Consider the following 115,343-nt stretch of genomic DNA (forward strand, 5'->3'; position numbering starts at 1 on the left):
TGACCGGCCATGTTGTACAGCTGTCTCTTATACACATCTAGATGTGTATAAGAGACAGGCGTCAGCGGGAGTGGGGGTCGGCGCGCCGATCTCCTCCATCTCCACCATGTACTGGGTCCCGTCGATCGAGATCTTGAATTTGCGAAGCATGGTCCTCCTCCAATTACTTTTTCTTGTAGACACCCTTGACTACGAACTGGCTGTTTTCCAAAGCGCCGGCGGCGATCGACGAAGCGATGCACGATACGAGCCGGTGCTCGGGGTTCACGACGCTGACGCGGCGTACCACCATCTGGCTGTCGGGGCGATCCCCGGCGGCGATGGCCGTGGCGGCAACGACGACCGGACGATGCTCGGATGCGTCGACCGGCAGGAACGCGGGAACGGGTTCCCACTCCTCCTTGGGCGCCGCTGACGCGGCGGGCGCCGGCGCGGGCGCTGATACGGGAGCGGACGACGCCGCGCTGGGTTCGTCGTTTTTGCGCCTCAACCAATCAAAGAAGCCCATATATTCACTTCCCCTCGGTTTTTCCTCGGCAATCAGTGACTGATTACCCATTCAGACGTGCCGTGCCTCATTACAGTACCAACTTTATATGCGCGCTTGTACCGCTGATTGCACTTTCGTTGTTCACAGTGCCCAATACGTGCGCTTTTGTCTCTATCACCCCAAACTACCTCCCGTTTTCAACCACTTCATTCTACGAGCGGGAGCCGGCCTCCCTGCGTTTACCGTGGTTTTTCTCTGCCCTCTCACCGGCGAACGGTAGGGTTGGCGGAGTGAACGGTATCCGCTCTCCAGCTGCGTTTTTGGAGTTTTGCGTCCATGCGCTTTGACCTGCGGAGTTTATATTTATGCAGGTACCGGCTGTTTTTCTGATGTTCCTTCTACCAATCCTCAACAAAGTGCGCACGCAAAAACCGTTAATTTGCTAACGAGCACACGGTACGCGCCGCTGGTTTTTTGCACGTCGCAGCTGCGTACGCCGTACCTGTATCTGTCGGTCTTAATAGGAAAAGGAAAAGGGAAAGGGAAGGGTGAAGTTATGGTTATAACCATCCTCGGCTGGCTCATGATCGCGGTCTTCATGTTCGTGGTCATGACCAAGAAGCTCTCACCGTTGGTCTCGCTGTGCACGATCCCGCTGGTGTTCGCGCTCATCATGCTGATCGCCACCGGCAACATCAGCCAGTGGACGCTGCTCGGCGACTGGGTCATGAACGGCCTGGGCACCACCGCGAACACGGGCATCCTGCTTCTGTTCGCCATTCTGTACTTCTCGATCATGCTCGATGCCGGTCTGTTCGACCCCATCACCAAGAAGATGATCCAGTTCGCCAAGGGCGACCCCATGAAGGTCCTCATCGCGACCGCGGTCGTGGCGGCTGCTATCTCCATGAACGGTGACGGCACCACCACCACGCTCGTGTGCTGCGCTGCCTTCCTGCCGATCTACGAGAAGCTCGGCATGAAGAAGATGAACCTCGCCGTCCTGGTCATCCTCCAGAACACGGTCATGAACCTGCTGCCCTGGGGCGGCCCCACGGCCCGCGCCATGGCGGTCACCAACGTCGGCGGCGACATCCTGTCCTACCTCCTGCCCGGCATGATCATCTCCGTCATCTTCAACATCGTGGTCGTTGCCCGCTACATGGGTAAGAAGGAGCGCGCTCGCCTGGGCGTCAAGGACTTCACGCAGGCTGAGATCGACGAGCTGTGCGCCATCGACGACCCCGAGACCATCGAGCTCCGTCGTCCCCAGAACTGGGCCTTCAACGCCATCATGACCATCGTGCTCATCGCTTGGCTGGTCGCCGGTTCCTTCATCGAGGTCATCTCGCTGCCCAACCAGATGCTGTTCATGCTCGGCACCATCATCGCCCTGCTCGTGAACTACCCCAAGATCAAGGACCAGAACGCTCGTATCGGCGCCAACGGCGGCGACGCGGTGCAGGTCGTCATCCTGATCTTCGGCGCCGGCATCTTCATGGGCCTGTTCCAGGGCGACTCTGAGCTCGGTCTGTCCATGTCCGACGCGGTCGCGCAGTCGCTGATCGCCATCATCCCGCAGCAGCTCGCTGGCTTCTGGGGCCTCATCGTCTGCCTCATCTCCGCGCCCGGCACGTTCTTCATCTCGAACGACGGCTTCTACTTCGGCGTCATGCCCGCCATCGCCGAGGCTGGCTACGCCTACGGCTTCACCGGTCTGCAGATGGCCCTCGCCTCCCTCATGGGCCAGGCCTTCCACCTGCTGTCCCCGCTGACCGCCTTCATCTACCTGCTCCTGCGTCTTACCGGCCAGGATCTGGGCGAGTGGCAGCGCGCCGCGGGCAAGTGGGCCGCGTGCATCTTCGTGATCTTCGTCATCACGATCATGGCCACGGGTGCCATCCCGCTGTACGTCCCGCAGGGCTAATGCCCGCTCGGGTCCACGTGTAAATCGGGTCCCTCTTTCCAAAGCCGCGACCGCCTCGGTGATCGCGGCTTTCTTTATATCGCGCCGCCGGGCAATCCATTCGTCTGTGGAGCCGTTGTCGCCGGCAACCAGTCCTGTCTCGCACGATTTGCCGTGTTAGTGCGTGTATACTTGTTCAGGAACAATTCGATTGATGCGCAGGAGGTTGGCATGGACACCGAACACTTGATGCTCACCCTGTGCGAGTTTCTCGATCTTTCCAAAAACGCGCCGCTCAAAGACGTGTTGTTCGATGCGTGCAAGCAGGCAATCACCTTAGGGCGTATTCCTGCGGGCACCGCCATCAACGAGAAGCAGCTCGCCCAGTCGCTCCACATCAGCCGCACGCCCATCCGCGCCGCACTCGATCAGCTTGCCACCGATCGCCTCGTCGATCGCAAGCCCGGCAGCGGCGTGACGGTACGCGGTATCAGCAAGCACGACGCCGACGAGGTCTACGAGATCCGCGTCGTCCTCGAGATTCTTGCCACCACCAAGGCTGCGCGCAACATGAACGAAGACGACTTCGAAAATCTGCGCCGCCTGCTCGAGGAGGGGCAGCGTCTGAACGCGGCCAACGACGTGGAGGGCGTCGTGCACAACTGGGATGAATTCAACCAGTTCATCTTCAAGAAAGCCGACAGCCCGCGCCTGCAGAGCATCATCGAGCCGCTTCAGGCCTACACCCGCTATTTCCGCAATGTCTCCGCCCGCCCCGAGGTGCGCCGCAACGAGGCCATGCAGGAGCATTGGGGCATCTACCTCGCCATGCGGTTCGGCCCTGAAAAGAAGATCGAGCAGGTCGTTCGCACCCACCTGAAGAACTCCTACGGTGTGGTCAACGAAGAAATGATGGACTGTGGCATCAGATAACAACGTGAACGCGCGGGCCTGCGGGCTCGCGCGCCTTGCCGAGGCCTCCCTTGTCGCCGAGGCCCGACTGACCCCGAAGCCCGGCCTGGTGGACTGTGCGACCACCGGTGCCCATACCGACATGGACCTTTCGACGTTCATGGCGAGCGCCCGTGCCTTGGGGCCGCTCTTTGCCGAATACGTTGCCGCCGGAGCCGAGCTAGGCCCCTCCGACCCCGCCGCGCTCGCCGACGCCGTGCGCCGTATCGGCGTCCGCGCCGAGGCGGCGATGTTTGCCGCGACGGATGGCGTCAACACGCACAAGGGCGCCAACTTCACCTTCGCGCTCGTGCTCGGCGCCGTCGGCGCGCTCGGTGTCGATGTGCCTGCGGACGGCGTATCCTCGCTCGATGAAAACGATGTGCGGAAGGTGCTCGACCTCGTCTCCCGTATGGGGGCGGGGCTGCTCGACCATGACGTGCGCGCGCTTCACGAACGCGTCTCGGCATCCGAGGGGTCCGTCGAGCTCTCCCATGGCGAGGCGCTGCTGCTCGCCCGCGGCATGCAGGGCGTGCGCGGCGAGGCGGCCCAAGGATACCCCCAGCTCGCGCAAACGCTTCTCCCCTACCTTCGCTCGCAACGATCCGACCGGCACGTGCCGGGAGGCGCGCGGATCGTGCTGCTCCGCGCACTCGTGAAGCTCATGGCGGAACTCGAGGACACCAACGTGGTTCATCGCGGCGGCCCCGATGCGCTCGTGTCGCACCGCGCGTTCTGCCGCGCGCTCGACGAACGGGACGTGTCGGATGATGAGCTGATCCGCACGCTTGCCGCCTACGATCGCGAGCTCATTCGCACGAACGTCAGCCCCGGAGGAGCCGCAGACCTGCTGTCGCTCGGCATCTTCTTCTCCCTGCTTGAGGGCCTCTTCACGCTCGACGATATCTCATATTAGACAGGCGGACGGGTTGTTTGGGGACGGGTTCGTTCCAACCCATGGCGGCGCAGCGCGCCTTCATGAGTTGGAACGAACCCGTCCCCAAACAACCCGTCCCCGCTCCAAAAAGAACCGGGCCCCCGGCAGCAGGTGCTGTCGGGGGCCCGGCGCATATGCGCGGAAAAGCTGTCGTTACCAGGAAGCGCTACTCGAAGGTGTAGGGCTTGATCTGGCGAATGACGTCGAGGATGGTGCCGTCGCGCGCCTCGACGATGGCGACGACCTTGTCCTCCCACTGCAGCGGGTCGGGCTCGCCCACGATGGAGTAGGCCTTCTCCTGCAGCTCCTCGATCGAGACGTGCGGGATACCCGCGGCGTCCATGCAATCGATGATGTCCTGGCGCGCCGGGTTGACGGCGGTGCCGTAGTCGGTCACGACGACGTCGACGCACTCGCCGGGGGTCGTCACCGTGGTGACGTCCTTGCAGATGGTCGGCATGCGGCCGCGCACGAGCGGGGTCACGATGATGCAGCACTTGGAGCCAGCGGCGGTGTCGGGATGACCGCCGGGCGCGCCGCGGACCACGCCGTCGGAGCCGGTGATGACGTTGACGTTGAACTTGGTGTCGACCTCGAGGGCCGCGAGGATCATGTAGTCAAGGTAGTTGACGTAGGCGCCCTTGTTCGCGGGGTTCGCATAGTCGCTCACGGTCATCTCGACGTGATCGGGACAATCGTGCAGGTGCGCGATGGCCTTGGTGTCGAAGTCCTGCGTGTCGACGATCTTGCGCACGTAGCCGCGATCCTGCAGGTCGCACATGTTGCCGGTGATGCCGCCGAAGGCGACGCCCATCTTGATCTCCTTGGCGTCCATGCGCTCCTCGAGGAAGCGGGTCACGGCAAGGGACGGGCCGCCGGCGCCGGTCTGATAGGAGAAGCCGTCGACGAACCACGGGGTGGCCGCGATGATGTCGGCAGCGCGCTCGGCCATCATGAGGTCGCGCGGATCCTGGGTGACGCGGGCCTCCTTGGTGCCGATGCGCTTGGGATCGCCGATCTCGTCGACCACGACGACGCAGTCAACGTCCTCGCACTTGATGGACGCGGGCACGTTCGGGAAGGGAGCCAGCGTATCGGTCAGCACGACGACGCGGTCGGCGTACTTGGAATCGGGGATGGCGTAACCCATGGAACCGCAGTTGTTCTTGCCGCCGTTACCGCTGGCGTTACCGACCTTGTCGCACGACGCGGCAGCGAGGAACGCGATGTCGACGTGCAGCTCGCCGGCCATGAGGGCGCGGGGACGACCGCCGTGGGAGCGGATGATCGCCGGCTCCTTCAGCTTGCCAGCGGAGATGACATCACCGATGCGACCGCGGACGCCGGAGGCCTGGACCTGGACGATGATGCCCTGCTCGATGTAGTCGGCGAGCAGGTTGTGGGCGTCACCGAGGGAGGTAGCGGCCACGCGCAGGTCCTTGATGCCCATCTCCTCGACGAGGACCTTGCACACCATGGAGGCGGTGTAGTCGCCGTTGCGGAACGCATGGTGGAACGAAATGGTCATACCGTCGTGGGCGCCGCACTTCTCGCACGCCTCGCGGATGCTCGCGCACAGCTTGTCGGCGACGGGCTTCTCGTTCATGACGGTCGTCGGCGCGTCGCGCTTCAGGATTTGGCCGTCCTTGGCGAAGCGGCCCTGATAGACTTCCTTGCCGTCGACGAGCAGGTAGTCGGGGATATCCCTTCCGACTGCATTAATCATATCTTGGCTCCTCTCTTACAGATCGCCGTGGTAGACGCCGCACTTCTTGGCGAGCTCGATGATGCGCTCCGCCTCCTTGAAGAACGGAGGATCGACCATCTTGCCGTCGACGACGTACACGCCAACACCGGCGTCTGCCTGCTCGCGGCAGCTGCGCACGATCTTCTCGGAATGAGCGATCTGCTTCTGGGTGGGCGCCAGGCGCTCGTGGACATATGCGATCTGCTTGGGGTTGATCAGCGACTTGCCGTCGAAGCCCATACGGACGATGAGATCGACCTCGCGGCGGAAGCCCTCCTCGTCATCCAGGTTGGGATACATGGTGTCGAGGCACTGAACGCCGGCAGCGCGGGCGGCGAGCAGCATCATGGAGCGAGCGGTGTTGATCTCGATGCCGTCGGGCTCGATCTGCACGCGCATCGAGGTGCGGAAGTCGCCGCCGGAGATGGCGCAGCCGAGCATGCGGTCGCTCGCGGTGCAGATCTCGTAGGCGTTCATGATGCCGAGCGGGCTCTCGAGCGCAGCCATGAGCAGCGTGCGGCCGACCTCGACGCCGAACTCCTTCTCGGCGGCCTCGACGGCAGCCTCGACCTCTTTGACCTGCTCAGCGCTCTCGCACTTCGGGATACGGATACCGTCGGCACCGCCGGCGACGCACACGCGCACGTCCTCCTGCCAGTACTCGGTGTCCGTGCCGTTGATGCGGACGATGACCTCGGTGTCGCCGTAGTCGATCGTGGTCAGCGCGTGATACAGCGAGAAGCGGGCGGCGTCCTTCTGGTTGACGGCGACCGCGTCCTCGAGGTCGAGCATGATGGAGTCGCAGCCGTAAATATAAGCATCCTTGATGAGGCCCGGGCGCTGCGCGTTCATGAACATCATGGTGCGGCGCAGACGGTCCTTGTTCGGACGCGGACGGGTGATCTTGCCTGCCATTACTGGATGACACCTCCCCAGGGGATGTTGACCATGGACGCGTCGCAGCTGCGGAACACCGCGCACTCGACGCGGGCCTTGAGCGTGCAGTCCAGCGCGCCCTTGTCCACGACGGAGACCAGACCGGTCTCGACGCCGAGGCGGCCCAGGGTCTCCTCGACCGTGGCCTTGATCTGGCGACCGTACTGGTTGATGACGCTGCTCTCGATGACAACCTCGAGCTTGTCTGCAGGCGACACGGTCACTTGGGCGTCGCTCGACTCGAGCGTGCCGGCCATTGCGGTCTTCTCGATAACCATTCGCACTCCCTTCCGTTGCTCCCGTCATGCGTCGGGGCGAGCAGCTTCGACGCATGACGGATTCATGTGCTTTGCACGTCGCGACCATCATAGAAGAATCAGCCATAACTTTTTGGGTCATGATAGCTTGGAATTGAGTCGCGTGAGGAATAGTTAGGAAAAGCGGTGTTCCTCAGATGTTTTTTGACCGCTCAGCGTATCTCAGCATCCGCTTGCTTGTTTTTCTGATGTCTCTCAGTCAGGCATTCCATTTTGTAATGTTTTTTCATGAGTATTGAGAATGTTTGAGCCAAGCACCTAATGCCCGCAGAAAGGACCGGGCCCCCGGCAGCAGGTGCTGTCGGGGCCCGGTGCGCATGCTCGGAAAACTGTCGCCGTCAGGAAGCGCTACTCGAAGTCGTACGGCTTGATCTGGCGGATGACGTCGAGGATGGTGCCGTCGCGCGCCTCGACGATGGCGACGACCTTGTCCTCCCACTGCAGCGGATCGGGCTCGCCCACGATGGAGTAGGCCTTCTCCTGCAGGCTCTCAATGCTGACATGCGGGATGCCGGCCGCATCCAGGCACTCGATGATATCGGTGCGGGCGGGGTTCACCGCGGTGCCGTAGTCGGTCACGAGCACGTCAACGCACTCGCCCGGCGTGGTGACGGTGGTGACGTCCTTGCACACAACGGGCATGCGGCCGCGCACGAGCGGTGTCACGATGATGCAGCACTTCGAGGTTGCCGCGGTATCGGGGTGACCGCCGGGAGCGCCGCGGACCACGCCATCGGAGCCGGTAACGACATTGACGTTGAACTTGGTGTCGATCTCGAGAGCGGAAAGCACCATGTAGTCCAGATAGTTCACGAACGAGCCCTTGGATCCGGGGTTCGCGTACTCGCTCTGACTCATCTCCACATGGTTCGGGTTGTTCGCAAGGTGATTGATTGCGGTCTGATCGAAATCCTGCACATCGATGATTTTGCCGACAAGTCCCTTGTCCAACAGATTGCAGATAGCACCGGACACGCCACCCAGAGCGAAGCCCATCTTGATGTTCTTCTCGCGCATGTGATCCTCGAGGAATCGATTCACCGCGAGCGACGGGCCGCCGACACCGGTCTGGAACGAAAAGCCGTTCTTGAAGTATGGCAGCGCGGCGATGACGTCGGCAGCATTCTTGGCCATCATGAGCTCACGCGGATCCTGCGTGAAGCGCGCCTCCTTGGAGGCGATGCGCTTGGGGTCGCCGATCTCGTCGACCACGACGACATAATCCACGTCCTCGCACTTGATGGATGCGGGCACGTTCGGGAAATCGACCAGGGTGTCCGTGATGATAACGACCTTGTCGGCATACTGCGAGTCGGGGATGGCGAACCCGAGCGAACCGCAGTTGTTCTTGCCGCCGACGCCGCTGGCATTGCCCGCCTTGTCCGACGTGGATGCGGCGAGGAACGTGACGTCGACGTGCAGCTCGCCGGCCATCATGGCGCGGGGACGACCGCCATGCGAGCGGATGATCGCAGGCTCCTTCAGCTTGCCATGCGAGATGGCCTCGCCGATGCGGCCGCGCACGCCCGAGGACTCGATATGGGTGATGATGCCCTGCTCGATATAGTCGGCGAGCAGATCGTGCGCGTCGCCCAAGGAGGTGGCGGCGACGTGCAGGTCGCGCACGCCGAAATCCTCGACGAGCACCTTGACGACCTGGCTTGCCGTGTAGTCGCCGTTGCGGAACTCGCTGTGGAACGAGATGGTCATGCCGTCGTGCACGTCGCAGTGCTCGCAGGCCTCGCGGATGCTCGCGCACAGCTTGTCGGCCACGGGCTTCTCATGCATCACGCACGTGGGCGAATCGCGTTTAACAAGCTGCCCGTCCTTGGCGAAGCGGCCCTGATAGACCTCCTTGCCGTCTGCGAGCAGGTAGTCGGGGATATCCCTTCCGACTGCGTTGATCATGGGTGATCCACTCCTCTCTTACAGGTCACCGTGGTAGACGCCGCACTTCTTGGCGAGCTCGATGATGCGCTCGGCCTCCTTGTAGAACGGAGGGTCAACCATCTTGCCGTCGACGACGTACACGCCGATGCCCGCCTCGGACTGAGCACGGCAGCTGCGCGCGATGTTCTCCGCATGGGCGATCTGCTTCTGGGTGGGGGCGAACTTCTCGTGGATATAGGCGATCTGCTTGGGATTGATGACGGATTTGCCGTCGAAGCCCATGCGTGCGACCAGATCGACCTCGCGGCGGAAGCCCTCCTCGTCATCCAGATTCGGGAACATGGTGTCGAGGCACTGCACGCCGGCGGCGCGGGCCGCAAGCAGCATCTGGCTGCGGGCCGCCTGCATCTCGATGCCGTCCGGCTCAATCTGGACATGCATGCTCTGACGGAAGTCGCCGCCGGAGATGGCGCAGCCGAGCATACGGTCGCTCGCGGTGCAGATCTCATACGCGTTCATGATGCCGAGCGGGCTCTCGAGCGCAGCCATGAGCAGGGTGCGGCCGACCTCGACGCCGAACTCGCGCTCCGCGGCCTCGACGGCGGCCTCAACCTGGCGGACCATGTCGGCGCTCTCGCACTTGGCGATGCGGATGCCGTCGGCACCGCCGGCGACGCACACGCGCACGTCCTCCTGCCAGTACTCCGTATCGAGACCGTTGATGCGGACGATGACCTCGGTGTCGCCGTAGTCGATCGTGGTCAACGCGTGGTAGAGGCTGAACCGAGCAGCGTCCTTCTGGTTGACGGCGACCGCGTCCTCGAGGTCGAGGATGATCGAGTCGACACCATAGATATAGGCGTCCTTGATGAGGCCCGGGCGCTGCGCGTTCATGAACATCATGGTGCGGCGCAGGCGATCCTTCTTCGGGCGCGGGCGGGTGATCTTGTCTGCCATTATCGAATAGCACCTCCCCAGGGAATATCGGCGAGCGATGCGTCGCAGCTGCGGAACACCGCGCACTCGACGCGGGCCTTGAGCGTGCAGTCCAGCGCGCCCTTGTCCACGACGGAAATCAGGCCCTGCTTGATGTCCAGGCGGTCGAGGACATCCTCGACCGTGGCCTTGATCTGGCGACCGTACTGGTTGATGACGCTGCTCTCGATGACGACTTCCAATGTATCGGCGGGCGACACGGTCACTTGAGCGTCGCTCGACTCGAGCGTGCCGGCCATCGCGGTCTTCTCGATAACCATTTGCACTCCCTTCTTCCAATGCTCGGGACGACCCTTGCGGTCCGATTTGCCCTCCCAAGCGCTTCATCGCAATCATAGGAAGTGGTTATCAGTATTAGAAGTTCTTGATTTACCTTGTATTTCATTCCAAATAGGAATTGTTCAGCACTCGTCGACATTTCTTGCAGCGCGCGACCGTTCAGCTCCAAAACCTATCCGCCTGCCTGTTCTTATGCTGTTCTTGCAGCTAACATTCCAAATATGAAACGCAGCCCAGAACGATATTGCATAGAATGCAATCCATGCGTTGCTACCATTTCCATTACGTTGCGGAATCCTATACGCCGGTTTCCATGAAGCCGGTGTATAGATATGAAAGGAGGGCCGCCGGTGGACGAAAAGGACTTCGCGCTGCTGCATGTGCTCAAGGAGTGCGGCAACATCACCCATGCCGCCGATCGGCTCTATCTCACGCAGTCGGCCCTTTCCAAACGCATCAAGGCGGTTGAGCGCGAGCTGGGGTGCGAGATCGTCCTGCGCACGCGCAAGGGCGTCCGCTTCACGCCCGCCGGCGAACTGGTGCTCGAGCACACCGCGCAGGCGGCCCGCGAACTCGGTCTGCTGCGCCGCGAGCTCGACGCCGCCCAAGACAAGGTCTGCGGCACGCTGAGCGCGGGCTTCTCGGTCAACTACGCCTTCATCCACCTGTCCGAGCTGCTCACCGAGTATCACCGGCGCTACCCCCAGGTGCAGCTCAACATCGTCACCGGACAGAGCCGCGACCTGCACGGACTGCTGCAGCGCGGCGAGCTCGATGTCGCGGTGCTGCGCGGCGAGTTTCCCTGGGACGGTATGCAGTACCTTCTGTCTCAAGAGCGCATCTGCGCCGTCTGCACGCACGAGAACGAGCATACGCCGCTCTCCGAGCTGACCTATATCAACCACACCACCGACGTGGCGCACACCGCGCTCATGACGCGGTGGCTGCACGAGAACAACCTTGCGCAGACCGCGAATCGAATCAACGTCACCGCCCTCATGACCTGTCAGGAGCTCGTCAAGCAGGGCATCGGCTGGGCGCTGCTCCCCGAAATCGTGCTCGGCGGCTTCGACGGCTGCATTCGTCCGTGCATGTTCTCCAACGGCGAGCCGTTCATCCGGCGTATGTACATCGACTGCCAGAAGGAGGCGGAGCAGCTCCCCCAAGTCCAGGCGCTTGTGGACCTCATCAAGGAGCAGTACGCCCGCGGATCGGGCGCAAGTCCGGTCAACACCGCGATATCGCCCCAAAGCGCCCTGTCTGACCTGCCGTAACGCTCTTTTCGACCGCCTCCTCCCCCATCCAGAAAGGACCACCATGGAAGACTACACCGTGTCCAAGGTCTGGCCGTCAGACGCCTACACCCTCTCCAAAGTCGACGCCCTGCTCGAGCGGGAGGGCATCCAGCGCGACGGCAACCTCGACTACACCTGCGCGATCCAAGATAACGACCTGAACGTCATCGCAACGGGCAGCTGCTTTGGCAACACCCTGCGCTGCCTCGCGGTCGACAGCCGCTATCAGGGCGAGGGCCTCATGAACAAGCTCATCACCCATCTGATCGATGTGCAGTATGAGCGCGGGAGCACCCATCTGTTCGTGTATACGAAGGTCTCGTCGGCGAAGTTCTTCTGCGACCTCGGCTTCAAGGAGATCGCCCGCGTCGACGGCATGCTCGTCTTTTTGGAAAACCGCCTCGACGGCTTCGCCTCCTACCTGCGCAACCTCTCCGCGACGCGTCGAGAGGGCACCGCAGGCGCCGTCATCATGAACGCCAACCCCTTTACCCTCGGCCATCAGCATCTGGTCGAAGTCGCCGCCGCGGATGTCGACACGCTCCACCTGTTCGTCGTGAGCGAGGATGCGAGTCTGGTGCCGTTCGCCGTGCGCAAGAAGCTCGTGTGCGACGGCGTCGCCGAAATCGACAACGTCGTGGTGCACGACTCCGGTCCCTACATCATCTCGTCGGCCACCTTCCCGAGCTACTTCCTGAAAGACGACGCCGCCGTCAACGAGGGCCATGCGCGCCTCGACATCGCCATCTTCAGCCGCATCGCGCACGAGCTCGGCATCACGCGCCGCTATGTGGGCGAGGAGCCGACCAGCCAGGTCACCGGCGTCTACAACCGCGTCATGCTCGAGGAGCTACCCCGCGAGGGCATCGAGGTCGTCGTGGTGCCGCGCGTGGGCGTCGACGGCGCTCCCGTCAGCGCCTCGACCGTGCGCCGCGCGCTGCAGACGGGAGACTGGAACCGCGTCCGCGAGCTCGTGCCCGAGACGACCTACAGCTACTTCCGAAACCCGGAGGCCGCCCCGGTGCTCGAGCGCATCCGCGCCGCGGAGAACGTGGTCCACTACTAGGCAAACTTTTGGGCTTTTGGGGACAGTCCCTTTTTGTTAACGGCGGCGCAGCTGCGCCGCCGTTAACAAAAAGGGACTGTCCCCAAAAGTTCGCCCCCAGCTTGCAGAGCCACTCGAGGCATACTAGAATAGTTGACATGTCAAGTATTCTCGAGATTCGCGAGGCCCTGTGGAACTGATTCATATCCTGGCAACCCTGTTCGTCGCCGTTGCGGGCTTTTTGGTCGCCCGCCGCATCGGCATACCCGTCCCCGCCATGATCGGCTCCATGCTTGCCGTGGGCATCGTCAGCGCGTTCACCGGCTTCACCGAGATGCCCGCCCCCATCAAGGCGATTTCCCAGGGCATCTCGGGCGCATTCATCGGCCTTTCCATCTCGCGGCGCGACGTACGCAACGTCCCGCACATGATCAAGCCGCTTATCCTGCTGATCACGCTGCTGACCGTCAACACGATTTCCCTCGGCATCGTGTTCCACGTCTTCTTTGGATGGGACCTCATGACGGGCCTGCTCTCCTGCGTCGCGGGAGGCATCGCCGACGTCTCGCTCATCGCCATGGATCTCGATGCGGATGCGAGCACCGTCGCCATCATGCAGACGCTGCGCCTGGCCACCGTGCTCGCCTTTTTGCCCTCATGGGTGCAGTTCATGACGCGCAACATCGATGAGGAGGAGGATTCCGGCCCCTCGCTCGACATGAGCCATGTTGCCAACCCGACCGTGCTGGACCGATTCATCAACACGCAGGGACGCAAGACCGCCTTCACCCTGATCATCGCTCTGGCCTGCGGCGCTGTGGGCTATGCGAGCGGAATCCCCGCAGGCTCGCTTGTCTGCTCTCTGATCGTGGTCGCTGCGCTCAACATCTTCACCGATGCCTGCGCGATGCCCATGACCATCAAGCGCATCGCCCAGGTGCTCGCCGGCAGCCTCGTGGGCTCATCGGTCACGCCCGAGACCATTTCGCACCTCAACACCATCGTCGGCCCGGTCATCATCATGATGGCCATGTACATGATCGTGAACTTCACGTTTTCGAAGATCGCGACCAAGACCGGCATGCTCGATATGAAAAGCGCCCTGTTCGCCTCTTCGCCGGGCGGCGCGAGCGATATGGCGCTCATCGCCGGAGACCTGGGGGCAGACTTGGCCAAGATCGCCGTGCTGCAGATCTGCCGCGTCATCTACGCGTCGGTGCTCATGCCGCAGGTGGCCATCTTGGTCGTGCGTCTCATGGCTTGATTTTGGGGCGAATTTTTGGGGACAGTCCCTTTTTATTCACGGCGGCGCCGCCGTGAATAAAAAGGGACTGTCCCCAAAAATTCGCCCCTCTAGGACTACATGCGGCCGAGCTCGCGCATCTTGAGCTCGTAGGCCGTAGCGATGATCTCGCAGCAGCCTTCCACGCCGAACAGGGCGCGGTTGATGACGAGGTCCTTGCCCTGGCGCAGCTTGCGCTTGCCCGCGGAGTAGCGCTTGTAAAACAGCTCGCGGTTGCGCTGCATCTTCTTGATGAGCTTGATGGCCTTGGCCTCGGTCAGGCCACGACGGCGCTGCACGATCTCCACGCGCTCGGCGAGCGGCGCGGTGACGTAGACCGTGATGAGGTTCGGGTTGTCGCGCAGGATGTAGTCGGACAGGCGCCCGATGATGATGCACGACTCCGAGGAGCCCACGTCCAGAATGACCTGCTTCAGGCTCTCGAACAGCTTGTCGGCCGTGGTGCGCGCGTCAAAGCGATCGGGCAGAAACGTCATCATCTCCGCCGCGACCATCTCATCGTAGGACGCGACCTTGTCGACCACCGTGTCGGAGCGGCGCGCGGCGCGGATGAGCAGCTCGTTGTCGTACAGGGGAATCCCCAGGCGCTCCTGCAGCGCGATGCCGATCTCATGCGCATCGGTACCGTACTCGCGCGCAATCGTGATCACGACCGGGTACTCGGGATCGACGAGCTCGGTCGGTGCGCCCAGGGCGTCGTTGGCGTACATGTCCTGCGCGTAGAGCTTGGAGACGTCCGCCTTGTTGCCGTTCACAATCGCCATGATGGCCATCCAATCTGCCGGGGCGCCTCGCCCCGGCGGCTCGTCTCGCTACGCTGCGACCGCGCGGCGCTGGTACGCGCGCACGAGCAGGGAGATACCGAAATTCAACACGAAGTATAGCAAGAACACGAAGCCGTACATGAGCAGCTTGGCGTCCAGGCTGGGGATCTGCGCCATGACGACGCGCGCGTTGAACATGAGCTCCATGACGCTGATGCTCGCCAGGTACGAGGAGTCCTTGATGACCGTCGTGCACTGGCTGAACAGCGCGGGGATGATCGTCTTGAACGTCTGGGGCAGGATGATGAGCCGCATCGACTGGAAGAAACCGAAGCCCTGCGACTGCGCCGCCTCGAACTGGCTCTTGGGGATCGAGTTGAAGCCGCCGCGCACGATCTCGGCCATGACGGCGGAGGTGAACACGGTAAAGGCGATAACGGAGACCACGAAGTTGGACGCGCGCACCGTGAAGTAGATGAACAGGATCCACAGGAGGTTCGGCGTGCAGCGGAACAGCTCGATGTAGGCGGTGACGATCCAGCGGAAGATCGACAGCTTGCCATGGCAGTACTGCTTGATCATGGCGAGGATCGTGCCGAAGATCACCGAGAAGATGATCGCGAGCACCGAAATGCGGATCGTGAGCCAAAATCCGCCGAGGATAAACGACAGGTTGGTCGCGTTGAAAGCATCCATGGATTACGCCTCCTCTACGGATTCGATCGTGGACGGCAGGTTGATCACCTTGGCCTTGGGCATGCGCTTGGAGCGCTTCTCGAGGAACTGGACGAGCAGGGACAGCGGGAAGCAGATGATGAAGTACATCACGCACGCCATGATGTAGCCCTGCAGGTATCCGTAGGTGCCCACGAAGCTGTTGGAGCGGTACATCAGGTCGCCGCCCGCAACGAGCGCAAGCACCGAGCTGTTCTTGACGAGGTTCAGGGCCTGGTTGCACAGCGGGGGCAGGATCACCTTGAAGGTCTGCGGGAGGATGATGTAGAGGTAGGCCTGCGCGCGCGTGAAGCCCTGCGACAGCGCCGCCTCCATCTGGCCGCGCGGAACGGCCTCGATGCCCGTGCGGATGACCTCGGACACGTAGGCCGCATGGTACAGGCCGACACCCACGAAGCCGAGCACGACCGACGGAATGGGCACCGGCGTCGGGGAACCAGTCACGATCTGGAGCAGCTGCGGGCCCATGAGGTACATGAAGACCACCTGCACCGGAAGCGGGGTGTTCTGGTAGAACTCAACGTAGACGCGGCTGATGGCGCGCAAGATCCGCGAGTGCGTCGTGGAGAACACACCGAGGATCGTACCCAGCACCAGCGCAAGGATCAATCCGTAGATCGACACTTGGAGCGTGATGAAGAATCCCGACCAAAAGGAATCCATGGCTCCAAAGGTTATCTCCCAACGCATGGGGTCGAGCAGACTCTCGATCATAACCCTTCCTTTCCCTCCATCCTGCAGAAAACCAGGTACCCGGGGCGCGCCGGGCGAATGCCCGGCCTGGCCGCGGAGGCGCGATGCGCACTGTTCGGTGCACACCGCGCCTCCGCACCCGTCATTTTCTGCAACGATGCGGATTCGCGACTGCAAGCGGCGGTCGCGAATCCGCACTCAATCACAAAACGCAGATCTTACGCAGCGTCACCGAGCCACGTGGTGATCTCCTCGTCGATCCAGCCGTTGTCGAGCAGCTCGACGATCGTCTCGTCAACGAGCTCGGACAGGTCGCAACCCTTCTCGGTGGCAACGCCGTACTCCTGCGTACCGAACTCGATCTCGGGCTGCAGCAGCTCGACGGTGTCGTCCATGTAGGTGTTCAGCGTGGAGCGGTCCATGGCGAAGGCCTGCACCATGCCGGCGTCGAGCGCGTCTTTGATCTCGGGGTAGGACTGGTACTCCACGAACTGCGGCGTGCAGGTGAAGCCCTCGTCGGAGATCATCTGCTCGACCAGGCTCTGGGTGGTGGAGCCGGTGGAGACGCCGATGGTGTTGCTGCCGAGGTCGTTCATCGAGGTCCAGCCGTTGGCCTTCTTGACCATAATGCCCACGGAGTCGGTGCGGTAGGCGGTGGAGAAGTCCCAGCTCTCCTTGCGCTCGTCGGTGATGGTGTAGGTGGCCGCGACGATGTCGAGCTGGCCGGAGTCAATCAGGGTGCCGCGGGTGGAGGGCGTCACCGTGGTGAACTCGCATAGGCCCTGAGCCTTGGCCTCGTCATAGGTGACGTCGAAGACCGCCGCGGCGATCTGATAGCAGATGTCGATCTCGAGACCCTCGTACTCGTTGGTCTCGGTGTTCAGATAGCCGTAGCCGAGAACGTCGGCCTTGACGCCGCAGTTGAGCTTGCCGCGATCCTTGATGGTCTGGATCTTGGAGTCGCCGCTGGCAGTGGAGCTGCCGCCGCCCGTGGTGGAGCCGGAGTCCCCACCGCAGCCGGAAAGCGCGCTGGCGCCAGCCGCCGCCACGATGCCGAGACCGCAGACCTGCAGGAAATTGCGACGAGAGATGTTCTTCATGATCGGTACCCCTTCCATCTGGTACGGATATCGCCATCTGCGACGTTTGCCGCCGCAGGGGGCTACAGGTAGGGCGAGCGCCGCCGGCTCGCTAGTGCAGGATCTTGTTGAGGAAGTCCTTGCAACGGGGATTCTGCGGGTTGGTGAAGAAGTGCTCGGGCGTGCCCTCCTCCAGGATCTGGCCATCGTCCATGAAGATCACGCGGTCGGCGACCTGCTTGGCGAAGTTCATCTCGTGCGTGACGCAGATCATGGTGATGTTGTCCTGGGCGAGCTCGATCATGACGTCGAGCACTTCCTGAATCATCTCGGGGTCGAGCGCGGAGGTCGGCTCGTCGAACAGAATGATGGGCTGCTTGGTGCACATGGCGCGCGCGATGGCGACGCGCTGCTGCTGGCCGCCGGAGAGGTTCTGCGGGTACTCGCCGGCCTTTGCGGCCAAACCGACGCGCTCGAGCGCGGCCATGGCGGTGCGCGTCGCCTCTTCCTTGGTCTTCTTCTGCAGCTTGATCGGGGCGAGCGTGAGGTTGCCGAGCACCGTCATGTTCGGATACAGGTTGAACTGCTGGAACACCATGGACGAGTACTTGCGGGCCATCTCGAGGTGGTTCTTCTTGGTGAGCTCGATGCCGTCGATGATGACCTGGCCGCTCGTGGGCTCCTCGAGGTAATCGACGCAACGGATGAGCGTGGACTTACCCGAGCCGGACGGCCCGATGACAACGACCTTCTCGCCCTCCTTGACGGTGAGGTTGATGTCCTTCAGGACATGAAGGTCGCCGAAATACTTGTTCAGCCCACGGATTTCGATCATGTCGGCCATTGGCGCGGTTCCCCTCCTTCAACGAGCCGAAACCGCGTGGAGCATATGCACCACCCGCGCGAGCGGGCGGTCATGGCGGCTCGACTCATGTGCTGTACGTTCCGTGCGGGACGCGTCTTTGGTTGCGCGACGCGTCCGCAACGAGTTGATTTTCAAGTTAGCGCATGCGACGCGAAGCGAAACATGCAGAGGTTTTGAATAAAACCATTGTCCACCGGTATGGTGAACATGGATTTACCCTATTGGAGCTCCATTATACACACCGCTTGAATGCAGTATTTACAGGCAGCTTCCCGAAACAGTTTGGTTACCAAGAATGTATAACGCCGCTGAACCTACGAAAGGCGCGCGCCGACCTCCTTGGCTGCCATCGGCTTGTCGAAGTTGCCCCCGGTCGCCTTGGTGAGCGCGCCCATCACGCGGCCCATGTCCTTCTTGGACACAGCGCCCAGCTCTGCGATCGTCTGCTCGATGAGGGCGATGAGCGCATCGCCCGTCACCTGCTCGGGCAACAGGCTCTCGAGAATCTTGACCTGCTCGGTGAGCGTATCGGTGCGCTCCTGGTTGTTGGCGGCCTTGATCGACATCTCCAGCGTCTCGTTCGTCTGCTTGATGAGGCGCTTGATCATGTTGTCGACGTCCGTCTCGGTCGCATCGCGGCGCTCGTTGACCTCGATGTTCTTCACCTCGCCGATAACCTGGCGGATGATGGACAGCCTTGTCTTGTCCTTGGCCTTCATGGCCGCGATCATCTGCTCGTGCAGCTCTTCGCTCGTCATATGTCCTCCTTATCCTTGCGGCTCGCCGAGACGGCGAGGGCCCCGTTCGGGGGACCCTCGACCGTCTCGGCGAGCCTCTTCGCGATCACATGCGCACGCCCGCGGACGCGGCGGTTGGGCCAAAGGTGCCGCGGCGACGCAGCCGAATCTCCGATGCCCCGTCCTACTGGGCGCTGCCGTTAGAGGGCTCGACGCCGTCCAGGCTCACGTTGTAGGGAACGTTCTCGGGCATGGGGTTGATCTGAATGTCGGCCTGCTCCTTGTAGTTGTCCCACCACTCGGTCCACGCGGAGCTCTCGGCCTGCGTCTTCACGATGTTGGAGATGTAGGTGCGGATCTCCTCGGGCACCTCGTCGATCGAGGTGACCTCGTTGTCGACATGGAAGTAGCCGGTGCACTTGATGATGTGGTAGCCGTAGGTGCTCTCGACGATACCGCTCACCTGGTCGACCGACAGAGCGCTCAGCGCGTCCTGGTACTCCGTCACGAAGCTCGTGAGCTTGTCCCAGCCCACGTCGCCGCCGTCCTCCTTGGAGCCGGAGTCATCGGAGTACTGCTCGACCGCATCCTCGAACGAAAGCTCGCCGGAGTTGATCTTGTCGAGAGCCTCCTGGGCCTTCGCCTGGGCCTCGGCCTTCTCTTCGTCGGTGGCGTCGGACGCCACGCTCACCAGCAGGTTGGAGGAGCGACGCGCGTCGTTGTAGGTGTCGAGGTTCTCGTTCAGGTAGTCGATGATGTCCTGATCGCTCGGGTCGTCGACCGGGCACACCTTCTCCTTCAGCTTGTCGAGGGCAAGGCTGTTCGAGAGGCTCTGCTTGTAGGAATCCTCGGTGTAGCCGTAGCTGGACAGCTGCTCGATGAACGCGTCCTCGCCGCCGTAGGACGCCGCGGCGTTCTGCCACGCCTCCTCGATGTCCTCGTCGGTGACGGTGATGTCGTTCTCGCTGATGGCCTGCTGCTGCAGATACTGCTCGGCGTAGCTGTTGATGGTCTGCTCGCGGTAGCTCTCGGGCGTCTGGCCGGCGTCGACCAGATACTGGGCCCAGCTGCCCTCGCTGCCGTAGCCGTAAGCGTTGCGCACGGCCATGATCTGCTTGGTAATGGTGTCCTCGGTGATGTTGACGCCGCTGACCGTCGCGGCCACGCCGCCGGTGAGCTCGTAGTCCTCGCTGTTGTCCCCCGTGATCTGGCTCAGGACGCCCGAGCACGCCATGGCGGTGACCGACAGCAGCATCGCCGCGCAGCCGATGGCGACGATCAGGATCTTCACGCCCTTGGAAAGCGTCTCCTTCTTGCTCTTCTTGGCCTGGCTCTTGGTGGGCTGGCCCTCAGGTGCGGCATCGCGCTTGACGCGCAGATTCTTGTTGAGCGGCATAGCGTCGTCCCTTTCCGGTCCCGGTAATCCACGGTTCATCTGCCGTGAGACGAAATCGACATAAAGCTTTCCGTATTGTCGCACAGGGGGCCAGAAGACCACCATAAAAGCAAGCGATAACCACAGAGCGCATATGCAAGGGGCCCATCACCCGAGGTCGCCGGATGGGGGGAGGCAATCCGCCCCAATAGGATGGGTTGGAACGAACCCGTCCCCAACCAACCCATCTCCAAACGCGCCGAAAAACGTGTATAGCGAGTTTGGTGCGATTTTTCGATGAGCTTTGCCCACGGGCGGTACACCCCTCAGCATTTGCCCAGTTGGATCCTGCGGAATTACTGATGGGTGCGGCGCGTGTGGGGAAATGAGCCTCAAAAATCGTACCAAACTCAACCTACTGTCTCTATAGGTTTTATTCAGAGCGTATTTTTATGCAACTTTGTGCAGTTTTGCAGTGGAAATATACATTTCGTACCAGTCCCGACAAAGCCACAGCTGCCTAAAACGCATCGCGGGGCGGGAGGATAGCGCACCCTCCCGTCCCGCGGCTTCATCGTTTTAGAAACGGCTGCCTTAGTCCACGGCCTCCGCCAGCTTCTCGGCGCGGTCAGCTGCCGCCAGCGCGTCGATGACGGTGGCGAGCTGGTCGCCCAGCAGCACGCCGTTGTACGTGGAGTTGAAACCGATGCGGTGGTCGGTCACGCGGTCCTGCGGCTGGTTGTACGTGCGGATCTTCTCCGAACGGTTGCCATGGCCGATCTGGCTTTGGCGTTCGGCGCCGAGCTCGGCCTGCTGCTTCTCGAGCTCCATCTCGTACAGGCGGGCGCGAAGCATCTGCATGCAGACCTCGCGGTTCTGGATCTGCGAGCGCTGCTCCTGGGACTGGACCACGGTGTTGGTCGGAAGGTGCGTGATGCGCACCGCAGAGTACGTGGTGTTCACGCACTGGCCGCCGGGGCCGGAAGCGCAGTACGTGTCGACGCGCAGGTCCGACGGATCGATGTGGATGTCGATCTCATCGGCCTCGGGCAGCACGGCGACGGTAGCCGTGGAGGTCTGGATGCGGCCCTGGCTCTCGGTCTTGGGAACGCGCTGCACACGATGCACGCCTGACTCGTACTTCATGACCGAGTAGACCTTGTCGCCAGACACCTTGAACTCGATGGATTTGAAGCCGCCCGCGTCGCTCGGGCTGGAATCGAGCACCTCGAGCTTCCACTTCTGGCTCTCGCAGAAGCGCTGGTACATCTTGAACAGATCGCCCGCGAAGATGGCGGCCTCGTCGCCGCCGGCGGCCGACCGGATCTCGACGATGGTGTTCTTCTCGTCGTTGGGGTCGCCCGGGATCAGCATGAACTTGATATCTTCCTCGAGCTGGGGAAGCTTGGCCTCGTTGCCGCTGATGTCCTCCTGGAGCATGGCCTTCTCGTCCGGATCGGACGTGTCGTGCAGCATCTCCTTGGCGATCTCGATGTCATCGAGCGCCGCCAGGTACTCGCGCGCCGCCGTCACCAACGGGGTCTGGTGCGCATACTCCTTGTTGAGGCGGGTGTACTCCTTGATGTTGGCAGCGACCGAGGGGTCGGCGAGCTTCTTCTCGAGCTCCTCGTAGGCAGCGATGAGTTTTTCCAGCTTGTCGCGCATGGATTCTCCTTTTCTTGAGGGCGATTTCGCCCTGCATGGTTCGACGTGAAACGATGCCCCGCACGGGATGGCAGCGGCCAGATGCCGCAAGACTGCAAGCGCAGCTAGAACTTGTCGAACTTGATAAACACGCGCGAACCTCTTTCTCTCGGCCTTCTATCATACCCAGCGTTCCCGCGCAGGCAAGCACGCGCGCCCCAAACGAGCCCACAGCACGCCCCACCTGCGCAAAACGTCCACAGCAAACACGCGATGCGACTGCCGCGCACTCGACGCCCTTTCATGGAAATGCTCGACTATCTCACAACTAACTCAGAAAAACTCAGAATTCTGAGTTGTATGTCAGAATTCTGAGTTTTTCTGAGTTTAAAAAGGGCCGAGGGGAACATCCTCTCGGCCCGCAGATGACGGCTATAGTCGCGCTCCTACTCGTCTGACTTGTCGTCCAGGTAGCGTGCAAGGAACTCGCGGGTGCGCGGATGCTTGGGCGAACCGAAGATCTCGGCAGGTGAGCCCTCCTCCGCGATGATGCCCTTGTCCATGAACACGACGCGGTCGGACACGGTCTTGGCGAACTGCATCTCGTGCGTCACCACGACCATGGTCATGCCGTCGCGCGCCAGGCCGCGCATGACCTCGAGCACCTCGCCCACGATCTCGGGATCAAGTGCGGACGTGGGCTCGTCGAAGAGCATCAGGTCGGGCTGCATGCACAGCGCGCGGGCGATCGCCACGCGCTGTTTCTGACCGCCGGAAAGGTTGTTGACATCGGCTTTGGCGAAGTTCGCCAACCCCACGGCCTCCAGATGCCTCATGGCGACCTGCTCGGCCTCGGGCTTCTTCATCTTCTTGAGCGTGACGGGGGCAAGCGTGCAGTTGTCCAGCACGTTCATGTTGTTGAACAGGTTGAAGCCCTGGAACACCATGCCGATCTTCTCGCGCAGACGGTTGACGTCCACGTGCTCGGCGGCGAGGTCGGCCCCGTGGAACCACACGTGACCCGCGTCGGGCGTCTCGAGCAGGTTGATGCAGCGCAACAGCGTCGACTTGCCGGAACCGGATGCGCCGATGATCGTCACGACCTCGCCGGGCATGACAGCGAGGTTGATGTCGCGCAGAACCTCGAGGTTGCCGAAGGACTTGCGCAGGCCCTCGATGCGGACCATGGGCTCGGCAGAGGTTGCGGTATTCATAGCCATGATTTACTCCTCCACCTTGACCGGCTGATCGGACGTGCTGCCCATCGTCTCGACCTTGACGTCGAAGCGGCGGGCGAACTTGCCCAGAAGCCACGTCGCGATCATTGTCAGGATCAGGTAGATGACCGCAGCGATGAGGAAAGCCGGGAAGTACTGATAGTAGTTGCCGCCGACGGTCCTCGCGCCAAACGTCAGATCGAACACGCTGATGATCGACAGGACCGACGAGTCCTTGATATTGATGACGAGCTCGTTCGACAGACCGGGAATGGCATACTTGATGCCCTGGGGGAATACGACTTTGACCATCGTCTGCAGCTGCGAAAGGCCGAGCGAGCGAGCGGCCTCGGCCTGTCCCTTGTCAACCGATGCGATGCCGCCGCGCAGGACCTCCATCATGTAGGCGGTGGAGTTGAGCGACACCGTCACCAAGCCAGCCACGAACGGGGACCATACGGCGTTCATCTCGGTAGCCGTGAGCCCCGTGCCGCTCAGCACGCCCACGACTCCGTAGTAGATGATCATGGCCTGGACCATCATCGGGGTACCGCGCACGACCGTTGAATAGACCTTGGCGAAGCCCGAGCCCACGACCTTCCAGAACCGGATGAAATCATTATCGGGCTTATCGATGGTCTGGATACGGCAGAACACGAGCACAAGTGCAAGGAAAAACGCCACGACGGTGCCGATGACGGCAAGCTCGATGGTCGTAGTGACGCCGACGAGATACGTATCGCGGCTCACCCAGAACATCCACAGGATGTTCTGGAGGAAATCGTCGCCGGGGCGCTCGGTCGCGGTCACGGCCACGCTCCACGCCGAGGCGACGCCCATGACCACGCGGTCGACGATCAGCACGAGCGTGATCGCCCATACGACGTAGGCGATATAGCGCAGCACGCGGCGAACAGCGGGCTTGGTGAACGGCGCAGTCTCGGCGTAATTGCTCCAGTGTGTGAGCTTGAAGACGAGCGCGACGGCGCTCAGCACGAGCCAGGCCGCAAGCAGATAGTACATGACCAGCTCGACAGTGAACGCCTTCGCCAGAAAGCTCATCTCCGGGCGAGGCTGACTCGAAAGCAGCATGCCGACCAGGGCCACGACGCTTGTTCCCAACAGCACGTAACGATGGTCATCGAGGAAAAACGAGGCGATCTTGCCGCGTCTCCTCGGTTCGGTCTGCTCGCCTGATAGGGCAGAGCTCATGGTTTTCTCCTTTATCTATGAGATGGGTAAGGCGCGCACCGGCCCTGCGGCCTCGGTGCGCGCCCTGACGGACACGGATGAACCCTCTGTTCGCGCAGCGCTACGCGGGCTGACGGTCCATGCACTCGTTCCACATCTGCTGGCGATCGTCCTCGGAAATGCCGGCGATGATCTCGTTGATCTTCTCGAGCACGGCGTCTTGGCCCTTGGCGATTCCCGCGTTGTCGGGCATGACGGAATCCTCGAACTTGTCGGTCATCTCGAGCTCGACGAAGTCGGGGTAGGTCTCGATCAGCTTCGGAACGGAAAGCATAGAGTAGGTGATGATATCGCAGGTACCGGTATTGAGGTTCTCCACGACGAGCGGCTGCGTCTCGGCGGGCGTCATGTGGTTGACGTCCGGGATCTGGTCGATAACGGTGTCGTACATAGTGGCCGCCTGGCCCAAGATGGACGCGCCCGCGAGGTCGGCAAACGTGGTGGCGCTTGCGTAGGCGGAATCCTTCTTGGTGATCATGACGATGTCGTCATCGATGTAGGAATCGGAGAAGTCTGCAGAGTCGGCACGCTCGGGCGTGACGGACATGCCGGCGCACACGATGTCGATCTGACCGCTGTTCAGCGCATCGATCAGGCCGTCGAACGAGAGCTTCACGGCAACGCAGTCCATGCCGAGACCCTCGGCGATGATCTTCGCGGCCTGGACGTCGTAGCCGTCAGCGAAAGCACCGTCGACGTTATCGATGGGGATGGTGTAATCGGATTCCTCGTTGACCTGCCAGTTGTACGGAGGGTATGCAGCCTCCATGCCGACGCGCAGGGTCTGGCCGTCGCCGAGCGTAGCCTCGCCGGCGTCAGCGTCATCCGCAGCGGAACCGGCACCCGTGCTGTCGGTGCCCGAATCCTGTGCGGCGGGGCCGCATCCGGAAAGGAACATCATGCCTCCCACGCTGAACGCCGTAAGCCCGGAGAGCTTGAGGAAATCGCGACGGGAGCACTGCCCAGGTTGCATGTTTGCAAAGGAATTCTTGGTCATGATGGTTTCCCTTCCAAAAGTTTTTGTCTATGACCCCTTCCGTGCAACGCAACCGGAGGGGACCCATTCCCCTCCCCCTTGCAACTTAATGCGAGAAAGTTACGCGCACAATGTGGCAGGATACCGCGGGCGTATGCAGAAAACCACCCCATTTTGCAAGGAAACATGCACGTAACTCAATTATGGGCCGAAAACTGAAGGCTTGGCCCCGTCTTGCCACCCGAAAACCGGCCGCGCCCGCCCTACAGCAACGTGATGGTGAAGGCGCGCATGTCCGTTTTACCCGCCTCGAGGATCGTGATGTTCTCCTTGTGCTCGAGCACGTCGTCCTCGGTCGTGTAGGTCGCATGTCCCGTCCAGGGCTCGAGCGCCACGAACGGCGCTCCCGGCGCGGACCAGACACCCAGGTAATCAAAGCCCGGGAAATCGACGCGGATGCCGCGACCCGACTTGGTGCCCACAAGCGTGACGGTGTTTCCCGGCACATGATCGAAGATCATCGTGTCATAGGCGAAGCAGTCGCGGGACAGCGCAAGCGTATCGGCATCCTCGACCGGCGTGAACGTGTCCTCGGGATCGGCGAGTCCACCGCCCAGGATCTTGGGGCACTTGGCCGTCCAGGGCTCGGCGAAACGGAACTCGTAATCCTCGAACGCCTCATCGCCCGCATCGGGCGCGGGGATGTTGAACGCCGGGTGGCCTCCCACCGAAAACGGCAGATCGACATCGCCCGTGTTGGTGACGGCGAACGTCTGCGTCAGCGACGCGGGGCCGGTCAGCGCGTACGTCATATTGAGCTTGAACCGATAGGGGTAGGCCTTGAGGGTCTCGTCCGAACTCGAGAACTCGTAGGTAACCGACGACCCATCCTCGGAAACATCCACGAGCTCATGCTCATAGATGCGCGCGAGACCGTGACGGGCCATGGAGCACGGGCCGGCGGCCGACGTCGCTGCGTCTGCGCGCAGATTGCCCACGATGGGGAACAGCACCGGGGCATGCTTGCCCCAAAATGCGGGATCCGCCTGCCACAGGTACTCGCGTCCGTCGAGCGCCAGGCTGCACAGCTGGGCGCCCATACTGTCGATACGTGCCGTCAGTCCGTCGCGAGAGATGGTTGTCATGGTGGACATGGGAACTCCTTAGCAAACGTCGCCATCCGGGCTCGACATCACGCCGATGCGCCCTAGATTCCACTATACCGCGCAGAGGTCGACACGGGCCTCTCGCGAAAGTGGCTAAAAAGTTCTGTTTTGCTGTTGTCGGGCCCCGTGCAAGCGGGCCCAAACCCGCCCTTGGGCACCGGATGACCCCGCGCCGGGCCCCGATGAGGGTATCCGGGGGCGTCGGGCTCGCCCAGCATGCAGCCAATTCGGACAACTCGGCCAAAACGACAGACTCCGCTCCGTCCGCCCAACAGCAAAACAGAACTTTTTAGCCACATCCGGCCCGCAGCGCCGACGCAACCCGGTCCCGCAAGCGTTCGCCACGGAAGCGGCCCCAAGGTATGGGAAATCGAAAGATACCGATGCGGGGCCGCAGCGCAGCACCCTTCGCGCTAAGCTTATGCGCGTGAAATCTCGAAGATCCGGAGGATCGCATGACAGCAAAGCACACGGACATCGCCGAGGAAGGCGAGCTGTTCTGTACGCATATCGGAGGGTCGGCAACGCTTGAGGGCGTCATGATGCGCGGCAAGCTCAATTGGGCCGTCGCGGTGCGCTGCGAAGACGGCAGCATCTATGTCGAGGAGCACGACCTTCCCGACGCGTCGTCGCGACCGGCGTGGTTCCGCTGGCCCATCGTGCGCGGGTGCGTGTCGTTCGCCGAATCCATGGTACTTGCCTACCGCGCACTCGACATCGCCTCCGAGCACGTTTTCATCGACGAAGAGGACGAGGGGCAGGAAGACGCTCCGTCCGACTCCCCCGAACACGAGCAGAGCGATACCGAGGAGAAGGACGGCGTGATGGGCATCGCGATGGCCGTCTCCGCCTGCATCGGCGTTCTGATCGGCATCGCCCTGTTCATCCTGCTCCCCCTGCTGATAACCAACCTGGTCGTCGGCGAGCTCAACAGCGGTAACTCTTTGGTCTGGAGCCTCGTGGAGGCGCTGCTGCGCATGGTCGTGCTCGTCGCCTACGTGGGCGGCGTCGGCCTCATCCCCGACATGGCCCGCATGTACGGCTATCACGGCGCCGAGCACCAGTCGATCCACTGCTTTGAGCACGGGCTGCCGCTCACGCCGGAGAACGCCGCGCGGTTCTCGCGCCTGCACGTGCGCTGCGGCACGGCCTTTCTGGTCATGACCGTCGGCATCGCGCTGATCCTGCACGCCGTGGTGCCCGTGGGAGCCTGGGCCGAGGCGCTGGGCCTCTCCGGCATCGCGCGCACCCTGTTCGTCATGGGCTCGCGCCTGATCCTGCTGCCCATCGTCGCCGGTGTCTCGTACGAGGTCACCGTGAAGTGGGCGGGATCGCACCCGGACAACCCGCTCGTCAAAATCGCCCTGTGGCCGGGCCTGCAGATGCAGCGCCTCACCACGCGCAAGGCGGACCCGGGGATGCTCGAGTGCGCCATCGAGGCGCTCAAGCGCGTCGACGCGCGAGAAAAGGCGGCCGCGTCGGCATAGGAAGACGGGGGCGTAAGCCCCCGTCTTCCTATGCGCTACTCAAGCGGCTGCAGGCTTTCCACGATGCAGGCGTACAGATAGTCATCGGTCACGAATACCAGGTCCGAGTTTCCGTCGTTTGCGACCATCTCATCGCGGATGGACTCGTACGTGACGTTTCCACCGGTCTGCAGATCGACGATCTCTTCCGCCTCGTCCATCGTGTAGTAGTCGTTCGGATCCGTCGAGTTGGTCATGTAGGCATATCCGATCAGCCAGCCCCAACGGCGCGCCCACACGGACGCGTAGGTTCCGTCGCCGAGGGCGACATCGCCCAGGCAGGCATAGCCCACATCGCCCACCGCCTGCGTGGTGCCGCGCTGAACGGTCACGTTGAAAAGCTCGAGATCCGGGTATTTCGCCGAGCACACCGAGACATGGTCGCCATCGACCTGCACGGTCACGCGTCCGTCCCAATACGAGGGCATATAGAACTCGTAGGAGTCGGCGACCACGTGGCGGGAATCGTAAGACTCCTGCTCCTGCTCCTGCTGCTCCTGCTGGGCCGCAGCCGCGTCCTCGCGGCGCTGGACGGCGGCGGCACGCAGGGCGTCGGCGTCGGCATGGCCGTCCGCCGTGTCGGCGGCGGCGAGCTGGGCGGCGGCCAGGATCTGATCGTCGGTCACCTCGAGCGCATCGATGGGCGTCAGGGTGAAGGAGCCCTGCGATGTAACGTCGACGGCGTCGCCCGGGTTATCGGTCGCCACCGTGATGTCGAGCACCGTGTCGGGAACCGTGTAGATGGTGCCGTCGGCAGCGATGGGCGAACCGGCAACGGACAGCTGGTAGGAACCCTGGCGCAGCATCAGGCCGGTGCCCGCCGTCGTGACGTACTGTGTCTCGTCGACGGCTTCGCCCGTGGAGTTGGTGCCCACGACGCGGACCGGCAGGCGCGAGGCGCCCTCGTCGGTGTTCCACCCCTCGGCCGCCACCGCGATCGTCACACTGTGGAGCGCCTGTGTGGCCTGCTCCGCCTGCTGGGTCGCCTCATCCTGCTGGCGCTGCGCATCGAGCGCGTACCACAGGCCTCCCCCGGCAAGGGCCGCCACCGCGATGACTCCGACGACGATGCTGACGGTCTTTCCGACATTCCGGCGCGGCTTCTCTCCGTCGTCATGCGACGGGGCAGCGGACGGCGCGGGAACGGCGACGCGCGGCATGGGCCCGGTCGATCCCGAGCGCAGGCGCGGGTCGGCGGGGGCGACCGCCTCGCGAGCAATGTCGACCATCGTCGTGTCGGCGGACGGCTGCGCGCTCGGCGCGGATTGGGGAGACCCCGCGCGCGACCCGAGCAGACGCACGCCGCAAGCGGGGCAGTACGGGTCGGTAGGGCTGACGGGCGCTCCGCAAGAAGGGCAGACGAGCGCCCGGCGCGTGGGAGTCGCGCCCTGGCCGTCGCCCCACAGCGCGGCAGCGGCCTGCGCCGCATCGTCGGCCATGGGCACGGCCGCCGGCACGCCGGCCGGCGCGACGGACGCGCCGCAATGCGAGCAGAACAGCGCGCCGGGAGCAAGCTCCGCCCCGCACTGCGGGCAGACGGCAGCCGAGGCGGCCGCGCCGACCGGCTCGATCTTGGTCCCGCATGAGCTGCAGAACAACGCATCGTCGGATATCTCAGCATGACAGGTCGGGCAGATCATCTCGCCTTCTCCTTCCTGCTCAACAATCGGTTCAACAACGATACCACGCCGCACAGACGGTCGGGGGCGCCCGGCGCAGAATGGACCCCCGTCGCCTCCAAACGACGCGTCCGTCCAAAACCTGTCAAAATGTACCCGTCCTCAACGAGTTGCTATACAAAGGAGCGGCCATGCATAGAATCCTGTTCATCTGCCACGGCAACATCTGCCGGTCGACGATGGCCCAATCGGTTATGGCCGAGCTTGTGCGCCGTGCGGGCCGCGAGCGGGAATTCGATATCGACTCCGCCGCCACCAGCTATGAAGAGATCGGCAACCCGCCGCACTGGGGCACCGAGACCAAGCTGCGCGAGATGGGCATACCGCTTGTCCCGCACCGCGCGCGGATCATCTCGCCCAGCGAGTACGACCGGTGGGATCACATCATATATATGGATGGGGAAAACCGGCGCGGGCTCAAGCGCATCCTCAAAAGCGACCCCGACGGCAAGGTGAGCCGGCTGCTCGACTGGACCGATCGCCCCGGCGACGTCGCCGATCCCTGGTACACCGGCAACTTCGACGCCACCTACCGCGACGTCCTCGACGGCTGCACCGCGCTCCTCGCCGCGCTCGACTGAAAAACAGCCGATTCATTGCTTTCGCGCCTCCCTGCGCAAGGGGTCCGACCCTTGCGCAGGGAGGCAAATTCGTCGGAAACATGAATAATTCGTTCACCTAATTATTCGGTACCTTGACTTGTAGATTCACGGTAGTACCCTTCTTGAGTCCAACTTGAAAAATCGATAAGGGGAAAGGAGATCTGCATGTGCGATACCGCCGATAGCGATCCGGCGAAACGTCCTGCGTGCGCCGCGCCGGATGCCCCACAGCCCAACGACACGCCCGAAGAGGCGCGTGCTCGCCGACTGCTGTGGAACCTCGGCTATTGTGGCCATTACCTGCACTTCCACAGCGGGGGAAGGTCTGGGCGAGCGGCCATCATCTGCCTTCTGGCCAAAAACGACGGCCAGATGTCTCAACAGGAGCTCGGTGCGTTTTTCGACCTCAAGCCCGGCTCGCTGTCCGAGATTCTCGCCAAGATCGAAAACGCGGGCCTTATCGAGCGAACGCGCAACCCGGAGGACCGCCGCCAGCTTTCCATCCGCCTGACCCAAAAGGGCACCGAGGAGGCGGCGCTCGAGCAGGAGCGACGCCTGCGCTTCAGACAGCGGGCGTTTTCCTGCCTGACCACCGAGGAACAGGAGCAGCTCGTCGTCATGCTCGACACCATTCGTTCGCATTGGGAGGGATTGAATGATTAAAACGCTCATGGGGAGCATCCGCGAATACAAGAAAGCGGCTATCGCCACCCCCATCATCGTGACGGGCGAGGTGGTGATGGAGGTCGCCATCCCCTTCGTGACCGCCCAGCTCATCAACACCATCCAGCAAGGCGCCACCGTGTCCGAGATGCTGCCTTTCGCCGGCATCCTCGTCGCCATGGCGCTCGCGTCGCTGTGCTTCGGCATCGGCGCCGGCCTCACCTGCTCTGAGGCGAGCTGCGGCTTTGCCAAGAACCTGCGCCACGACGTGTTCGCCGCCGTCCAGCGCTTCAGCTTCGCCAACATCGACCAGTTCTCCAGTTCCTCGCTGGTGACGCGCCTCACCACGGACATCACCAACGTGCAGCTGGCCTACATGATGATCATCCGCACCGCCATCCGCTGCCCGCTCATCCTCATCTGCGGCATCATCATGGCCTTCATCATGGGCGGCCCCATGGCCATCGTGTTCGTCGTCGTGGTGCCCATCCTGGGCTTCGGCCTCTACAAGGTCATCCGCACGGTGCACCCCATCTTCCGCTCGGTGTTCCACAAGTACGACGCGCTCAACGAGTCCATTGAGGAGAACGTCACCGGCATGCGCGACGTCAAGAGCTACGTGCGTCAGGACTACGAGAAGCAGAAGTTCGGCCGTGCCGCCCAGGACGTGTGCGCCGACTTCACGCGCGCCGAGAAGATCCTCGCCTTCAACGCGCCGATGATGAACCTCGCCGTCTTCACGGTGTTCACGATCATCATCCAGTTCGGCTCCTACCTCATCATCTCCAGCCGCGGCACCGCGCTCAACGTGGGCCAGTTCTCCGCGCTGACCACCTACGGCTTCATGATCCTCATGGCGCTCATGATGGTGTCCATGGTGTTCGCCATGATCACCATGGCGCAGGAGTCGGCCGAGCGCATCGTCGAGGTCATCGAGACCGAGCCCACCATCAAGAACCCGGAGCACCCCATCACCTTCATGCGCGACGGCTCCATCGACTTCGACAACGTCACCTTCAAGTATTCCGAGAAGGCCGAGCACCGCGCGCTCGCCGAGATCGACCTGCACATCAAGAGCGGCGAGACCCTGGGCATCATGGGCGGCACCGGATCGGCCAAGACCTCGCTCGTGAACCTCATCAGCCGTCTGTACGACGTGACCGAGGGCTCCGTGAAGGTCGGCGGCGTGGACGTGCGCGACTACGACCTCGAGTACCTGCGCAACAACGTGGCCGTGGTGCTCCAGAAAAACGTGCTGTTCTCCGGCACCATCAAGGAGAACCTGCGCTGGGGCGACCCGAACGCCAGCTATGACGAGCTCGTCGAGGTCTGCAAGCTCGCCCAGGCGGACGAGTTCATCCAGGGCTTCCCGCAGAAGTACGACACCTACATCGAGCAGGGCGGCACCAACGTATCCGGCGGCCAGAAGCAGCGCCTGTGCATCGCGCGCGCCCTGCTGAAGCGCCCGAAGGTCCTGATTCTCGACGACTCCACGAGCGCCGTCGACACCAAGACCGACGCGCTCATCCGCGAGGGCCTGGCGCAGTACCTGCCCGAGACCACCAAGATCATCATCGCACAGCGCACGAGCTCCGTCGAGCACGCCGACCGCATCCTGGTGCTCGACAACGGTCATATCGTGGGTCTGGGCACGCACGACGAGCTCATGCAGACCTGCGACATCTACCGCGACACGTACGAGTCCCAGAACCGCACCAACGACGAGGATACCGAGGCCGCAGCCGTCCACGACGACGCCTCGGCGCAAAAGGATCCCGCCACGCAAGCCGAAACCGCGAAAGGAGGTGTCGCCGATGAGCATTAACAGCGATGCCAAGAAGCAGTACGAGGCCAGCCGCCAGAACGTCGCCGGCCGCCAGGCGCCCGCAGCGCCCGCACGCGGCGGGCGCGGGAAGACGCTCGGCCGCCTCATCCGCACCCTGTTCACGTTCTATCCCAAGCTTTTGCCCATCGTGGTCGTGTGCATCGTGGTCCAGGCCATCCTGTCCGCCATGCCCGCCACCTTCATCCAGCGCGCGCTCGAGATCGTGACCGCCACGTGGGAGTCGGGCGACTGGGCATCGGTGTCCGGCAGCATCACCACCCTCACGCTGACGCTCATCTGCGTGTACGCCGTCACGCTCGCCGCGAACTTCACCCAGACGCGCCTCATGGCCATCATCACCCAGGGTTCGCTCGAGAAGTTCCGCGAGATGCTGTTCGACCACATGCAGGATCTGCCGATCAGCTACTTCGACCAGCACCAGCGCGGCGATATCATGAGCTACTACACCAACGATATCGACACCCTGCGCCAGATGATCTCGCAGTCCATGCCCAACATCTGCCTGACAGTCATCACCTGCTGCTCGGTGATCTGCGTCATGGTGTACTACAGCGTGTGGATGGCGCTCGTCGTCATCCTGGGCGTGTGCTTCATGGCCTACATGACCAAGCAGCTCGGCGGCCGCTCCGCCCGCAACTTCGTGGCGCAGCAGCATGAGATCTCGGTGGTCGAGGGTCATGTCGAGGAGATCATGAACGGCCAGCGCGTCGTGAAGGTCTTCTGCCACGAGGACGCCGCGCAGGAGGACTTCGATGTCCGCAACGAGAAACTCTTCCGTGCCGCCCGCGCCGCCAACATGTACACCAACACCCTGGGCCCCATCCTCATGAACCTGGGCAACCTGATGTACGTCATCGTGGCACTCGCCGGCGGTATCTTCATCGCCTTCGGCACGCCCAACGTGTCCGTGTCCGGCCTGGCCTTCTCCGTTGCCGTCACCGTGCCGTTCCTCAACATGACCAAGCAGTTCGCCGGCCAGATCGGCCAGATCTCCCAGCAGATCAACGCCGTAGTCATGGGCCTCGCAGGCGCCGAGCGCATCTTCGAGCTCATGGACGAGGAGCCTGAGCACGACGAGGGCTACGTCACGCTCGTGAACACGAAAATGGAGAACGGCCAGCTCGTGGAGGTCGAGACGGGCAAGCACACCGGCCGCTGGGCCTGGAAGCACCCGCATCACGACGGCACCGTCGAGCTTGTGCCGCTCGAGGGCGACGTGCGCCTGTCCCACGTCGACTTCGGCTACAAGCCCGGCCACACCGTGTTGCATGACGTGAGCGTGTGGGCGAAGCCTGGCCAGAAGATCGCCTTCGTGGGCGCCACCGGTGCCGGCAAGACCACCATCACGAACCTCATCAACCGCTTCTACGACATCGCCGACGGCAAGATCCGCTACGACGGCATCAACATCAACAAGATCAAGAAGAACGATCTGCGCCGCTCGCTCGGCATGGTGCTGCAGGACGTGAACCTGTTCACCGGCACCGTCATGGACAACATCCGCTACGGCCGCCTGGACGCCACGGACGAGGAGTGCATCGCCGCGGCCAAGCTCGCGGGCGCGCACGGCTTCATCGAGCGCCTGCCCGAGGGCTACAACACGATGCTGACCGACAACGGCTCCAACCTGTCCCAGGGCCAGCGCCAGCTGCTCTCCATTTCCCGCGCCGCCGTTGCCGACCCGCCCGTCATGATCCTGGACGAGGCCACCTCGAGCATCGACACGCGCACCGAGGCCATCGTGCAGCGCGGCATGGACGCCCTGATGAACGGGCGCACCACGTTCGTGATCGCGCACCGTCTGTCGACCGTCCGCAACTCCGACGCGATCATCGTGCTCGACCACGGCCGCATCATCGAGCGCGGCAGCCACGACGAGCTGATCGCCAAGCGCGGCACGTACTACCAGCTGTACACCGGTGCCTTCGAGCTGGAGTAACCGATACCCTCATAGCACCTGAAGCGGCCCCGTGCATCTCATGGATGCGCGGGGCCGCTCGCATGATGGTGAAATGTTTTAAACCCTACCGGCCCGTTCATTCATGAATGAGCGAGGTGTCGAACAATCGAATCCTGGGCAAACGTCAAAATGGCCTCCGCTCTTTCATGAATGAACGGGGGCTTAGGCCAGGCGGTCCGCCGACTGCCCGCTTCGGTTGGTTGGGGACGGGTTCGTTCCAACCCATGCCTGGCGTCGCGACGGTTTTTGCGGGAAGGCGCCGCGGGTGCATATCGGGGACGTACCTTCCGCATGCACTTTTGCATGCTGGGGACACCCCTTCGGCGCGCACGCTCGCGCGAGCCCCTCGAGGTGCCGGGACATGCCCCATGAACCCGCGCTAGATCAAACCAAAGTGCGCCAGGCCGGTAGCTACGCCGTCGTGCGCGGCGGAATCGGTCACGTAATCGGCCTGCGCCTTGACGACATCCATGGCGTTGTCCATGGCGATCGATGTCTCGACGGCCCGCAACATGGGGAGGTCGTTCTCAGAGTCGCCGAAGGCGTACGTGTTCTTCGTGCTGTGGTTCAGCTGCTCCAGCGCCTTCGCGATGCCGAAGGCCTTGTCAATACCCACGGGCCCCGCCTCGCCCGCACCGAGCCCCAGGTTGTAGAACGTGTAATGGGAGCGCAGGGGCTCGCCCATCTGCTCGACGCGCTCGATCATGTCGCCCGCATAGGAGAACTTGCTGAAGCGCAGGTCCGTAGCGGCGCACAGTTCCTCCCACGAATGGACGGAGAGCGCACCGGGGATATCGGTGTAGACGCCGCCGTTCGGAAGCAGGGCGGCAGAGCAGTCCGTGCCCTCGAACAGCACCTCGATGCCCTCCCCCATCAGCCAATCGACCGTCGCGTGCAGAAGGTCGAGGTCGATCGTCCGCTCGAACACCTTACGCCCCTCGAAAAACAGACATGCACCGGACGATGTGATGAGTCCGGTCGGATTGAGATCGAGAAGCCCCTGGTTGATCAGGTTGCGAGGACGGCCCGTGCAGATAAACGACAGATTCCCCCGCGCGTGAAGGCGCTCGAACGCTCGCTTCACCCCCGGCGTCACCTGCGCGTGCGCAACGTTTTGCGCCGCATTGGCGTCTGGGTCGTGCCAGATGAGCGTCCCGTCAACATCGAAGAACGCCACGGCAGGGGCATCGTACATGGGTATCTGTCTCCCTTCTTGTCGCTCGCTTCATCATATAATGGTGCGATGCCGATAGCGGCATCATCTTGCGCGCTCTTCAGCGCATCTCCATTCGCCCGCGCCATATCCGTACGATCCCGCGCGCCGCGCACCATCCATCCAGAAAGGCCCCTCATGGAATTCTATGCAAGCTGCCCTCAAGGGTTTGAAAGCGCTCTCGCCGACGAGCTGCGCGACCTGGGTCTTCCACGGGTGCGCAAGCTCAAGGGGCGCGTGTCGTTTGCGGGCACCCCGGAAGACGCGGAGCGCGCCTGCCTGTGGTCGCGCCTGGCAAGCCGTATCTTCGTGGTCTTGAAGCGCTTTACCTGCCGCGATGCCGACGAGCTCTACGACGAGGTCTATACCATGCCGTGGGAGGACATCCTGAGACGCGGGTCGACCATCGCGATCACGGCATCGGGTACGAACGGGAACCTGCGCAACACGCGCTTCACCGCGCTGCGCGCCAAAGACGCCCTCTGCGACCGCCTGGCCGACGAGGTCGGCGTCCGCGCCGATGTGGACACCGGACACCCCGATGCCCGCATCTCGATCGCCCTCCATGACGACCGCGCCAGCCTGCAGCTCGACCTGTCGGGCGAGCCGCTGTTCCGTCGCCTGCCCCGCGAGATCGGCCGCCAGGGAGGCTCGCTCGCCCTGCGCCCCGATTACGCTGCGCTCGTGTTGGCGCAGGTCGCATGGAAAGCATGCTGCGACGCGGACGACGCGCCGGTGCTGATCGACCCCTGCTGCGCAGACGGGGGGATCCTTCTGGAGGCGGCATCGATCGCGGCCGGCCGGGCGCCGGGGCTCGAGCGCACGCGCTGGGGCTTTTCGTGCTGGGCGGATCACGACCGCGCCGCATGGGACCGGATGCGCTCAGAGGCCAGGCAGCGAGCTCAACAGGTCGGCCGGGCGCATGCGCGCATCATCGCGACCGACTTCGATGCCGCTGCGCTCTCCCGCACCCGTCGCCTGATCAAAGCAGCCGGTGCGGACGGCATCGTCACGTTCGTCCAGCCGACCGTCGAGGCGATATCGGCGCACCTCGGCAGCCCCTCGGACACCCACGTACTCGCCGCCTACATGTGCGCGCTCAGGCTCAACGACGCGTCCCGCGCGTCAAGGCTCATCCAGCAGCTCGCGGCGCTCGCCCCGCTGCGGTACGCGCCCGTCTCGGCGCTTTCCCGCGACGGCCTGCTCGAGGTCGCCCTGCGCATGCGCCCGACCGCCGACATCGCGATCAAGCCCAACAACGAGGACGCGCGCCTCGTCCTGTTCGACCGCTCGCACGGCTCCGCCGACGCGGAATCAGACGCAGGCGCAAACACGCACCCGAACGCATCGACGCGCACGTCGGCACCGGTCGAGACCGTCGCCACCGTGGACGTGGGAGACGGCTCCCCCGTCGCCGTGCTCGTCCCCGAATCCGATCAGTTCGCCGCACGCCTCAAAAAGGTCGCGCGCCTGCGCCGCAAATGGGCCAAGCGCGAGGGCGTCACCTGCTACCGCGTCTACGACGCCGACCTTCCCGACTACTCCGCAGCCATCGATCTGTACGAAGGGGCTCCCGACACGCCGGGCCGCTGGGTCGTCGTCGCGGAATACGCGGCGCCCAAGTCGATCGATCCCTCCCTCGCGCAGGCGCGCCTGCTTGACATGCTCGAGATCACCCCGCGCGTCCTCAAGGTCGACCCCGACCACGTCGCCGCGCGCTCGCGCACCCGTTCGCGCGGCGGCTCCCAGTACGCCACCGGCGGCGGAGCGTCGTCGGGAGGCTCCGCGCGCGAGACGGATCGTGCCCAGACCCATCAAAACGCCTGGGAGCAGGGCGCGGTCCACATCCAGGAGGGCGGCCTGACCTTCACGGCCAACTTCAACAGCTACCTCGACACGGGAATCTTCCTCGACCACCGCGTCACGCGCGACCTCGTGCGCACGTACGCCAAGGGCTGCAAGCGCTTCCTCAACCTGTTCGCCTATACCGGGACGGCCACGTGCTATGCCGCAGACGGCGGGGCGCTGAGCACAACGACGGTCGACCTCTCCAACACGTATCTGGACTGGGCCCGCCACAACATGGCTCAAAACGGCTTCACCGGACCTGAGCATCGCTTCGTGCGCGATGACGTCCTGGCATGGGTCGCCGAGCAGCGGCGCGCCCATCGCACGTGGGACCTCATCTTCTGCGATCCGCCCACCTTCTCCAACTCCGCCAAGATGGGCGAGCGGACATGGGACGTCCAGCGCGACCACGTCGAGCTGCTGTGCGCCCTCTCCGACCTGCTGGCGCCGGGCGGGCGCGCCATCTTCTCGTGCAACCTGCGGACCTTCCGCCTGGACGAGCGCGCGCTCGCCGACGCGGGCATCGCGGTCGAGGACATCACCGAGCGGACCATCCCCGAGGACTTTGCGCGCAACAAGCGCATCCACCGCTGCTTCATCATCACCAACCGATAGGCCCCCGCGCACTTCCGCACAAGAACCCGTCTCCCGTGGCCGAATCGCCACCGGGGACGGGTTCATCTAGCAGACGGCCCGCCACGTTGCATAAGTGCGCAAAGCTGCCATAATTACTGGCAATTCTGTTGTCCTACCAAGGGAGAAGCGAACATCATGGGATCTTCCCGTAATGCGAATGCTGCTGAGCGATCATCTGCGCAGCATTCTCCTGAAATCCCCATCAGCATCGGGGCCATGCTCGTGACGCTGGGTGTCGTGTACGGCGACATCGGAACGTCGCCGATGTACGTCACCAAGGCGCTGCTCGCGGGCAACGGCGGCATCATGTCCGTCAACGAGGAGTTTATCCTGGGCGCCATCTCGCTCGTCATCTGGACGGTGACCCTGCTGACCACCGTCAAGTACGTCCTCATCTCGCTGCGCGCCGACAACCACGGCGAAGGCGGCATCTTCGCGCTCTACAGCATCGTGCGGCGCGGCGCCAAATGGCTGATCATCCCCGCCATGCTCGGCGGATCCGCCCTGCTCGCCGACGGCGTGCTCACCCCCGCGGTCACCATCACCACCGCCATCGAGGGCTTGCGCACCATCCCCGAGGTGCACGCCATCATGGGGAACAACCAGCTCAACGTGGTGATCATCACGCTCATCATCGTCTGCGCGCTGTTTATCGTCCAGCGCGCCGGCACCTCCAAGATCGGTCGCGCCTTCGGCCCGGTCATGACGTTCTGGTTCATCTTCTTGGGCGTCAGCGGCCTTATGCACGTGCTGGGCAACCCCGTGGTGCTCAAGGCGTTCAACCCCGTCCGCGGCATCATGTTCCTGCTTTCGCCCAACAACCACGCGGGCATCATGATCCTGGGCAGCTGCTTCCTCGCCACGACGGGCGCCGAGGCGCTGTATTCGGACATGGGCCACGTCGGACGCGGCAACATCTACGCCACCTGGCCGTTCGTGAAGATCTGCCTGATTCTTTCCTATCTCGGCCAGGGCGCATGGCTGCTCGCCAACGCCGGCAACACCGAGCTGCTCGGCATCGCCGACCTCAACCCGTTCTTCCAGATGCTGCCCGACGCCATCCGTCCCTTCGGCGTCGTGCTGTCGACCTGCGCGGCCATCATCGCGTCCCAGGCACTCATCACCGGCGCGTTCTCCCTGGTCTCCGAGGCGAGCGGCCTGGACCTCATGCCGCACATGCAGGTCTTCTATCCGGCGGAGACCAAAGGCCAGCTCTACATCCCCATGGTCAACTACGTCATGTGGGCCGGCTGCATCGTCGTCGTGCTGCTGTTCCAGTCCTCGGCGCACATGGAGGCCGCCTACGGCCTGGCCATCACCATCACGATGATCTGCACCACCGTGCTGCTGTTCTTCTACCTGCATAAGATCCGCAAGGTGAAGGTGCTCCCATTCATCTTCGTGGTGTTCTTCGTGGCGCTCGAGGGTTTCTTCTTCTTCTCGTCGCTCACCAAGTTCTTCCACGGCGGCTACTTCACCATCCTGCTCGCCGCGCTGATCATGGCCATCATGGTCAGCTGGTACAACGGCAGCCGCGTCGAGCGTCGACAGGCGAACCTGTTGCCGATCCATTCCTACCTCGACCAGCTTGACCGCCTGCGTCACGACGAGACCTATGACAAGCTGTGCGACAACCTGGTGTACCTCACCAACAACACCCGCACCGACTATCTCGACCGCGACATCCTGTATTCCATCTTCGACAAGCATCCCAAGCGCGCGCAGGCCTACTGGTTCTTGAACGTGCAGGTGACCGACGAGCCGCATACGTTCGAGTACGCGGTCGAGAACTTCGGCACCGACTACGTGTTCCGTGTGACGTTCTACCTGGGCTACAAGGTCAACCAGCGCGTGAACGCCTACCTGCGCCAGGTCGTCGGCGACCTTTCCGCCTCCGGCGAGCTGCCGCCGCAAAAGAGCGACTACTCGGTATACAAGACGCCGGGCCCCATCGGCTCGTTCCGCTTCTGCATGGTCTACAAGACGCTGGCTCCCGAGTCCGACGTCGATCCGAGCGAGCGCAGCGCCATCGCCTTGAAGTACGCGATCCGCCGTCACGCCGGCTCGCCGGTTCAGTGGTACGGCCTGGAGAACTCCAACGTCATCTACGAGTACGTGCCGCTATTCACCAAGTTCAAGACGGTCGAGCATCTGACGCGCATCTATCCTTCGCAGCACTCGTAAACAGGCCGGACAAGGGCTGGCACTTTTAAGCGGGGCCGGTACGTTTTGGACGGGGTCATCCCCGTCCAAAACGTACCGGCCCCGCGGCGTCTACCAGTTTTCGAGCCACCGCTCCATCGAGCGGCCCATCTCCTTCATGAAGTCCGAGGTGTGCTTGCGGGTGTAGATGTCGACCACCCGCTCCCCAGCCTCCTGCACATGGGGGCGGAACATCGCATCCATCTCCGCTATCTGCGCATCGAGCGTCGCCTTGTCCGCACGACGATAGCGCTCGGACATGACGATGTTCTCGACGGGGTGAGGCGTCGCGGGACGCTCTTTTGCGGGAACGCCCAAGATGAGCATGCTGAGCGGCACCGTATGCTCCGGCAACCCGAGCAGTTCGCCAACCTCTTCGGCATTCTCGACGATGTCGCCGATATAGCAGCTGCCCAGGCCAACCGCCTCGGCAGCGATCACCGCGTTTTGCGCGGCGATGACCGCATCTTGCGCCGCGATGGCAAACTCCCCCAGGCCCGGGGTCCGACGAGGCTGCTTGCCCGTGCGCTCGACGAACGCCTCGTCGAAGCACCCCACGTGCTCGAACAGATCGATCCACTTGCAATAGTCCACCACGAACACGAGCGCCCACGGAGCCTGCGCGATCATGGGCTGATGGTCGCAAAGCTCCGCCAGCCGGTCGCGCGTCGCCTGCTCGCGGATGTCGATAATGGAGTACATCATCATCGCGCCCGCCGAAGGGGCGCGCGTCGCGGCGTGCAGGACCGCTTCGCGCTGGGCGTCGGAAACGAGCTCGGGCGCGAATCGACGCGTTGAGCTGCGCCGCTCGATGACATCGAGCACGGCGTTATTCCAGGCAGGGGTCATATCGCTCATAGGCACATCCTCCATCATCTACGGGCGGACCATTCACGCGTACAACCGAGTATGCACGCGTGTATTCCAGCTGTTTTCTCATCCTAACTGTGCGGTCCTTGTCGAGTCGATACAATCTCGACAATCGTTCTGTACCATTGGTTCTTGCAGCATCAAGACGATGTCACCTTTTGGTTAAGAATCTTTGGGCCGCCTGGCCCATAAAGGAGTTTTCCGCCATGGTCGTAACGATCATCACGTGTCTAGGCCTTGCCGGTACGGTGACCTCTGCAGCCCTCGCCGTGCGTCGCGCCCGCTCCGGGCAAGGATCCATCTCCCCCTATGCCGTCGCATGGGGTATAGCGTTCGCCCTGCTCCAGGCCTTTATCGCCATCTGGTCGGGCATCGGGCTCGTTCAGGATGACCTGCTCTCCGCACTCGTGCTGAACATCATCCTGACCGGATGCGCGACTACCGCCTTCAACCGCGAGCAGCTTGCATCCCGCCTGCAGGGCCTGACGTCCCCGACCGGGCGCTTCCCCCACCCCCTCGTGCTCTCCATCGCGTTCATGCTGCTTGCGAGTACCGCCGCCACGCTCGGGCTCGAGCTTTCATCGAACCACAATCTGACCTGGATGTACCCGCTGTGCCTGCTGCTTGAGTTCGGCCTGATCGCCGGCGTGCTCACGGGCCTCTTCTTGGTGCTCCAGCGCCGCGGCGCCGCGAGCGCCGCCCTCGCGCTCATCCTCTATATCATCGGCGTCGCCGAGTACTTCGTCATCACCTTCAAGTCCATGCCCATCACGCCGGGCGACCTGTCCGCCCTCTCCACGGCGGCAGCTGTGGCGGGAACGGGCTACACCTACACGCTGTCCGCGTTCTGCCTGTATGCTCTCGCGTGCGCCGCAATCGCCATGCTGCTTGCCATGCTCGCTGGCACCCTGCGTCCCGCCCCCGAGGCCCGTTCGCGCAAGGGCCTCATCATCAACCTCGTCATCGGCCTGCTCATCATCGGCGGGGTCGGCGCACACGTCACCCTTATCGACTACTACCACACCCTCGGCATCACGATCTACACGTGGCGCCCGCTTGAGAGCTACTACCGTCAGGGATTCTTGCCCGCCTTCATCTCGGGCGCCCAGACCATCAACCCTCCCAAGCCCGACGACTACAGCGTCGATGCAGCCGAGGCCCTCATCGATGAGTACGCGCGCGCCTACGATGAGCAGAACGCGACCAACGGGAACCGCGCCGCGGCCGAGGCCCAGTTCGATGAGGAGAAGCCCACGGTCATCGCCATCATGAACGAGACGTTCGCCGATCTGTCCATCTACCAGCAGATGCACGCGGACTACACCGGTCCCGAGTTCTTCAAGAGCCTGTCGGACTGCCTGCAGCGCGGCAAGCTCTACGTCTCGGCGTACGGCGGCGGCACCGCCAACACCGAGTACGAGTTCCTGACCGGAAACTCAATGTCCAACCTCGGCACGGGCGTGTACCCCTACACCATCTACAACCTCATGGACGCCGAGAACCTCGCTGGTCAGTTCAAGGACCTCGGGTACGACACGGTGGCGATGCACCCCAACCATGCAACGAACTGGAACCGCGAGAACGTCTACGAGGACTTCGGGTTCGACGATTTCCTGGCCATCGAGGACTTCCAAGATGCCGAGACGCTGCGCGGCATGGTCACCGACCGCGCCACGTACGACAAGATTCTCGAGCTGCTCGATACCAACAACAACCCGCAGTTCATCTTCGACGTGACGATGCAGAACCACTCCGGCTACAACACCGGCCTCATTCCTGCCGACAAGCGCGTCGAGCTGAGCATCGACGGCATGTCCGACTCCGAGATCAACGAGTACGTCTCGCTGATCAAGGAATCCGACGAGGCCCTGCGCTACTTCATCCGCCAGCTGGAGCGGCTCGACCGCAAGGTCGTCGTGGTGTTCTTCGGCGACCACCAGCCCTTCTTCCCCTCGCGCTTCAACGACCTGTGGTTCACCGACGAGGACGAGGCGACGCACCAGGAGCGCCTGTGGCAGACCGACTACCTCATCTGGGCCAACTACGACGTGGCGGGCAACGACCAGACGAGCGAGACGGTCGACCTGTCCACCAACTACCTGGGCTCCGCTCTCATGAACGTCATCGGCGCACCGCTCAGCGATTACCAGAAGTCGCTCATCAGCCTGCGCGAGGCGCTGCCCGCCATCAACACCACGGGCTTTGAGGACGCCGACGGCCGCTGGTACCTCTCGAGCGTCACCGACGCAGGCGGGAACGCCACGCTGGAGGAAGCCGTTCAGGCCCGCAGCGACTACGCGACGATGCAGTACTACGAGATGTTCTACGACGGCAAGAACATCTACACGACGCGATACCAATCGGCGGCAAACGAGACCGATCCGAACCTCGCACCGGGAACGACCAAGATCCAGTAGCCAGCCATCATAAAGCGCGCGCCCTTGTTTTCCATCGAGAACAGGGGCGCGCGCTTTTTCACCGGTGCGCACAGGAAAGCGCCGCGGCACGCGGGGGTATCCGCAGCTACCTGATGTCCAGAGCGTCCAGCATCGCGTCGGCGATCTTTTGCGCATCGCTCGCATCGGGGTGGCTTGCCGCGGCGTCGAAGTTGTCGATCATCGCCTGCACGCGCTGGTCACCGGGTTTCTCCGCCAGCATGGCCTCATAGCGCTTGCGAATCGCCGGGCCCATCTTCCCCTGACACATGGCACCCCCCAGATACGCCGCGTCTTCGGGCAGCTTTGCCTTCACGCCGGCAAGAATCCGCTCGAAATACTCGGGCGCCCCGCCGAATCCGGCCGTGCCGAACAGGAAGACCTGCTTGCCAGACAGCTCGGGCAAAAGCTCCGACACCTCCTCAGAACAGGTTCCCTTGTCACACCAGAAGCCCAGCAGAACCACATCGGCAGGCTTGATCGCCGAGCGCGCACCATCGAGGTCGGCTGCGGTGATCTCGCACGCTTCCGCCTCGATACCATGCTGAGCCAGCGCATCCCTCAGCGCCTCGGCGACCATCTTGGTGTTGCCCCCACGGCTGTTGTAGAGCAGCGCGACGTTCCTCTTGTCCACGTCCCTCTCCCTATCACTCGTCATGAAACCGTAATCACACCGCTCTATACCCCAGCTCGGCGTCGGATAACCGCACGGCGCGCATATCAACCGTGCGATACGCCCACCGCACGCATACGCGGGCCTCCGGATCAACCGGAGGCCCGCGCGCATGAAAGGGATCGGGTGATGCTAGTTCGCCTTGTTCAGCACGTCGGCGATCCATGCCACGTCATCGGTGGTCTTCATCTTCTCGAGCACGCTCTCGTCCTCGATGGCCTTGCAGATGGCCGCCAGCACCTCCAGATGCTCGTTGCCCTTGCCGGCGATGCCAAAGAGCAGATACGCCTTCTCGCCATCGAAGTCCACGCCGTCGGGATACTGCTGCAGGACCACGCCGGTATGCTTCACCGCATCCTTGGCCTCGTTCGTGCCGTGCGGAATCGCCACGCCCATGCCCATGTAGACGCTGGTCAGCTTATCGCGTTCGACCATGGCATCCACGTAGCTCGCGTCGACGCAGCCCTTCTCCACGAGCAGCGCGCCGGAAGCCCTGATCGCGTCCTCGCGTGAAAGCGTCAGGCAGCCCACGCGGATATCATCGGCCGTCACGCTGAGCACAGGCGCGGACTGCTCGGCCGGCTTGGGCTCTTCCACGAGCGCCGGAGCGGCAACCTCGTCGCCCTTGAGCTCGTGGGCGCGGGCGAGCTTGGTCAGCGCCTCGTACAGCGCATCGAGCGCGGGGTCGTCAAGGAAGTTGTCGATGGTGACGATCTGCGCGGTCGGCGCGCTCTTGCGGGCACGTTCGGACAGCACGCGCTGGCACACCACGATGGCCGCGTCGGCGGGAACGGTGTCGACGCTCGAATGCTCAACGGTCAGGTCGGGGCGCTCCGCCTTGATGCGGTTGCGGAACCTGGTGGCGCCCATTGCAGAGGAGCCCATGCCGGCGTCGCACGCGAACACGATCTTGCCGTCCTTCGTGTCCGAGATGACCGCGGCCTCGGAGGTGCCCTTCATCTCGCGCATCTGCTCGCTTGCGCGATCGATATCCGCCACGGCCATGGAACGCACCAGCGGGACGGCGATCGCAAACGACACGCCGGCGGCAATCGCGACGCCGATGATATTGGTGACCATGAACTCAGGCGGCGTCATGGACAAAAATGCAATGATGGAACCAGGAGAAGCCGCAGAGGTCAAGCCGGTGCCGGTGAAGCTGAACCATGCGATGGCGCAGGCGTTGCCCACGATGGGAGCGATGATGACCTTGGGGTTCATGAGCACGTAGGGGAAATAGATCTCGTGGATACCGCCGAAGAAGTGGATGATGACGGCACCGGGCGCAGACTGGCGCGTCTTCGCGTCGCGGCAGAAGAAGCAGTATGCCAGCAGCACGCCGAGACCGGGGCCGGGGTTGGCCTCAAGCATGTACATGATCGAGCGTCCGGTCTCCTGCGCCTGGGCGATGCCGATGGGCGTGAAGATGCCGTGATTGATGGCGTTGTTCAGGAACAGCACCTTCGCCGGCTCGATGAAGATCGCGAGCAGCGGCATGAGGCTGTACTGGATCAAGATCTGGACGCTACCCATGAGGACGGTGAGGATCGCCGTCATGATCGGGCCGATGGCGACGTAGCCGAGCATCGCCAGCAGCATGCCGATGATGCCGACCGAGAAGTTGTCGATAAGCATCTCAAAGCCAGCGGGCGTGCGGCCCTCCATCGCCTTGTCGAACATCTTGATGACCCAACCGGCAAACGGGCCCATCACCATGGCGCCCATGAGCATCGTCGTGTCGGGCGCGCCGGCGATGCAGCCGATGACCGCGATGGCACCGGTGATGCGCCCGCGATCTCCTCCGGTGAGATAGCCGCCCTGAGCCGCGATGAGCACGGGGATGAGATAGGAGAGCATGGGTCCCGTAATGCTCGCGAACTGCTCGTTGGGCAACCAGCCCGTCTCGATGAACAGCGCCGTCAGGAAGCCCCAGGCGATAAAGGCGCCGATGTTCGGCATCACCATACCGCTCAAGAACTTTCCGAATGACGACACTTTGTCTTTGATCGCCATCGTGTCCTCCCTTTCGTTTGTGGGTAGCGATTCGATAGCCTGTATCCTATTGTTGTTGTTTCAATAGTTCTGTCTAATCCTTGCTTTTACACTTTAAACGGTAGTTTTTGTCGGTAAATGGCAGTTCTGGACTTTTGTTTTCACTATTTTTGACTGTTGTATTGACAAAGCATTTCGCTGATTTAGGCTGTACTTAGCTTTCGAACCAACAGAAATGAGGTTTGCGATGATCTACACCGTTACCTTGAACCCCGCCGTCGACAAGACCATCTATGTCGACAACTTCACCTTGGATGCGGTCAATCGCGTCTCCTCCATCCGCCAGGATGCGGGCGGCAAGGGCATCAACGTCTCCAAGACCATCCAGCAACTGGGGGGCACGAGCACGGCTGTTGCGTTTTTGGGCGGTGCATCGGGCTCCTTCATCACCTCCGCTCTCGATGAGATGGGCATCCCCGTGCGCGCGTTCGCAGCCGAGGGCGACACACGTACCAATACTAAGGTTGTCGACCTTGTCTCGCACACCTACACCGACATCAACGAGCCAGGTGCCGCAGTCACCAAGGCCATGCTCGACGATGCACTCGCCATCTTGGCGCTCGAGATCAATCCGGGCGATATCGTCGTGCTTTCCGGCAGCCTGCCCGCCGGCGCTCCGACCAAGACCTACGCCACCTGGACGCGCGCCTGCCGCAAGGCCGGTGCTCGCGTCTTCCTCGACGCCGACGGCGAGGCGCTCGTCGAAGGGCTCGCCGCCAAACCGAGCCTCATCAAGCCGAACGAAGTCGAACTCGGCCGCATGCTCGGACGCGAGCTCGTCGACGATGACAGCATCATCGCCGCAGCTCAAGAGCTTGTCGACGACGGCATCGAGCAGGTCATGGTCTCCATGGGTGGCGCGGGCGCGATCTTTGTGACCGACAAGGGCGCATACCGGCTGCACCAGCCCGCCGTCGAGGTGATCTCCACCGTCGGCGCCGGAGACTCCGTCGTCGCGGCGCTCGCGTACGCCGCCGACCAGAACCTTCCCCTCGAGCAGGCGGCGCGCCTCTCCATGGCCGTGGGCGCCGCGACCGTCATGCAGCCGGGAACCGAGCCTGCCAAGCGGGACGACATCGATCGCTTGCTGGACCAGGTGAAGCTCACGCGCCTGTAGCCCCTACCCCTCATCCACGCCCCATCGGAAATCTCGCGCTGCGATCTGCGGCGCGTCAAGAAAGGAGTAATCATGAAAGCAAAAGCAGTCCGCCTACACGCGGCCAACGACCTTCGCCTGGAGGAGTTCGAGCTGCCCCCCATCAAGGATGACGAGGTGCTCGTGCGCGTCGTGTCCGACAGCATCTGCATGTCCACCTACAAGTGCGCCACGCTGGGCGTCGACCACAAGCGCGTGCACGAGGACGTGGCCGAGCACCCCGCCATCATGGGCCACGAGTTCGCCGGCGATATCGTCGAGGTGGGTGCCAAGTGGGCCGACCGTTTCAAGCCGGGCATGAAGTTCACCATCCAGCCCGCGCTCAACTACAAGGGCACCATGTGGAGCCCGGGCTACTCATACGAGTTCTGCGGCGGCGACGCCACCTACTGCATCCTGCCCGCCGAGGTCATGGAGTGCGACTGCCTGCTGGAGTACACCGGCGAGGCCTACTACCAGGCGTCGCTCGCCGAGCCCATGAGCTGCTCCATCGGCGCGTTCCATGCCGCGTACCACACCCAGATGGGCGTGTACGAGCACGAGATGGGCATCCGCGAGGGCGGCAAGCTGGCCATCGTGGCCGGCGCAGGCCCCATGGGCCTGGGCGCGCTCACCTACGCGCTGCACTGCGACCGTCGCCCGAGCCTCGTCGTGGTGGCCGACATCAACCAAGACCGTCTGGACCGCGCCGCCGAGCTCTTCCCACCTGCGGAGATCAAGGCCGAGACCGGCATCGACCTCATGTTCATCAACAACGGCGCCTGCGATGACCCGGTGGCCACGCTGCGCGAGGCCTCGGGCGGCACGGGCTTCGACGACGTGCTGTGCTACGCGCCGGTCGCTCCGGTCGTCACGCTCTCCTCGGCCATCATGGGCCGCGACGGCTGCCTCAACTTCTTCGCCGGACCTACCGACAAGCAGTTCAGCGCCCCCATCAATTTCTACGAGGTGCATTACGGTTCGCACCACGTCATGGGCACCACCGGCGGCAACACCGCCGACATGGTGGAGTCGCTGGAGCTCACCGCGGCGGGCCGCGTCGATCCGTCCGTCATGGTCACCCACGTGGGCGGTCTGGATGCCGCAGCCGACACCACGCTCAATCTGCCCAAGATCCCGGGCGGCAAGAAGCTCATCTACACGCACATCTCCATGCCGCTGACCGCCCTTGACGACCTGCGCTCCAAGGCCGCAGAGGACGAGCGCTACGCCGGCTTGGCAGACATCGTCGAGGCCAACCGCGGCCTGTGGTGCCCCGCCGCCGAGCGCTACCTGCTCGAGCACTGGGCCGAGACCGAGTAGCACGACGATTTCTCCTCGGATCCCATCTTTCGGCGGCCGTCAGCAGGGGGCGGTCGCCGCTTCTCCCCATGATCAATGCCGCGGGCAGCGCTTTCTGCCCGCGGCATTGATTTCAAACCGGCACGGGATTTATTTCTGCCGTGCTCTGTTATGATGCATCTCACAGCAACATGCTCAACTTCAAACGGAGAGAATCGCATGGAAGAGCGTCGCAATGCCATCGTAGAGCTCGTCGAAGCCATGGGAACGGTGTCGTTTCGACAGTTGAAGGAGAACTTCCCCAACGTTTCGGAGATGACACTCCGCACCGATCTCAAGGCGCTCGACGCCGAGGGGCGCATCGTCCGCATCCACGGCGGCGCGCGCTCCGTTGAGCAGATCATCGGCACCGACGGATTGCTCAGCACGCGAACGGGCAAGAACACCGAAGCCAAGAAGCTCGTTGCCCGCAAGGCCCTCGGACTCGTTCAACCCAACACGAGCATCTTCCTTGATTCGGGCAGCACCACCACAGCATTTGCCGCCGCCCTACCCGACGAAAACGCGTTGATCTTCACCTCGGGACTTACTTGCGCCGCCGAACTTGCGCGCCTTGAACGCCCGCAGGTCTACGTCATCGGAGGCAAGCTCAACCGCTACAGCATGAGCATCACCGGCAGCCAGAGCGTCGACGCCGTCAAGGAATTGGCGTTTGACCAGTATTTCATGGGCGTGACGGGCTATTCGCCAAAAACCGGGTTCTCCTGCGGCTCAAGCAAGGAGGCGAGCCTCAAGCGCGCGTGCATCGAGCAGGCCGATGAGGTGATCGCCCTCATGGACTCCAGCAAGGTCGGCACCCGCAGTACGTTTTCGGTCTGCGGGCTCGAGCGCGTCGATATCATCGTGAGCGACGGCAACCTGCCCGCCGATTTCCTGCAGGCCTGCGCCACCGCAGGCGTCGAGGTTCTGTAGGACATCGGAGATCCGGCAGCCGTCTGGCTACGGTGGGAGTATCGCACCCTGATTAAACCTTTTGCCACGATGCAAAAGCGACAGTAGATGAATTTGGTATCAATCTCCAGTTCCGACACCTCAAACGTTGATACCAAATCCAAACAATTGATATGACGACCCCCTGCACGCGATTCGCCGGAGGACAACGACCACTCTATCCCTCGCTGAACTGGCTGTTATACAGCTCCGCATAAGAGCCGCCAAGCGCCAGAAGCTCGTCATGTGTGCCGCGCTCCAGAATCTGCCCGTCGCGCATGTAGAGAATGCAGTCCGCGTTGCGAATCGTCGAGAGGCGGTGCGCCACCACGAAGCTCGTGCGACCGTCCATCAGCTCGTCAAAGGCGGCTTGGACCTGCAGCTCGGTGCGGGTGTCGATGCTCGAGGTCGCCTCGTCAAGCAGTAGGATGGCAGGGTCGGTCAGCATGACGCGCGCGATGCACAAAAGCTGCTTCTGGCCTGCCGAGAAGGATCCGCCGTCCTCGCCGATCACCGTGTCGTAGCCCTGCGGCAGCTGCGCGATGAACTTGTCGGCATGCGCTCGGCGAGCGGCCGCGATGACCTCCTCGCGCGTAGCATCCGGTTTGCCGTACGCGATGTTGTCGTGAACGGTGCCCTCGAACAGCCATGTATCCTGCAGCACCATGCCAAACGATCTGCGCAGGCTCGCGCGCGTGATGTCGCGCGTCTCGACGCCGTCCAGCTCAATGCGACCGGCGTCCACGTCGTAAAAACGCAACAGCAGGTTGATCAGCGTCGTCTTACCGCAGCCTGTCGGACCGACAAGCGCAAACCGCATACCCGGCTTGGCGTCGATGCAGATGTCCTGAAGAAGCTTGCGGTCCTTCACATAGGAGAAATCAACATGGGACAGGCTCACGCCGCCCTGGGGATGGTCGACGACAGCCGCGTCGGCCGCGTCGGGCTGCTCCTCGACGGCATCGAGCAGGGCAAACAGGCGGCGTGCCGAAGCATAGGCCGTCTGGATCTGCGTGATGACGCTCGTCACCTCGTTGAACGGCTTGGTGTACTGGTTGGCGTACGACAGAAACGTCTGAACCTCGCCCACCGTCAGTGAAGCCGGCACGCCCGTGATGACGCCAGCGCAACCGATAACCGCCACCACCGCATAGATGAGGTTGTTGATGAAGCGGGTCCCCGGATTGGAGAGCGAGCTTAAAAACTGGGCGCGCTCGCCGGCAACATAGAGCTCACCGTTGATGGCGTCAAAACCGTCTTGGGCCTCGTCACCATGCGCGAAGGCATCGACCAGGCGCTGATTGCCCACGTATTCCTCGATGTAGCCACCCAGCTGACCCTGCACGCGCTGCTGGTCGTTGAAGCTCCGGTTGGAAAATTTGGCGATCAGCGAAGCGGCGAGCACCGATGCGGGCGTCACGAGCACGACCACGATCGCCATGGGAACCGAGATCGTCAGCATGAACACGAGCGTGCCCACGATGGTCACCACGCCGGTGAACAGCTGCGTGAAACCTTGCAGCAGGCCATCACCCACCTGGTCGACATCGTTGACCACGCGCGAGATGAGGTCGCCGTGCGGGTGCGCATCGATGAACGAAAGCGGCATGCGACCGAGTTTTTCGCTCGCTTGGATGCGCATGTCGCGCACCGTCTCGTAGCAGAGGCGGTTCACGCAATAGCCCTGCAGCCATTGGAACGCCGCAGCGCCGATGACGACAAGCGCAAGCACCTGCACCAGCGGCAGCAGCGCATCGAAATCGACGCGCCCGGCATCGATGATGAGGTCGATACCGCGTCCGATCAAAATGGGCGTATACAGCTGGAGGACCACGGAGATGGCAGCGGAGACGAAGGAGATGGAGAACGAGACCGCATGCGGCCTGACATATGAGAGGAGCCTGCGCGTCACCTCGCCGGTCGACAGGCGAACGCCGCCGATCTCACCGCGCGGGGCGCCGCCGCCGTCGGCATTCAGATTGTCGTTTCCCGAAACGCTGGCCGTGACCGTGGACACCGATCCGGCAGATGCATACGGATTCATCAGGCCTCACCTCCTGCCAGTTGGGGACGGACGCGCGTCGGGCGGTCGACCGCAGGCGCCGACGTGGGCGCAGCGGAGCCTCCGAGCTCTTCGCGCTTAAGCTGAGACAGGCAGATCTCCTCGTACAGAGGGCAGTTCGCCAGCAGCTCATCATGCGTGCCGAGTCCGGCGACCTGACCGTGCGACATGACGCAGATCACATCGGCGTCGCGCACCGATGAGACGCGCTGGCTCACGATCACCGTCGTGAGCGGCAGGCCGCCCTCGGCGGCGCTGCACTGCCCGCGCTCGTGTATCGCGTGGCGCAGGGCGGCATCGGTCTTGAAGTCGAGCGCCGATGCGGAGTCGTCGAGAATCAAGATGAGCGGGTCGCCCACCAGGGCGCGCGCGATCGTCAGGCGCTGGCGCTGGCCGCCAGAGAAGTTCTTGCCCCCTGCCTCGACAGGTGCGTCCAGCCCTTGGGGAAGCTTGCGCACGAACTCCGCCGCCTGCGCGATCTCCAGCGCGGCCCACAGCTGATCGTCCGTCGCATGCGCATCGCGCCATGTCAGGTTGCTGCGTATGGTGCCCGAGAGCAACGATGCCCGCTGCGGCACGATGCTGACCACATGCCGCAGCTGCTTGAGCGGCCATGCGCGCACGTCGGCGCCCATGACCTCGACGGAACCGGAACGCGTATCGTACAGGCGCAGCATCAGCGACACGAGCGTCGACTTGCCCGAACCGGTACCGCCGATCACACCGAGCGTCTTTCCGAGCCCCAGCTCGAGCGTCGCCTGGTCGATCGTGTTCACCTCGGCATCGCCGAATGCAAAGCAGGCGCCATCCATGCGTATCGCACAGGGAGCCTCGCCCGAAGCAACGGCATCGGAGGACGGCAGGTCAACCGACTCGTTGCCCGCATCGACAATCGACGGCTCGCAGTGCAGCACCTCGTTCACACGAGACGCGCTCGCGCTCGCCTTGGTGAACACCACGACGAGGTTCGCCACGTACACGATCGACAGCAGCGTCTGCGTCATGTAGTTCACGAACGCCATGACCTCGCCCTGCGTGAGTTCGCCCGTATCCACCTGGATGCCGCCCATCCACAAGATGGCGCAGACACCGAGATTCATGACGAGGAACGTCACCGGATTGAGGATCGACGACAGCTTGCCGACCGCGATCGCGACGGCTGCCTGGTCGTAGGCCGCGTCCCTGAAGCGCTCGCGCTCGTGCTCCTCGCGCACGAACGCGCGGATGACGCGGACGCCTGAAAGCCCTTCGCGCGTAATCAACCCGATGCGGTCGAGCTTGGCCTGCATCTGCTTGAAATATGGCACGCACCGGGCCATGACAATCCAGAACACCAGGCCGATCAAAGGCGTCGAGACCAGGAAGATCAAGCCGAGCTTCAAGTCGATCAACAGCGCCGCGACCATGGAGCCGATCGCCAGAAACGGCCAGCGGATGAGCTGGCGGATACCCAGCGCCAAAGCGAGCTGGATCTGGTTGATGTCGTTGGTGATACGCGTGATAAGCGACGGGGTGCCAAATCGGTCGAGCTCCGCGTGCGAGAACTCGTTGATGCGACGGTAAAGGCGCGAACGCACCGCCGTGCCCATGCCTTGCGACGCGAGCGCCGCCATCTTCTGGCATACGAGGGTGAATCCCATGCCTACCACGGCCATCACGAACAACAGCACGCCGTAGCGAACGACGACGCCCGCGTCGTGCGAACCCACGCCCTCGTCGATCATGCGCGCGATCACCAGCGGCGTCAGCAAATCAAAGAAGACCTCGAGCAGCTTGCAGGCGGGACCGATAACGAAATACCGAACATATCCGCCCGAGAAGCGCTTGATTAGCTCCAGCATAGGCATTGTCTCCAAGCGACCGAACAACACGGTTAGGGAAACGCCGATCAATTTCTTTCGCGGCGCCCGCCACGAGGCCGACCGGCGCGAAATGAATTGATCGGCGTTTCCCTCGCATCATCATACGCCAGATGCAGGTCGCTCAGATGTACCTCAAGGAAAGCATGACAGGAGCGTGGCCGAATCTTGACCGATCCGAAAGACGATATGAGAAAGCCATTGAGGGGAAAGCCTCCCCGCGGCATGCCGGGTCGCGGGCTGGGCGGGAACAATGGTGTTGTATCTGTCACCTCGCGGTACCCGCCGTACCGCACGCATGGGAGGAGGCTCCCCATGACCCATGTTACCTCCATCGGGCTCGACGTACACGCGCGCTCCGTGTCGGCATGCGCCTTCGACCCGTTCACCGGCGAGGTGGTGCAGAGGTCCTTCGGGACCGACGCCGGCGAGATCGCCGCCTGGATCAAGGGGTTCGAGGAGCCCAAGGCGGTCTACGAGAGCGGGCCGACCGGCTTCGCCCTCTGCCGCCAGCTCAGGGCGCTGGGCGTCGACTGCGCCGTCGGCGCGGTGTCGAGGATGCAGAAGCCCGCCGCGGAGAAGAGGCGCAAGAACGACAGGCGCGACGCGGCGTTCCTGGCCCGCCTGCTCGCCACGCGCAACGTCGTCGAGGTGTGGGTGCCGCCCGCCGAGGCCGAGGCCGCCCGAGATGTCCGAGCGCTCGGCGCGCAGGGCGTCAAGCGCGCACGGCAGCGGCTCTCCAAGTTCCTGCTGCGGCGCGGCCACGTCTTCGACGAGACCGACGCGCTCGGCCGCAGGCGGGGAGCCTGGACGCGCGCGTTCTGGCGCTGGGCCGAGGGGCTCAGGCCCGACGAGCCCGCCGCGGCGTCCGCCTTCGACCACTACGCCACCTGCGTGCGCTGCGCCGAGTCCGACAAGCGCGCCCTCGAGAAGCTGGTGCTCGCCGAGGCCCGCTCCGAGCGGTGGGCCGGCGTCGTCGGCGCGCTGTCGTGCATCAAGGGCGTCGACGCCGTCACGGCGTTCTGCCTCGCGACCGAGGCCGGGTGCTTCTCCCGGTTCGCCACGGCGGGCGCCTACGCGTCCTGGCTCGGCCTCACGCCGTCCGAGCACTCGAGCGGCGAGAAGGAGGCGACCGGCGGCATCACCAAGACCGGCAACTCGGCCTCCAGGCGGGCGCTCGTCGAGGCGGCATGGCACTACGCCTAGCGCTCGACCTTGCCCACGCCGCCGCTGGACACGACGTTCGCCCGCGCATCAGGGGCAGGGCGGCCGACGCCACGAGGAGGCTGCGCGCCCGCCACGAGGCGCTGCGCGCGGCCGGCAAGCGGCCGTGCGTCGCCAACGTCGCGGTCGCCCGTGAGCTCGCCTGCTGGGTCTGGGAGATCGGCAGGAGCGCCGAGGGGACGCTCGGGTAGCGCCCGGGACCACACGCCTTCCCGCCGGGAGGGCCCGCGCTTCGACGCATCGCCGGGGCCGGCTCACGACTTTTCCGATGGGCAGCCGGACGGCCGCGCCCGAGAAGAAAGACTCCAAGGGTTTTTCGACCGACGGCCCCGGACGGAGAATCGAAATGCGGTGGCGCGCGGCGACATACCGAACCCGCATGCCGCGCCAGGAGCCCGCGGATATTAGCTTGCCAGGCGAGCGACGACTAACGAGCATCCGCGCGGGCCCTCCCGGCTGGAATAAGCGCAGGTCCGGAATGGAATTTCCGGACCTGCCGCATCATGCCTCTTGACAATGGCTTTCTCATATTAAACGAAAGCGCCCGTGCGCTCGATGGGAACGGGTGCCCGGCAGAGGCTCCTTATGGCTGCTTCCTCCCGGACCTGACCAGATTCGGAACATATCGTCACCCGAACCCATCGAACGCGCTAGGCGCTGTTGCACTATAGTACCAGACCCCATGCAATTTTGGGGACAGTCCCTAAAATTGCATGCAGGCCCCTGTGTCTACGCCTCGTCGCTAGAAGGTGCGCTCGCCTTCTCTTTCTCGCGTTCCGCCTTGCGCCTTTGGCGAAGAGCGGCGAAAAACTCGCGGAGCAAACCTGCGCATTCGTCTTCCAGCACGCCTTGCGTCACCTCGAACGCGTGGTTGAGGCGCGGGTCGTCGTTCACCTGGTATAACGTCCCCGTCGCCCCGCCCTTGGGATCCGGGGCGCCGAACACGCAGCGGTCGATGCGCGCGTTGACCATAAGGCCCGCGCACATGAGACAGGGCTCGAGCGTCACGTAGACGGTGCAGCCCGTCAGACGCCAGCGCTTCAGCACCCGGGACGCCTGCAGCATGGCGGCGAATTCGGCGTGAGCTGACGGGTCCTCCGCGGTTTCTCGCAGGTTGTGGGCTCGCGCGATGATCTCGTCTTCATACACCACGACCGCACCGATGGGCACTTCCCCCAAGCGTTCCGCCTTGCGCGCCTCCTCCAGGGCCTCGCGCATGTAGCGCTCGTTTGATTCGATTGTGTTCACGCACGTCCTTCCGCCGATCCGCCTTTTCGTTTGATGCTATCATTACCAATCACGGAGAGATGGCAGAGCGGTTGAATGCGGCGGTCTTGAAAACCGTTGAGCGCGCGAGCGTTCCGAGGGTTCGAATCCCTCTCTCTCCGCCACCTTGCCTTTGCACCACCTCTTGAAACCAAATATGGCTAATCCCCGCCATCGGGGTATTCAGCGGTCATGCACCGGCCCATTTCCATGTAAGATAGCGAAGGTTTTCAAGCCGCTTCTACCCTACAAGAGGATTGCCTCATGTCCGCACTGCTTTCCATCGCAACCCCCGCCCTTCTCGCCGCAAACGCCGGCGGAGGAGCTGCCAGCCAGATGGTTCCCGTCCCGATCGGATTCGAGATGCTCGCCGTCGTCACCGCTTCGGCCACCGGAGCGCTTGCTGCGCGCGAGCAGAAACTCGATCTCATTGGAGCCATATGCCTTGCGGTCGTCTGCAGTCTGGGCGGCGGCCTGTTGCGCGACATGATCCTTCAGGTCGGAAGCGTTTACTTCCTCGACCAGCCGCTCGCGCTGCCCGCATCCGTCATCACGGCGGCCATCACCTTCGTCATCCCCTCGCTTTTGGAGAAGCAGGACCGCCTTATCGCGATCCTCGATATCTTCTCCGTGGGGCTCTTTGCCGCCACGGGCGCCGATAAGGCGTACGTCTACGGATTCGAGCCGCTTATCTGCGTGACCATGGGGTTTTTCACCGCGGTCGGCGGAGGCATGATTCGCGATGTATGCCTGGGACGCACGCCCGCTATCTTTCAACCGAGCAATTTCTACGCTGTCGCCGCCATCGGCGGCGCCGTCGCCTACGTGGTTCTTGCGGATATGGACATCTCCAACATCATCGCGTTGATCGTCTGCGTCGCGACAACCATGCTCTTGCGCTTTATCTCGCTCGCCTACGACATCAAGAGCCCGGCCGACATGGACATCGCCGAGGCGATCCATCGGTCACGACGCCGCACGCGCACCACGACGCGCCCCGAAACCACCAACCGCTCCATCGAGGAGCTCGAGGGTCGACGCGAGCGCGTTCAAGCCGATATCGCACGTCGCCGCCATCGCGAAAGCAAGAAAGCAGCCCTCGATCGGCTCAAGCGGCATCGCCAGCAGCGCGAGCATCGGCGTCTCGATCTCTAAACTGACCGTATTGACCGTTTTTTCTGGCACAATGTCGATTTCCCAAAATACAAACAATAGATTGTATTGTCTGTAATAGATAAAACAGTATTCCCTGAAAAAAAGCGCCCTATCCCCACGGTGGGGATAGGGCGCTTTTCAATAACAAATACGCGTTCTACCGGGTAAAACGCTTCTTACTTGCCGCTCATGGCGCGCGCGGCAGCCTTCTTGCGGTCGGTCGCGTTCAGCAGGCGCTTGCGCAGGCGGATGTTCTTGGGCGTGATCTCAACCAGCTCGTCATCGGCGATGTACTCCAGCGCCTCCTCAAGCGAGAAGGTGCGCGGCGGAACGAGCTGAACCGCGATGTCCGCCGTGGAAGAGCGCTGGTTGCCCAGGTTCTTGGTGCGCGCGATGTTGACGACCATGTCACCGGGCTTGGAACGCTCGCCCACGATCATGCCCTCATAGCACTCGGTACCGGGCTCGACGAACAGCTGGCCACGCTCCTGCAGCGTGCCGAGCGCGTAGGCCACCGCCTTCTCGGTCGTCATGGAGATCATGGCGCCGTTGTTGCGGTTGCCGATCTCACCGGCATAGGGACCATACTCAAGGAAGGTGTGGTAGAACACGCCCTCGCCGTGGCTCACGTTCATGATGCGGTTCTTCAGGCCCATGATGCCGCGCGTGGGAATGCGGAACTCGATATGCGTCACGGTGCTGCCCGTCTGCATGTTGGTCATGGTGCCACCGGCATTGCCGAACACCTCGATGACCTTGCCCGCGTACTCGTCGGGGCACTCGACAACGGCCTGCTCGATCGGCTCCATGCGGTTGCCGCCCTCATCCTTCTTGATCAGGACGCGCGGACGGCCGACCTGGAACTCAAAGCCCTCGCGACGCATGGTCTCCATGAGCACAGACAGATGCAGGATGCCGCGACCGGAAACCTCCACGCCGCTCTTGTCGGGCAGCTCCTCGATACGCATGGTCACGTTGTTCTCGCGCTCGTTGAACAGGCGCTCCTTGAGCTGACGGGCACCGACGATATCGCCGTCGCGACCCACGAGCGGGGAGGTCGACGCCTCGAACACGATGGACAGCGTGGGCGGATCGATCTCGATCGGGTCGAGCTCCACGGGGTTCGCGGGGTCGGTGTACACGTCGCCGATGTCGGTGGAGTCAACGCCGACCACGGCCGCGATGTCGCCCGCGCCGACCTCGGTGCACTCGGTGCGACCGAGGTAGTCGAACGTGAACAGCTGCTTCACGGTCGCCATGGCGCGCTCGCCGTCGTTTTTGACCACGAGGATCTGATCGCCGGCATGAATGGTGCCGGAGTACACGCGACCGATACCGATGCGACCCACGTAGCTGGAGTGGTCGACCGTCACGCACTGCATGGCCAGAGGGCCGTCGACGTCGACGTCGGGCGCCGGCATGTCGTCCAGGATCATGTCGAGCAGCGGGTACATGTCCATGTTGCCGTCTTCGGGATCAAGGCGGGCGAAGCCGTTCATAGCGCTCGCATACACCACGTGCTCCATGGCGAACTCGAGCTGCTCGTCGGAAGCGCCCAGATCCGCCATGAGGTCGAGGCAGTCGTTGTACGCCTTCTCGGGGTTGGCGCCGTCGCGGTCGATCTTGTTGATGACGATCATCACGCGCAGGCCGCAGTCGATGGCGTGGCGCAGGACAAAACGGGTCTGGGGCATGGGGCCCTCGAAGGCGTCGACCAGAAGCAGGGCGCCGTCGGCCATGCGCAGCACGCGCTCGACCTCGCCGCCGAAGTCGGCGTGACCGGGCGTATCGATGACGTTGATCTTCACGCCCTTGTACTCGATGGAGATGTTCTTGGCAAGAATGGTGATGCCACGCTCGCGCTCCTGGTCGTTGGAGTCGAGCACGCGATCCTCGACCTGCTGGTTGGCACGGAACGCATCCGTGGCGCGCAGCAGCTTGTCGACCAATGTCGTCTTGCCGTGGTCGACGTGTGCGATGATGGCGATATCCCTCAGGTTATCAACGCGCATATGTCCCTCTTCCTCACTGCAGCACGCATGCCCAATCGGTGGGCGTGCGATATTCTCGGTAATCGGTTTGAAAAAACGTATATATAGTAGCGGACCTTAGAAGAGCGCGGGCTCTTCACCTGCAGGTTCAGGGTCGCTCCACATAAAGTTGTCTTTGGCGCCAACGCCGTCGTAGAGCACGTAGGCCGAAAAACCCGTCGCAAGCCCCCGCTCGTAGAAGCTCACGAGCACCGCGTTCTCATAGGCCCCGTCGATCTCGACGCATCCGGTGCACGCGATCGCATAGCGCTCGAGCTTGCCCACGCCGTCGCTGGACACGCCGTGCGCCGCATGCTCGGTCACAAACGCCTGCGCGGCGCTCAGGCAGGCCTCCTCACCGTCATCGGTGAAGACGACCTCGTATCGGTTGCACGCCTTGTCCTCAACGCACACGACGACTCCCGGATCATCGCCCTCGGCAAGCGCGTCGAGAAACATGCCGATCACATCGCAGGTCATCTCGTCGAGCTCGGGTGAGACGGTGCTGGTCGTCTGGTTGTTCTGGGGCATCGCACGCATCCTCTCGCGCAGGCAATCGTATGGTCTAACCGTTTATTCTACCGCGTATCCCGGTCATGCTGCACAGGGCGGCAATCAAACCCGCAGGTTACAGATTCGCCGCATCTTCAGCGATCTTGCGAGCGGCGTCACGCGTCTGGAGCAGCTCGCGCGAACGCTTCTGCAGCGCATCGACCTGGCTGGACAGTATGACGGCATCGATGACGCCCCACACGGCAACCATCGAGGCGATGGAGCCGATCGTCGCCCCGAAGCCGCCGGCAAAACGCATCCGCAGGCAGACGAACGCGACCACCGCGGCAACGCCGGCCATGACGAGCATCGAGCGGCGCCGCTCGCGCATGGTACGCAGCTGCGCCACCACCGAGAGCCGCGCGGTCTCCGCGGCGTTCGCGCGGGCTGTTGCCTCGAACGCGATCGATGCGGGAGATGAGGCCTGAGCGGCAGACGGGCGGCGCGCCGAGGACCGCGCGCCCTTGAGCAGCACGTCGCGTGCCTCGTTGATGGCGCGCATCTGCTGCTCAGCGCGTTCGCGAAGACGCTTGTTGTCGCCGTACTTGTCCGGATGGAGCATCTGTGCGAGCTCGCGATAGGCGGCCGCGATCTCCTCGCGGCCGGCACCCGTCGACAACCCGAGCACGCTCAGTGCCTCGTCGCGCGTCATGCGTCCTCCTCGAATACCTATGAAAAGACCCCGTCGCCGGGGTCTTTTACATACATATGGTGGGCCGTTAGGGGTTCGAACCCTAGACCTTGGGATTAAAAGTCCCCTGCTCTGCCAGCTGAGCTAACGGCCCGCGAATGGCATTGTACCACGTCGGCCGCACATTGCCGCCCACGTTGGCACGCGAGGCAAACTACTCCCAGCTCCACTGGCCGTTCACGAACACGGGAATCTCCGTGCCGTCGGCGCAGATGCCCATGATATCGAGGTCGTCGGTGCCGATCATGAAGTCCACGTGGGTGCTCGACGTGTTGACCCCGCGCTCGCGCAGCTGATCGGTCGTCATGCCGTACCCGCCCTCGTAGCACTCGGCAAACCCGATACCGAGCGCCAGATGGCAGCTCGCGTTCTCGTCGTACAGCGTGTCGAAGAACAGCATCTCGCTCTCGCGGATGGGCGTGTTCTTGGAGATGAGCGCGACCTCGCCAAGACGACGAGCGCCCTCGTCGGTTGCAAGGATGCTCGTGAGCGCGTCCTTGCCGATCACCGCGTCGTAGTCGACCACGCGGCCGCCCTCGAAGCGCAGCCAGAAGCGATCGATCTTGTTGCCGTGGTGGATGAGCGGGAGCGCGGAGTACACGATTCCTTCCGCCTTCTCGCAGTCCGGCGAGGTGAACACCTCCTCGGTCGGGATGTTCGGGAAGAACGGGTGGCCGTCCGGCGTCTCGCCGCAGCCTCCCGCCCACAGATGGCGGTCGGTCAGGCCGACCGTCAGGTCCGTGCCGTTATCCGCTGTGTAGTGCAGGGCGACAAAGCGCTTCTCGTTCAGGAAGCGCAGGTTCTTCTCGAACGTCGCGTTGTGCAGCTCCCAATCGCTTTCGGGATCCGCGCCGTCAGCACGCGCGACGGACAGGATCGCGCACCACAGGCGATAGATGGCGACGTCGTCCGGCACGCCGGGAAACACATGCTTCGCCCATGCCGCGACGGGAGCGCCCGCAATACACCAGGGGTTGATGTTGAAATCGAGGCCGCGGCGGAAAGAGCGGCACTGGGTGTTGCGGGCCTTGGAGGCTGCGGCGGGCTTTGCGGGATCGATGCCCTTGAGCGCCTCGGGGTCGGCGCCCTCGACAAAGATGAAGCAGGCTCCCGCCTCCGCGAGCGAATCGAGCTGGATGCGCTGCCACTCGGGCGTCTGCTCGAAATACGCGGTCTCGACGTTCTCATAGGTCATGCGCGTCACCGCGTCGTCGTTCCAGATGACCGTCACGTGGCCGGCTCCAGCCGCGTAGCCGTGCTTGACAAGCAGGCGCACGAACTCGCAGGTCTCCACCGGCGCCTGGACCACCATCTCCTGACCGGGCTTCACGTTCACGCCCGTGCGCACAATCAGGTTCGCGTAGCGATCGATCTGCGGCGCGAGCGCCTTGATGCCGGCACGGGCCTCTTCGGCGGTCAGCTCGGCTCTATCCATGGTTCCTCCTATCAATCACGCGCACGCGCGGGCCCAAAAAAGGGGCACGTCGCGCTCAGGCGACGCACCCCATATTCCATCCATGTTGCCGACAGGATGCCGGCCCTTGTGCACGTCGCCTCCGGCGCAGCTACTTCTTTTTCTTGGCCTCGCGCTTGGCGCGATCGGCGGCAGTGGCCTCTTCGATCAGCGCGATCTGTTTGGCCTCGGACATGCCCTCGGCACGACGGCGGGCGTCGTTGCGCAGCGGGCGGATGCGCACGATATCGTAGATGAACGCCGCGATGATGCAGACGTACGCGATGACCAGGCCCACGATCTGGACGGGCTGGGCGATATCGGCAGCACCGGTATCGATGCCCAGCAGCACGAGCCACACGGCCAGCGTGGCAACCAGACCCACGGCAAGCAACACCCAGAACACCCTGCGCCGGCTCTTGTAGTCGGGCTCGCCTTTGAGAAGCTCGTTCGAGACCGCGTAGATGCGATCCTCCTGAAGGCGCTGCTCGCGCCTGCGGGCGCGCTTCTCCTCGCGGGAGAGGCCCGCCAGGGACTCGCCGCGCTCGGCCTGCTTGCGCTTCTCCTTGGCGGAAGCCGGGACGACGCGCACAGACGAAGCGGCCGCGCGCGCCGGCTTGGCGGAACCTGCCGACTTGCGCGTGAATCCGGTCATGTCGCCGGACTGCTGCGCCTGGCTACGCTTGTTCATGGGGTTGCGGGTACTCACTTACTTGTTCTCCTTCATGGACCTGAACGCGGTGCCCGTGATGATCTCATAGGCCTCGCGGTATTTGGCCGAGGTCTCCTCGATGACGTTGGCGGGCAGCTGCGGCGCGTCACCGGTCATGTCCCAGTTGGCGAGCAGCCAGTTGCGCAGGTACTGCTTGTCGTAGCTGGACTGGACCTTGCCCTCTTCGTACTCGGCGGCCGGCCAGAAGCGGCTGGAGTCCGGAGTCAGGCACTCGTCGATCAGCGCCACCTTGCCATCGATCAGGCCGAACTCGAACTTCGTGTCGGCGATGATGATGCCGCGCGTCGCCGCGTAATCGGCGGCTGCGGAGTAGATCTTGATGGACAGGTCGCGAAGCTGGCTGGCGATGTCCTCGCCCACGATGTCGCAGCAGCGCTCGTAGGAGATGTTCTCGTCATGGTCGCCGATATCGGCCTTGGTGGAAGGCGTGAACAGCGGCTCGGGGAGCTTGGAGGCCTCGGTCAGGCCGGCGGGCAGCTTGATACCGCACACGGTGCCGTCCTGGTCATAGGTCTTCTTGCCGCTGCCGGTCAGATAGCCGCGGACGATGCACTCGATCTTGATGGGCTCTGCCTTCTTGACGAGCATGGCGCGGCCGGCCAGGTAGTCGCTGTAGTCGGCGAACTCCGCCGGGAAGTCCTTCACGTCGATCGAGACCACGTGGTTGGGGACGATGTCGGCGAACTTATCGAACCAGAACGCGGAGATGCGGTTCAGCACCTCGCCCTTATACGGAATCTCGTTCGGCAGAATATAGTCGAACGCCGAGATGCGGTCGGATGCAACCATGAGCAGGTTGTCGCCGGCATCGTAGATATCGCGAACCTTGCCCTGGGAATCCGGACGACGCTCCATCGAAGTCACGCTGGTCAACTCCTTAACCTAGATATACGTTCTCCCACACCGGAGGTGCCGATGTGCAACTGGCCTGCTCGGAGCGGCAGAAACTCGCCCGCACGGGGCGGGCGCGAGTATCTCCTTGACCGGCAGGAGCACAGTCTAGTGTTTCATTGTACTTGAAGGCGCTTCGGGTGCATGCTCACGCGGAAGATGAATCGTAAAAGTCGTACCCTTTCCAAGTTCCGACTCCACGGAGATGAACCCGTGATGGCGCTCGACGATCTGCTTGGTCACCGCAAGGCCGACACCCAGTCCGCCCGCCTCGCGCGCACGGCTCGCATCGGCGCGCCAGAACCTTCCGAAGATGCGCGACAGATCCTCCTTGGCGATGCCGATACCCGTGTCGGCAACCGAGATGAGCACGTCCTTTCGGTCGAGCATGACCGACGCGACCACCCAGCCGCCCTCCGGCGTGTAGCGCATGGCGTTGGAGAGCAGGTTGATGATGGCCTGCGTGATCATGTCGGGATCGATCTCGATGGTGGCGCCGCGGCCACCCGTCTCATCGGCAAAGCGAAGGCGCAGGTCGCGCTGGACGAACAGCTGCTCTTGGGAATTCACGATGTTGCGCGCGAGCGCGACGACGTCCACCGGCTCGAGGTTGAGCGGGGCCGTGCGGTTTTCCATACGGGAGAGGTCGAGCATCTGCTGCACGAGGCGCGCCAGGCGGCGCGTCTCCGATGCGACGGTCTCAAGATGCTCGGAATCGGTGGGATAGACGCCGTCTTGCATGGCCTCGACGGTGGCGAGCATGGCCATCAGCGGCGTGCGCAGCTCATGAGCCACGTCCGACGTCAGACGGCGCTCGTGCTTCAGGTCCTTCTCGAGCGAGGTGGCCATCTCGTCGAACGTCTCGCCCAGCTGGTCGATCTCGTCGTCTCCGCGCATGGCCGTGCGCGCGGACAGGTCGCCGTCGCGGATCTGCTTGGCCGTGCCCGTGATGCGACGAATGGGCTTCACGAGGCTGCGCGACACCAGAAGACCGACGAGCAGCGCGATCACCACGGCCACGAACGCGGCGATGACCATGGCGTTGAACGTGCGATCGCGAAACGCCGCATCGGCCTTGGTGAGCAGCACGTCGCTGCCCATGACCCACAGGCGCACCGAGCCGACGTTCTCGCCGTCGCTCGTGACGATCTGCTCGGTCACCGCTCCCTCGGCATCGGTCGGCGCCGTGGATACCAGGCTGTGCGCCTGCGCGGGCCAGCTCTCGTCATCGCTCTCCTCGCCGGAGGACCCTTCTTCCCTGAGGCGCTTGAGCTCGGCGGCGACCGGGGCGGCTGGCCACGTGTCATCGTACAAGATGGTGCCGTCGGCATACATCACCTGCAGGCCGATGTCATCCGATGTCATGGTGGAGTCGCTCAGCGAAGCCAGGTCGGAGAGGCTCCACGAGCCCTTGGTCTCATAGATGCTCGCAAGCTTCTGACTCGTGAGCTGCGCGATCTCGGTCACGTTGGCGCGCGTGTACTCGGAAAACACGCCGCCCCACACCACCGAGACCACGCAGACCAGGATCAACACAGTCATGAGCGAGGTCAATGCGAACGAGAGCGCCATGCGCGTGCCGTAGCTCATATGCGTGCGGGAATCGGAACGAGGCGTGTTCCAGCTCGCGCGGGAACTCGCCTCGGTGTCCTGTTTGTTCTTTTGTTCGGTAACCAAGCGTGCCGGAAGCATTACTTGCTGGCGTCCTCATCTTTCTTGGGTTGCTGCGGGGCCTCAAAACGATAGCCGACACCGTGCACGGTGAACAGCCACTTGGGTTTCTTGGGATCGTCGCCCAGCTTGGCGCGCAGGTTCTTCACATGGCTGTCGATCGTGCGCTCGTAGCCCTCGAAGTCGTAGCCCAGAACCTTCTCGACCAGCTCCATGCGGTTGTACACGCGGCCCGGATGGCGGGCGAGCGTAGTGAGCAGCTTGAACTCGGAAGCCGTGAGGTCGACCTCGCGGCCCTCAACCAAAATCTTATGGCCGGAGATGTCGATGACCAGATCGCCGAAGTCGAGCACCTCGACCTGGGGCTCATCGGCCAGATGCGTGCGGCGGAACAGCGCGCGCACGCGGGCCACGAGCTCGCGCGGCGAGAACGGCTTGATGAGGTAGTCGTCGGCGCCGAGCTCCAGGCCGATGATGCGGTCCTCGACCTCGCCCTTCGCGGTCAGCATGATGATGGGCACGTCGGAGGTGTCGCGGATGGCACGGCACACGCGCTCGCCGGAGAGCTTGGGGAGCATGAGGTCGAGCACGATCAGATCGAACTGATGCTTCTCGAACTCCTCGACGGCAGACTGGCCGTCACCCACGCCGACAACCCAATACCCCTCGCGCTCGAGATAAGCGGCCACAGCATCACGAATTGCCTTCTCGTCTTCGACTAGCAGAATCTTTCTTGCATCCGAAGCCATTTCAGGCCCCTTTCTTCTCGCGTCCGGGACGTATTCGTTCATTCTAACGCACATTGTGCTCATTGCTGATTATGTGCACGCCAACATGCCCGTCAAATGACGAGCGCCGGCGGTTGCAGTACATTATTCCCACTGAGCCGTATTTCTACCAGGAGACATCATGGCCTACCAAATTCGCACCGCAACCCCAGCGGACGCCGAGCGCCTGCTCTCGATCTACGCACCGTTTGTGACCGATACCGTCGTGTCCTTTGAGTTCGAAGTTCCGAGCCTCGATGAGTTCCGACGCCGCATCGAGGCAACCGGCAAAGACTTCGCCTACCTCGTCGCCGAGGACGCCGAATCCGGCGACATCGCGGGATACGCCTACTACTCTACGTTGAGGAGCCGCCCGGCATATCAGTGGGCAGCCGAGACATCCATCTACCTCAATCCGGCCCATCAGGGCCGCGGGCTGGGGTCCACCCTGCTCCACAAGCTCGAGGAGCTCATGGCCGCGCAGGGCATAGCGCTCGCCGTCGCCTGCATCACATCCGAAAACACGGTGTCGATCGCGTTTCACGAACGCCTGGACTACCGCATCTGCGGCACATTCGACAACTGCGCGTTCAAGCTCGGGCGCTGGCTTTCGGTCACGTGGATGGAAAAGCAGCTTCTCCCCTGCGACGCGGCGCCCCAGCCACGAGGCCCGCTCTCACCGAAAACCATCGCCTCGATCCTCGCATAGCGTCCGGTCACCCGGATGGGTCCTTTGGGGACAGGTGCGTTTTTGTCGACGGCATGCCGTCGACAAAAACGCACCTGTCCCCAAAGGACCCATCCGGGCCGCGCTACAGCTGGAATACGCGGGCCACGACGCTTTCGGGAATGCCCTGCGTATCCTTCGTGGTGGCATAGGTCACAAACAGGTCGCACGTCCCCTCGCTCGCAGGATAGTCCCCGTAGTCGAGCGAACGGTCCGGACAGGCCAAGACCGCGTAGGTCTGCGCGTCCGTGTCGATCATGCAGTGCGACGCGCGCGTCTTGATGAGATAGCGCGTGCCCTTGCCCGCCGGACATGCGGCCGGCTCGCGCGCGACATAGACGTAAGGGCCTCCCTCACGGCCGATGAACGTGCCCATGTTGCCGAGGATGCCGCTGCCCGAATAGCTCGCCTCGATGGCGAAGGCGAACGAATTCCCCATGTAGACCGCCTCGAAGGGGCGGACGCCCGCCGGCAGGACCAGCTGATCGATCTGACGGAAATTGGAATCGCTCAGGTCGACTGCCGTCATGCCGTAGTACGTTCCCTCGTCGGCGCGCACGCGCGGCGAGATCGTGAGCACGTTGTCGCAGACGCGCGGATGCGTGGCGAAGCGGCCGGGGGACTCCCAGACCTCCTCGCTATCGGAATCGCCAACCGACCAACGGTAGCAGTGGCTCGCCTCAGTGGTCTTCGAACCGTTGGTGCTGGGCATCTTCTGCCAATAGACCGTCGAGCCCACCGCCGTGAACATGGAGGGTTCCCAATCGGAATCGCCCTGGTCGAGCTGCTCGGGATCTCCGGTCAGCTGCCCGTCGGCAAATCCCGCCGCCAGCAGCACCCAGGTCAACGACGAGTAGTCGACCTCGAGCCATGCGAACACGCCCGATCCGCAGCGAACGTCGTGGAAGTTGTAGCGGCGGCCGCGCGTGGCGGAGCTCACCAGCGTGACCAGGTTTCCCGATGTCAGCGACAGCACGCCGACGGTGTTGGGAGAGGCTGCCGACTCAGGTGCCATCATCGCCGCCGACCAGACGCCGTCGCTATGGAACAGCAGCGTTCCGAGCGGCAGCTGCCACGTGGCGATGTTGTTGAACTCGCCCGAGATGTCCGAGTATTCGTCGAGCGCGTCGATGACCTGCGACTCGTCGTCGACGATCTGGGGCTCGCCGCTCTCGTCGGTATTGTCGTTACCCGAGCAGCCGCCCATGGACACGGCTGCGGCGGTGGCCGCAGTAGCAGCGGCGCCGCCTATGAGAAAGCGGCGCCTCGTGATTCCGTTCTTGCCGAACAGCTTCATGCACGAGCCTTTTCGGCCGCCTCCGTCAGGGCATGCGTGAGCTGGTCGGCACACGACGTGGGGCGAGGGCCGCACGTGTTGCCCTTCAGGATGTCGACGATCCTTGCGACCGGCTGGCCTGCCACCAGCTTGGAGATCGCCTTGAGGTTGCCGTTGCAGCCGCCCTCGAACGACACGTGGTCGATGGTCGAACCGTCGTCGGTCAGGCTGACATGGATGGCACGGGAGCAGACGCCGTGCGGAGTGTAATCGTAGTTGATCATAGGTTATATCCCCTCTTCGTTCGTCTGCGCACCATTATATGGGCACGTCTCGAAGCGAAACCGGGAAAAGCGCCCGCAGCGCCATTTTCCCAGCCCCTGCACAGAAAAGGGACGGACCGTGCGGCCCGTCCCTCAAAACATGCGTGTCGCTGCAGGCGGCTACTCGCCGCGCTCCTGCTGAACCAGCATCGGGGTGGTCCAGCCATCCGGCACGCCGCCCGTCTTGCCATCGCCCAGCTCCATGACGACCCAGCCGTCAGGCACGCCGCCTTCGCCTTCCCACGCACCGACCTGGTGGCAGCTCGCGCACGTGAAGACGCTCTGGTCGTGCATCAGGTGGCAGGAGTTGCACTGCTGCACGCCATGGTAGGTGCTGTGCGGGTCGAACGGGTAATCGGCCGTGGAGGACTCGGTCGCGCCCGGCATCACGCCGCCGCCCGTGTGGCAGCCGCTCTGCAGGCAGAAGTCATTCGAGAAGACGACCTTCTCGAACGGCTCGCTGTAGCTGCCGGCAAGCTGCGCCTGAGTCTGGTGCATGGACTGGGACAGCGTCTGCTCGTGGCAGCCCAGGCACTGGTTGTTCACGGCGGAAGCATGCTGGTAGGCAAGGCTCGTCGAGTCGTTCACGAACGAGTCGTAGTACTTGCCCATCGTACTGTGGCAGATGGTGTCGCAGAACTGCGGGGTCGCGCGCCACGCCCAACCGGCAACGCCCAGCACGGTCACGACGACGACCGCGGCGATGACGATGGGAAGGCGCTTGCCCTTCCAGCTCTTCTTTTTCTTGGGAGCCTGCTCGGGGGTCTCGGTCCCCGCGGTCTCCTTGATCTCGTCAGCCATTTCTATCTCCTCTCGGGACCGAGCCCTACGCGTTCAGCGCCGGGTTGTCGCCGCAGTACTTCTCGAGCACATGGTCGTACGTGCGCGTGCGCTCGTCATAAGCGGCGCCGCCCTCGGTAAGCAGTCCGAGCTCCTCGAGCTCAGCCTCCTGATCGGTGAGGCCCAGATCCTCCAGGCACTCCTTCGTGGGGCAGCCGAGCTTCTCGTCCCAGCCGAAACGCTTGTAGAGCATGGTGAGGGCGCTATCCCAGTCCTCGCGCTCCATCTTATCGGTACCGGCGGTGAACGGCTCGATGTCCGGATCCTTGGTGAACGGCCAGTCGGTCATGACATCGTGGACGCCGCGGAAGTCGTTGCAGCCCATGTTGCCGTCCTTGTCGAGCATGCCGCGGGCGGTGTTGCAGCGCTGGAGCGTCATGACGCGCTCGCCGGCCTTGTACAGGTCGTCGATGGTGACCTCCTGACCGGTGACCGCGGTGTAGAACTGCGCCTCGAGATCGAGGTCGCCGCGGTAGCTGCGGTCCTTGTCGGGGGCCATGGCCATCGGCCACACCCAGTTGCACAGGGTCAGGCAGTCATGCAGGACGTCGGTGACGATGCTCCACCAGGCGAACTCGGCCTTGGCCTCGTTCATCGGGGTGTAGTTCTTGTCGGCGTCGACCGCGCCCTCGCCCCACATCTCGGCGCCCATCTCCTTCTTGAGGTCGATGGGCAGGCCGCAACCCTGGAAGTTGACGGCGGAGTGGATCATGTCGTCGCGGTTGAAGACCATGTTGTACAGGCCGCCGACCTGGCCGAAGCACTCGATGGCGTGATGCACGGGCCAGCCGCGATAGTTGATCAGGCAGGAGCGGGAATCGTCATACCACTTGGCATCGTTCCACTTCTCCGTCCACACGAGCGGGCCGTGGCCCAGCCAGGCGATCGGCTTGTTCTCGGTGTCGTTGGAAGCGATGTCGGACAGGATCTTGATGAACGGCGTCGGGTCGCCCGCCATGATCTTGTCAAAGCCGTACTCGGCGAACTGGTCGCCCAGCTCGCGCTCGAGGATGCCGTCCACGTAGGTGTGGGCCAGGTCGCGATAGAGCTGCGCGTAGTTGCACCACAGGCCCAGATCGTCGACGACAGCCTGGATGAGCAGGTTGTAGAGCACGGACTGCTCGGTGAGCGCGCCGTCCTCCGTGGTGGTGCCGGGCACCTTCATCATGCTCTGCATATAGGAGGAGAACGGGAAGTTCGGCACGCAGGTGTTACCCATGGACTCGTAGCCGGTCTTCTCGAGGATCTGCGGATGCTTCACCTGGGAATAGCAGCGCACGGGGCAGCCGTGACAGCCGGCCATCTTGACGGTGTACTTCTCGGCCTCGGGACCCAGGTCCTTGGTCGACTTCATGCAGCGGTAGCCCATGGTGTTGGGCTCGTGCGGCTTGGGCTCGCCGGTCTCGATGGCGCCGCCCTCGGCGGCAGCCCAGTACAGGCCCTTCTTGGCCGTCCAACGGGACCCCTTGTCGTAGTACTCGGCCCACGATTGCTGGGTGGAGGGCACGACGTGGTTGTTGTTGGAGCCGATGACCTGGTCGATCATGTAGTCGGACAGGTCGGCGACCATCTGCGGGTCGGCGACGTTGACGCCCTTCGTGCCGCGCACGACGACCGCCTTGACGTTCTTGGCGCCGAGCACCGCGCCGAGGCCCGCGCCCGCGGAATGGCTGCGGGTGTTGAGCACGCAGGCGTAGGGAAGCAGGTTCTCGCCCGCAGGGCCGATGGCGGCCACGCACACGTCGACGCCGTGCTTCTTGCACAGCGCCTCGTTGGTCTCGCGGGTTCCCTTTCCCCACAGCGCGGAGGCGTCCTCGATCGAGATGTCGTCATCGTCGATCAGGATGTAGACGGGCTTGTCGGCCTTGCCCTCGATGATCAGGCCGTCGTGGCCTGAATACTTGAGCTTGGCGCCCAGCTGGCCGCCGCAGTGGCTGTCGACGACCAGGTGGTCGGTCGTGAAGGTGGACAGCGTGGCCCAGGTGGAGCGACCGCCCAGCGGCACGCCCGCGCCGGTCAGCGGACCGACGGCGAGGACGACCTTGTTCTCCTCGTCCATCCAGTCGACGCCTGCGGGCACCTCGTCATACATGATCTTGTTGGCGAAGCCCATACCGCCGATGTAGTCCTTCTGCATCGCCTCATCGGACTCTTCGGTGATCTCGCCAGTCGAAAGGTTGACACGGGCGATCCAGCCCATCCAACCGTAAGAGACGTTATCAGCCATTACGTTTCTCCTCTACTTACGCGATCTTGCCGCCGGCAATGAAGTCCTGCTCCTCGCTGACGAGCGGAAGCGGGTTCTCCTGGCGGGTCGGACCGGACGAATGGTTGACGTCTTCCCACTCAACCAGTTGAAGGGCTCCGTTGGGGCACTGCTCGGCGCAGCGGCCGCACGCGATGCACTTGGCGGACTTGTTGGTCTCGGTGTTGATGACGGGCATGTGCCACGGGCAGGCCGCCACGCACGCGCCGCAGCCGACGCACTTGTCGGTGTCGACCTCGCGCACGCCGTTGTCGTTGGTGATGATGGCACCGTGCGGGCACGCAGTCTGGCACAGCGCGGTGGTGCACATGTGGCAGGTGCGGATATTCCACTCCATGGAGTAGTAGATGCCGTCACCGCTGCCGAGCTCGCTGCCGTACTGGAACCCGTCGTTCACGTGGATACGGGCGGCGGCCGGCTGCGACTTGCCGTCGTTGAGCAGCGTACAGCTCATCTCGCAACGCTGGCAACCGGTGCACTTGGCGCGGTTGATCTTGAGTACATGGGACGGGGTCGCGTAATAGTCGACCTTTCCCTTCGAGCTCGTCGGGGCGGCTGCAGCGGTATCGGGCAGAAGCCCGAGTGCCGCCATGGCCGCGACGAACGCTCCCGACACCTTCACGAACCCGCGACGGGTGAAGAAGGAGTCGAGATGGTCCGCGCCGGAGCCCACATGCTCCAATGCGGTGTTCCCTTTCATAGTCCCCCCTTTACGACCACAGGCCGAACGCGTAGGACGATCGACCCACTATTGAAACGTGTGCGGCGAAACACACCTTTCTCTTCGATGATATTGTGCCGTCAAGGCCTCACATTCCATACCCTGCTTGCGGGTAATTTGGTCAACTTGTCACCTCATGGTCCCCGTACCTGTCACCTGTTACAGGGTATAGGAGCGTCATCTCGGCATATTCGCACGTCAATAGGGTGTGCGGAACGGGCTGTCAACGTTTTGCTCATGGGCGAGCTGCTGCGTCGTGAACCCTTCGTACCATCCAAAAACAGACGCGGCGGGGCGTGGCGGCAGTATGCGGAACGCTTCGGCAAACAACTGCACCACACCGCGCCAGAAGGGATGGATGGCGCGATCGTCTGCACCATCCACCCCCGTGGCACCAAACTCACCGGCTGGCGACGCTCCTATTCGATCTCGCCGCACGCTCTCATGTAGGCATCGACGCGAAGGTCGCGCAGCGAGCAGTTCTCGGTCATCAGGCAGTCGACCGACATGCTCTGACACGCGAACAATCGGTCCAGCTCCTCGGTCGATGAGCCCTTGACGCGCAGGTAGTAGTCGCCGATGACGGCCTTGACAGCGCAGGTCGCCAAGATCAACGTGTACAGCTTGGAGCTCGGCACGCCTCCGAGGCGCTCCCGAATCTCGTCCTTGGTGATACCGAGCGCCTCGGAAAACGTCTTGCCCGGAAGCATCTCCGCCAAAGCGGCGGCGCATCCGATGGCGGCAAGGCATCCGTGGCTCCTGAAACCGACTGCACCAAATGACTCAGTCTCAGGATCGATCACGGCAAACAGCTGCATCTGCACCGTGCCGCGCTTCTCCTTGCCCACGCTGCAGAAGGCGTTCGCCTCGTCGGGAATGCCTCCGTTCGGCGTATCGGCGATCAAGTCGAGCAGCTTGTCCGAATACTCGGTGATCGGCGCATCGTTTTCGATCTGATACATATCTGGAGTACGCAGAAACGGCGTATCCTCCGTCAATCTCATCTTTGCCATGAACCTTCCCCCTCATCTCCAGCATGGCGGTCCTGCATACAGCTGCAGGACGCTATGGATTCATGCCGCGCTCCACACCGTACCATTCCGCCAGGGCCTTGCCCTGCGCGTCGGACAGGTACAGGTTGGAATAAAAGTACGCCTCTCCCCTGCTCGTGCGCGTCATGCAGATATCTGCGAACGCCCCGGACGACTTCACCTGCTCGTACACGTCGAGCGTCTTGGATACGGGCCATAGATACGGTACGTTCATGAAGATGTCCGCGGCGACCGGACGTGGGTAGACCCTCGACTCCGACCGAACCACGTCCACAAAGGTGGCGATATCGCTATCTTCCGCCGTCTGATAGAGCGCATGCGCGTAGCTATGCGACATGAGCGCCTTGGAATACAGGTAGATTCCCTTTTTACCATAGATGAGCACGATGTCCGACACGTCGAGGTCGGGCAGCTCCTCTTCATCCGTTATCTGCCGATCGCCCAGCTGCACCTTCAGCGGTCGAGGAGCTGTGAGCTTGCCGATCGCCGGGGCGTCATCGGCATGGTCGTGCTGCTCGATATACAGCAGCATCTGCTCCTCAAACGCGCGGGCGTCCATGCCCTTCGGCTGGAACGCCATCTTCTTCCAACGGGACGAACGCGTGAGCTTCCCCTCGTACGACCGTTGGCGAATGTCGGCGAGGGCGTCGTCCATCGCGCATATCATCTCGTTGCGGGCGCGGCGCCTCTCTCGCTCCTCAACGGACAGCTCGCCATCATCTTGCCCCGCCTGCTGAAGGCATTCCTCGCAAGCAACACGCGACATGTCAGACGAACGCATCGAAATGGCCGCATCGGGCTTCTGCTCCACATTCTCCCCCTACAAATTGATATGACCAATCTGCATGCCAAGTGTAGTACAAGGTATACTCTAATATCGCTAAAACAGATGGTCTGAATGGCTCGGGCCATGCGATAAGGGGAGTGTGACGCGTGGCGCAACAGGATACCGGCCAGGCAATGCCCCCGCTTTCGCTTGAAACCTATCGGGTATTGATTCCACCCATCTTGGGCCTCACCCTCGCCTCGACCACCACCGATATCGTGGTCCAGCAGGCGCATCGAACCACCGGAGTCTCAACCTTCAACGGCACGGCGATGATCATCGCCGCCCTTATCGCGGGCATGCTGTTCCTCTCGACCCTGGCGGTCAAACGCTTCACCAAGCGGTTCATCTCCCGCTTCATCTTCGTGAGCATCGTCGTCTCAGGACTCTGCTGCCTGGCGCTCGCCGTGCTCCATGCCTACGGCGTGCAGCTCTCCCTTACCGGCGCCGTTGCGCTGCAGGCGGGCGTTGCCGCAGGCGCCACGTTCATCAAGTTCTACTGGCTCCGCAAGCTTCGCGGGACATCCGCCCAGGCAGCCGTCATCGTCGTGTTCTGCGCGCTCGCCATCTCAGAGTTCATCACCTTCTCGTTGAGCTTCTCCGGCGAGCTCATGTGGTATATCGCGGGAACCATCCTCACGTTTGCCCAGTTCAGCGTCGTACGCATCTCCCGCGAGCTTGGAGCGGCGGGAGATCCTTTCCCCGCCGTTTCGGAATCGTATTTCGGCACGAACGAGGACCGCTTCTCCAACCGTAGCTTTTTGGCCGTGGCGACACTGGGCATCTGGTTCATCTCGGTCCCCATGGGCATGGGCCTCGGTTTCTCATCGGGCGAAGCCATCTACATGAGCACCGTGCCCCGCTTCATGGTGCTGCTCTTCGTCATCATCGTGTCGGCCCTGTGGATTCGCAACGGCTTCGCGTCGCGCATGCGCGCCATCACTACGAGCATCTGGGTCGCCATGGAGGTCCTGCTTGCCCTGGGCGCCGTGTTCCTCTCCATCTGGCCCAACACCATCTCGGTCGGCGCCTCGTTCATCATGGGCTCCTCGCTCGTGCTGCAGACCTTCGTCTGGTATCTCACCATCGCCTTCATCAGCTTCGGCTGGCGGGATCCGTTCTATTACTGCACGCTGTCGTGGGTGTCCATGACGCTGCTGTTCGTCGCCGGCATGCGCCTCGACGGCCTTATCACGCAGCTGTTCCCCAACAACACGCCGGTGCTCATCTCCATCATGAGCCTCTTCGTGCTCATCGGCGCCCAGGTGGTCTTCACCAAGCTCCTCTCCTCACCGAGCGAGCGAACGGAACGGCGCCAGACCGCGGGCGAGGCGATCACCGAAGAGGACATCAAGCGCGTGCCGCTGATGGGCGTGCTCGCCATCACTCCGCAGGAGCACCCCGCGATGGTGCAGCAGAAGCCGGATGTGCACATCGCGACCTCGGTTATGGAGATGGGGCAGCGCTTCGGCCTGACCGGCCGCGAGGTCGAGGTTCTCACGCTCTACGCGCTGGGCCACACCCAAGCCCGTGTGAGCGAAGAGCTCAAGCTGTCCACCAACACGGTCCATACGCATATCAAGCGCGTCTACGAGAAGACGGACCTGCATTCGCGCCAAGAGATCTTGGACTACATCGCCGAGTACGGCAGCCCCCGCCCATAGACGGTTTCCGAAAAGCGAAACGGGTCCCATGGCACTGCCGTGGGACCCGTTGCTACAGACGATATCGGCGTCTTGTTAGAACTCGAGCGACTCCAGACGGTCGAACACCACATCGACGCGCGTCAGGAACGAACGCGGATCGAAGATGCGGTCGAGCTCCTCGGAGGTCACCGTGCAGCGGGGATCCGCCTCAAGTTTCTCGCGGAACGTCGATCCCTGCTCGCACTGCTGGACCTCGCGCCACGTCGCCATAGCGTTCTCCTGCACGATAGCGTAGGCCTCCTCGCGCGTGATACCCGTCTCCACGAGGGCCAGCAGCACCTTCGAGGAATAGATCAGGCCGCGCGTCTTGTTCAGGTTCGCCATCATGCGGGCGGGATACAGAATCAGTCCATCGACGATGCGAGTCAGGCACTGGAACATGTGGTCGAGAGCGATGAAGCTATCGGCCTGGGCCACGCGCTCGGCGCTCGAATGCGAGATGTCGCGCTCGTGCCACAGGGCAACGTTATCGAATGCGACCTGCGCATTGGCCTTCACGATGCGGGAGAGGCCGCAGACCTTCTCGACCGTGATGGGGTTGCGCTTGTGGGGCATGGCGGAGCTGCCCTTCTGACCCTTGCGGAACGGCTCCTCGGCCTCGAGGGTATCGGTCTTCTGCAGATTGCGAATCTCGGTCGCAATGCGCTCGCAGGTCGCGGCGGTCGTCGCCAGAACGCCGGCGAGATACGCATGATGATCGCGCGAGATGACCTGCGTCGACAGCGGATCGTGCACGAGACCCAGATGCTCGCAGACATACTCTTCGACAAAGGGCTCGATCGAGGAGTAGGTTCCCACGGCGCCGGAGATCGCGCCGAACGCCACGGCCGCACGGGCCTCCTTCAGGCGATCGTAATCGCGCTTGAGCTCCCAAGCCCAGCTGCCGAACTTCATGCCGAAGGTCATCGGCTCCGCATGGATGCCGTGGGTGCGCCCGACGCACAGCGTGTCGCGCTCCTCGAACGCACGGCGCTTGCAGATCTCGCCGAGCTTCTTGCAGTCTTCGATCAGGATGTCAGTGGCCTGAACGAGCTGGTAGCACAAGGCCGTGTCACCCAGATCGGAGCTCGTCATGCCAAAGTGCACCCAACGGCTCGGCTTGGGCTCTCCCTCGGGAACATCCCTGTCGATATACTCTCCCATGTTGGTGAGAAACGCGATGACATCGTGGTTGGTCACGGCCTCGATGGCGTCGACCTCTTCCTTGTTGAAGGCGGCGTGCTCGCGAATCCAAGCAGCCTCCTCCTTGGTGATCCCGATCTTGCCGAGCTCGGCCTGTGCCTCGCAGGCGAGCACCTCGATCTCCTGCCAGATGGCGTACTTGTTCTCCAGCGAGAAGATATGGCCCATCTCCGGACGGGTATAGCGGTCGATCATGGCGGCTCCTTTTTGAATATTGGCACGCTGTTGGTACCGCTCTATTGTACGCGGTGCGAGCGCTCTTTTCTCTTTGCCCTCGGGGGTGGGCACATTCGACAGATTTGCTCATGTGGAGCTTTTTGGGGACGTGACCGTTTTAGGGACAGTCCCTAAAAATATCAAAAAGGCACCATTGCTGGTGCCTCTGTAAATCCTGGAGCGGGCAACGGGACTCGCGCGCACGCTGGCGCGAGCGCGCAGCTCCGAGGCGCTGCGCGCCTCGGACGCTCGCTGGGAAACGCTCACGCGTTTCCGCAGCCTCGCGACCCCGACGGGTTCGAGTCCCTGCAGCGGCGCTCACACGAAAAAGGCACCATTGCTGGTGCCTCTGCAAATCCTGGAGCGGGCAACGGGACTCGAACCCGCGAGTGTCAGCTTGGGAAGCTGATGCCTTACCACTTGGCGATGCCCGCGTATGTCAGCGTCGCATCAAGCGACGCACGAAGTAGTATACCCTGCCTATTTTTGACGGGCAAGAAGAAGAGGGCCGCATGATTCCAATCCGCACGAAATCGGCTCACGCGACGCGCGGCAACGACAACTCGAGTCAAGAGAGAGGAGACGCTGCGACATAAGGGCTCCATTATAAATCGCTCTTGGGCCGTCTATTCGCCATGCGCTACGCAGACGATACGCATGGTGGCGTATTCCTTGACGATGCGTGCGTAGCGATCTAAGTCGTACCCGATGCGATTGATCTCGGCGATATCGCGTGCATCCTTCTCGCGATCACTCATGATCTTGGATGCTCGTACCGCCTCGAGCGTCGCGCAGCCGATGGTTACGCCGGTGGGCAGGCGACGCAACTCGGTGCGGTCAGCCTCCATAGAGCAAGGAATTACCGCCTCAAGCAAGGCGTCAAAGCCGTCGGTTACCTCAAGCGCAGCATTGCGTTGGTGCAGCTCATCACTCTCAAAGAAATATGGGCAAAAGCTCACGAGCACTCCGTCGATCACGGAATGCACGCCGAAGTCTCCACGCTCCTCATTGCAGGGCAGATTGAGCGAATCGAGCCGAGGGTCATACAGACCCTCGCCGACAAGCCAGGTGCGCACATCGGGTATGTCGGCGATGCGAAGCGATATGTCCACGTCACCGTGAAGCCGCCTCGAATCACGTCCCGAAACAATCCAGGGGACAAGCCCGCCCTCAAGAAAGACCTTCCCGACGAGCGCGGGCGCGGTCAGAACGCGCATCGCCACGGAACGGGCCAGCGAAAACGGCACGAATTTGATAGCGGCAGTGTCAGCCTGAAGCATGATTATCCTTCTTTCCATCTCATTTCGGGCCGCACGGAACCATCCCGGCACTGCCGGGGCGAACGACCGGCGTCCCTATCAGACATATCGGCTAGAAGGAAGTCGTCATGCACGCCTCCTTAAGAAGGATATTGCCTTCATTATACGCTTCGCGCTGCAGAGCCATCACGATCCGGAGCAACATGCAGGCTGAGCATAACGCTGACAGTCCCAGCTCGTTTTATGAATGCGTGGAGACGGTCTGACGTTCATTCTTCGCCTTGCAGCCCGAATCTCGAAACCCCGCCCGACAAGCGCTGCAGATTTAGCGCGGAATCGGCTTGCTGTAAGAACCCTGTCGGACCGTGTGCAGATACCACGGGATATTCGCCCCCGTCCGGTTTCTACGATCGAATCCCATGTGTGTGAAGGAGGTCGGTCATGAGACTGGTGTCAGGGGATGATTATCGTTCGTTAAGTCGTTCATATCTGAGAACGTATGGAAGATTGCAATTCAATTCATCACGGCGCGAACGGTCGTTTATCAAGAGAATTATCTTGGACAGGATTTCCTCCGTAGTCATATGCGCGCTCTGTCTTGTCGCTTGGCTGCTCTATCTTGTCTTCGCATCTCCCCAGCCTGCCGCCGCGGATCCGATCACGGTGAAGGTCTCGCAGCTCGTCACCAACCCACACTCAAAGGGCGGAACGGGACACTTCATCCGTGTTGAAGGACCGACCTCCTCGGTCGCCTACTGCGCCCAAGGCTGGCTCATCACTCCTCCCGAGGGCCAAAACCTCGAGCGCTACGGATCACTTGAGATTCCCGAGCTCGACTACGTGATGTACCACGGCTACGACGGAACCATGGTCACCTCCGTCTACGGCCTCGATGAGCAGCGCTCGGAGATGGCGACCATGGCAGCCGTATGGCTTGCCATCGGAGACAAGCGCGGCGACATCCTCAATTTCATCCCCAACGTGGATGAGCCCTTCCATGGCAACAAGATGTATCTCGAGCGCTGGCAGAGCATCGAAGACGAGTCGATCAAGCAGGCCGCATACGACCTGTACCAGGAAGCACTCGACTACGCCGAGGACGGCGGTGGCGGCATCGAAGAAGGCTGCGCCACGTTCTGGAGCAATCGCAACGCATACGAAGCCGATGGCACATTCAGCTACCAAGGGGTCATCACGGCCGACAAAGAGCTGCTCGTCACCTTCTGCAAAGTGTCTGATGATGAAGCCGTGACCGATAACAACGAGGCATACAGCCTTGCCGGCGCGGAATACAGCATCTACCTTGCCGAAAGCGACGACCTCGTCGCTTCGTTCGCGACCGATGATGAGGGTCGGGCAACATGCCGTCTTAAACCGGACACCTCGTATTACGCCGTCGAGACCAAAGCGCCTGCCGGATACGAGCTCAACGAGGAGCGCATCGAGTTCGTCACCGAACAGGATGCCATCGAGATCGTCCTGACCGACTCTCCCCAACGGCTCCAGCTCACCGTCAAGAAGGTGGACGCAGCGACCGGAAACGACGCGCAGCCGACGTTAAGCCTGGAGGGTGCAGAGTTCTCCATCACCGACGCACAGGGCAACACAAGAACGAGCACCATCGATGGCACAGGGACGGCGACGATTGAAAACCTCCCCCTCGGACCCGTCTATGTCCAGGAGACGAAGGCTCCCACGGGCTACGTACTCGACGAGACGGTTCATGAAGTCATCCTTGGCGATGCGGAAGGTGACGATGAGCTCGCGCTTACCCGGGAACTTATCGTTGAGAACACGCCCGTTGCCTTCGACATCGCGATTGAGAAGACGCTAAATGGCGAGGCTGCCGATGAATCAGCCAAGGGCATCGCATTCGATATCATCTCGAACACGACCGATGAGGTTGTCGGGACGATCGTGACCGACGAGACGGGCCACGCGGATACAACCGACACATGGTTTGGAGCTGGCACTCGTCCCGACAACGCGTCCGGTGCGATTCCCTACGACGCTGCGGGATACACCGTCCGCGAGGACCCGGATACGACACCCGATGGATTTGAGGCCGCAGAACCGTGGAACATCACGGCGGATCAGATCGTCGATGGGGTCAGCCTGTCATTCGATGTCGACAACGCCGTCGTCGCATCGCAGCTCACCATCGTGAAGGTAGACAAGGCGACGGGACAGCCCATACCCCTCGCGGGCTTTACCTTTAGCATACTCGACGCCCAGGGCAACCAGCTTTCGGCAGACTCCTGGTTCCCAACCGCACCGGAGCAGGAAACGTTCACCACAGACGAGACAGGCACCGTCGCCATTCCCCAGAAGCTGCGCCGTGGGACGTACTGCGTCAAGGAAACGCAAGCGCCCGAGCCGTATCTTCTTGCCGACGAATTGATTCCCTTTGAAGTCGAAGCCTCATCCGATGAGCCAGCCGTGGTCGTTGAGATCGCCGATGCCGCGGCGACCGGACAGGGCAAGATCGTCAAGACCGGTAGTCAAAATGAATCTCCTTTAGCAGGAGCCGCGTTCGATGTCGTCGCGCAACTGGATGTTGTCGCACCCGATGGTACGGTGCAGGTTCGGACCGGCGAGATCGTCGACCAGGTGATCACCGATGAAGACGGCATCGCGACCACCAAAGAGCTTCCCTTGGGTTCCGGCGAGGCGACCTATGCGTTTATCGAAACCGCAGCACCCGATGGTTATGTCGTCAATCCGGATCCCGTCCCCTTCACGCTTTCATATCAGGACCCGGAAACCGAGGTCGTGACCACCGAGGTCACCTGCACCAACGACCCCACAACGGTCACCATCACCAAGGTGTCTGCAGGCGACCAGGAGCCTGTCGCCGAGGCGACCTTTGCCCTGACGCGCATCGACGAGCAGGCCGAATCGCCTTCAGCAGGAGAAGCGGAGGAGACACCCGACATAGGTGCTGAGGAGCCCGATGGCGATACCGGCGTCAACGACGATGACGGCACCGATAGCGGCAGCGATGCCGAGGGCGACACCGACATCGTCGAAGACCGATCTTCAGACGAAGCGACGGCGGATGATGCCGAGGACGCGCAGGATGCCGCCGAAGACATGGAGTCAGGCAACCCTGATCCCGACGAGCCTGCGGATGACTCGATAGTCGAGGAGCCCGGCAGCACCTATACGACCGATGCGGACGGCACGATCGCCATCACCTGCCTCGCCCCCGGAACCTATCGTCTTCAAGAGCTCGAAGCTCCCGCAGGCTATCTCGTCGATGACGCACCGCGCGAATTCACGGTCGACCAGGACGGCTTGATCGACGGCTCCTCGATGTTGAGCCTTACGTTCGAGAACGACTACACCAAGGTCGACATCTCTAAACGCAGCTCAGTTGACGAGTCATGCTTGGCGGGAGCCCACCTTACGCTCATCGATGCCGAGGGCAAGGAGGTCGACTCCTGGGAAACGAGCGACACGCCGCATCGTATCGAAAAGATCGCCCCCGGAACGTATCAGCTTGCGGAAACCGAAGCACCCGACGGATACGACACGGCAGGTGCCATGGAGATCGTCATCGAGAAAACGGCGGAGGTCCAGGCATTCACCCTGTATAACGACCCGGTGGAAATCGCCGCTCTCGTGGACAAGCAACGCGTGAACAGCGAGGGGTCTTCGGGAGACCGAGAAACGTTTTCTTATGTGATTGATGCCAAGAACGACAGCTCGTCATGGGTCGACGAGTGCACGGTCACCGATACGCTCGATAGCGCCCTCCAGGGTCTGGTCGAGTTGACGAGCGTCACCACGCCGATCGTGCAAGGCGATCACGACGGCCTTCTCAACGTGTGGTACTACCTCGCCGACTCCGATGCGCAGCCCGAGACGAGCGATGCGAACGCGACTACCGCCGACGACGAGGGCAACCCCCGACTTGAAGAGGAGCAGCAAGAGCTCATCACCGGCGACGACCAGCGCGTCCTCGACTACAACGGCTGGCATCTATGGGCAGAGGGCGTAAGCACCTCCGAGGCGACCACGCTTGATGTTGCCGACCTCAACCTCGCCACCGGCAGCCTCATCACCGCCGTGCGGTTTGAATTCGGACGCGTTGAAGAGGACTTCACGACAAGGGCCGACCTCGATGCCTCCAGCCTCCTCAAAGATGAGCAAGACACTGTCGAACCCGAGGAAATAGGCTCCGAGGACCTCTCCCCCATGCGCATCGAGATGCGCGCGAGCGCAACGTACGTCTCGGGAGACGCCGTCGTCAACTCCGTCCAGATCGACGAGTACCGCAACGGAGGCGGAAACGGTCTCGAGGCTCATGACACAGACCTCGTCCGGTACGAGGGTGAACCGGAGTTTCGCCCGCTCGATCAAACGGGCTTCCACATCATCGGCGGGACGCTCTTGGGCACCGGCGCCATCTGCGCCTTCGGGGCTTGGGCGGGTCTCGGCAAACGGACGCGAACCATTCGCTAGAAAGGATAATCATCATGACAGACACCGCTGCGGCCACATGTGAGGACAGGCGCAGAAAGATCGGCCGGATAGGGCAGATCGTCGCCCTGATCATCCTGCTGCTTTGCATCTTGTTCTTGGGTTGGAAGGTCCTTCAGTTCGGAAAGGCCGACGAGGGAGCCATCGTCACCCAGTACGAAGGCATGACGCGTGAGGAGATCCAAGCCGAGCTCGACCGGACGGTGCGCGAGAACATGATGACCGTCTCGGTTGCACCGACCGCGCTCCTCGATGAGAACGGCGATGTTGCCGTCAACGTCATCAATGAGGAAAGCAATCGATTCCCCCAGCGGTTTTCGCTTATCCAAGATGGCGAGGTCGTGTATCGGTCCGGAACGATCGACCCGGGAAAGACCGTCAGCTCGTGTCATCCGGACCATATCTCCGCCGGTCCAGCTGTCATCGAAATCCAAGCGCTCGACCCGGAATCCAGCGAAGACCACGGCAGCCCGACCCGCGTCGACATCTCGATCGTTGAAGCCGACGAATCATAGGCACCCAGTGGCATGAGGGATATGCCACGCGAATAGAAAGGATCGACCATGAGTGCACGAACCACACGTACCCGGAACCGTCTTGGGACCCTGGCTTGCTCAGTCGGTGTCGCCTGCATGCTCGCCTCGCCCACGATCGCCTTGGCGCAGGACAAGGTCGTCACCGGCACCAGCGGAACCACCGATGTAACGGTCCAAACGTCCAACGAGAACATCAAGTTTTCCATCCCGACCATCATTCCGTTTGCCGCGGCGGGCGACGGCGAGCTTGTGGGACCGACGGCCAGCGAGACGCTGATCAAGAACCTCTCGGTCTTTGGCATCCATGTCACCAACATGTCGGTCGAGGAGGAGGCTCCTTGGGTTTTGGCCCCGGATGCCGAAACAGCTGGGCGAGACAACTCGGTGGACTTCCAGGTGGGGCCGTCATTGAACGTGCGCGATGCGTTCAACGCTTCTCAGGAAGGTGGCATTGACCTATCAGATAACGAAAACTGGGACATGGACTATGCAGGAGGGGAATCGGACTCCATCCAACTTGAGACATATGGAAACATCTCCCACGCGACCGTCGACCTTTCCGGTGACGGCGCCAAGATAGCCACGATCAGCTGGACTGTTGCCCCTGGCCAGCATGTCTCGTAAGCGCAACGCCCCGGCACTTGCCGCACTCGGCCTTGCCGGGGCGCTTGCCTTCGCAAGCCCTTTGCAGTCCCGAGCCGCGACCGCCGACACACCCTCTTCGGCTGGAGGCTCAACCGACGTCACCGTGATTGCCGCCGAGCAGCCTGAACCCGACACCGAAAAGCCGGAGGGCCTCCCGCAAACGGGCGTCTCGAACTCATCAGGCTTCATCGCGGCCGTCGCTTTGGGTTCGGCAACGGCAGTCGCCCTCTTGCGCCCGCGACCCCGTCTTCGTTAGCCGTCGTCATCAAAGGAGGATTGGTCATGATCGATCGTTTGCGACAACTCGCGTGTATTGTCTGTCTCGCACTGCTTGCGGCAGCAGCCATGGCGCCGCGTGGCGCCCTCGCATCCGATCTGACGATCCTTGCCGAGCGCATGGGCGACACAGTGGTCGAACTTCCCCTCCGCGCAACATCACGTATGAGGACAGCGGACGAGCAGGATCAGACCGGGGTTTGGATTTATTTTGGCGGCTCCACGTCTGGACGCATCACGCAGGTCAACGACTACTTTATCGAAAGCGAACCCAATGACGATGGAACCGTCAACGTTATCGTGCGGACCACGCTCACCAGCGTCGACTCGAACTTCGCGTACTGGACCACCACCAAGACGATCTACTGCGACGGTGAAGAGGTCGCCTATATCGGACCCGACTACGAGCAGGCAGGTCCCGGTGAATCCATTTCCCAAGAAGCTCGATTCAGCGTCTCCGGCGGCGGGGTGCATCACATCACCAGCATCGAAGAGGAGTTCAGGGAGGGGACGGAGACCGCGGCCGGCTGGGATTTCGAGGTCAACGTCCCCTTTGTCATCACCGCCACAGCCGCCACCGGCGGATCCATCGAGCCGGGCGGCTCATCTTTTGCTTATGAGGGAACATCGAAGCTATACCGCATCGCAGCGGACTCCGGGTATCGCATTTCCAACGTTATCGTGGACGATCTATCGGTCGGAGCCCGACCCGATTACCGTTTCACCTCGATTGGCAGCAATCACACCATCGAGGCTCGATTCGTAAAGACCTGGCGCGTCACGGTCGTCGACAGCATCAACGGATCGATCATCGACCGCCAAACCGTCGATGACGGCGACGATGCGGAAGTTCCCTCCATCCCGAAGCACGAGGGATATCGCTTCGACCGTTGGAGCTCCAGCTTCGACGACATCGATGCCGACACGACGATCACCGCGCGCTATATTCGCGTGCACGACGTGGTGTTCTACGATCGCGACGGACGCGAGCTGTCGAGGCAATCCGTCGACCATGGATCGGCGGCGACGGATCCCGGCATTCCTCCTCTTGACGGATATACGGCCTCCGGTTGGGACACCTCGTTCATCAGCGTGACGAAGGACCTTTCCATCCACCCCGTCTACGAGCCGATCATCTCCGTGAGAGTCCCCACGCTCGTCGCATGCACAATCATGCCCGACGGAAGCGTGGTCGAGCCAACGGGTTACCGTATAGAAAACCAATCGGTGGTGCCCGTCACGGCATCGGACATGGCAACTGAGTACCTCGCCGATGACGTATCCGTTGAGATGGCCGACGATTCGGGCTGCATCTACCGAACCGGAAAGATGGTTGGGCGTCTCGACATCGCTGAGGGATCCTCACAATGTTTCACGTGGCACATAGGAGATCTCGATCCTCGGGAAAACGCAAATCTTATCGGTCAGGCCGTGAAGGAACCGACGACCGTCTGCCGCGTTACGTTTACGTTTGAGGAGGCGGCGTAGATGGATCTTGATATCGCGCGGCGCGCGTTGCGAGGCATCGCCGGCGCAATCTGCCTCGTCAGCACCATGTCGCTCGCAATCTCCTGTGCGCAGGAGCAGTCCTCAGATATGGTGTACGACGCTTTGGAGCGCAGCGCTTTGGCGGCCCCGGTATCGAACGAAAACACCGCTGAGGGCGATTCGACCACGACGCTGGCCGACGTGCTATCGATCAACTCTGAAATCGCCGGCTGGCTCACGGTCGAGAACACGTCGATCTCGTATCCCGTCGTTTTACCGGAAGCCGAGACGCCTCGGGACTGGTACCTCGATCACGACGTCCAAGGGTATTGGAATCCGCTTGGATGCCCCTATATCGACAACCGAAGCGGCACCGATAAGCACCATCTGCTCGTGTACGGCCATCATGTGCACAACTCGGACGCGATGTTCAGCAGCATTGCTGCAGCGTATCAGGAAGATATCTTCGAGGCGATAGGATCCGCCACGTGGAGCACTCCCGACGGGGAAACGGAGACGTTCTATCCGTGCATGGCCCTCAACGTTGAGTCCTCATACGACACCATCCAACGCTTTTCATTTGCAGACCAAGTTGACCTGCAGATATGGATCGGCTCTCTTTCGAAAGACGCCCAGGCCAAGGCTCGCATGTGGGCCAAACAGATGACGGATGCGACTCGCGTGCTGACGCTGGTCACCTGTTCAAGCGAGCAGCCTGGGCAGACGTGGCGCACGCTCGTCGTCTTCACCGACGTCGAGGGAAGAGATTAGTTGCCGGACTCCTGGAGCACTTCCTCGGTATGGACGGCCTCAGGTGTGGAGCCGACGACACCGACCGCATAGGCCAAGCCGAAACCGAGGGCCAACGCCACCACGGCACCGATGAGGTAGGCAATCCAATGGCGTTTGATAAACGAGAACACGTGACCTCCTCAAGATGTATCGGTCCTTTGTATGCTAGCAGCATTTTACGCAGCCGCGGCCGGGAGTTCCTCCTCGACACGATTCTGCGTCAATTATCGGGTATACGAGGTGACATGTACCCATGCACCAGAAAGGACACCCATATGACCAGCGAAACGTACGAGCTTTACATCATGCCGTCTTGCCCGTACTGCCACAAGGTACTCAACTTCCTGTCAAAGCACGGTATCGAGATGCCGATACGCGACATCACCGCCGACCCCCAAGCGGCGGAAACACTCGTGCGCGTCGGCGGGAAGCGACAGGTGCCCTGCCTGTTTATCGACGGAAAGCCGTTGTACGAGTCATCGGATATCGTCGACTATCTCGCTGAACGCCTTGCTTAAGCCAAAAGAAAGGGCCCGGATACGGGCCCTTTCTTTCATATTGGACTAGGAGCGGCGAATGACCTCGGTGACGACATCCGCTGCCAGCGCGATGTTGGAGGCATCGATGTTCAACGGGATGTCCTCCTGGCTGTGCGAGCAAGCGAAGCTCGCGCCGTCAACACCGGCGATGGTCAGCGAGCGCAGGCTGCGCTCCATCGCGGCGTGCGCGTCGGTATCGACATAAGGCATATCGACCGCGCCGATCTCATGATGGAAATCGGCGGAGACGCGCGAGACCAGGCGCATGATGCGCTTGTCGCCCTTGAGCACGCGGCGCTCGCCCTCCGTCGAGAGCATCGCGAGCCTGCCGGCGCCGATGCACTCGAGGTTGATCAGGAACACGCCGCGCAGCTTGTCGCGATGGGACTCGAGGAACTCGCGGATTCCGGCGTTGCCGTGCTCGGATGCACCGGTCGCGACGAACCAGATGTCGTGACCGAGCAGCTCGTCATCGCCGAGCGAGGCGACCGCTTCGCGCAGATCGTCCTCGGTCAGCAGCTCGTTGCCCGTGGCACCGCCCTTCCAGCCGTCGTCGTTATCGAGCCAGTCGTTCAGGTTCTCCTCACGACGCTTCTTACGACCAAACAAGCCACGACGCTTCTTCTTATGCGCATCCGGTGCCGGTGCCGAGATGGTGTCGAACGTTCCGGACGCGGGGGCGGAAGAGGCGGGGCGGTCGTTGGAGCTCACTACGGTGAACTGGGCCGTCGAACCCATGGCGGGCCGGCTGGTGCCCGTCGCCCCAACCGCGGCGAACGGATCGGAACCACCCGCGGAGGGATCGGGGAGATCCAGCAGCGCAGATCGATTCGTCATGGTGCGGCGCGTCGGTGCGGCAGGGGCAGAAGGAGCGGGGTTCGCGATATCCGGGACGTTGATGGAACGCTGACGACGGGCAGGATGATGCTCGATCTCCGCCATCAGAGAGTCCACCGTCTCGGTAGGCTTGACAGGGGCTGCCTGAGGAGCGGCGGGGGCGGCAGAAGACATGTCGAACAGCTGGGTCGCACCCGTAAGGGGCTTTTCCGGCTCTCCCGCTTCCGCGACAGGCGTCACCTCGGGAACCTTGAGCTCGCGCTCGGCGAGATGCGGCTGATCCTCCGCCTCCATCACGGGATCGGCCGCTGCCGCGGAATCGATGTCGGCGATCTCGGGCATATCGAACATCACGTCATCTGAATCCTCAGCCGTCTTCTCCAGCACGCTCTGGAAGAGCGCGAGGCTGTCGGAGCTGAAGTCATCGGCCGGAGCCTTGGTGTCGGGATCATACGCGGCGGTCTGGTCGAGCGGATCGACGGCATCGGGATTGAACTCGGCGGTCTGATCAAGAGGCTCGACCGCACCCATATCGAAGGAGACCGTCTCGTCGAGATTGACGGGCTGAGCCTCTACCTCGAACGAGCCGGAATCGTCGGTGGACTCATCCTCCTGCGCATCGGTCACGCTCTCGATAACGTCCTGCTCGGGCTCGTCTTCGTCGACCTCCTCGTAGATGGCCTCCATGACGCCGAGGTCACCCTCGAAGTCGAACTCGCTGAAGTCCGTGATCTCATCGGGGTCGTCGGACACGAAGGCGTCGAAAGCGCCCTCCTCGACGTCCTCGGACTCACCCTCCGCGGCGGTCGGTTCATCGTCCTCGGAGACGATATCGTCCTCGGCTTCATCCGCGTCAAGGGTGGCGGACTCGACATCGTCCGCGCCTTCGGACACGGCGTCGTCGATGATCATGGTGTCAGCAAGAGGCTGGGCCTCGAAGACCGTCGTGGCACCGGGGTCTTCGAGCGCCTCGTCATCAGAATCGATCTCCTGGGAGTCCTCGATCTCGATCGACTCATCGTAAGGAAGCTCGTCGGTCTCGATATCCTCTTCGACGGACTCCTCGGAATCGACGTATTCGATCGCGTCGTCTTCCGCTACCTCTTCGGCCTCCTCGTACTCCAGAGCGTTGTCCTCATCGAATGCGGCCTCGTCCTCGACATCATCCGAATCCTCTTCGGCCTCTTCGACAACGTCGAGCTGCTCGTACTCGGCCGCTTCGTCCTCATCGTATTCGGCCTCGCTGTCAGCCTCCTCGTCAAAGGCATCCTGCTCGTAGCCGCCGTCGGCATATTCGTCCTCATCGGCCGCAAGCACGAAGTCGCCGTTCTCGTCCTCCACCTCATAGGAAGCCATAACTGGCTCGTCGAGCTCATCGATCTGGTACTCGTCGAGGAACTCGGGGTCGATCTCCTCGAAATCGTCCTCGTCTTCCCCTGCGTCCTCGAAGCCCTCCTCGGGCATCTCCTCATACTCGGCCGCAAAGGCGTAGGCCTGTGTCTCCTCGACCGCCTCGTCCTCTTCACCGGTATATCCGTTGTAAGCGAAGGGATCATCCATGACCGGATATGCCTCGGGCTCGGCGGGCGCGGGCTCAGAGACCTCGTTGACGACCGGCACGTCCATCGGCTCGTCGTATTGAGCATACTGGGGCTCATCGGATGCGGGCTGCTGGGGCATGGAGACGGTCGCCGACGCATCGATGCGGTCAAAGCGCTGCTCCACCGGCGCGGGCTCGACCTCAGGAACGATATGAGGGACCTGATCGACGGTCCTCGCCTCGGGCTCCCGCTTCTCGGCGGGCAGCTGTTCGACCTGCTGCGGAGCGGGTTCCGGAGCGCGGCGGAAGTTCAGAACCGCCTTGGGCTTCGGCATGGGAAGCGCGCCCTGCTCGTATTCGATTGCACAGGACTCGGCCACCATGCCGAGCGAACGGATGACGTCGACGCCGTAGCGCAGGCAGCCAGCGGAGTTGACGGGAAGCTCGTCGGCCTCCTCCTCTTCGGGCTCCTCCTCGACGGGAGCGGGCGCCTCGGAGACGGGCGCCTCCTGGATAGCCGGCTCGCTCTGGACGGCGGGCTCGCCATCGATGACCTCAAAGACCGTCGTCGCCCCGGCATCCTCGACAGGCTCTTCGACATCGAGCGCGGGCATCTGAACGGTCTCTCCTGCGAAAGCGGCCACCTCGCCCTGCTCGTCGGCCGCAACGGGAGCATCCGCTGCGGGAGCGAGCTCATCGGCGGCGTACGCAGCCCCCTCTTCGAAGGCAGGGGCGTTGTGCTCTTCCTCGTCGGCGACCTCGGGCATCGGATGCTCCACACCCTCGGGCATGAGCTCGGCGTACATGCGCTGCTGCTCGGCCATGTAATCGCTGAACGGCACGTCGTCGGGGAACTCGCGCGAGCCGCGATAGGGCGACACCGAGTCCATGATGCCCAGCAGGGCGGCGAGCGACGACTTGTTGCACACGGAGCCGGACGTATACGGCAGCACGTAGCGGTTGCACAGAATGGCAACGGCGTTGAGCAGCGGGATCAGCGCCACGAGGATGGCGAGCACCCACAGCACGATCTTGGCCGCATCGGGAAGCGGGAACAGGCGCAGCACCACGACGATGGCGGGAACCAGGACCGCGAACGGAAGCAGCTTGACCAGCAGCGGGCGGTATGCGGAGAAGGGAGGCTGCGCCAGGAAGTCTGCGCGCGGAGAATCATAGTGGGCGACCACGACCACGGGGCGGTTGCGCGGCGAGGCGAGCGGGCCGGCAGCCTTGTGGTAGGCGATGACGTTTTGGGACAGGCCGCCAGAACCAAGCTGGGGGAACGTGATGCGACCGAAGCGCTCGAGCAGGTACAGCGCCGCGCACAGGATCGTCACCAACGTACCGAGCACGCCCAAAAAGCCCCCGACCCCCATGAGGACCGTGGAGATGAACAGCAGCAGGCAGAGAATGGCCCGCACGAGTTTGGGTGACGAGGTGGAGGTGAACTCTTGGACCTCCGGCTCGAAGCCGTGCCGCGAGAAGATGCGCGAGATCTCCTCGGCAGCAAGGCGCTCCTCCTCGCTGCATGCGGGGGTGATGCCGATGTTCTGAAGCAGGTGGTTCAGATATTTTTGGGTATTCGCCATGTGGGCTCCACATCGATTGTCCTTATATGCAGACGATGCGCATAATGCAACATCATCCGTATGTAGTCGAAAGTATACCCTGAACTTAAACTACCTGCAGCTTTACATCCCTCTTACCGACAAAAGGGGTGCGTTTACCCGGCTATCTCCATATCGACTAAAATGGTTGGCCAAAGGAAGCGCCGTATGCGGCCGGTTTCTTTCCACCTGCATACGGCAGTCGCAAGGCGACGTCTCGCATCCTTTCCGATCACCGTATCTGCAGCAGAAGGGCGTGCGCACGATGGACATCGACAGCTTCACCGAATCGCTCCAGCAAGAAGACCTCAACGAGACCGCGCTGCGCGTCCTCAACCTTCTGTTCATCCTCAACGCGTCCGCCACTCCCCTATCCACCGAGCAGATTCTCCAGGACTCGGATCTTGGATACGGTTCGGCGAACCGCGCATCGGATCTCAAGAAGTTCAAACGCGACCGCGAGAAGCTCGCCGAACACGGTGTCTCGATCGTGGAGGTGAGGCCCGCCGGCGCGAAGCAGACCGAGGAGAGCCTCTGGACCATCGACCGCGCCAACACGTACGCCACGCTCGGCATCATCACGCAGAAGGATGCGGACACCCTGCTGAGAGCCGTCGACGAATGCCTCGCGCGTAAGGAGATTCCCTACCGCAGGGCCCTGATCAACATCAGGCACCGCCTCCACGCACTGACCCATCCCCTCAAGCAGAGCGATTCGGATGGTGCAGACGGCCGTGATGTAGACGCGCACGCGGCGATCGGAACCGCACCAAGCGACCGCATCGCCGACGCACTTTGGAGCGCATACACCTTGAAGCGCAAGGTTCGATTTGCCTATCGCGACGCGCGCGGGCGCGACACGTCGAGGACCATGGCGATCTGGGGCATCTTCACCCAGCACGGTCACAGCTACTACGTCGGGCTCGACGAGCAGAGCGGGGGCGTTCGAACGTTTCGCGGCGACCGCATCACGCGTGTGTGGCGTCCGTCGGGCAACTACACCATTCCGCGCTGGTTCAACATCCACGACTACCTGTTTATGCCATTCGATATGGCAGGCGGCATGACCACAGCCGTGAGCTTCAGGTTTCCCGACGGTATCGGACAGGCGGAGATCGAGTCGCTCACCAAAGGGCGCGGTGCACTCGAGCGGCGGCCGGATACGGGCGCATGGATTTGGACGGTCAAGGTCAGCGACATGCGCGCTGCGGCGCAGTTCGCCCTGGCACACGCGCAGATGGGCATGCGCCCGCAGAGTCCAAAGCAGTTGGTCGACGCATGGAACACGATGATTGACAAGGCGGTCGAATCGCATGGCTAACACACCGAATATCACCACCGAGCGCATGATCGCCCTGGGCATCCGCCTGCTCGAGGCGCTCACGGCCGCACCCCAACAAACCCTCGACATCAACGACGCCGCATGCGCACTCGGCGTCCCCGCGCAGGATATCCCGTCGATCGTCAGCACGCTCGGCGCGCTCTCCGACCGATCGAGCGGTGCCCGAGCGGCCCTCTCCCTCGAGGGAAACACGATTCGCCTTGTTGGGGATTCCGCCCTCATCATGCCGCTCAGGCTGAGCGTCGAAGAGGGCATGGTGCTCTCGCACGTGCTCGATGTACTGAATATCGACGATGCGACGCGCGAACGCGTCCAGCGCTCCCTCATGCCGCTCGATGAGACCCCCTCGACCGAAGGACTTGCAGAGCCGTCGCGCTACGGCCAATGGTTCACACGGATCGGCGAGGCACTCGAGGATGGTGTTCGCTGCACGATGGCCTACCGTTCGCTCACACAAGAGAGCCCGACCGAGCGTCTGGTCGACCCGATTGCCCTGCAAGAAGAAGCCGATGCGGTATATCTGATTGCCTGGGACATCAATAAAGACGCAGAGCGGCGCTATCGTCTTGACCGTATTGACCGTTTTGAGTTTACCGACGACTCGGTGTCTCCGCATGACGCTGTCCACCGTTCAACAGCTGAGAGCTTACGGACCACGGGCAACCGAGCGCGCCTGAAGATGGAAGACGGCTACCTCGCGCAGCTCGATTGGGCCGGCATCGGGGAGGTCGTCTCGGACGGAAAGGGCACTTCTTTGTGCACTGTCTTCTATTCCTCCGAACCATGGCTGTTCGACCAGATCCTCGCAGCGGGAGGCGCATGCACCATCGTCGAGCCGCAGGGCGTACGCGACCGGTTCGTCGCCTACGCCCGCAGCCTGCTCATAGCATAATGGGTCATTTGGGGACGGGTTCGTTCCAACCCATTGTGACCGTTCAGGTATCGGTCATATCTTCTAGCGCTCGTGCGCGCGCCTCCACAGCTCAAGATAGCGCCCGACCTGGTTGCTCTCGATACGCTGATACCCCGAGGTCGGCAACGAGTTGAGGAACTTCTTGCCATAGCCCTTGGTCACCAGGCGAGAATCAGCGAGCACCAGCACGCCGACATCGGATGACGAGCGAATCAGGCGACCGGCAGCCTGCTTGACCTCGAGAACCGCTTCGGGCAGCGCATACTGCGCCCATGCCCGCTCCTCGCGCAAGCCGCGCTCGCACGCAAGCGGGTCGGTCGGGCTCGAGAACGGCAGCTTCGGGATCACCACGCAGCGCAGCGTGTCCCCGGATGCATCGAAGCCCTCCCAAAAGGCTTTAAGCGCAAACAACGACGAGGACTTCTCGGAAATGAAGTGATCGCGCAGCTGACGTGCCGAGGCACTGCGCTGCTGGCAGGCGAGCTCGAGGCCGACGGCGGCCAGCTTGGGCTCGACGCGAGCATAGAGATCCTCCATGTCGCGACGGTTGGTGAACAGCGTGAGCGCCGAGCCGCCCATTGCGATATGGACATCGACGAGCAGCTGCTCGAGCGTCCCCAGATACGCATCACGGTTGCGCGGGTCCGGTACGTCACCCGCCACCACCACCGTCATGTTCTCATCGAAGTCGTAACTCGAATCGAGATGCAGCGCCCGCGAGGAACCCTGCGGGAGACGATCGAGACCGACCGCGCGCTCAAAGTGGTTGAAAGCTCCTGCGATGGAGATCGTAGCAGACGTGAAGATCGCCGTGTGGACCTCGGGAAGCCAACGCTCGGCCAGCATCTCGCCGACATCGAGCAACTCCGCGGTCAGCGACTCGCCACCGGCGCGCAGGCGACGATTCACCTGAAGCGAATAGACGTAGCGGTCGTTTTCACCCTTTACGATGAGGTCAAGGCCGTCGAGCATCTCCTTCAACCGGCGCGCCCCGTCGGCCACATCGACCACAAGGTCGGGCTTGTCCTCGGCAACGGTCTCCACCAGCGACGACACGTTGCGCTGGGCCTCTTCGAGCGCATCGACGGCTGTCAGGGCGATAGGCAGGAAGTGCTGCCAACCGTCGCTTTCGCGCATATCCGGACCGATCCAGATGTTCGCGGCGTCATACCCGTCCGACCTTCCGCAGCGCGCGAGGTCGCGGACCCCGTCGAACACCTCGGCCATGGCAAGCGAGGCGCGCTGCACCGTCGCCACCGCCTTGGCCGACAGTCCCATATACAGCGTCATGGCGTCTGACCCGGCGAGGTTGCGGATCAACTGCCCCAAGGCGCCCGAGCGCTCGCCGCCCAGACGTTCAAATATGGAACGAGACTCATCCGCCGACACGGTCACTGCCCACTGCCGACGCGCCTCACGCTCGATGGAATGCGCCTCATCGACAACCCAATGCCTGATCGGGGGCAATATCTTGCCGTCCGCCGCAACGTTGCGGAACAGCAGCGAGTGATTGGTCACGACGACATCCACGCGCGCCGCACGCCGGCGAGCGCCGTGTACAAGGCACTTGTCAGGGAAAAACGGGCAGAGCCTGCGGGCGCACTCGCGTGAAGGGGTCGTCAGGTCCGCGCGGTTGACGCTGCGCCATCGGATCCCAAGGCCGTCGAGATCCCCTGTCGGCGACTGGCAGACGTATGCGTAGATGACCGCAACGGCCGTCAGCGTGTCAGCAGGGTCACGCGTCGTCTTGATCTCCGCATCGGAGCGGCTCAGGCGCTCGAGCTTGCGCAGGCAGGGGTAGTGATCGTACCCCTTGAGCGCGCAGAACGTCAGGCCGCCCTCGATCTCGCGCGCCAGGCGCGGCAGCTCATGATAGATGAGCTGGTCGGCAAGGTTGTTCGATTTGGTGGCGACGCCTACCGTCACGCGGTTGCGACGAGCCGCCTCGGCGAGCGGCACGAGGTAGGCGATGGATTTGCCGACGCCCGTTCCCGCCTCGATCACGCGATGCGTGCTGGTCGCGAGGGCATCGCGCACCTCGCACGCCATCTGCACCTGCTCGGCGCGGGGCTCGTACTCGGGATACATCCGGTTGACCAGGCCGCCCGGCGCATAGTGCGCGCGAATCTCCTCGGAGGTCGGCATCGAGAGAAACGGCAGGTTATCGGCATCGATGCGCTCCTCGGGAGCCTGCGCGCGAAGAACCTCGGTGCGGGCGGCGGCGAGCGAGAAGATCGCATCGGGATCCTCCCCCGCCAAGAACGAGAAGATGGGGCGATAGCTCCACGGAACGTCGGGGTGCATATCCGCCAGGCGGCGCATCAACCCCCGCGGCAGGTCGCTCAGCGCCACCAGCAGAATGCGCCAGACGCCGCACAGCGCCTCGACATCATCGATCGCCCGGTGCGAGACGGCACTGCACCCGAACAATTCGGCCAAATTCGACAGCTTGTGCGAAGACAGGCGCGGAAGCGCGATGCGCGACAGGGCAAGAGAATCGATCCACACGTCGCTGACGCGAACGCCTCCCTTGACCGCCTCGATGAACGAGCGGTCGAACGCGGCGTTATGCGCGATAACGGGGCAACCGCCGACAAAATCCTCGAGCAGGGCGACCGCCTCCTCAGGAGACGGCGCGTGAGCGACATCGGCATCCGTAATGCCCGTCAAACGGACGATCTCGTCGGGAATCGGAACGCCCGGATGCACGAAGGTGTCGAACTTGTCGACGATTTCCCGACCCCTCAGACGGGCTGCGGCGATCTCGATAAGCCGGTTGTCCTGCACCGAAAGACCCGTGGTCTCGGTATCGAGGACGATCACGTCCTCCTCGATCAGGCCGAACGAACGCGTCTGCGCGCGCTCGGCCAGCGTTTCGTAATTCTGCACGATGAACTCGGGGGTTCCCGCCATCACCGCGTTCCGTATGGTCAAATCCGGCATCCGATGCCCCTACTTGCGCTCATGGCGAGCGATCGCCATGTCGACCAGCTCGGCGCACACGTCGGAGAACGCACGGCCCTCATGACGCACCTCGTCAGGGAACAGCGAGGTTTCCGTCATGCCAGGGATCGTGTTCGTCTCAAGAATCACCGGACCGTCCTTCGTCACGATGAAGTCGGTGCGGGAGAACCCGAAGCACCCCAGCGCGCGATGCGCGCGGCAGGCGAGCTCCTGCGCCTGCGCGTACACGTCCTCGGGGAGACGGGCGGGAATGCGGTGAATGCTGTCCGAGACCACGTACTTCACGGAGAGATCGTAGAAATCGACCTCATCGGGGCAGCAGATCTCCACGATCGGCAGTGCGCGCAAGGAGTCGTCATCGCCAAAAACACCGACGGTGATCTCCGTACCCGTCAAGCATGATTCGACAAGGACCTTGCTGCTGTATTCAAATGCCCGCTCAATCGCCTTAGGCAGCTCCTGCGCATCGGATACCTTGGTCACGCCATAGCTCGATCCGTTGATCGCAGGCTTGACAAACAGGTCGTGTCCGAGCGATGCGACGATCGCATCCGGGTCGATCTTCTCGCCGCGGCGGATGGCGACACCGTCCGCCACCGGAATACCCGCGCGCTCATAGAGGGCCTTGGAAAGGTCCTTGTCGACACCGCACGCGCTGGCAAGCGCATCTGAACCGGTGTACGGCATGTCCAGGTACTCCATCAGGTGCTGAATCATGCCGTCCTCGCCACCAGCGCCATGCAGGGCGATGAACGCAGCGTCGTAGCCACCCGCGCGGATATCATCCAGAAAGCCCTTGTCGGCAGGATCAAGCAGATCAACGGTGCCAAAGCCCGCCTCACGAAGGGCTGCGGCCGCATTCTTTCCCGAGGAGAACGAGATCTCGCGCTCCGATGACATTCCACCCGCCAGTACGGCGATGCGCATAGCGCTTCGTTGATCGCTTCCCATGGTTTGCACTCCTTTATCGCGGGCAGGCCCGTCATGATGTTGTTTGTCCAATGCGGGCCGTTCATTCAATACGAACCCGCGCAATTACCTTATTGTATAGGTAAGTTGTTACCCATGATTCCTTGAAAGGTCCTGTATGGAACGTTCAAATCGCATGCGCGACATCCGCTCTCTGACGGCCGACGAAATCGCCGAGCTCGTCCAGGAGCTCGGCCAGCCCGCGTTTCGAGCAAAGCAGATCTGCGAATGGGTCTTCACCAAGCACGTCTCTTCGTTTGAGGAGATGACCAATATCCCCAAAAAGCTGCGCGAACAGCTCTCTGAGCACTTCTCCTTCCGCCTTCCCGAGGAGCTTGTCAAGCAGGTCTCGCACGACGGGTCCCGCAAGTATCTCCTTGAGTTCAGCGACGGCACGTCGGTCGAGACCGTCGGCATGCCCAGCAAAAACAAGCTTGCTGTCTGCGTCTCGACTCAGGCGGGCTGCGCCATGGGTTGCGCGTTCTGCGCGACGGGCTTCAATGGCCTTACACGCTCACTCAGCGCACAGGAGATCGTCGATCAAGTTCGCCACGTCGCCATGGATTTTGATGAGCGCGTCACCAGCGTCGTCTTCATGGGGCAGGGCGAGCCGTTTGCAAACTTCGATGCGACCGTCGAGGCGCTCCGCATGCTCAACGATCCGGATGGCTACGCCATCGGCGCCCGCCATCTGACCGTTTCCACCTGCGGCGTCATTCCCGGTATCAAGCGTTTTTCGGAGCTCCCCGAGCAGTTCACGCTCGCCATCTCGCTCCATTCCGCTGTTCAAAGCACCCGCAACAAGCTGATGCCCGGCGTCAAGAAGTACACGCTCCCCCGCCTGCACGAGGCGATTCAAGCGTATGTCGAGAAGACCGGACGCCGCCCGACCTACGAGTTCGCCATGATCGACGGCATCAACGACACCAATCCCGAGATGGAAGCCCTGATCGATTTCTGCCGCGGCACACTTTGCCACGTCAACCTCATTCAGCTCAACGACACCCCGGGGTCGCTCCTCAAGCCCTCCCCCATGAAGAAGGTCGAAACGCTTCAGAAGCGCCTGCAGATGCATGGTGTCGAGGCAACTATCCGCAACTCGCGCGGCAATGACATCGATGCCGCCTGTGGCCAGCTCAAGCAGCGCCTGATTCAACCCTAGTGAACCATTGATCGATTGTTTCACATGAAACCTAAGGCGCCGGATAACAATGTTGTTATCCGGCGCCTTTTCTATTATATGATTTCTATTTTACTTAATAACCAATGCTTTCCCACTGGTTTTTAACCCAGTCTTGATTGATCTTGGGGTTTTTGGTCATTTGCGCGGTTCTCACAGCAACATCTTCCGTCATGTCGCCAACTTTCTTTTTGGATGTTTGATATACATCCTTTGCACCTCGCGTGAGCCTTCCGCGCAGCTCACTATCTGTTGCAAGCTTATACCCGACAAAGGCGCCTGCTGCGACGGCGGCCCCGGCTATGATTGCGGAAATAATCCTACTCTTCATCGTCCAGCTCCCTACTTGTCGCATCATTCATCACATGCTGCAAGATTTGAGCGAGCTCTTCTTCGTCCTTGAACTCAATCTCGATCTTATTCTTTCCTCGCGCGGCCTTCACTTTCACATTGGTATTAAAGACCTGACGAAGCACACGTGCTGCCTTCTTGAACGATTGAGGTGTGACAGGACGAGGGGGCTTTGGCGTTTCACCGACAGAAAACAACGGTGCAAGGTTTTCTGTCGCTCGAACGGAAAGGCCTTCAGCAACAACCTTCTCCGCCAGCTTGATACGCTGCTCTTCAAACGGAACCGCAAGAATCGCACGAGCATGGCCGGCGGTCAGCTTGCCCTCAAATAACAGATCCTGGACACGCTGGGGCAGATCCAGCAAGCGCAGGGAATTGGTAATTGTCGAGCGTGACTTTGAGACCGCTTTGGAAAGAGCCTCCTGGGTCATGCCGCTCGCTTTGATGAGCTGACGGTATCCCTTGGCTTCTTCAATCGGATTGAGATCAGAGCGCTGCAGGTTCTCTATGAGGGCGAGCTGGAGCATCTCTTGGTCATCCACATCTTTGATGACCACAGGGACCTCCTCAAGACCCGCTATCTTAGAAGCTTGATAGCGGCGCTCTCCTGCGATGATCTCGTAGCCACTATCATCCTTGCGAACAAGAAGCGGTTGAAGCACGCCGTGGGCACGAATGGATTCGCTGAGCTCTTCAAGCTCAGTTTCATTGAAGTGAGTGCGAGGCTGATTGGGATTCGGGTGAATCTCGCTTATTGACACCATATTGGTAGCGTCATTATTTGATGCAGCCGCCTCGGTCTGAGCCTCTTGGATCAATGAACCCAACCCGCGGCCAAGCGCCTTCTTCTTTGGACTAGGCACGTGCGATCACCTCCCGTGCAAGTTCCCGATATGCCTGCGCACCCTTATTGGTGGGCGCATAGGTTACCACCGGCATGCCGAACGAGGGAGCCTCAGAGACCTTGACCGAACGGGGGATGCACGTCTCGAAGGCCTTATCCCCGAAGTATCCCTTGACTTCGTCTACAACCTGATTCGAGAGTGATGTTCTCGAATCATACATGGTGAGGAGCACGCCAAACGTCTCAAGCTTCTTATTGATGCGCCCCTTGACCATGCGCATCGACTCCAACAGCTTTGTAACGCCCTCAAGGGCATAGTACTCGCACTGGATTGGTATGAGCACGCTATCCGCTGCCGTCAGCGCGTTGATGGTCAACAGGCCAAGCGAGGGCGGGCAATCGATAAAGATGAAATCGAATTCATCGATAATCGGCTCCAGTAGATCCTTGAGACGTGATTCACGAGCCATAGTGGAAACGAGCTCAATCTCCGCACCTGCAAGCTGAATGGTCGCGGGTACGACAAACACCTTCTCGCAATCCGTGCCCTGGATAATTTGCTCTGCGGGAACGTCATGGAGCAACGCGTCATACACACAACTCTCAAGCTGTTCCTTCTCGATACCGAACCCGCTTGTTGTATTGCCCTGGGGATCGAAATCAACGACGAGGACTTTATATCCCTCTTCACTGAGGGCCGCAGCCAAATTAACCGCGGTGGTCGACTTACCTACACCACCTTTTTGGTTGATGATGGCAATAACCCTCGTATTCATCTCCGTTTTTGAACGCTCGACATCTCTAAAGCCCACGTCACCCTCCTGCACCACCGACAGTCATTTCCAGGTGAACACTATGTTTCACGTGAAACGTATCCCTATCAAGGGTTTCACGTGAAACACGCTGAATCACTCGTTCATTATGTTTCACGTGAAACCAACTTGCAAGGTTCAATGCCCTCCCCTGCCCTCTATACATGCTTTCAAGAGAATCGATTGGAGAAGACGGACTAACATCCATTGCACTAGGTTGACGAATGGCTTATAAAAGGGGAGCCAGAATCATTCCTTGGCGCCCAGACATCCGTACGCCAGTCTCGATATACGAATTCTACAAAGGTGTAGGACGCGTTTCTGCCGAATATTCGACATCATGAGGTTGTAACAGCTGGGAATTGGTCTGTTGTAGACAAAGAGCGGCAGCGGATGGTTATGTCGCCCTTGAGGGCTTGATCCGTAACTGAGCGAACAATCGGCAAGTCGCATCCCCACCCGCCTACCTCTTGAAACTAAAGCAATCGTGCTATCTGCGTTCTGCCATTACAAAGGTTGCGGTGATCAAGGCCACGTATACGATCAAACTGAGTTGACTCGCCGTGTATTTGATTTCGCCCAGACTGTCTCAATGTTTCAACTTATTCATTGTCCCAACAGAATGCACTAACGCATCCAATACGATGCGTCGCATGAAATAGACTGTGATCGCCTTACATTCCGGTTTCGTAAGCTGCTATCTAGGTCTGAAAATGAATACCCTTACAGCCTGCTAATAATAAAGGACTTCAAATGCGTACAGCTAGGGCAAACATACATCGCATCAGAGGTCCGCACCATTTGCCTTAAGCGTATGATCCCTGCGGCTCGTTAAAACGAGTCACTCATGAAGTGGTGCAGGTATCGTTATTGCACGCAAACGTATCTGCATGATGAACATGACACAACTGAAAAGTATCGAGACACGGCGTTCCTGCGCATGATCAGGATTCTTCTTAGTCGAGAGCCCAACGCAGTGTGCCGAGCGCATTGAGCTTCTTACGCAACGACCGCCCACTCCCATTCGTCAGGTACGCGCACAGTAAAGTGGATATCCACACACTCCTCGACGAACTGTTGAGCCGGTGCAGCCGCAATGCAACCTGATGATTCCCGCATGCAATGTAATCTGGCTACCTACACCTCTCTATATATAAAGGAGTCGGCGGCGTTGCCCCACCTGACTTCACGTAACACGCTACATCCTGACGAGTGAGATGGCGCATACTGACAACACCATGAAAAGACCCCGATGTTTCACGTGGAACATCGGGGCCTAGCATCGAGCTTATTGACCGAGGGGGCGCTTCCTCGCCTCCCCTACCGAACGGGGCAGCTTTATCGTCGGCTTGGAAACCTGAACGAACGAATACAGCTCACGATGACCAAAGCCATCGGGCAGGTCGAAAGACTCATGGGCCTGCAACTCCATACCACAGAGCTTTGCAGCACTGCGCCCCTGAGCAAGCTCTTCAGAATCAGGATTGCCCTTTGAAATCAAAAGCTGTCCGTTGTGTTTAAGGAAGGGCGACGCATACTCGATCAGAATAGGAAGCGGAGCCACAGCCCTTGCAACGACGAGATCGAATGCCTTCTTATTCTCAGCAGCATACGATTCGAGTCGATCGTGTACACCGGTAATGCGATCTATCACCAGCTGCTCCAGACAGGCATTCACTGCCTTGATCTTCTTTCCAACAGAATCGAGAAGCACGCCAGGCAGACCGGTTACAACATGAAGCGGCACTCCGGGAAATCCTGCGCCGGTGCCCATATCAAGAAAGCGCGTGACCGTTGCGTCGATCAGGGGAACCAGCGATAGCGAATCAAGTATATGGAGAACAAGAGCCTCGTTGATATCCGTGATGCGCGTAAGGTTGATGTACTGGTTTATCTGCTCAACATAAAGCAGATGCTCGACACACAGACGCGCCTGGCTGGACGTCAGATCAACATGACACGACGAAGCGAGGTCGATCAGACCATTTGCCAGGCGATTGATATCCGACTCCGAAGTCTCTAGAGGCGTAAGGATGATCGGACGGTCCGAGGAAGCCATGATGCAATCCCTTCATATGGCAGAGAGATGACAGGAATACGTGAATCGAGAACTTATGGCAAAAAGAAAGGGCGCACCCGAAGGCACGCCCCTAGCATAGCGGAATCGAGGAATCCTAGAGCACCGTGATGACAACGCGACGCTCGGGATCCGCGCCCTCAGAGTGCGTATCAACACGATTGTTGTCACGTAGGGCGATGTGAACCAGGCGGCGCTCATAGGCGCTCATGGGCGGAAGCGACACCGTGGAGTGCTGTCGAACCGCACGAGCGGCCGCGGAGCGAGCCATGGAGATCACCTTGTCGTGGCGACGGCTCTTATATCCTTCGACATCGACGGCAACCGGATAACGGAACCCGAGCTTCCGACTCACCAACAGGGAGAACAACGTCTGCAGCGACTCGAGCGTGCGACCATGGCGACCGATCAACACGGCAAGATCGGGGGCGGTCACATCGAGAATCAGCTCTCCCTCGTCGCCATCGTACTCGTCGATGGGAGAATCCTGAGCATCAAAGTAGAACAGGATGTCACGGAGCACGGAAACCGCAACGTCGGCAACGGTGTCGAGCTCCTCATTAGAAAGCCCCTCACCGGCCTTGTAATGGGCGGCAATCTCGGCGTACTCCTCGACCGCGCCCTCGGTCACCTCTTCAAGCTCTTCAGACATGGCATACTCCATTAGTTAGGTACCTAAATTAACTCAATCCACTTACTTCTTCTTGTGGGGGCGCTGCTTGCGCTCACGACGAACGACATTGACCTCGATCGGAGCGTTCTTCATGCGCTCCTCCTCCTCGGCCTTAGCCTTTTCGATAACCTTCTGGGTGACGAACAGCTGCTGAGCAACCTGCCACGCAGAGGAGACGTCGTAGTACAGAAGAACACCGGCGGGAAGGCCCCATCCGATCCACAGCATCATGACGGCCATGACGACAGCCATCATGCGCATGCTCGAAGCCTGCTGGCCGGTCTGGTTGCGCGACATCCACAGCTGCGGGATGAGCGTCAGCACGGCGAACAGCGCAAGCGCGATCAGATACGGCGCGGCGGGGCCAAAGCCCTGGCTGATCGTGCCGGCCGCGGAGGCCTGCAGGTCGGGAAGGATGCCGTAGAACGAGAAGTTCTCACCGGAGAAGTACTGCGGAAGGTTGTTGAGCAGCGTGAGCAGCGCGAACAGAATGGGCATCTGGATCAGCAGCGGCAGGCAGCTGCCGAAGGGATTGAATTTGTTCTCGGAATAGAACTTCTGCATCTCCTCGGCCTGGCGCTGAGGGTCGTCAGCGTACCTCTCCTGCAGCTCCTGGAGCTTAGGCTGGAGCACCTGCATGCGAGCCGTCGATTTGGACGACTTGAGCATCAGCGGGGTCAAGAGCAGACGCACGATGATCACGAGAATGATGATGGACAGGCCCCAGTCCACCGCAAAGCTCTGGATAAGCTTCAGGATTTGGAAGAGGATGTTAACGATCCAGTCCCACATGTATAAACCTCCGTCTGTAAAGCGCCTTACGGCACGGGATCATAACCGCCGTCGCGCCAGGGATTGCAGCGCAGGATGCGCCGGAACCCCAGCCAACAGCCCTTGAGAACGCCGTATTTCGAGATGGCCTCGACGGCGTACTGCGAACAGGTCGGGATGTAGATGCACGAGTCGGGAAGCAAAGGCGAGATGAATCGTTGGTAAAAACGCACCGCAGCGACGGCACAGCGTCGCGGCAGGTGCGCAAGACCACAAACCTTATTGTTCATCGATACCCGCTCGCGAGCACAGGGACCTGAGCGCGGCCTGCATCTCTTGCGGTGAGGACGTCTTGGTCTTCGGCGTAGCGAACAAGATCACATCAAACCCCGCGCGCGGAAACGCACAAGCGCGTGCAGCCTCACGCAGCACGCGCTTGGAACGATTGCGCACGACCGCGCAACCAAGTCGCTTTGCTGCGACGAAGGCGACCCGCCCGGGATCGCCTTCGTCCAGAGTGTTGCACGCTATCATGCGCATCAGGGGATGGCGATAGGACCTCCCCTGGTGAAAGACGCGCTCGAAGTCTTGCTTAGACTTGATCGTCCTCATGCGAGACGCATACGGTTATTTATCGCTAACGGTAAGGCGCTTGCGGCCCTTGGCGCGACGACGGGCGAGCACGGCACGGCCGCCCTTGGTTGCCATACGGGCGCGGAAGCCGTGAGTCTTGGCGCGCTTACGCTTATTGGGCTGATAGGTACGCTTCATGGTTGATTTCCTCCTGCTGCATTTTGCGTGCGATTTGCACGTTTTAGACACGTGAGCTTAGAGATTGTAGGGAATACGGCGCTCCGATGTCAATGAAAGACCACGAAAAGCTTGCAATACCTCATGCTTTGCGCACGAAGCGCCCACAGCACGCAGTCAACAAGTGCATCCTTTCACGTCTTTTCAGCGACTTTTCAACAGGTCACGTTGAAGATGTTGATAACTTTTCGCGACTTTTCTTCAGTTTTCAACAGTTTTAGAAAACTTGTTGAAAGCCCTGCACAAGGTGTGCAAGCTGATATGCTAGACGGGCAGCTCAAACGAACTAGAATGCGGTGCACCATGTCTGACGACTTCTACCCTTTTGTTGACTCCGGTGACCCGGCGCCGGACAACGCCCATATAACCGGTATACGTGCATCGGGCGCAGACCCTGTCGACGCAGACGGCACGGCACCGTCTGCCGAGCAGGCGACCTATGCCACGCGCATCGCCGTATACGACGACATGCTCTCCACCCCGCGCGTCATCGTCATCGCGCCCAAAGACGTGCGCTCCTATCTTGAAGAGATCACCAACACGGTCTACCGCTGCATGCGCGAGCAAGGCGGCGGCATCTCGTTGATGGTCATCCGCGAGATCGTCGAGAACTTCATCCACGCCAACTTCGTGGAACCTATCATCTCGATCCTCGACGACGGCAACACGATCCGCTTTGCGGACCAAGGTCCGGGCATCGAGGACAAGGAGCGGGCGTTCGAGTTCGGCGTGACGAGCGCCGACCGCGACCAAAAGCGCTACATACGAGGGACGGGGGCCGGCTTTCCCATGGTCCAACAGTATCTAGAGAACGCCGGAGGAGCGGTCTCCATCGAGGACAACCTGCACCAGGGCACCGTGGTGACCGTCTCCATCGACCCTGCGCGCGTCATGGAGATCGAGCATGCCGCCGAGCGCGGCGGGGCAGTGCGCGGCGCACAGCCGCTGCAGGCCATGCCCCGGCAGCAGATGCCGGGCGCGCCGGGGATCGCGAACCCCATGGCACCGAATGCGGGGGCGCCCCTGTCCTACCAGGCAGGATATACGCCGTACCCGCAGGGATACGGCTTCGGCGCGCCGGGCACCCAGGCGCCGGGCGCGTACCCGGCGCCCCAAGGATATGCGGCCTATCAGCCGCAAGGGTATCCGCCCGCCGCATATCAGCAACCCTACCAGGCGCCCTGGCCGCAACAGCCCGCACCCCCCACCCAAGGCTGGGCCCCGCAGGCGGGCATGGGTGCGGGCGGATGGCCGCAGGAGGTCCCGCATGCAGGCGAGCCGTACGTTTCCGAACGCGGAGCGCTCGCCCTGAGCTTCCTCGCGCAGCACGGAAGCGGCGGGCCGACCGATCTTGCCGGCGCGTTCGGCTCGTCGGCGCCGACCTGGTCGCGCGAGCTTGAGACGCTGGCGCAGGTCGGACTCGTCATCAAGCGCGGCCAAAAGCGCTTCTTAACCGAGATGGGCCAGCTCTGGGCCCAAAACCATCAGCAGAACCAGCAGAACGCGTAAGGGGTGAACCATGGATAACGATGCACGACTGCTTCTCGACGACGTCATCGCCTGCTGCCAGCGCGACGGGCTCGACGCACGGCTCGTCAACATGCTCGCCGGCGCACAGGCGACCGATCTGAATGAAGACGCCCTGACCATCGAGGCCCCCAGTCGATTCGCCTATTCCTATCTCGTCAAGCAGCGGGCGACCATCGAGCGCTATCTCGAGGAGATCGCCTTCGCCCCCTTGGCGCTCATGGTCACCGCGCCGCAGGCCCCCGCGGCAGCTCGCCCGACAGCGGAAGCGGCGGAGCAGGCTGGCAGCCCCTCCACGCCGGCCGCAGCCGCCCCCGGCACCGCGTCCGTCGCGGCGGAAGCGGCCGCGACGGCGGAGGCCTCCTATGCAGCAGCAGCTGCACCCTCCCCCGCCATCGACCCCGTTCCGCCGCAGTTCCACGGCGGCCCAGCCCTGGCGCGGGCGGACGAGGGCGACCGACGGGTCAGCATCAACAACACGCTGTCGCCCGAGCAGTTCAAGAGCATGATGGCCGCCATGAAACAGGGCGGGAACACGGCACCGGCACCTCGCATGCCCGAGGCCGCCGCCCCCACCATCGAAGAGCAGCAGCACCCGGCGGCATCGTCCGGCATCAGCGCCAAGTACACGTTCGAGAACTTCGTCCTCGGCGACGAGAACCGGCACGCCTACCAGTCGGCCGCGCGCTTCGCGGCGTTCGCCGACGAGCCCGGCCAGTGCACGAGCCTGTTCATCTACGGCAACTCCGGCCTGGGCAAGACGCACCTGCTGTTCGCGATCCAAAACTACATCGCGACCGAGAAGCCCTGGATGCGCGTGAAGTACGCCAACAGCCAGGCCTATATCGACGACTACATGCGCGACCTGGGCGCCCAGCGCGGGCCCGGCGAGCCGATCATGCGCGAATACCGCAACGCCGACGTCCTCATCATCGACGACATCCAGAACATCATCGGCCGCCAGGCGTCCATCGAGTTCTTCTTCCAGCTCGTCGACGAGTTCATCCGCGAGAGCAAGAAGATCGTCATCGCCAGCGACCGCGCGCCCAAGAAGCTCGGCATGGACGAGCGCCTTACGAGCCGCTTCAATTCCGGCATGCTGTGCCTGGTCTCAGAGCCGACCTTCGAGACCAAGTACCGCATCCTCAAGTACTACTACGAGCACACGCTGCGCGCCGAGCGCCCCGTCTCCCGAGACGGCGCGGGCGCGTCCATCCTGGACGGCATCGCGCTGGAGGAGGGCACGCTCACCGACGATCACCTGCGGCACATGGCGGAGATCTCGGGCAACAACATCCGCGAGCTCGAAAGCTTCTGCGAGCGGTGCTCGGGTTTGAGCTACGAGAAGGAGCGCGCGGGATCCGAGCTCACCGCCGCAGATATCGACGCCGTGGCCGACGAGTACTTCGACACAGCGCGCAAGGTGGTCAAGCCGGCGACCATCCAGGCGGTCGTGGAGGAGTTCTATCACGTCAGCCATGCCGACCTCATCGGCCGCAAGCAGACCAAAGACATCGCGTTTCCGCGCCATGTCGCCATCTTCCTCATCCACCAGATGTGCGACCTGTCGCTGCCGGCCATCGGTTCGCTGTTCGGCCGCAACCACGCGACCGTCGTGCACAGCCTGAACGTCATCGAAAAGAAGCGCGGGGAGGAGGCGGCTTTCTCCGAACAGCTCCAGCAGCTCTCGAACATCGTTCTGATCAAGTCCTGACAGGCTGTTGAAAAGTGCGTGAAAGGTTTGAGAAAACTTGTCGAAAGACCGTGCGATACTGTGGATGAATTCGCGGCGCACAGGCGCGTGTCGAAAACAGCCTCAGTTCTCGACACGCGCAGATTGAAAACTTTTCTGCACCGACCTGAGCAAACGCGGGTTATCAACAGGTTCGACGGGCTTATTACTACTATTTGGTATAGGTATATATAGATAGATATAAAACGGAAGGGACGAGCACATGAGATTCACCGTCAGCCAGCCTGCACTTGCGGAGGCACTCGGAATAGTCATGAAGGGCGTAGCGAGCGCAAGCACGCTCCCCATCCTCTCGGGTGTCTTGATTCGCGCCACCGACGGGGTGCTTGAGTTCCAAACGTCGAACTACACCATCTCGATCCGTCACCGCATCGCGGCGCGCGTCGAGGAGGAGGGGGACACGGTCATCCCGTGCAAGATGCTCTCGAACATCACCAAGACGCTGCCCGATGCGCCGGTCTCCTTTGAGATCTCGGATCGCCAGGTGCGCATCACGTGTGAGAAGAGCTCGTTCAAGCTGAACACGCTCGACCCAACCGATTTCCCCGAGTTCCCGACCATCGCGCTCGAGCGCTCCGTCGAGCTTCCGTGCGACATCCTCTCCGAGATGGTGTCGCGCGTGTGGCGCGTGACGTCGACCGACAAGAACCGCCCGGTGCTGAACGGCGTGTTCATGACGGTCGAGAACAACACCGTGCGCCTCGTGGCGACCGACTCCTACCGTCTGGCCGTGTGCGACACCCAGGTCGAGACGTCTTCGCTCGAGGGGAGCTTCGAGCTGAACGTTCCCGCCGAGGCCTTCAACGACGCGTTGAACATCATGGGCAGCCAGCCCACCATCATGGTCGGCTCGACCGACACGCAGGTCGTGTTCGCCGCCGGCAACACCACGTACGTGTCGCGTCGCATCGAGGGCAACTACCCCAACTACAAGGCCCTGCTGCCGCCGACCTGCGCGACGACCGTCAAGATCAACGTCGAGGCGTTCTCCGCGGCCCTGAAGCGCGTGGCCGTCGTGGCGCAGGCGAACTCCGCGGTGAAGTTCGAGATCTCTGCTGAGGCGGGCACGATGGGGCTGTCGGCCATTTCCAACGATCAGGACCAGGCCGCCGAGACGGTGGACGTCGAGGTCGAGGGCGCTTCGGGCGTCATCGCGTTCAACTACCACTACATCTTCGGCTGCCTGAACGTGCTGAACCGCGAGAAGGAGATTACCCTCGAGCTGCAAAGCTACAGCCAGGCGGGCATCTTCAAGGCCTACGACAAGATCAATTACCTCTACCTGGTCATGCCGGTGCGCATCTAGCTGCCTTTCCCCTGATGAATTTTTAGGGACTGTCCCTAAAAATTCATCAGGGGGCTGGTGCGGCTGAATTTTTAGGGACAGTCCCTAAAAATTCATCAGGGGAAAGGAGGTGACCCCGGGTGGGCATCTACGCGCGGACGTTGACGGTTCACAACTATCGCAGTTACGAGCTGTATGAGCTGGAGCTCGACGAGGGTGTCACCGTCCTTGTGGGACCCAATGCCGCGGGCAAGACCAATCTGGTGGAGGCGCTGCAGCTGCTGACGGCGGGGCAATCGTTTCGCCGCCCCTCCCCTTCCGACCTCGTGCGCGACGGCGCCCCGGGCACGAAGATCGAGCTGCGCCTGGAAGGCGACGGCCGCGTTCTCGACATGGGCATGACCGTCGAGCGCGGACGGCGCGCGTTTTCCAAGAACGGCAAGAAGGTGACGGCGTCGGGCGTGCGGGGCGTGCTGCCGAGCGTGCTGTTCTGCCCGGATCACCTCGATATGATCAAGCGCTCGGCATCTGTGCGCCGGGCTGCGCTCGATGACTTCGGTGTGCAGCTGAACGAGAGCTACGCGCAGCTCGTCGGCGCCTATGAGCGCACTCTCGAGCAGCGCAACAACCTACTCAAGGACCGCTTCGCCTCGCACGATCTGCTCGGTGCGTGGGACGATGCGCTCATCACCGCCGGCGCGTCGGTGCTGGTGCATCGCTTGGCCCTGCTCGAGCGCGTGCGCGAGCGCCTGGTCGACGTCTACGCCAGGATCGCTCCACGTGAAACGGTCGATGTCCGGTACCGCGCCTCCATCGGCGATATACCTGCGGCCTCGGCCCGCGACCGCGACGCGGTCGCCTCCTGTTTCGCCGCGGCGCTCGCCGAGACGCGCGAGGACGAGGTCCGGCGCGGGCTCACGCTCGTCGGACCGCACCGCGACGAGATCGTCTTTCTCGTCGACGGCCGCGAGGCGCGCTCCTTTGCCAGCCAGGGCCAGCAGCGCAGCCTCGTCCTCGCGTGGAAGATCGCGGAGGTCGAGGTCACCTACGACATTCTGGGCCGCTATCCGATCCTGCTGCTCGACGACGTCATGAGCGAGCTCGACGCCGCGCGCCGTGAATCGATCATGCGGTTCGTCGAGGGTGAGATCCAGACGGTCATCACCACGACGAACCTGGGTTATTTTTCCGATGGCATCTTGGATGCCTCGAAGGTGGTGGGCATCGGTGAAGAGAAGCGAGCGTAAGGGCGAGACGCACAGCCTGGCCGATTTCATCCCCCTCGAGCGCCGCCGCATCCTCGACGGGGCATCCGAGACCAAGCTCGCGCAGATGCGCGCCGCGGAGGCGACGCACGACGTCTACCATGCGTGGAACCAGGTGTGCGCGGGGACCCGGGAGGGCGAGCACGTGACGGGCCTGCACTATGTGCCCGAATCGAACGAGCTCATCGTCTACGCCGACGGCTCGACATGGGTGGGCGAGCTCACCATGATGCGCGAGATCATCCGCGCGCGCATGTACCGGCTCGGGGTCGATATCGCCGGTATCAAGGTCAAGCTTTCGCGCGAGGGCTACGCGCGTCCCAAGGCGGGCGCTCCCCGCACGCATGCCCAGAGCCCCTCCCCTGCTTCCCATCGCGCCGTGGCGCGCCACCCGTTGACGGCGGAGGAGGACGCGCGTCTTGACGATAGGGTCTCCGGCATCGCCGACGAACGCCTGAGGGATGCGCTCAAACGGGCTATAAAGGCCAGTTTTGAATGCGAAGACTCCCGATAGGCCAAAACGGGCGCAAATCGCGTCTGGTGGTCTTGTAGGGGTATTTGAAACGCGCGATGGCACCCCTTCTTTTCCATTAAACTATTGAAGGTTACTAGCATTTGCTTGAAGGAAAAGGAGATGTGCGTGGCGAATAAGAACGAATACGGCGGCAGCGAAATTAAAATCCTCGAAGGTCTCGAGGCCGTTCGTAAGCGCCCGGGCATGTATATCGGCTCCACGAGCTCCAGCGGTCTGCATCATCTCGTGTGGGAGATCGTCGACAACTCCGTCGACGAGGCCATGGCCGGGTTCTGCACCAAGATCGAGGTGACGGTGCACGCCGACAACTCCATCACCGTCGTCGACAACGGCCGCGGCATCCCGGTCGACAAGCATCCGGTCAAGAAGATCCCGACGCTCGAGGTCGTCATGACCATCCTGCACGCCGGCGGCAAGTTTGACAACTCGGCGTACAAGGTATCCGGCGGCCTGCACGGCGTGGGCGTCTCGGTCGTCAACGCCCTGTCCAAGAAGATGGTCGTCCAGGTCCGCCGCGACGGCAAGATCTACGAGATGCAGTTCAGCCGCGGCAAGACCACGCAGAAGATGATCGAGGTCGGAACGTCCAAGACGACGGGCACCACGACGACGTTCTGGCCCGACGAGGAGATCTTCGAAACGACGGTCTACGACTACGACATCCTGCGCAACCGCCTGCAGGAGACCGCCTTCCTCAACAAGAACCTCAAGATCGTGCTCAAAGACGAGCGCGAGCTCGCCCCTCGCGTCGACGAGTACTGCTACGCCGGCGGTATCGTCGACTTCGTCAAGTTCCTGAACGAGGGTAAGGACATCCCCGACGGCCTGAAGAAGCCCATCTACCTCTCCGGCGCCTCCGAGCCCGGGCTGCCGGTCGACCGCACCGGCGAGGTCGAGATCGCGATGCAGTGGAACACCTCGTATTCCGAGACGGTCATGAGCTTCGCGAACGACATCTACACGCCCGAGGGCGGTATGCACCTCGAGGGCTTCCGCACCGCGCTCACGAGCGTCATCAACGAGTACGCGCGCAAGCAGAACATCTTGAAGGAGAAGGACGCCAACCTCACGGGCGATGATGTCCGCGAGGGTCTCGCCGCCGTCATCTCCGTCAAGCTCGCCGACCCCCAGTTCGAGGGCCAGACCAAGGCCAAGCTCGGCAGCTCGTTCATGCGCACGCTCGTGCGCAAGGTCGTTTCCGACGGCCTGTCGGAATACCTCGAGGAGCACCCCAAGCAGGCGCGCGAGATCATCAAGAAGGCCCAGCAGGCATCCAAGGCCCGCAACGCCGCCCGCAAGGCGCGCGAGGCGACGCGCCGCAAGAGCCTGCTCGAGACGGCGAGCCTGCCCGGCAAGCTGGCCGACTGCTCCGTGCGCGACCCCGAGATGACCGAGCTGTTCATTGTAGAGGGTGACTCCGCAGGCGGCTCGGCCAAAGACGGCCGCCGCCGCGACATCCAGGCGATCTTGCCCCTGCGCGGCAAGATCCTGAACGTGGAGCGCGTCGGCGACCACCGCGCGTTCTCGAGCGATACCATCCAGTCGCTCATCACGGCCATCGGCTGCGGCGTGACCACGGGCAGCGGTGACGGCGGCGATTTCGATATCACCAAGGCCCGCTACCACAAGATCATCATCATGACCGATGCGGACGTCGACGGCGCGCACATCCGCATCCTGCTGCTGACGTTCTTCTACAAGTACATGCGCCCGCTCATCGACGCCGGCTATGTGTACGTGGCCTGCCCGCCGATCTTCGGCATCAAGGTTCGCAACAAGATTCACTACGTCTACCCCAACGGCCGCCAGGCGGAAGAGGAGATCCTGCGCGAGAGCATCGCCGCGCTCGGCCTCAATCCCGATGACGGCGACGACGAGGCGGCGGCCGGCAAGATCACCAAGAAGCGCCGCGGCTACACCGTTCAGCGCTACAAGGGTCTGGGCGAGATGGATCCCAAGCAGCTCGCGTCGACCACCATGGATCCCAAGACGCGCATCCTGCAGCGCGTCACCATCGAGGACGCCGCGGTCGCCGATCGCGCTGTGCGCGAGCTCATGGGCAACCAGGTGGAGTACCGCCGCGAGTACATCGAGAAGCACGCCCACGACGCGCGCTTCCTGGACGCCTAGCGCGCTGAGTCGGCTGGGGGGTTGGTTGGGGACGGGTTCGTTCCAGCCCAGCCCCTGATGGGGGAACTCTGACTGCCTACACACTGGGGATGGGCTGGAACGAACCCGTCCCCAACCAACCCCCAACCCACGGCCGACTGCGACTGAGTCAGACCGAACCAGACCAGACCACGACTAAACCAGGAGGTAGCACGTGGCAGATGATATGAACAACACGCCCGGCGCCGGCGGCGAGGGTACCGAGGGCCTGCCCGAGGACCTCAAGCGCCTGCTGGCCCGCGCCGAGACGCAGAACGACGACGGCGAGACGGTCGGCTACGACCCAGACGCCGTCGACGAGGACGAGGAAGACGATGACCAGGAGCTCGAGGAGAGCTTCGGCACCGTAGACCGCGGCGAGGATGCCGGCGAGGACATCAACGGCGGATCGCTCCAGATCTCCGAGTTCGGACACGAGATGAAGCAGTCCTTCATCGAGTACTCGATGTCGGTCATCACGGCGCGTGCCCTGCCCGATGTGCGCGATGGCTTGAAGCCGGTGCACCGCCGCATCCTCTACGCCATGAACGAGTCGGGCATCTACCCCAACCGTCCGCATAAGAAGTCGGCCTGGACGGTCGGCGAGGTTATCGGCAAGTACCACCCCCACGGCGACGTTGCGGTGTACGACACCATGGTCCGCCTGGCGCAGTGGTTCTCCATGCGCACGCCCCTGATCGACGGCCACGGCAACTTCGGCAACATCGACGGCGACGGCGCGGCGGCCATGCGTTACACGGAAAGCCGTCTGGCCAAGCCGGCCATGGAGCTCCTGCGCGACCTTCAGAAGGATACGGTCGACTGGCAGCCGAACTACGACGAGTCGCTCGCCGAGCCCCAGGTGCTTCCGGCGCGCTTCCCCAACCTGCTCGTCAACGGCTCTTCGGGCATCGCGGTCGGCATGGCCACGAACATCCCCCCGCACAACCTCGCCGAGGCCGTCGAGGCGACCTGCATGCTCATCGACAACCCGGACGCCACGACGGAAGAGCTCATGACCGTCATGCCCGGTCCCGACTTCCCCACCGGTGCCCGCATCATGGGGTCGGACGGTATCCGCCAGGCATATGAGACGGGCCGCGGCTCCATCACCGTGCGCGCCAAGGCACATGTCGAGTCCACCAAGACCGGCCGCAACCGCCTTGTGTTCACCGAGATCCCCTATCAGGTGAACAAGGGCAACCTGCAGGAGAAGATCGCCCAGCTCGTCAACGAGAAGCGCATCGAGGGCATCTCCGACATGCGCGACGAGTCGACGCAGAAGGGCATCCGCCTGGTCATCGAGCTCAAGAAGGGCGTGATCCCGCAGGTCGTCCTGAACAACCTGTATAAGTACACCTCGCTGCAGAACACGTTCGGCGTGAACAACCTCGCACTCGTGAAC

Annotated in this window: 97 protein-coding genes, 3 tRNA genes and 1 other RNA gene (1 of these 101 only partly in view); 40 read left to right on the forward strand and 61 right to left on the reverse strand. The window is 62.3% G+C overall.

Features of this window, described 5'->3' with window-relative positions; translation table 11 throughout:
- Positions 1 to 27: 27 nt before the first annotated feature.
- Together BN3789_RS13335 and BN3789_RS04260 are read right to left on the reverse strand one after the other, a co-directional pair.
- Positions 28 to 150 (reverse strand): hypothetical protein, encoded by a 123-nt coding sequence (locus BN3789_RS13335; protein WP_267872869.1) that lies wholly within the window; start codon positions 148 to 150, stop codon positions 28 to 30.
- Positions 151 to 163: 13 nt separating this feature from the next.
- A complete protein-coding gene (locus tag BN3789_RS04260; protein ID WP_066830516.1) occupies positions 164 to 508 on the reverse strand; it encodes a hypothetical protein in 345 nt (114 codons plus the stop codon).
- A gap of 538 nt (positions 509 to 1,046) precedes the next feature.
- On the opposite strand from BN3789_RS04260, the gene BN3789_RS04265 reads away from it, so the two are divergent.
- The 3 genes from BN3789_RS04265 to BN3789_RS04275 all read left to right on the forward strand — a co-directional run bounded on the left by BN3789_RS04265 (position 1,047) and on the right by BN3789_RS04275 (position 4,263).
- Positions 1,047 to 2,417 carry a CitMHS family transporter gene (locus BN3789_RS04265; protein WP_066830518.1) on the forward strand — a complete coding sequence of 457 codons (1,371 nt, stop codon included), beginning with the start codon at positions 1,047 to 1,049 and terminating at the stop codon, positions 2,415 to 2,417.
- Between the two features lie 210 nt (positions 2,418 to 2,627).
- Positions 2,628 to 3,329 carry a GntR family transcriptional regulator gene (locus tag BN3789_RS04270; protein WP_147569554.1) on the forward strand — a complete coding sequence of 234 codons (702 nt, stop codon included), beginning with the start codon at positions 2,628 to 2,630 and terminating at the stop codon, positions 3,327 to 3,329.
- On the forward strand, positions 3,316 to 4,263 hold the full coding sequence (locus BN3789_RS04275; protein WP_066830521.1) for a triphosphoribosyl-dephospho-CoA synthase: 948 nt from the start codon (positions 3,316 to 3,318) through the stop codon (positions 4,261 to 4,263). The genes BN3789_RS04270 and BN3789_RS04275 overlap by 14 nt, the downstream gene beginning before the upstream one ends.
- A 187-nt stretch (positions 4,264 to 4,450) precedes the next feature.
- On the opposite strand, the gene citF (BN3789_RS04280) is transcribed toward BN3789_RS04275, so the two are convergent.
- The 6 genes from citF (BN3789_RS04280) to citD (BN3789_RS04305) form a co-directional block, all read right to left on the reverse strand.
- A complete protein-coding gene (citF, locus tag BN3789_RS04280; protein WP_066830523.1) occupies positions 4,451 to 6,010 on the reverse strand; it encodes a citrate lyase subunit alpha in 1,560 nt (519 codons plus the stop codon).
- 15 nt (positions 6,011 to 6,025) lie between these two features.
- Positions 6,026 to 6,946: an aldolase/citrate lyase family protein gene (locus BN3789_RS04285; protein ID WP_066830526.1), complete on the reverse strand. Its 921-nt coding sequence runs from the start codon at positions 6,944 to 6,946 to the stop codon at positions 6,026 to 6,028.
- Complete coding sequence (gene citD, locus BN3789_RS04290; RefSeq protein WP_066830528.1) at positions 6,946 to 7,245, reverse strand: citrate lyase acyl carrier protein; 300 nt, start codon at positions 7,243 to 7,245, stop codon at positions 6,946 to 6,948. Before citD (BN3789_RS04290) ends, BN3789_RS04285 begins: the two co-directional genes overlap by 1 nt.
- 387 nt (positions 7,246 to 7,632) lie before the next feature.
- Positions 7,633 to 9,192 carry a citrate lyase subunit alpha gene (citF, locus tag BN3789_RS04295; RefSeq protein WP_066830531.1) on the reverse strand — a complete coding sequence of 520 codons (1,560 nt, stop codon included), beginning with the start codon at positions 9,190 to 9,192 and terminating at the stop codon, positions 7,633 to 7,635.
- Positions 9,193 to 9,210: 18 nt separating this feature from the next.
- The gene (locus BN3789_RS04300; RefSeq protein WP_202615081.1) at positions 9,211 to 10,131 is read right to left on the reverse strand and encodes an aldolase/citrate lyase family protein; all 921 of its coding nucleotides are present in this window, start codon (positions 10,129 to 10,131) and stop codon (positions 9,211 to 9,213) included.
- Positions 10,131 to 10,430, reverse strand: a complete 300-nt coding sequence (gene citD / locus BN3789_RS04305; RefSeq protein ID WP_066830534.1) for a citrate lyase acyl carrier protein — start codon at positions 10,428 to 10,430, stop codon at positions 10,131 to 10,133. The genes BN3789_RS04300 and citD (BN3789_RS04305) overlap by 1 nt, the downstream gene beginning before the upstream one ends.
- A 369-nt stretch (positions 10,431 to 10,799) precedes the next feature.
- Here citD (BN3789_RS04305) and BN3789_RS04310 point away from each other — a divergent pair, with 369 nt between their 5' ends.
- The 3 genes from BN3789_RS04310 (at position 10,800) to BN3789_RS04320 (ending at position 14,053) form a co-directional block, all read left to right on the forward strand.
- Complete coding sequence (locus BN3789_RS04310; protein ID WP_079989084.1) at positions 10,800 to 11,723, forward strand: LysR family transcriptional regulator; 924 nt, start codon at positions 10,800 to 10,802, stop codon at positions 11,721 to 11,723.
- A gap of 43 nt (positions 11,724 to 11,766) precedes the next feature.
- A complete protein-coding gene (citC, locus tag BN3789_RS04315; RefSeq protein ID WP_066830537.1) occupies positions 11,767 to 12,810 on the forward strand; it encodes a [citrate (pro-3S)-lyase] ligase in 1,044 nt (347 codons plus the stop codon).
- A gap of 169 nt (positions 12,811 to 12,979) precedes the next feature.
- Positions 12,980 to 14,053, forward strand: coding sequence for an AbrB family transcriptional regulator (locus BN3789_RS04320; protein ID WP_066830540.1), 1,074 nt, complete (start codon positions 12,980 to 12,982; stop codon positions 14,051 to 14,053).
- Positions 14,054 to 14,148: 95 nt separating this feature from the next.
- Here BN3789_RS04320 and BN3789_RS04325 read toward each other — a convergent pair whose 3' ends face one another.
- From BN3789_RS04325 to BN3789_RS04380, 12 genes are all read right to left on the reverse strand, one after another.
- On the reverse strand, positions 14,149 to 14,856 hold the full coding sequence (locus BN3789_RS04325; protein WP_229254182.1) for a cytidylate kinase-like family protein: 708 nt from the start codon (positions 14,854 to 14,856) through the stop codon (positions 14,149 to 14,151).
- A gap of 48 nt (positions 14,857 to 14,904) precedes the next feature.
- Entirely contained in the window at positions 14,905 to 15,552 is a 648-nt protein-coding gene (locus BN3789_RS04330; RefSeq protein ID WP_066830542.1) for an amino acid ABC transporter permease, read from the reverse strand.
- A gap of 3 nt (positions 15,553 to 15,555) precedes the next feature.
- A complete protein-coding gene (locus BN3789_RS04335; RefSeq protein WP_066830544.1) occupies positions 15,556 to 16,305 on the reverse strand; it encodes an amino acid ABC transporter permease in 750 nt (249 codons plus the stop codon).
- Positions 16,306 to 16,502: 197 nt separating this feature from the next.
- Positions 16,503 to 17,384: a transporter substrate-binding domain-containing protein gene (locus BN3789_RS04340; protein WP_066830547.1), complete on the reverse strand. Its 882-nt coding sequence runs from the start codon at positions 17,382 to 17,384 to the stop codon at positions 16,503 to 16,505.
- Positions 17,385 to 17,475: 91 nt separating this feature from the next.
- Positions 17,476 to 18,207, reverse strand: a complete 732-nt coding sequence (locus tag BN3789_RS04345) for an amino acid ABC transporter ATP-binding protein (protein ID WP_066830551.1) — start codon at positions 18,205 to 18,207, stop codon at positions 17,476 to 17,478.
- Between the two features lie 335 nt (positions 18,208 to 18,542).
- On the reverse strand, positions 18,543 to 18,986 hold the full coding sequence (locus tag BN3789_RS04350) for a GatB/YqeY domain-containing protein (RefSeq protein ID WP_066830554.1): 444 nt from the start codon (positions 18,984 to 18,986) through the stop codon (positions 18,543 to 18,545).
- Positions 18,987 to 19,149: 163 nt separating this feature from the next.
- A complete protein-coding gene (locus BN3789_RS04355; protein ID WP_066830557.1) occupies positions 19,150 to 20,361 on the reverse strand; it encodes a peptidylprolyl isomerase in 1,212 nt (403 codons plus the stop codon).
- A 573-nt stretch (positions 20,362 to 20,934) separates the two neighbouring features.
- On the reverse strand, positions 20,935 to 22,005 hold the full coding sequence (gene prfA, locus BN3789_RS04360) for a peptide chain release factor 1 (RefSeq protein ID WP_066830560.1): 1,071 nt from the start codon (positions 22,003 to 22,005) through the stop codon (positions 20,935 to 20,937).
- A gap of 425 nt (positions 22,006 to 22,430) precedes the next feature.
- A complete protein-coding gene (locus BN3789_RS04365) occupies positions 22,431 to 23,204 on the reverse strand; it encodes an amino acid ABC transporter ATP-binding protein (protein WP_273343400.1) in 774 nt (257 codons plus the stop codon).
- A gap of 3 nt (positions 23,205 to 23,207) precedes the next feature.
- Complete coding sequence (locus BN3789_RS04370; protein WP_066830568.1) at positions 23,208 to 24,413, reverse strand: amino acid ABC transporter permease; 1,206 nt, start codon at positions 24,411 to 24,413, stop codon at positions 23,208 to 23,210.
- Between the two features lie 100 nt (positions 24,414 to 24,513).
- Positions 24,514 to 25,449: a transporter substrate-binding domain-containing protein gene (locus tag BN3789_RS04375; protein ID WP_187119111.1), complete on the reverse strand. Its 936-nt coding sequence runs from the start codon at positions 25,447 to 25,449 to the stop codon at positions 24,514 to 24,516.
- Positions 25,450 to 25,691: 242 nt separating this feature from the next.
- Complete coding sequence (locus BN3789_RS04380) at positions 25,692 to 26,582, reverse strand: aldose 1-epimerase family protein (protein ID WP_066830571.1); 891 nt, start codon at positions 26,580 to 26,582, stop codon at positions 25,692 to 25,694.
- Positions 26,583 to 27,049: 467 nt separating this feature from the next.
- On the opposite strand from BN3789_RS04380, the gene BN3789_RS04385 reads away from it, so the two are divergent.
- On the forward strand, positions 27,050 to 28,081 hold the full coding sequence (locus BN3789_RS04385; protein WP_066830574.1) for a DUF1385 domain-containing protein: 1,032 nt from the start codon (positions 27,050 to 27,052) through the stop codon (positions 28,079 to 28,081).
- A 35-nt stretch (positions 28,082 to 28,116) separates the two neighbouring features.
- Here BN3789_RS04385 and BN3789_RS04390 read toward each other — a convergent pair whose 3' ends face one another.
- The gene (locus BN3789_RS04390; protein WP_066830577.1) at positions 28,117 to 29,760 is read right to left on the reverse strand and encodes a zinc ribbon domain-containing protein; all 1,644 of its coding nucleotides are present in this window, start codon (positions 29,758 to 29,760) and stop codon (positions 28,117 to 28,119) included.
- 170 nt (positions 29,761 to 29,930) lie between these two features.
- Between BN3789_RS04390 and BN3789_RS04395 the strand changes: the two genes are divergently transcribed.
- From BN3789_RS04395 to BN3789_RS04410, 4 genes are all read left to right on the forward strand, one after another.
- Entirely contained in the window at positions 29,931 to 30,380 is a 450-nt protein-coding gene (locus tag BN3789_RS04395; protein ID WP_066830580.1) for a low molecular weight protein-tyrosine-phosphatase, read from the forward strand.
- Between the two features lie 186 nt (positions 30,381 to 30,566).
- A complete protein-coding gene (locus tag BN3789_RS04400; RefSeq protein WP_066830588.1) occupies positions 30,567 to 31,064 on the forward strand; it encodes a MarR family winged helix-turn-helix transcriptional regulator in 498 nt (165 codons plus the stop codon).
- A complete protein-coding gene (locus BN3789_RS04405; RefSeq protein ID WP_066830591.1) occupies positions 31,057 to 32,889 on the forward strand; it encodes an ABC transporter ATP-binding protein in 1,833 nt (610 codons plus the stop codon). The genes BN3789_RS04400 and BN3789_RS04405 overlap by 8 nt, the downstream gene beginning before the upstream one ends.
- Positions 32,879 to 34,849, forward strand: coding sequence for an ABC transporter ATP-binding protein (locus BN3789_RS04410; protein WP_066830594.1), 1,971 nt, complete (start codon positions 32,879 to 32,881; stop codon positions 34,847 to 34,849). Before BN3789_RS04405 ends, BN3789_RS04410 begins: the two co-directional genes overlap by 11 nt.
- Positions 34,850 to 35,249: 400 nt before the next feature.
- On the opposite strand, the gene BN3789_RS04415 is transcribed toward BN3789_RS04410, so the two are convergent.
- Positions 35,250 to 36,065, reverse strand: coding sequence for an HAD hydrolase family protein (locus BN3789_RS04415; RefSeq protein ID WP_066830597.1), 816 nt, complete (start codon positions 36,063 to 36,065; stop codon positions 35,250 to 35,252).
- A gap of 156 nt (positions 36,066 to 36,221) precedes the next feature.
- Between BN3789_RS04415 and rlmKL the strand changes: the two genes are divergently transcribed.
- The gene (gene rlmKL, locus BN3789_RS04420; protein ID WP_066830600.1) at positions 36,222 to 38,546 is read left to right on the forward strand and encodes a bifunctional 23S rRNA (guanine(2069)-N(7))-methyltransferase RlmK/23S rRNA (guanine(2445)-N(2))-methyltransferase RlmL; all 2,325 of its coding nucleotides are present in this window, start codon (positions 36,222 to 36,224) and stop codon (positions 38,544 to 38,546) included.
- 156 nt (positions 38,547 to 38,702) lie between these two features.
- On the forward strand, positions 38,703 to 40,751 hold the full coding sequence (locus tag BN3789_RS04425; RefSeq protein WP_079989086.1) for a KUP/HAK/KT family potassium transporter: 2,049 nt from the start codon (positions 38,703 to 38,705) through the stop codon (positions 40,749 to 40,751).
- 90 nt (positions 40,752 to 40,841) lie between these two features.
- On the opposite strand, the gene BN3789_RS04430 is transcribed toward BN3789_RS04425, so the two are convergent.
- Positions 40,842 to 41,627: a nitroreductase family protein gene (locus BN3789_RS04430; RefSeq protein ID WP_066830604.1), complete on the reverse strand. Its 786-nt coding sequence runs from the start codon at positions 41,625 to 41,627 to the stop codon at positions 40,842 to 40,844.
- A 218-nt stretch (positions 41,628 to 41,845) separates the two neighbouring features.
- Here BN3789_RS04430 and BN3789_RS04435 point away from each other — a divergent pair, with 218 nt between their 5' ends.
- Positions 41,846 to 44,056: an LTA synthase family protein gene (locus BN3789_RS04435; RefSeq protein WP_066830607.1), complete on the forward strand. Its 2,211-nt coding sequence runs from the start codon at positions 41,846 to 41,848 to the stop codon at positions 44,054 to 44,056.
- 106 nt (positions 44,057 to 44,162) lie between these two features.
- On the opposite strand, the gene bilS is transcribed toward BN3789_RS04435, so the two are convergent.
- Positions 44,163 to 44,708, reverse strand: a complete 546-nt coding sequence (bilS, locus tag BN3789_RS04440; RefSeq protein ID WP_229254184.1) for a flavodoxin family protein BilS — start codon at positions 44,706 to 44,708, stop codon at positions 44,163 to 44,165.
- 171 nt (positions 44,709 to 44,879) lie between these two features.
- On the reverse strand, positions 44,880 to 46,760 hold the full coding sequence (locus tag BN3789_RS04445) for a PTS mannitol transporter subunit IICBA (RefSeq protein ID WP_187119112.1): 1,881 nt from the start codon (positions 46,758 to 46,760) through the stop codon (positions 44,880 to 44,882).
- A gap of 226 nt (positions 46,761 to 46,986) precedes the next feature.
- On the opposite strand from BN3789_RS04445, the gene pfkB reads away from it, so the two are divergent.
- From pfkB to BN3789_RS04460, 3 genes are all read left to right on the forward strand, one after another.
- Complete coding sequence (gene pfkB / locus BN3789_RS04450; RefSeq protein ID WP_066830612.1) at positions 46,987 to 47,916, forward strand: 1-phosphofructokinase; 930 nt, start codon at positions 46,987 to 46,989, stop codon at positions 47,914 to 47,916.
- A 72-nt stretch (positions 47,917 to 47,988) separates the two neighbouring features.
- Positions 47,989 to 49,257, forward strand: coding sequence for a zinc-binding dehydrogenase (locus BN3789_RS04455; protein ID WP_066830615.1), 1,269 nt, complete (start codon positions 47,989 to 47,991; stop codon positions 49,255 to 49,257).
- Positions 49,258 to 49,455: 198 nt separating this feature from the next.
- On the forward strand, positions 49,456 to 50,208 hold the full coding sequence (locus tag BN3789_RS04460) for a DeoR/GlpR family DNA-binding transcription regulator (protein ID WP_066830618.1): 753 nt from the start codon (positions 49,456 to 49,458) through the stop codon (positions 50,206 to 50,208).
- Positions 50,209 to 50,404: 196 nt separating this feature from the next.
- Here BN3789_RS04460 and BN3789_RS04465 read toward each other — a convergent pair whose 3' ends face one another.
- Complete coding sequence (locus tag BN3789_RS04465; protein WP_187119113.1) at positions 50,405 to 52,270, reverse strand: ABC transporter ATP-binding protein; 1,866 nt, start codon at positions 52,268 to 52,270, stop codon at positions 50,405 to 50,407.
- On the reverse strand, positions 52,270 to 54,129 hold the full coding sequence (locus BN3789_RS04470) for an ABC transporter ATP-binding protein (protein WP_066830624.1): 1,860 nt from the start codon (positions 54,127 to 54,129) through the stop codon (positions 52,270 to 52,272). The genes BN3789_RS04465 and BN3789_RS04470 overlap by 1 nt, the downstream gene beginning before the upstream one ends.
- Positions 54,130 to 54,462: 333 nt before the next feature.
- Here BN3789_RS04470 and BN3789_RS04475 point away from each other — a divergent pair, with 333 nt between their 5' ends.
- Positions 54,463 to 55,353 (forward strand): IS110 family RNA-guided transposase, encoded by an 891-nt coding sequence (locus BN3789_RS04475; RefSeq protein ID WP_079989087.1) that lies wholly within the window; start codon positions 54,463 to 54,465, stop codon positions 55,351 to 55,353.
- Positions 55,338 to 55,562 (forward strand): hypothetical protein, encoded by a 225-nt coding sequence (locus BN3789_RS13170; protein ID WP_079989088.1) that lies wholly within the window; start codon positions 55,338 to 55,340, stop codon positions 55,560 to 55,562. Before BN3789_RS04475 ends, BN3789_RS13170 begins: the two co-directional genes overlap by 16 nt.
- Positions 55,563 to 55,921: 359 nt before the next feature.
- On the opposite strand, the gene ffs is transcribed toward BN3789_RS13170, so the two are convergent.
- An RNA gene (ffs, locus tag BN3789_RS04480) (signal recognition particle sRNA small type) lies at positions 55,922 to 56,015 on the reverse strand.
- Between the two features lie 85 nt (positions 56,016 to 56,100).
- On the reverse strand, positions 56,101 to 56,619 hold the full coding sequence (gene tadA, locus BN3789_RS04485) for a tRNA adenosine(34) deaminase TadA (protein ID WP_267872870.1): 519 nt from the start codon (positions 56,617 to 56,619) through the stop codon (positions 56,101 to 56,103).
- A 53-nt stretch (positions 56,620 to 56,672) separates the two neighbouring features.
- Here tadA and BN3789_RS04490 point away from each other — a divergent pair.
- A tRNA-Ser gene (locus BN3789_RS04490) sits at positions 56,673 to 56,762 on the forward strand.
- Positions 56,763 to 56,901: 139 nt separating this feature from the next.
- On the forward strand, positions 56,902 to 57,792 hold the full coding sequence (locus BN3789_RS04495) for a trimeric intracellular cation channel family protein (protein WP_066830626.1): 891 nt from the start codon (positions 56,902 to 56,904) through the stop codon (positions 57,790 to 57,792).
- A gap of 176 nt (positions 57,793 to 57,968) precedes the next feature.
- On the opposite strand, the gene typA is transcribed toward BN3789_RS04495, so the two are convergent.
- From typA to BN3789_RS04540, 9 genes are all read right to left on the reverse strand, one after another.
- A complete protein-coding gene (gene typA / locus BN3789_RS04500) occupies positions 57,969 to 59,804 on the reverse strand; it encodes a translational GTPase TypA (RefSeq protein WP_066830628.1) in 1,836 nt (611 codons plus the stop codon).
- 96 nt (positions 59,805 to 59,900) lie between these two features.
- Positions 59,901 to 60,353 (reverse strand): hypothetical protein, encoded by a 453-nt coding sequence (locus BN3789_RS04505; protein ID WP_187119114.1) that lies wholly within the window; start codon positions 60,351 to 60,353, stop codon positions 59,901 to 59,903.
- A gap of 97 nt (positions 60,354 to 60,450) precedes the next feature.
- Positions 60,451 to 61,026 carry a J domain-containing protein gene (locus BN3789_RS04510; RefSeq protein ID WP_066830640.1) on the reverse strand — a complete coding sequence of 192 codons (576 nt, stop codon included), beginning with the start codon at positions 61,024 to 61,026 and terminating at the stop codon, positions 60,451 to 60,453.
- 57 nt (positions 61,027 to 61,083) lie between these two features.
- Positions 61,084 to 61,159, reverse strand: a tRNA-Lys gene (locus BN3789_RS04515).
- A gap of 60 nt (positions 61,160 to 61,219) precedes the next feature.
- Positions 61,220 to 62,500, reverse strand: coding sequence for an aminopeptidase (locus tag BN3789_RS04520; protein WP_066830643.1), 1,281 nt, complete (start codon positions 62,498 to 62,500; stop codon positions 61,220 to 61,222).
- 130 nt (positions 62,501 to 62,630) lie between these two features.
- The gene (locus tag BN3789_RS04525) at positions 62,631 to 63,227 is read right to left on the reverse strand and encodes a hypothetical protein (RefSeq protein ID WP_066830646.1); all 597 of its coding nucleotides are present in this window, start codon (positions 63,225 to 63,227) and stop codon (positions 62,631 to 62,633) included.
- Positions 63,228 to 64,106 (reverse strand): phosphoribosylaminoimidazolesuccinocarboxamide synthase, encoded by an 879-nt coding sequence (locus BN3789_RS04530; RefSeq protein WP_066830649.1) that lies wholly within the window; start codon positions 64,104 to 64,106, stop codon positions 63,228 to 63,230.
- Positions 64,107 to 64,250: 144 nt separating this feature from the next.
- Positions 64,251 to 65,834 (reverse strand): sensor histidine kinase, encoded by a 1,584-nt coding sequence (locus BN3789_RS04535; RefSeq protein ID WP_066830652.1) that lies wholly within the window; start codon positions 65,832 to 65,834, stop codon positions 64,251 to 64,253.
- Positions 65,834 to 66,562 (reverse strand): response regulator transcription factor, encoded by a 729-nt coding sequence (locus tag BN3789_RS04540; protein WP_066830656.1) that lies wholly within the window; start codon positions 66,560 to 66,562, stop codon positions 65,834 to 65,836. Before BN3789_RS04540 ends, BN3789_RS04535 begins: the two co-directional genes overlap by 1 nt.
- Positions 66,563 to 66,722: 160 nt before the next feature.
- Between BN3789_RS04540 and BN3789_RS04545 the strand changes: the two genes are divergently transcribed.
- Positions 66,723 to 67,289: a GNAT family N-acetyltransferase gene (locus tag BN3789_RS04545; protein ID WP_066830658.1), complete on the forward strand. Its 567-nt coding sequence runs from the start codon at positions 66,723 to 66,725 to the stop codon at positions 67,287 to 67,289.
- Between the two features lie 103 nt (positions 67,290 to 67,392).
- On the opposite strand, the gene BN3789_RS04550 is transcribed toward BN3789_RS04545, so the two are convergent.
- From BN3789_RS04550 to BN3789_RS04570, 5 genes are all read right to left on the reverse strand, one after another.
- Positions 67,393 to 68,604, reverse strand: coding sequence for a hypothetical protein (locus tag BN3789_RS04550; protein WP_066830660.1), 1,212 nt, complete (start codon positions 68,602 to 68,604; stop codon positions 67,393 to 67,395).
- A complete protein-coding gene (locus BN3789_RS04555) occupies positions 68,601 to 68,867 on the reverse strand; it encodes a TIGR03905 family TSCPD domain-containing protein (RefSeq protein ID WP_066830662.1) in 267 nt (88 codons plus the stop codon). Before BN3789_RS04555 ends, BN3789_RS04550 begins: the two co-directional genes overlap by 4 nt.
- Positions 68,868 to 69,026: 159 nt before the next feature.
- A complete protein-coding gene (locus tag BN3789_RS04560) occupies positions 69,027 to 69,707 on the reverse strand; it encodes a cytochrome c3 family protein (RefSeq protein ID WP_066830664.1) in 681 nt (226 codons plus the stop codon).
- A 25-nt stretch (positions 69,708 to 69,732) separates the two neighbouring features.
- Positions 69,733 to 71,973 (reverse strand): aldehyde ferredoxin oxidoreductase, encoded by a 2,241-nt coding sequence (locus BN3789_RS04565; protein ID WP_066830667.1) that lies wholly within the window; start codon positions 71,971 to 71,973, stop codon positions 69,733 to 69,735.
- 16 nt (positions 71,974 to 71,989) lie between these two features.
- Positions 71,990 to 72,712 carry a 4Fe-4S binding protein gene (locus BN3789_RS04570; protein WP_066830669.1) on the reverse strand — a complete coding sequence of 241 codons (723 nt, stop codon included), beginning with the start codon at positions 72,710 to 72,712 and terminating at the stop codon, positions 71,990 to 71,992.
- Between the two features lie 258 nt (positions 72,713 to 72,970).
- Here BN3789_RS04570 and BN3789_RS12635 point away from each other — a divergent pair, with 258 nt between their 5' ends.
- Positions 72,971 to 73,183 carry a hypothetical protein gene (locus BN3789_RS12635; RefSeq protein ID WP_147569555.1) on the forward strand — a complete coding sequence of 71 codons (213 nt, stop codon included), beginning with the start codon at positions 72,971 to 72,973 and terminating at the stop codon, positions 73,181 to 73,183.
- Here BN3789_RS12635 and BN3789_RS04575 read toward each other — a convergent pair.
- Positions 73,153 to 73,746, reverse strand: coding sequence for an iron-sulfur cluster assembly scaffold protein (locus BN3789_RS04575; RefSeq protein ID WP_066830671.1), 594 nt, complete (start codon positions 73,744 to 73,746; stop codon positions 73,153 to 73,155). The genes BN3789_RS12635 and BN3789_RS04575 overlap by 31 nt on opposite strands.
- A gap of 52 nt (positions 73,747 to 73,798) precedes the next feature.
- Positions 73,799 to 74,596 (reverse strand): hypothetical protein, encoded by a 798-nt coding sequence (locus tag BN3789_RS04580; RefSeq protein WP_066830673.1) that lies wholly within the window; start codon positions 74,594 to 74,596, stop codon positions 73,799 to 73,801.
- Between the two features lie 122 nt (positions 74,597 to 74,718).
- On the opposite strand from BN3789_RS04580, the gene BN3789_RS04585 reads away from it, so the two are divergent.
- Positions 74,719 to 76,275, forward strand: a complete 1,557-nt coding sequence (locus BN3789_RS04585; RefSeq protein WP_079989089.1) for a helix-turn-helix transcriptional regulator — start codon at positions 74,719 to 74,721, stop codon at positions 76,273 to 76,275.
- A gap of 75 nt (positions 76,276 to 76,350) precedes the next feature.
- On the opposite strand, the gene purB is transcribed toward BN3789_RS04585, so the two are convergent.
- The 3 genes from purB to BN3789_RS04600 form a co-directional block, all read right to left on the reverse strand.
- Positions 76,351 to 77,694: an adenylosuccinate lyase gene (gene purB / locus BN3789_RS04590; RefSeq protein ID WP_066830678.1), complete on the reverse strand. Its 1,344-nt coding sequence runs from the start codon at positions 77,692 to 77,694 to the stop codon at positions 76,351 to 76,353.
- A 380-nt stretch (positions 77,695 to 78,074) separates the two neighbouring features.
- Positions 78,075 to 78,149: transfer RNA gene (locus BN3789_RS04595), tRNA-Gly, on the reverse strand.
- 192 nt (positions 78,150 to 78,341) lie between these two features.
- Entirely contained in the window at positions 78,342 to 78,995 is a 654-nt protein-coding gene (locus BN3789_RS04600; RefSeq protein WP_066830681.1) for a hypothetical protein, read from the reverse strand.
- A gap of 537 nt (positions 78,996 to 79,532) precedes the next feature.
- On the opposite strand from BN3789_RS04600, the gene BN3789_RS04605 reads away from it, so the two are divergent.
- The 5 genes from BN3789_RS04605 to BN3789_RS04625 all read left to right on the forward strand — a co-directional run bounded on the left by BN3789_RS04605 (position 79,533) and on the right by BN3789_RS04625 (position 87,175).
- Positions 79,533 to 83,441 (forward strand): SpaA isopeptide-forming pilin-related protein, encoded by a 3,909-nt coding sequence (locus tag BN3789_RS04605; RefSeq protein WP_066830683.1) that lies wholly within the window; start codon positions 79,533 to 79,535, stop codon positions 83,439 to 83,441.
- 14 nt (positions 83,442 to 83,455) lie between these two features.
- Entirely contained in the window at positions 83,456 to 83,974 is a 519-nt protein-coding gene (locus BN3789_RS04610; RefSeq protein ID WP_066830685.1) for a hypothetical protein, read from the forward strand.
- A gap of 48 nt (positions 83,975 to 84,022) precedes the next feature.
- Positions 84,023 to 84,619, forward strand: a complete 597-nt coding sequence (locus tag BN3789_RS04615; RefSeq protein ID WP_066830687.1) for a hypothetical protein — start codon at positions 84,023 to 84,025, stop codon at positions 84,617 to 84,619.
- Positions 84,620 to 84,922: 303 nt separating this feature from the next.
- Entirely contained in the window at positions 84,923 to 86,404 is a 1,482-nt protein-coding gene (locus tag BN3789_RS04620; protein ID WP_066830690.1) for an InlB B-repeat-containing protein, read from the forward strand.
- On the forward strand, positions 86,405 to 87,175 hold the full coding sequence (locus BN3789_RS04625) for a class B sortase (protein ID WP_066830693.1): 771 nt from the start codon (positions 86,405 to 86,407) through the stop codon (positions 87,173 to 87,175).
- On the opposite strand, the gene BN3789_RS13005 is transcribed toward BN3789_RS04625, so the two are convergent.
- Positions 87,172 to 87,327: a hypothetical protein gene (locus BN3789_RS13005; RefSeq protein ID WP_187119115.1), complete on the reverse strand. Its 156-nt coding sequence runs from the start codon at positions 87,325 to 87,327 to the stop codon at positions 87,172 to 87,174. The two genes, BN3789_RS04625 and BN3789_RS13005, sit on opposite strands and share 4 nt — an antisense overlap.
- A gap of 144 nt (positions 87,328 to 87,471) precedes the next feature.
- Here BN3789_RS13005 and BN3789_RS04630 point away from each other — a divergent pair, with 144 nt between their 5' ends.
- Positions 87,472 to 87,714 carry a glutaredoxin family protein gene (locus BN3789_RS04630; protein WP_066830696.1) on the forward strand — a complete coding sequence of 81 codons (243 nt, stop codon included), beginning with the start codon at positions 87,472 to 87,474 and terminating at the stop codon, positions 87,712 to 87,714.
- A gap of 45 nt (positions 87,715 to 87,759) precedes the next feature.
- On the opposite strand, the gene BN3789_RS04635 is transcribed toward BN3789_RS04630, so the two are convergent.
- A complete protein-coding gene (locus tag BN3789_RS04635; protein ID WP_066830700.1) occupies positions 87,760 to 91,701 on the reverse strand; it encodes a M28 family peptidase in 3,942 nt (1,313 codons plus the stop codon).
- 283 nt (positions 91,702 to 91,984) lie between these two features.
- Between BN3789_RS04635 and BN3789_RS04640 the strand changes: the two genes are divergently transcribed.
- The gene (locus tag BN3789_RS04640; protein ID WP_066830703.1) at positions 91,985 to 93,040 is read left to right on the forward strand and encodes a helix-turn-helix transcriptional regulator; all 1,056 of its coding nucleotides are present in this window, start codon (positions 91,985 to 91,987) and stop codon (positions 93,038 to 93,040) included.
- Entirely contained in the window at positions 93,033 to 93,953 is a 921-nt protein-coding gene (locus BN3789_RS04645; RefSeq protein WP_066830705.1) for a helix-turn-helix transcriptional regulator, read from the forward strand. Before BN3789_RS04640 ends, BN3789_RS04645 begins: the two co-directional genes overlap by 8 nt.
- A 63-nt stretch (positions 93,954 to 94,016) precedes the next feature.
- On the opposite strand, the gene BN3789_RS04650 is transcribed toward BN3789_RS04645, so the two are convergent.
- Together BN3789_RS04650 and BN3789_RS04655 are read right to left on the reverse strand one after the other, a co-directional pair.
- Positions 94,017 to 96,887: a helicase C-terminal domain-containing protein gene (locus BN3789_RS04650; protein ID WP_229254186.1), complete on the reverse strand. Its 2,871-nt coding sequence runs from the start codon at positions 96,885 to 96,887 to the stop codon at positions 94,017 to 94,019.
- A gap of 39 nt (positions 96,888 to 96,926) precedes the next feature.
- Positions 96,927 to 97,889: a D-alanine--D-alanine ligase family protein gene (locus tag BN3789_RS04655; RefSeq protein WP_066830711.1), complete on the reverse strand. Its 963-nt coding sequence runs from the start codon at positions 97,887 to 97,889 to the stop codon at positions 96,927 to 96,929.
- Between the two features lie 136 nt (positions 97,890 to 98,025).
- On the opposite strand from BN3789_RS04655, the gene rlmN reads away from it, so the two are divergent.
- The gene (gene rlmN, locus BN3789_RS04660) at positions 98,026 to 99,069 is read left to right on the forward strand and encodes a dual-specificity RNA methyltransferase RlmN (protein ID WP_066830714.1); all 1,044 of its coding nucleotides are present in this window, start codon (positions 98,026 to 98,028) and stop codon (positions 99,067 to 99,069) included.
- Between the two features lie 94 nt (positions 99,070 to 99,163).
- Here rlmN and BN3789_RS04665 read toward each other — a convergent pair whose 3' ends face one another.
- The 9 genes from BN3789_RS04665 to rpmH form a co-directional block, all read right to left on the reverse strand.
- Positions 99,164 to 99,418: a hypothetical protein gene (locus BN3789_RS04665; RefSeq protein ID WP_066830717.1), complete on the reverse strand. Its 255-nt coding sequence runs from the start codon at positions 99,416 to 99,418 to the stop codon at positions 99,164 to 99,166.
- The gene (locus BN3789_RS04670; protein ID WP_066831094.1) at positions 99,408 to 100,253 is read right to left on the reverse strand and encodes a ParB/RepB/Spo0J family partition protein; all 846 of its coding nucleotides are present in this window, start codon (positions 100,251 to 100,253) and stop codon (positions 99,408 to 99,410) included. Before BN3789_RS04670 ends, BN3789_RS04665 begins: the two co-directional genes overlap by 11 nt.
- Before the next feature lie 40 nt (positions 100,254 to 100,293).
- Positions 100,294 to 101,094, reverse strand: a complete 801-nt coding sequence (locus BN3789_RS04675; RefSeq protein ID WP_066831096.1) for a ParA family protein — start codon at positions 101,092 to 101,094, stop codon at positions 100,294 to 100,296.
- A gap of 1,288 nt (positions 101,095 to 102,382) precedes the next feature.
- The gene (gene rsmG, locus BN3789_RS04680) at positions 102,383 to 103,153 is read right to left on the reverse strand and encodes a 16S rRNA (guanine(527)-N(7))-methyltransferase RsmG (RefSeq protein ID WP_066830720.1); all 771 of its coding nucleotides are present in this window, start codon (positions 103,151 to 103,153) and stop codon (positions 102,383 to 102,385) included.
- 115 nt (positions 103,154 to 103,268) lie between these two features.
- Positions 103,269 to 103,823: a Jag family protein gene (locus BN3789_RS04685; protein ID WP_079989096.1), complete on the reverse strand. Its 555-nt coding sequence runs from the start codon at positions 103,821 to 103,823 to the stop codon at positions 103,269 to 103,271.
- A 42-nt stretch (positions 103,824 to 103,865) separates the two neighbouring features.
- On the reverse strand, positions 103,866 to 104,636 hold the full coding sequence (locus BN3789_RS04690; RefSeq protein WP_066830726.1) for a YidC/Oxa1 family membrane protein insertase: 771 nt from the start codon (positions 104,634 to 104,636) through the stop codon (positions 103,866 to 103,868).
- 26 nt (positions 104,637 to 104,662) lie between these two features.
- Positions 104,663 to 104,905 (reverse strand): membrane protein insertion efficiency factor YidD, encoded by a 243-nt coding sequence (gene yidD, locus BN3789_RS04695; protein ID WP_066830730.1) that lies wholly within the window; start codon positions 104,903 to 104,905, stop codon positions 104,663 to 104,665.
- On the reverse strand, positions 104,895 to 105,227 hold the full coding sequence (rnpA, locus tag BN3789_RS04700) for a ribonuclease P protein component (RefSeq protein WP_066830732.1): 333 nt from the start codon (positions 105,225 to 105,227) through the stop codon (positions 104,895 to 104,897). Before rnpA ends, yidD begins: the two co-directional genes overlap by 11 nt.
- 15 nt (positions 105,228 to 105,242) lie before the next feature.
- Positions 105,243 to 105,386 (reverse strand): 50S ribosomal protein L34, encoded by a 144-nt coding sequence (gene rpmH, locus BN3789_RS04705; RefSeq protein ID WP_022387171.1) that lies wholly within the window; start codon positions 105,384 to 105,386, stop codon positions 105,243 to 105,245.
- Between the two features lie 342 nt (positions 105,387 to 105,728).
- On the opposite strand from rpmH, the gene BN3789_RS04710 reads away from it, so the two are divergent.
- The 7 genes from BN3789_RS04710 to gyrA form a co-directional block, all read left to right on the forward strand.
- Entirely contained in the window at positions 105,729 to 106,934 is a 1,206-nt protein-coding gene (locus tag BN3789_RS04710; RefSeq protein ID WP_079989097.1) for an ATP-binding protein, read from the forward strand.
- A 10-nt stretch (positions 106,935 to 106,944) separates the two neighbouring features.
- Positions 106,945 to 108,666, forward strand: coding sequence for a DnaA ATPase domain-containing protein (locus BN3789_RS04715; RefSeq protein WP_066830738.1), 1,722 nt, complete (start codon positions 106,945 to 106,947; stop codon positions 108,664 to 108,666).
- Between the two features lie 241 nt (positions 108,667 to 108,907).
- Positions 108,908 to 110,011 (forward strand): DNA polymerase III subunit beta, encoded by a 1,104-nt coding sequence (dnaN, locus tag BN3789_RS04720; protein WP_066830741.1) that lies wholly within the window; start codon positions 108,908 to 108,910, stop codon positions 110,009 to 110,011.
- Between the two features lie 119 nt (positions 110,012 to 110,130).
- Positions 110,131 to 111,237, forward strand: a complete 1,107-nt coding sequence (recF, locus tag BN3789_RS04725) for a DNA replication/repair protein RecF (RefSeq protein WP_066830750.1) — start codon at positions 110,131 to 110,133, stop codon at positions 111,235 to 111,237.
- On the forward strand, positions 111,218 to 111,769 hold the full coding sequence (locus BN3789_RS04730; protein WP_229254193.1) for a DUF721 domain-containing protein: 552 nt from the start codon (positions 111,218 to 111,220) through the stop codon (positions 111,767 to 111,769). The genes recF and BN3789_RS04730 overlap by 20 nt, the downstream gene beginning before the upstream one ends.
- A 126-nt stretch (positions 111,770 to 111,895) precedes the next feature.
- Entirely contained in the window at positions 111,896 to 113,920 is a 2,025-nt protein-coding gene (gyrB, locus tag BN3789_RS04735; protein ID WP_066831098.1) for a DNA topoisomerase (ATP-hydrolyzing) subunit B, read from the forward strand.
- Between the two features lie 205 nt (positions 113,921 to 114,125).
- Positions 114,126 to 115,343: the 5' end (the start) of a DNA gyrase subunit A gene (gene gyrA, locus BN3789_RS04740; protein WP_066831100.1), read on the forward strand. 1,551 nt of this gene lie beyond the right edge of the window; the window shows 1,218 of its 2,769 coding nt (coding positions 1–1,218); the start codon lies at positions 114,126 to 114,128; its stop codon lies beyond the right edge, outside the window.

The organism is Collinsella ihumii, from assembly GCF_900046475.1.
Taxonomy (GTDB): Bacteria; Actinomycetota; Coriobacteriia; order Coriobacteriales; family Coriobacteriaceae; genus Collinsella; species Collinsella ihumii.

Bases quoted from the DNA above. Each gene is read 5' to 3' on its own strand.
- BN3789_RS04615 (WP_066830687.1), top strand. From the start codon at position 84,023: ATGAGTGCACGAACCACACGTACCCGGAACCGTCTTGGGACCCTGGCT.
- rsmG (WP_066830720.1), bottom strand. From the start codon at position 103,153: ATGGCTTCCTCGGACCGTCCGATCATCCTTACGCCTCTAGAGACTTCG.
- BN3789_RS04625 (WP_066830693.1), top strand. From the start codon at position 86,405: ATGGATCTTGATATCGCGCGGCGCGCGTTGCGAGGCATCGCCGGCGCA.
- BN3789_RS04375 (WP_187119111.1), bottom strand. From the start codon at position 25,449: ATGACCAAGAATTCCTTTGCAAACATGCAACCTGGGCAGTGCTCCCGT.
- BN3789_RS04370 (WP_066830568.1), bottom strand. From the start codon at position 24,413: ATGAGCTCTGCCCTATCAGGCGAGCAGACCGAACCGAGGAGACGCGGC.
- typA (WP_066830628.1), bottom strand. From the start codon at position 59,804: ATGCGCGTTGATAACCTGAGGGATATCGCCATCATCGCACACGTCGAC.
- BN3789_RS04395 (WP_066830580.1), top strand. From the start codon at position 29,931: ATGCATAGAATCCTGTTCATCTGCCACGGCAACATCTGCCGGTCGACG.
- BN3789_RS04415 (WP_066830597.1), bottom strand. From the start codon at position 36,065: ATGTACGATGCCCCTGCCGTGGCGTTCTTCGATGTTGACGGGACGCTC.
- rpmH (WP_022387171.1), bottom strand. From the start codon at position 105,386: ATGAAGCGTACCTATCAGCCCAATAAGCGTAAGCGCGCCAAGACTCAC.
- BN3789_RS04520 (WP_066830643.1), bottom strand. From the start codon at position 62,500: ATGGATAGAGCCGAGCTGACCGCCGAAGAGGCCCGTGCCGGCATCAAG.
- BN3789_RS04355 (WP_066830557.1), bottom strand. From the start codon at position 20,361: ATGCCGCTCAACAAGAATCTGCGCGTCAAGCGCGATGCCGCACCTGAG.
- BN3789_RS04685 (WP_079989096.1), bottom strand. From the start codon at position 103,823: ATGTCTGAAGAGCTTGAAGAGGTGACCGAGGGCGCGGTCGAGGAGTAC.
- BN3789_RS04600 (WP_066830681.1), bottom strand. From the start codon at position 78,995: ATGCTTCAGGCTGACACTGCCGCTATCAAATTCGTGCCGTTTTCGCTG.
- BN3789_RS13335 (WP_267872869.1), bottom strand. From the start codon at position 150: ATGCTTCGCAAATTCAAGATCTCGATCGACGGGACCCAGTACATGGTG.
- BN3789_RS04425 (WP_079989086.1), top strand. From the start codon at position 38,703: ATGGGATCTTCCCGTAATGCGAATGCTGCTGAGCGATCATCTGCGCAG.
- BN3789_RS04645 (WP_066830705.1), top strand. From the start codon at position 93,033: ATGGCTAACACACCGAATATCACCACCGAGCGCATGATCGCCCTGGGC.
- BN3789_RS04575 (WP_066830671.1), bottom strand. From the start codon at position 73,746: ATGGCAAAGATGAGATTGACGGAGGATACGCCGTTTCTGCGTACTCCA.
- BN3789_RS04610 (WP_066830685.1), top strand. From the start codon at position 83,456: ATGACAGACACCGCTGCGGCCACATGTGAGGACAGGCGCAGAAAGATC.
- BN3789_RS04340 (WP_066830547.1), bottom strand. From the start codon at position 17,384: ATGAAGAACATCTCTCGTCGCAATTTCCTGCAGGTCTGCGGTCTCGGC.
- purB (WP_066830678.1), bottom strand. From the start codon at position 77,694: ATGATCGACCGCTATACCCGTCCGGAGATGGGCCATATCTTCTCGCTG.
- citC (WP_066830537.1), top strand. From the start codon at position 11,767: ATGGAAGACTACACCGTGTCCAAGGTCTGGCCGTCAGACGCCTACACC.
- BN3789_RS04260 (WP_066830516.1), bottom strand. From the start codon at position 508: ATGGGCTTCTTTGATTGGTTGAGGCGCAAAAACGACGAACCCAGCGCG.
- BN3789_RS04385 (WP_066830574.1), top strand. From the start codon at position 27,050: ATGACAGCAAAGCACACGGACATCGCCGAGGAAGGCGAGCTGTTCTGT.
- BN3789_RS04475 (WP_079989087.1), top strand. From the start codon at position 54,463: ATGACCCATGTTACCTCCATCGGGCTCGACGTACACGCGCGCTCCGTG.
- citF (WP_066830531.1), bottom strand. From the start codon at position 9,192: ATGATCAACGCAGTCGGAAGGGATATCCCCGACTACCTGCTCGCAGAC.
- BN3789_RS04330 (WP_066830542.1), bottom strand. From the start codon at position 15,552: ATGGATGCTTTCAACGCGACCAACCTGTCGTTTATCCTCGGCGGATTT.
- citD (WP_066830534.1), bottom strand. From the start codon at position 10,430: ATGGTTATCGAGAAGACCGCGATGGCCGGCACGCTCGAGTCGAGCGAC.
- BN3789_RS04300 (WP_202615081.1), bottom strand. From the start codon at position 10,131: ATGGCAGACAAGATCACCCGCCCGCGCCCGAAGAAGGATCGCCTGCGC.
- citF (WP_066830523.1), bottom strand. From the start codon at position 6,010: ATGATTAATGCAGTCGGAAGGGATATCCCCGACTACCTGCTCGTCGAC.
- BN3789_RS04665 (WP_066830717.1), bottom strand. From the start codon at position 99,418: ATGAAGAGTAGGATTATTTCCGCAATCATAGCCGGGGCCGCCGTCGCA.
- BN3789_RS04570 (WP_066830669.1), bottom strand. From the start codon at position 72,712: ATGAAAGGGAACACCGCATTGGAGCATGTGGGCTCCGGCGCGGACCAT.
- BN3789_RS04495 (WP_066830626.1), top strand. From the start codon at position 56,902: ATGTCCGCACTGCTTTCCATCGCAACCCCCGCCCTTCTCGCCGCAAAC.
- BN3789_RS04530 (WP_066830649.1), bottom strand. From the start codon at position 64,106: ATGGAGCGTCGTCCGGATTCCCAGGGCAAGGTTCGCGATATCTACGAT.
- BN3789_RS04345 (WP_066830551.1), bottom strand. From the start codon at position 18,207: ATGGCCGACATGATCGAAATCCGTGGGCTGAACAAGTATTTCGGCGAC.
- BN3789_RS04285 (WP_066830526.1), bottom strand. From the start codon at position 6,946: ATGGCAGGCAAGATCACCCGTCCGCGTCCGAACAAGGACCGTCTGCGC.
- BN3789_RS04510 (WP_066830640.1), bottom strand. From the start codon at position 61,026: ATGACGCGCGACGAGGCACTGAGCGTGCTCGGGTTGTCGACGGGTGCC.
- BN3789_RS04460 (WP_066830618.1), top strand. From the start codon at position 49,456: ATGGAAGAGCGTCGCAATGCCATCGTAGAGCTCGTCGAAGCCATGGGA.
- BN3789_RS04410 (WP_066830594.1), top strand. From the start codon at position 32,879: ATGAGCATTAACAGCGATGCCAAGAAGCAGTACGAGGCCAGCCGCCAG.
- BN3789_RS04655 (WP_066830711.1), bottom strand. From the start codon at position 97,889: ATGGGAAGCGATCAACGAAGCGCTATGCGCATCGCCGTACTGGCGGGT.
- BN3789_RS04405 (WP_066830591.1), top strand. From the start codon at position 31,057: ATGATTAAAACGCTCATGGGGAGCATCCGCGAATACAAGAAAGCGGCT.
- BN3789_RS04400 (WP_066830588.1), top strand. From the start codon at position 30,567: ATGTGCGATACCGCCGATAGCGATCCGGCGAAACGTCCTGCGTGCGCC.
- BN3789_RS04350 (WP_066830554.1), bottom strand. From the start codon at position 18,986: ATGACGAGCGAAGAGCTGCACGAGCAGATGATCGCGGCCATGAAGGCC.
- BN3789_RS04630 (WP_066830696.1), top strand. From the start codon at position 87,472: ATGACCAGCGAAACGTACGAGCTTTACATCATGCCGTCTTGCCCGTAC.
- BN3789_RS04710 (WP_079989097.1), top strand. From the start codon at position 105,729: ATGTCTGACGACTTCTACCCTTTTGTTGACTCCGGTGACCCGGCGCCG.
- BN3789_RS04430 (WP_066830604.1), bottom strand. From the start codon at position 41,627: ATGAGCGATATGACCCCTGCCTGGAATAACGCCGTGCTCGATGTCATC.
- BN3789_RS04650 (WP_229254186.1), bottom strand. From the start codon at position 96,887: ATGGCGGGAACCCCCGAGTTCATCGTGCAGAATTACGAAACGCTGGCC.
- BN3789_RS04635 (WP_066830700.1), bottom strand. From the start codon at position 91,701: ATGGCGAATACCCAAAAATATCTGAACCACCTGCTTCAGAACATCGGC.
- pfkB (WP_066830612.1), top strand. From the start codon at position 46,987: ATGATCTACACCGTTACCTTGAACCCCGCCGTCGACAAGACCATCTAT.
- prfA (WP_066830560.1), bottom strand. From the start codon at position 22,005: ATGCGCGACAAGCTGGAAAAACTCATCGCTGCCTACGAGGAGCTCGAG.
- BN3789_RS04545 (WP_066830658.1), top strand. From the start codon at position 66,723: ATGGCCTACCAAATTCGCACCGCAACCCCAGCGGACGCCGAGCGCCTG.
- BN3789_RS04325 (WP_229254182.1), bottom strand. From the start codon at position 14,856: ATGGCGATTGTGAACGGCAACAAGGCGGACGTCTCCAAGCTCTACGCG.
- rlmKL (WP_066830600.1), top strand. From the start codon at position 36,222: ATGGAATTCTATGCAAGCTGCCCTCAAGGGTTTGAAAGCGCTCTCGCC.
- BN3789_RS04365 (WP_273343400.1), bottom strand. From the start codon at position 23,204: ATGGCTATGAATACCGCAACCTCTGCCGAGCCCATGGTCCGCATCGAG.
- BN3789_RS04445 (WP_187119112.1), bottom strand. From the start codon at position 46,760: ATGGCGATCAAAGACAAAGTGTCGTCATTCGGAAAGTTCTTGAGCGGT.
- BN3789_RS13170 (WP_079989088.1), top strand. From the start codon at position 55,338: ATGGCACTACGCCTAGCGCTCGACCTTGCCCACGCCGCCGCTGGACAC.
- BN3789_RS04270 (WP_147569554.1), top strand. From the start codon at position 2,628: ATGGACACCGAACACTTGATGCTCACCCTGTGCGAGTTTCTCGATCTT.
- BN3789_RS04465 (WP_187119113.1), bottom strand. From the start codon at position 52,270: ATGAATCCGTATGCATCTGCCGGATCGGTGTCCACGGTCACGGCCAGC.
- BN3789_RS04265 (WP_066830518.1), top strand. From the start codon at position 1,047: ATGGTTATAACCATCCTCGGCTGGCTCATGATCGCGGTCTTCATGTTC.
- BN3789_RS04470 (WP_066830624.1), bottom strand. From the start codon at position 54,129: ATGCTGGAGCTAATCAAGCGCTTCTCGGGCGGATATGTTCGGTATTTC.
- BN3789_RS04535 (WP_066830652.1), bottom strand. From the start codon at position 65,834: ATGCTTCCGGCACGCTTGGTTACCGAACAAAAGAACAAACAGGACACC.
- BN3789_RS04550 (WP_066830660.1), bottom strand. From the start codon at position 68,604: ATGAAGCTGTTCGGCAAGAACGGAATCACGAGGCGCCGCTTTCTCATA.
- BN3789_RS04335 (WP_066830544.1), bottom strand. From the start codon at position 16,305: ATGATCGAGAGTCTGCTCGACCCCATGCGTTGGGAGATAACCTTTGGA.
- BN3789_RS04565 (WP_066830667.1), bottom strand. From the start codon at position 71,973: ATGGCTGATAACGTCTCTTACGGTTGGATGGGCTGGATCGCCCGTGTC.
- BN3789_RS04505 (WP_187119114.1), bottom strand. From the start codon at position 60,353: ATGCCCCAGAACAACCAGACGACCAGCACCGTCTCACCCGAGCTCGAC.
- BN3789_RS04560 (WP_066830664.1), bottom strand. From the start codon at position 69,707: ATGGCTGACGAGATCAAGGAGACCGCGGGGACCGAGACCCCCGAGCAG.
- BN3789_RS04715 (WP_066830738.1), top strand. From the start codon at position 106,945: ATGGATAACGATGCACGACTGCTTCTCGACGACGTCATCGCCTGCTGC.
- BN3789_RS04690 (WP_066830726.1), bottom strand. From the start codon at position 104,636: ATGTGGGACTGGATCGTTAACATCCTCTTCCAAATCCTGAAGCTTATC.
- BN3789_RS04555 (WP_066830662.1), bottom strand. From the start codon at position 68,867: ATGATCAACTACGATTACACTCCGCACGGCGTCTGCTCCCGTGCCATC.
- BN3789_RS12635 (WP_147569555.1), top strand. From the start codon at position 72,971: ATGGGCGAGCTGCTGCGTCGTGAACCCTTCGTACCATCCAAAAACAGA.
- rnpA (WP_066830732.1), bottom strand. From the start codon at position 105,227: ATGAGGACGATCAAGTCTAAGCAAGACTTCGAGCGCGTCTTTCACCAG.
- BN3789_RS04640 (WP_066830703.1), top strand. From the start codon at position 91,985: ATGGACATCGACAGCTTCACCGAATCGCTCCAGCAAGAAGACCTCAAC.
- BN3789_RS04435 (WP_066830607.1), top strand. From the start codon at position 41,846: ATGGTCGTAACGATCATCACGTGTCTAGGCCTTGCCGGTACGGTGACC.
- BN3789_RS04540 (WP_066830656.1), bottom strand. From the start codon at position 66,562: ATGGCTTCGGATGCAAGAAAGATTCTGCTAGTCGAAGACGAGAAGGCA.
- BN3789_RS04455 (WP_066830615.1), top strand. From the start codon at position 47,989: ATGAAAGCAAAAGCAGTCCGCCTACACGCGGCCAACGACCTTCGCCTG.
- rlmN (WP_066830714.1), top strand. From the start codon at position 98,026: ATGGAACGTTCAAATCGCATGCGCGACATCCGCTCTCTGACGGCCGAC.
- yidD (WP_066830730.1), bottom strand. From the start codon at position 104,905: ATGAACAATAAGGTTTGTGGTCTTGCGCACCTGCCGCGACGCTGTGCC.
- BN3789_RS04620 (WP_066830690.1), top strand. From the start codon at position 84,923: ATGATCGATCGTTTGCGACAACTCGCGTGTATTGTCTGTCTCGCACTG.
- citD (WP_066830528.1), bottom strand. From the start codon at position 7,245: ATGGTTATCGAGAAGACCGCAATGGCCGGCACGCTCGAGTCGAGCGAC.
- BN3789_RS04380 (WP_066830571.1), bottom strand. From the start codon at position 26,582: ATGTCCACCATGACAACCATCTCTCGCGACGGACTGACGGCACGTATC.
- BN3789_RS04390 (WP_066830577.1), bottom strand. From the start codon at position 29,760: ATGATCTGCCCGACCTGTCATGCTGAGATATCCGACGATGCGTTGTTC.
- dnaN (WP_066830741.1), top strand. From the start codon at position 108,908: ATGAGATTCACCGTCAGCCAGCCTGCACTTGCGGAGGCACTCGGAATA.